The sequence below is a fragment of the Nostoc edaphicum CCNP1411 genome (assembly GCF_014023275.1).
Taxonomy (GTDB): domain Bacteria; phylum Cyanobacteriota; class Cyanobacteriia; order Cyanobacteriales; family Nostocaceae; genus Nostoc; species Nostoc edaphicum_A.
This window is the reverse complement of sequence record NZ_CP054698.1, coordinates 1,555,998-1,671,340: the sequence shown is the minus strand read 5'-3', so window position 1 is coordinate 1,671,340 and position 115,343 is coordinate 1,555,998. Positions and strand designations below refer to the sequence as shown.

The 115,343-nt window shown below is 41.3% G+C and carries 97 protein-coding genes, 1 tRNA gene and 4 pseudogenes (1 of these 102 only partly in view); 49 read left to right on the top strand and 53 right to left on the bottom strand.

What is annotated here, in order from left to right; genetic code table 11:
* Positions 1-148: 148 nt before the first annotated feature.
* Entirely contained in the window at positions 149-991 is an 843-nt protein-coding gene (locus HUN01_RS09735) for an FkbM family methyltransferase (RefSeq protein ID WP_238846111.1), read from the top strand.
* A gap of 201 nt (positions 992-1,192) precedes the next feature.
* On the opposite strand, the gene HUN01_RS09730 is transcribed toward HUN01_RS09735, so the two are convergent.
* Positions 1,193-1,597, bottom strand: coding sequence for a response regulator (locus HUN01_RS09730; RefSeq protein ID WP_181932628.1), 405 nt, complete (start codon positions 1,595-1,597; stop codon positions 1,193-1,195).
* 262 nt (positions 1,598-1,859) lie between these two features.
* Here HUN01_RS09730 and HUN01_RS09725 point away from each other — a divergent pair, with 262 nt between their 5' ends.
* The 6 genes from HUN01_RS09725 to HUN01_RS09700 all read left to right on the top strand — a co-directional run bounded on the left by HUN01_RS09725 (position 1,860) and on the right by HUN01_RS09700 (position 7,611).
* Entirely contained in the window at positions 1,860-3,203 is a 1,344-nt protein-coding gene (locus HUN01_RS09725; RefSeq protein ID WP_181931085.1) for an adenylosuccinate synthase, read from the top strand.
* A 97-nt stretch (positions 3,204-3,300) separates the two neighbouring features.
* Positions 3,301-3,906, top strand: coding sequence for a 50S ribosomal protein L25/general stress protein Ctc (locus HUN01_RS09720; RefSeq protein ID WP_181931084.1), 606 nt, complete (start codon positions 3,301-3,303; stop codon positions 3,904-3,906).
* A gap of 84 nt (positions 3,907-3,990) precedes the next feature.
* Positions 3,991-5,538, top strand: a complete 1,548-nt coding sequence (locus HUN01_RS09715) for a bifunctional aminoglycoside phosphotransferase/ATP-binding protein (RefSeq protein WP_181931083.1) — start codon at positions 3,991-3,993, stop codon at positions 5,536-5,538.
* A gap of 52 nt (positions 5,539-5,590) precedes the next feature.
* Positions 5,591-6,097: a hypothetical protein gene (locus HUN01_RS09710; RefSeq protein WP_181931082.1), complete on the top strand. Its 507-nt coding sequence runs from the start codon at positions 5,591-5,593 to the stop codon at positions 6,095-6,097.
* A gap of 143 nt (positions 6,098-6,240) precedes the next feature.
* Positions 6,241-7,029 carry a YdcF family protein gene (locus HUN01_RS09705; protein ID WP_069068188.1) on the top strand — a complete coding sequence of 263 codons (789 nt, stop codon included), beginning with the start codon at positions 6,241-6,243 and terminating at the stop codon, positions 7,027-7,029.
* A gap of 360 nt (positions 7,030-7,389) precedes the next feature.
* On the top strand, positions 7,390-7,611 hold the full coding sequence (locus HUN01_RS09700) for a hypothetical protein (RefSeq protein ID WP_181931081.1): 222 nt from the start codon (positions 7,390-7,392) through the stop codon (positions 7,609-7,611).
* A 5-nt stretch (positions 7,612-7,616) separates the two neighbouring features.
* Here the strand turns inward: HUN01_RS09700 and HUN01_RS09695 are convergent, their stop codons facing one another.
* From HUN01_RS09695 to HUN01_RS09675, 5 genes are all read right to left on the bottom strand, one after another.
* Complete coding sequence (locus tag HUN01_RS09695; RefSeq protein WP_181932627.1) at positions 7,617-7,838, bottom strand: ferredoxin-thioredoxin reductase variable chain; 222 nt, start codon at positions 7,836-7,838, stop codon at positions 7,617-7,619.
* A 550-nt stretch (positions 7,839-8,388) separates the two neighbouring features.
* Positions 8,389-11,697: a tetratricopeptide repeat protein gene (locus HUN01_RS09690; RefSeq protein WP_181931080.1), complete on the bottom strand. Its 3,309-nt coding sequence runs from the start codon at positions 11,695-11,697 to the stop codon at positions 8,389-8,391.
* A gap of 2 nt (positions 11,698-11,699) precedes the next feature.
* On the bottom strand, positions 11,700-12,113 hold the full coding sequence (locus tag HUN01_RS09685) for a hypothetical protein (protein ID WP_069068185.1): 414 nt from the start codon (positions 12,111-12,113) through the stop codon (positions 11,700-11,702).
* Positions 12,114-12,368: 255 nt separating this feature from the next.
* Positions 12,369-12,524: a hypothetical protein gene (locus HUN01_RS09680; RefSeq protein ID WP_181931079.1), complete on the bottom strand. Its 156-nt coding sequence runs from the start codon at positions 12,522-12,524 to the stop codon at positions 12,369-12,371.
* A gap of 189 nt (positions 12,525-12,713) precedes the next feature.
* Entirely contained in the window at positions 12,714-14,699 is a 1,986-nt protein-coding gene (locus tag HUN01_RS09675; protein WP_181931078.1) for a protein phosphatase 2C domain-containing protein, read from the bottom strand.
* 232 nt (positions 14,700-14,931) lie between these two features.
* Between HUN01_RS09675 and HUN01_RS09670 the strand changes: the two genes are divergently transcribed.
* From HUN01_RS09670 to HUN01_RS09660, 3 genes are all read left to right on the top strand, one after another.
* Positions 14,932-15,366, top strand: a complete 435-nt coding sequence (locus tag HUN01_RS09670; protein WP_181931077.1) for an NfeD family protein — start codon at positions 14,932-14,934, stop codon at positions 15,364-15,366.
* A gap of 149 nt (positions 15,367-15,515) precedes the next feature.
* A complete protein-coding gene (locus tag HUN01_RS09665; RefSeq protein WP_181931076.1) occupies positions 15,516-16,523 on the top strand; it encodes an SPFH domain-containing protein in 1,008 nt (335 codons plus the stop codon).
* Between the two features lie 282 nt (positions 16,524-16,805).
* Positions 16,806-17,375 carry a Uma2 family endonuclease gene (locus HUN01_RS09660; RefSeq protein ID WP_181931075.1) on the top strand — a complete coding sequence of 190 codons (570 nt, stop codon included), beginning with the start codon at positions 16,806-16,808 and terminating at the stop codon, positions 17,373-17,375.
* 174 nt (positions 17,376-17,549) lie between these two features.
* Here the strand turns inward: HUN01_RS09660 and HUN01_RS09655 are convergent, their stop codons facing one another.
* Positions 17,550-17,954, bottom strand: a complete 405-nt coding sequence (locus HUN01_RS09655) for a Fur family transcriptional regulator (protein ID WP_069068179.1) — start codon at positions 17,952-17,954, stop codon at positions 17,550-17,552.
* A 144-nt stretch (positions 17,955-18,098) separates the two neighbouring features.
* Between HUN01_RS09655 and purS the strand changes: the two genes are divergently transcribed.
* The 3 genes from purS (at position 18,099) to HUN01_RS09640 (ending at position 21,446) form a co-directional block, all read left to right on the top strand.
* Complete coding sequence (gene purS, locus HUN01_RS09650; protein ID WP_181931074.1) at positions 18,099-18,377, top strand: phosphoribosylformylglycinamidine synthase subunit PurS; 279 nt, start codon at positions 18,099-18,101, stop codon at positions 18,375-18,377.
* A gap of 181 nt (positions 18,378-18,558) precedes the next feature.
* On the top strand, positions 18,559-19,236 hold the full coding sequence (gene purQ / locus HUN01_RS09645) for a phosphoribosylformylglycinamidine synthase subunit PurQ (RefSeq protein ID WP_181931073.1): 678 nt from the start codon (positions 18,559-18,561) through the stop codon (positions 19,234-19,236).
* Between the two features lie 260 nt (positions 19,237-19,496).
* Positions 19,497-21,446 carry a hypothetical protein gene (locus tag HUN01_RS09640; RefSeq protein WP_181931072.1) on the top strand — a complete coding sequence of 650 codons (1,950 nt, stop codon included), beginning with the start codon at positions 19,497-19,499 and terminating at the stop codon, positions 21,444-21,446.
* Here HUN01_RS09640 and HUN01_RS09635 read toward each other — a convergent pair.
* From HUN01_RS09635 to HUN01_RS09620, 4 genes are all read right to left on the bottom strand, one after another.
* Positions 21,439-22,026 (bottom strand): Uma2 family endonuclease, encoded by a 588-nt coding sequence (locus tag HUN01_RS09635; protein WP_181931071.1) that lies wholly within the window; start codon positions 22,024-22,026, stop codon positions 21,439-21,441. The genes HUN01_RS09640 and HUN01_RS09635 overlap by 8 nt on opposite strands.
* A gap of 287 nt (positions 22,027-22,313) precedes the next feature.
* Complete coding sequence (locus tag HUN01_RS09630) at positions 22,314-23,222, bottom strand: transposase family protein (protein ID WP_181927151.1); 909 nt, start codon at positions 23,220-23,222, stop codon at positions 22,314-22,316.
* 47 nt (positions 23,223-23,269) lie between these two features.
* Positions 23,270-23,908: an ImmA/IrrE family metallo-endopeptidase gene (locus HUN01_RS09625; RefSeq protein ID WP_181931070.1), complete on the bottom strand. Its 639-nt coding sequence runs from the start codon at positions 23,906-23,908 to the stop codon at positions 23,270-23,272.
* On the bottom strand, positions 23,905-24,261 hold the full coding sequence (locus HUN01_RS09620; protein ID WP_181931069.1) for a helix-turn-helix domain-containing protein: 357 nt from the start codon (positions 24,259-24,261) through the stop codon (positions 23,905-23,907). Before HUN01_RS09620 ends, HUN01_RS09625 begins: the two co-directional genes overlap by 4 nt.
* Positions 24,262-24,369: 108 nt before the next feature.
* Here HUN01_RS09620 and HUN01_RS09615 point away from each other — a divergent pair, with 108 nt between their 5' ends.
* The gene (locus HUN01_RS09615) at positions 24,370-25,185 is read left to right on the top strand and encodes a PD-(D/E)XK nuclease family protein (protein WP_181931068.1); all 816 of its coding nucleotides are present in this window, start codon (positions 24,370-24,372) and stop codon (positions 25,183-25,185) included.
* Positions 25,182-27,395, top strand: coding sequence for a Piwi domain-containing protein (locus HUN01_RS09610; RefSeq protein WP_181931067.1), 2,214 nt, complete (start codon positions 25,182-25,184; stop codon positions 27,393-27,395). Before HUN01_RS09615 ends, HUN01_RS09610 begins: the two co-directional genes overlap by 4 nt.
* A gap of 164 nt (positions 27,396-27,559) precedes the next feature.
* On the opposite strand, the gene HUN01_RS09605 is transcribed toward HUN01_RS09610, so the two are convergent.
* A complete protein-coding gene (locus HUN01_RS09605; protein WP_069068173.1) occupies positions 27,560-28,522 on the bottom strand; it encodes an orange carotenoid protein N-terminal domain-containing protein in 963 nt (320 codons plus the stop codon).
* A gap of 47 nt (positions 28,523-28,569) precedes the next feature.
* Positions 28,570-28,713, bottom strand: a pseudogene (locus HUN01_RS36735) (hypothetical protein); the annotation flags it as partial.
* A 374-nt stretch (positions 28,714-29,087) separates the two neighbouring features.
* Here HUN01_RS36735 and HUN01_RS09600 point away from each other — a divergent pair.
* The gene (locus HUN01_RS09600) at positions 29,088-29,300 is read left to right on the top strand and encodes a high light inducible protein (RefSeq protein WP_181931066.1); all 213 of its coding nucleotides are present in this window, start codon (positions 29,088-29,090) and stop codon (positions 29,298-29,300) included.
* A 65-nt stretch (positions 29,301-29,365) separates the two neighbouring features.
* Positions 29,366-29,602 (top strand): hypothetical protein, encoded by a 237-nt coding sequence (locus HUN01_RS09595; protein ID WP_181931065.1) that lies wholly within the window; start codon positions 29,366-29,368, stop codon positions 29,600-29,602.
* Positions 29,603-30,086: 484 nt separating this feature from the next.
* Here HUN01_RS09595 and trpE read toward each other — a convergent pair whose 3' ends face one another.
* The 3 genes from trpE to HUN01_RS09580 all read right to left on the bottom strand — a co-directional run bounded on the left by trpE (position 30,087) and on the right by HUN01_RS09580 (position 34,373).
* Complete coding sequence (gene trpE, locus HUN01_RS09590; protein WP_181932626.1) at positions 30,087-31,616, bottom strand: anthranilate synthase component I; 1,530 nt, start codon at positions 31,614-31,616, stop codon at positions 30,087-30,089.
* 172 nt (positions 31,617-31,788) lie between these two features.
* Complete coding sequence (locus tag HUN01_RS09585; RefSeq protein WP_181931064.1) at positions 31,789-32,211, bottom strand: photosystem I reaction center subunit II PsaD; 423 nt, start codon at positions 32,209-32,211, stop codon at positions 31,789-31,791.
* A gap of 152 nt (positions 32,212-32,363) precedes the next feature.
* Positions 32,364-34,373, bottom strand: a complete 2,010-nt coding sequence (locus HUN01_RS09580; RefSeq protein ID WP_181931063.1) for a DICT sensory domain-containing protein — start codon at positions 34,371-34,373, stop codon at positions 32,364-32,366.
* 1,126 nt (positions 34,374-35,499) lie between these two features.
* On the opposite strand from HUN01_RS09580, the gene HUN01_RS09575 reads away from it, so the two are divergent.
* The 5 genes from HUN01_RS09575 (at position 35,500) to murD (ending at position 43,571) form a co-directional block, all read left to right on the top strand.
* Entirely contained in the window at positions 35,500-37,791 is a 2,292-nt protein-coding gene (locus HUN01_RS09575) for an amylo-alpha-1,6-glucosidase (protein WP_181931062.1), read from the top strand.
* Positions 37,792-38,415: 624 nt separating this feature from the next.
* Entirely contained in the window at positions 38,416-39,558 is a 1,143-nt protein-coding gene (locus tag HUN01_RS09570) for a hypothetical protein (RefSeq protein ID WP_181931061.1), read from the top strand.
* A 54-nt stretch (positions 39,559-39,612) separates the two neighbouring features.
* Positions 39,613-39,750, top strand: a complete 138-nt coding sequence (locus HUN01_RS09565) for a hypothetical protein (protein ID WP_181931060.1) — start codon at positions 39,613-39,615, stop codon at positions 39,748-39,750.
* Positions 39,751-39,796: 46 nt separating this feature from the next.
* A complete protein-coding gene (gene glyS, locus HUN01_RS09560) occupies positions 39,797-41,950 on the top strand; it encodes a glycine--tRNA ligase subunit beta (RefSeq protein ID WP_181931059.1) in 2,154 nt (717 codons plus the stop codon).
* A gap of 82 nt (positions 41,951-42,032) precedes the next feature.
* On the top strand, positions 42,033-43,571 hold the full coding sequence (gene murD / locus HUN01_RS09555; protein ID WP_238846109.1) for a UDP-N-acetylmuramoyl-L-alanine--D-glutamate ligase: 1,539 nt from the start codon (positions 42,033-42,035) through the stop codon (positions 43,569-43,571).
* 483 nt (positions 43,572-44,054) lie between these two features.
* Here the strand turns inward: murD and HUN01_RS09550 are convergent, their stop codons facing one another.
* The 4 genes from HUN01_RS09550 to HUN01_RS09535 all read right to left on the bottom strand — a co-directional run bounded on the left by HUN01_RS09550 (position 44,055) and on the right by HUN01_RS09535 (position 45,986).
* A complete protein-coding gene (locus HUN01_RS09550; protein WP_181931058.1) occupies positions 44,055-44,279 on the bottom strand; it encodes a type II toxin-antitoxin system HicB family antitoxin in 225 nt (74 codons plus the stop codon).
* Positions 44,280-44,290: 11 nt separating this feature from the next.
* Positions 44,291-44,473, bottom strand: a complete 183-nt coding sequence (locus HUN01_RS09545) for a type II toxin-antitoxin system HicA family toxin (protein WP_181931057.1) — start codon at positions 44,471-44,473, stop codon at positions 44,291-44,293.
* Positions 44,474-44,598: 125 nt separating this feature from the next.
* Entirely contained in the window at positions 44,599-45,207 is a 609-nt protein-coding gene (locus HUN01_RS09540) for a hypothetical protein (RefSeq protein ID WP_181931056.1), read from the bottom strand.
* A gap of 191 nt (positions 45,208-45,398) precedes the next feature.
* Positions 45,399-45,986 (bottom strand): thylakoid membrane photosystem I accumulation factor, encoded by a 588-nt coding sequence (locus HUN01_RS09535; protein WP_181931055.1) that lies wholly within the window; start codon positions 45,984-45,986, stop codon positions 45,399-45,401.
* A 316-nt stretch (positions 45,987-46,302) separates the two neighbouring features.
* Here HUN01_RS09535 and HUN01_RS09530 point away from each other — a divergent pair, with 316 nt between their 5' ends.
* Together HUN01_RS09530 and HUN01_RS09525 are read left to right on the top strand one after the other, a co-directional pair.
* Positions 46,303-47,640, top strand: a complete 1,338-nt coding sequence (locus HUN01_RS09530) for a Mur ligase family protein (protein ID WP_181931054.1) — start codon at positions 46,303-46,305, stop codon at positions 47,638-47,640.
* 92 nt (positions 47,641-47,732) lie between these two features.
* The gene (locus tag HUN01_RS09525) at positions 47,733-48,551 is read left to right on the top strand and encodes a type 1 glutamine amidotransferase (protein ID WP_181931053.1); all 819 of its coding nucleotides are present in this window, start codon (positions 47,733-47,735) and stop codon (positions 48,549-48,551) included.
* Between the two features lie 212 nt (positions 48,552-48,763).
* Here HUN01_RS09525 and HUN01_RS09520 read toward each other — a convergent pair whose 3' ends face one another.
* Positions 48,764-49,378: a PEP-CTERM sorting domain-containing protein gene (locus HUN01_RS09520; RefSeq protein ID WP_181931052.1), complete on the bottom strand. Its 615-nt coding sequence runs from the start codon at positions 49,376-49,378 to the stop codon at positions 48,764-48,766.
* A 599-nt stretch (positions 49,379-49,977) separates the two neighbouring features.
* On the opposite strand from HUN01_RS09520, the gene HUN01_RS09515 reads away from it, so the two are divergent.
* The 4 genes from HUN01_RS09515 (at position 49,978) to HUN01_RS09500 (ending at position 53,525) form a co-directional block, all read left to right on the top strand.
* Positions 49,978-51,285, top strand: coding sequence for an alkaline phosphatase PhoX (locus tag HUN01_RS09515; RefSeq protein ID WP_181931051.1), 1,308 nt, complete (start codon positions 49,978-49,980; stop codon positions 51,283-51,285).
* Positions 51,286-51,711: 426 nt separating this feature from the next.
* Entirely contained in the window at positions 51,712-52,203 is a 492-nt protein-coding gene (locus tag HUN01_RS09510; protein ID WP_181931050.1) for a GNAT family N-acetyltransferase, read from the top strand.
* A gap of 101 nt (positions 52,204-52,304) precedes the next feature.
* A complete protein-coding gene (locus HUN01_RS09505) occupies positions 52,305-52,982 on the top strand; it encodes a ComF family protein (RefSeq protein ID WP_181931049.1) in 678 nt (225 codons plus the stop codon).
* Positions 52,983-53,069: 87 nt separating this feature from the next.
* On the top strand, positions 53,070-53,525 hold the full coding sequence (locus tag HUN01_RS09500; RefSeq protein ID WP_069072758.1) for a PPC domain-containing protein: 456 nt from the start codon (positions 53,070-53,072) through the stop codon (positions 53,523-53,525).
* Positions 53,526-53,817: 292 nt separating this feature from the next.
* Here the strand turns inward: HUN01_RS09500 and HUN01_RS09495 are convergent, their stop codons facing one another.
* Positions 53,818-54,600, bottom strand: coding sequence for a hypothetical protein (locus tag HUN01_RS09495; protein WP_181931048.1), 783 nt, complete (start codon positions 54,598-54,600; stop codon positions 53,818-53,820).
* A 244-nt stretch (positions 54,601-54,844) separates the two neighbouring features.
* Complete coding sequence (gene cobS, locus HUN01_RS09490; RefSeq protein WP_181931047.1) at positions 54,845-55,618, bottom strand: adenosylcobinamide-GDP ribazoletransferase; 774 nt, start codon at positions 55,616-55,618, stop codon at positions 54,845-54,847.
* A gap of 376 nt (positions 55,619-55,994) precedes the next feature.
* Here cobS and HUN01_RS09485 point away from each other — a divergent pair, with 376 nt between their 5' ends.
* The 5 genes from HUN01_RS09485 to psbM all read left to right on the top strand — a co-directional run bounded on the left by HUN01_RS09485 (position 55,995) and on the right by psbM (position 59,053).
* Positions 55,995-56,447: a hypothetical protein gene (locus tag HUN01_RS09485; protein ID WP_181931046.1), complete on the top strand. Its 453-nt coding sequence runs from the start codon at positions 55,995-55,997 to the stop codon at positions 56,445-56,447.
* Positions 56,448-56,575: 128 nt separating this feature from the next.
* Positions 56,576-57,715 (top strand): tRNA guanosine(34) transglycosylase Tgt, encoded by a 1,140-nt coding sequence (gene tgt / locus HUN01_RS09480; RefSeq protein WP_181931045.1) that lies wholly within the window; start codon positions 56,576-56,578, stop codon positions 57,713-57,715.
* 89 nt (positions 57,716-57,804) lie between these two features.
* Positions 57,805-57,942, top strand: a complete 138-nt coding sequence (locus HUN01_RS09475) for a photosystem II reaction center protein K (protein ID WP_006195022.1) — start codon at positions 57,805-57,807, stop codon at positions 57,940-57,942.
* Between the two features lie 183 nt (positions 57,943-58,125).
* Positions 58,126-58,422 (top strand): 2Fe-2S iron-sulfur cluster-binding protein, encoded by a 297-nt coding sequence (locus tag HUN01_RS09470; protein ID WP_181931044.1) that lies wholly within the window; start codon positions 58,126-58,128, stop codon positions 58,420-58,422.
* Between the two features lie 514 nt (positions 58,423-58,936).
* Positions 58,937-59,053 carry a photosystem II reaction center protein PsbM gene (gene psbM / locus HUN01_RS09465; RefSeq protein WP_084227279.1) on the top strand — a complete coding sequence of 39 codons (117 nt, stop codon included), beginning with the start codon at positions 58,937-58,939 and terminating at the stop codon, positions 59,051-59,053.
* A 184-nt stretch (positions 59,054-59,237) separates the two neighbouring features.
* Here the strand turns inward: psbM and HUN01_RS09460 are convergent, their stop codons facing one another.
* The 7 genes from HUN01_RS09460 to psbZ all read right to left on the bottom strand — a co-directional run bounded on the left by HUN01_RS09460 (position 59,238) and on the right by psbZ (position 66,488).
* Positions 59,238-60,089, bottom strand: a complete 852-nt coding sequence (locus HUN01_RS09460) for a universal stress protein (protein WP_069072754.1) — start codon at positions 60,087-60,089, stop codon at positions 59,238-59,240.
* 751 nt (positions 60,090-60,840) lie between these two features.
* Positions 60,841-62,412: an alkaline phosphatase D family protein gene (locus tag HUN01_RS09455; RefSeq protein WP_181931043.1), complete on the bottom strand. Its 1,572-nt coding sequence runs from the start codon at positions 62,410-62,412 to the stop codon at positions 60,841-60,843.
* Positions 62,413-62,729: 317 nt separating this feature from the next.
* Positions 62,730-63,995, bottom strand: coding sequence for a glutamate-5-semialdehyde dehydrogenase (locus HUN01_RS09450; RefSeq protein WP_181931042.1), 1,266 nt, complete (start codon positions 63,993-63,995; stop codon positions 62,730-62,732).
* A gap of 4 nt (positions 63,996-63,999) precedes the next feature.
* Positions 64,000-64,407 (bottom strand): hypothetical protein, encoded by a 408-nt coding sequence (locus HUN01_RS09445; RefSeq protein WP_069072751.1) that lies wholly within the window; start codon positions 64,405-64,407, stop codon positions 64,000-64,002.
* Positions 64,408-65,281: 874 nt separating this feature from the next.
* Positions 65,282-65,353: transfer RNA gene (locus HUN01_RS09440), tRNA-Gly, on the bottom strand.
* Between the two features lie 175 nt (positions 65,354-65,528).
* Entirely contained in the window at positions 65,529-66,107 is a 579-nt protein-coding gene (gene ribH / locus HUN01_RS09435) for a 6,7-dimethyl-8-ribityllumazine synthase (protein ID WP_094346524.1), read from the bottom strand.
* A 192-nt stretch (positions 66,108-66,299) separates the two neighbouring features.
* Entirely contained in the window at positions 66,300-66,488 is a 189-nt protein-coding gene (psbZ, locus tag HUN01_RS09430) for a photosystem II reaction center protein PsbZ (protein WP_179068007.1), read from the bottom strand.
* A 153-nt stretch (positions 66,489-66,641) separates the two neighbouring features.
* Between psbZ and HUN01_RS09425 the strand changes: the two genes are divergently transcribed.
* Positions 66,642-69,356 carry a CBS domain-containing protein gene (locus HUN01_RS09425; protein ID WP_181931041.1) on the top strand — a complete coding sequence of 905 codons (2,715 nt, stop codon included), beginning with the start codon at positions 66,642-66,644 and terminating at the stop codon, positions 69,354-69,356.
* A 55-nt stretch (positions 69,357-69,411) separates the two neighbouring features.
* Here HUN01_RS09425 and HUN01_RS09420 read toward each other — a convergent pair whose 3' ends face one another.
* The 6 genes and pseudogenes from HUN01_RS09420 to HUN01_RS36355 all read right to left on the bottom strand — a co-directional run bounded on the left by HUN01_RS09420 (position 69,412) and on the right by HUN01_RS36355 (position 72,515).
* The gene (locus HUN01_RS09420; protein ID WP_181931040.1) at positions 69,412-69,636 is read right to left on the bottom strand and encodes a type II toxin-antitoxin system HicA family toxin; all 225 of its coding nucleotides are present in this window, start codon (positions 69,634-69,636) and stop codon (positions 69,412-69,414) included.
* Positions 69,629-69,853 carry a type II toxin-antitoxin system HicB family antitoxin gene (locus HUN01_RS09415; RefSeq protein WP_181931039.1) on the bottom strand — a complete coding sequence of 75 codons (225 nt, stop codon included), beginning with the start codon at positions 69,851-69,853 and terminating at the stop codon, positions 69,629-69,631. Before HUN01_RS09415 ends, HUN01_RS09420 begins: the two co-directional genes overlap by 8 nt.
* Before the next feature lie 281 nt (positions 69,854-70,134).
* Positions 70,135-70,590 (bottom strand): annotated as a pseudogene (locus HUN01_RS09410) (Uma2 family endonuclease); the annotation flags it as partial.
* A gap of 18 nt (positions 70,591-70,608) precedes the next feature.
* Positions 70,609-71,716 (bottom strand): annotated as a pseudogene (locus HUN01_RS09405) (IS630 family transposase).
* Positions 71,717-71,778: 62 nt separating this feature from the next.
* Positions 71,779-72,033 (bottom strand): annotated as a pseudogene (locus HUN01_RS09400) (Uma2 family endonuclease); the annotation flags it as partial.
* A gap of 344 nt (positions 72,034-72,377) precedes the next feature.
* Positions 72,378-72,515, bottom strand: coding sequence for a hypothetical protein (locus tag HUN01_RS36355; RefSeq protein ID WP_338044531.1), 138 nt, complete (start codon positions 72,513-72,515; stop codon positions 72,378-72,380).
* Positions 72,516-72,754: 239 nt separating this feature from the next.
* Between HUN01_RS36355 and HUN01_RS09390 the strand changes: the two genes are divergently transcribed.
* From HUN01_RS09390 to HUN01_RS09365, 6 genes are all read left to right on the top strand, one after another.
* Complete coding sequence (locus tag HUN01_RS09390) at positions 72,755-72,892, top strand: hypothetical protein (RefSeq protein ID WP_181931038.1); 138 nt, start codon at positions 72,755-72,757, stop codon at positions 72,890-72,892.
* A 173-nt stretch (positions 72,893-73,065) separates the two neighbouring features.
* Positions 73,066-74,676, top strand: coding sequence for a ribosomal protection-like ABC-F family protein (gene abc-f / locus HUN01_RS09385; RefSeq protein ID WP_181931037.1), 1,611 nt, complete (start codon positions 73,066-73,068; stop codon positions 74,674-74,676).
* A 100-nt stretch (positions 74,677-74,776) separates the two neighbouring features.
* Positions 74,777-75,103 carry a DUF6825 family protein gene (locus tag HUN01_RS09380; RefSeq protein WP_181931036.1) on the top strand — a complete coding sequence of 109 codons (327 nt, stop codon included), beginning with the start codon at positions 74,777-74,779 and terminating at the stop codon, positions 75,101-75,103.
* Between the two features lie 158 nt (positions 75,104-75,261).
* Complete coding sequence (locus HUN01_RS09375; protein ID WP_181931035.1) at positions 75,262-76,947, top strand: ABC1 kinase family protein; 1,686 nt, start codon at positions 75,262-75,264, stop codon at positions 76,945-76,947.
* Between the two features lie 17 nt (positions 76,948-76,964).
* Positions 76,965-77,702 carry a Stp1/IreP family PP2C-type Ser/Thr phosphatase gene (locus HUN01_RS09370; protein ID WP_181931034.1) on the top strand — a complete coding sequence of 246 codons (738 nt, stop codon included), beginning with the start codon at positions 76,965-76,967 and terminating at the stop codon, positions 77,700-77,702.
* A 628-nt stretch (positions 77,703-78,330) separates the two neighbouring features.
* Positions 78,331-78,528 carry an NblA/ycf18 family protein gene (locus HUN01_RS09365; RefSeq protein WP_073640650.1) on the top strand — a complete coding sequence of 66 codons (198 nt, stop codon included), beginning with the start codon at positions 78,331-78,333 and terminating at the stop codon, positions 78,526-78,528.
* 561 nt (positions 78,529-79,089) lie between these two features.
* On the opposite strand, the gene HUN01_RS09360 is transcribed toward HUN01_RS09365, so the two are convergent.
* The 4 genes from HUN01_RS09360 to HUN01_RS09345 form a co-directional block, all read right to left on the bottom strand.
* The gene (locus tag HUN01_RS09360; protein ID WP_181931033.1) at positions 79,090-80,643 is read right to left on the bottom strand and encodes a serine/threonine-protein kinase; all 1,554 of its coding nucleotides are present in this window, start codon (positions 80,641-80,643) and stop codon (positions 79,090-79,092) included.
* 987 nt (positions 80,644-81,630) lie between these two features.
* Positions 81,631-82,644: a glycosyltransferase family 2 protein gene (locus HUN01_RS09355; protein ID WP_181931032.1), complete on the bottom strand. Its 1,014-nt coding sequence runs from the start codon at positions 82,642-82,644 to the stop codon at positions 81,631-81,633.
* A 218-nt stretch (positions 82,645-82,862) separates the two neighbouring features.
* Entirely contained in the window at positions 82,863-83,309 is a 447-nt protein-coding gene (locus HUN01_RS09350) for a hypothetical protein (protein ID WP_181931031.1), read from the bottom strand.
* Between the two features lie 112 nt (positions 83,310-83,421).
* Positions 83,422-84,621 carry an anhydro-N-acetylmuramic acid kinase gene (locus HUN01_RS09345; RefSeq protein ID WP_181931030.1) on the bottom strand — a complete coding sequence of 400 codons (1,200 nt, stop codon included), beginning with the start codon at positions 84,619-84,621 and terminating at the stop codon, positions 83,422-83,424.
* A gap of 663 nt (positions 84,622-85,284) precedes the next feature.
* On the opposite strand from HUN01_RS09345, the gene HUN01_RS09340 reads away from it, so the two are divergent.
* The 3 genes from HUN01_RS09340 (at position 85,285) to HUN01_RS09330 (ending at position 89,663) form a co-directional block, all read left to right on the top strand.
* Entirely contained in the window at positions 85,285-86,088 is an 804-nt protein-coding gene (locus tag HUN01_RS09340; RefSeq protein ID WP_181931029.1) for an Npun_F0296 family exosortase-dependent surface protein, read from the top strand.
* 526 nt (positions 86,089-86,614) lie between these two features.
* Entirely contained in the window at positions 86,615-88,030 is a 1,416-nt protein-coding gene (locus HUN01_RS09335) for a folate/biopterin family MFS transporter (protein ID WP_181931028.1), read from the top strand.
* Positions 88,031-88,163: 133 nt separating this feature from the next.
* A complete protein-coding gene (locus tag HUN01_RS09330; RefSeq protein ID WP_181931027.1) occupies positions 88,164-89,663 on the top strand; it encodes a carotenoid oxygenase family protein in 1,500 nt (499 codons plus the stop codon).
* A gap of 4 nt (positions 89,664-89,667) precedes the next feature.
* Here the strand turns inward: HUN01_RS09330 and HUN01_RS09325 are convergent, their stop codons facing one another.
* The 5 genes from HUN01_RS09325 to kdpA all read right to left on the bottom strand — a co-directional run bounded on the left by HUN01_RS09325 (position 89,668) and on the right by kdpA (position 96,022).
* Positions 89,668-90,825, bottom strand: coding sequence for a universal stress protein (locus tag HUN01_RS09325; RefSeq protein ID WP_181931026.1), 1,158 nt, complete (start codon positions 90,823-90,825; stop codon positions 89,668-89,670).
* A 75-nt stretch (positions 90,826-90,900) separates the two neighbouring features.
* A complete protein-coding gene (gene kdpC, locus HUN01_RS09320) occupies positions 90,901-91,500 on the bottom strand; it encodes a K(+)-transporting ATPase subunit C (RefSeq protein ID WP_181931025.1) in 600 nt (199 codons plus the stop codon).
* 41 nt (positions 91,501-91,541) lie between these two features.
* Entirely contained in the window at positions 91,542-91,700 is a 159-nt protein-coding gene (locus tag HUN01_RS09315; RefSeq protein ID WP_181931024.1) for a hypothetical protein, read from the bottom strand.
* Positions 91,701-91,839: 139 nt separating this feature from the next.
* Positions 91,840-93,945, bottom strand: a complete 2,106-nt coding sequence (kdpB, locus tag HUN01_RS09310) for a potassium-transporting ATPase subunit KdpB (RefSeq protein ID WP_181932625.1) — start codon at positions 93,943-93,945, stop codon at positions 91,840-91,842.
* Positions 93,946-94,336: 391 nt separating this feature from the next.
* Complete coding sequence (gene kdpA, locus HUN01_RS09305) at positions 94,337-96,022, bottom strand: potassium-transporting ATPase subunit KdpA (RefSeq protein WP_181931023.1); 1,686 nt, start codon at positions 96,020-96,022, stop codon at positions 94,337-94,339.
* A 464-nt stretch (positions 96,023-96,486) separates the two neighbouring features.
* Here kdpA and HUN01_RS09300 point away from each other — a divergent pair, with 464 nt between their 5' ends.
* Both HUN01_RS09300 and HUN01_RS09295 read left to right on the top strand, forming a co-directional pair.
* Positions 96,487-97,584 carry a sensor histidine kinase gene (locus HUN01_RS09300; RefSeq protein ID WP_181932624.1) on the top strand — a complete coding sequence of 366 codons (1,098 nt, stop codon included), beginning with the start codon at positions 96,487-96,489 and terminating at the stop codon, positions 97,582-97,584.
* Positions 97,585-97,703: 119 nt separating this feature from the next.
* Entirely contained in the window at positions 97,704-98,378 is a 675-nt protein-coding gene (locus tag HUN01_RS09295; RefSeq protein WP_181931022.1) for a response regulator transcription factor, read from the top strand.
* A gap of 100 nt (positions 98,379-98,478) precedes the next feature.
* On the opposite strand, the gene HUN01_RS09290 is transcribed toward HUN01_RS09295, so the two are convergent.
* The 6 genes from HUN01_RS09290 to lepB all read right to left on the bottom strand — a co-directional run bounded on the left by HUN01_RS09290 (position 98,479) and on the right by lepB (position 108,000).
* Complete coding sequence (locus tag HUN01_RS09290) at positions 98,479-99,882, bottom strand: hybrid sensor histidine kinase/response regulator (protein WP_181931021.1); 1,404 nt, start codon at positions 99,880-99,882, stop codon at positions 98,479-98,481.
* A 268-nt stretch (positions 99,883-100,150) separates the two neighbouring features.
* Positions 100,151-101,986 (bottom strand): GGDEF/EAL domain-containing response regulator, encoded by a 1,836-nt coding sequence (locus HUN01_RS09285; RefSeq protein WP_181931020.1) that lies wholly within the window; start codon positions 101,984-101,986, stop codon positions 100,151-100,153.
* Positions 101,983-105,645: an ATP-binding protein gene (locus tag HUN01_RS09280; RefSeq protein WP_181931019.1), complete on the bottom strand. Its 3,663-nt coding sequence runs from the start codon at positions 105,643-105,645 to the stop codon at positions 101,983-101,985. The genes HUN01_RS09285 and HUN01_RS09280 overlap by 4 nt, the downstream gene beginning before the upstream one ends.
* Positions 105,646-106,181: 536 nt before the next feature.
* The gene (locus HUN01_RS09275) at positions 106,182-106,967 is read right to left on the bottom strand and encodes an MOSC domain-containing protein (protein WP_181931018.1); all 786 of its coding nucleotides are present in this window, start codon (positions 106,965-106,967) and stop codon (positions 106,182-106,184) included.
* Positions 106,968-107,042: 75 nt separating this feature from the next.
* A complete protein-coding gene (locus HUN01_RS09270; RefSeq protein ID WP_181931017.1) occupies positions 107,043-107,192 on the bottom strand; it encodes a hypothetical protein in 150 nt (49 codons plus the stop codon).
* A 166-nt stretch (positions 107,193-107,358) separates the two neighbouring features.
* Positions 107,359-108,000: a signal peptidase I gene (gene lepB / locus HUN01_RS09265; RefSeq protein ID WP_181931016.1), complete on the bottom strand. Its 642-nt coding sequence runs from the start codon at positions 107,998-108,000 to the stop codon at positions 107,359-107,361.
* A gap of 400 nt (positions 108,001-108,400) precedes the next feature.
* On the opposite strand from lepB, the gene HUN01_RS09260 reads away from it, so the two are divergent.
* Entirely contained in the window at positions 108,401-109,720 is a 1,320-nt protein-coding gene (locus tag HUN01_RS09260; protein ID WP_181931015.1) for a dihydroorotase, read from the top strand.
* A gap of 277 nt (positions 109,721-109,997) precedes the next feature.
* A complete protein-coding gene (locus HUN01_RS09255) occupies positions 109,998-111,173 on the top strand; it encodes a patatin-like phospholipase family protein (protein ID WP_181931014.1) in 1,176 nt (391 codons plus the stop codon).
* Between the two features lie 829 nt (positions 111,174-112,002).
* On the opposite strand, the gene tsaE is transcribed toward HUN01_RS09255, so the two are convergent.
* Together tsaE and HUN01_RS09245 are read right to left on the bottom strand one after the other, a co-directional pair.
* A complete protein-coding gene (gene tsaE, locus HUN01_RS09250; protein WP_181931013.1) occupies positions 112,003-112,458 on the bottom strand; it encodes a tRNA (adenosine(37)-N6)-threonylcarbamoyltransferase complex ATPase subunit type 1 TsaE in 456 nt (151 codons plus the stop codon).
* Between the two features lie 35 nt (positions 112,459-112,493).
* Positions 112,494-113,864 carry a gluconeogenesis factor YvcK family protein gene (locus HUN01_RS09245; protein WP_181931012.1) on the bottom strand — a complete coding sequence of 457 codons (1,371 nt, stop codon included), beginning with the start codon at positions 113,862-113,864 and terminating at the stop codon, positions 112,494-112,496.
* 175 nt (positions 113,865-114,039) lie between these two features.
* On the opposite strand from HUN01_RS09245, the gene ruvC reads away from it, so the two are divergent.
* Positions 114,040-114,531, top strand: coding sequence for a crossover junction endodeoxyribonuclease RuvC (gene ruvC, locus HUN01_RS09240; RefSeq protein WP_181931011.1), 492 nt, complete (start codon positions 114,040-114,042; stop codon positions 114,529-114,531).
* Positions 114,532-115,051: 520 nt separating this feature from the next.
* Positions 115,052-115,343, top strand: partial view of a TIGR04255 family protein gene (locus tag HUN01_RS09235; protein ID WP_181931010.1) — the start only. 467 nt of this gene lie beyond the right edge of the window; 292 of the gene's 759 nt are visible here — the first part of the coding sequence; its start codon is at positions 115,052-115,054; its stop codon lies beyond the right edge, outside the window.

Genomic DNA, 115,343 nt, shown 5'->3' with positions numbered 1-115,343 from the left:
ACCTAATTTCAAGATTGATAAATTCCTCATTTTGTACTAAAACTTATTGCTGTCTCATTAGGTCTAGTCATATAATGCTGAGGTAAATTTTCTATGTAAATCTATGTTCAAGTCTTGGGAGTCAAAACTGCGGAACTTACGGGTTGAAATGCTAGGACGTGTTCCTGATATTTTGCTCAAGCCTTTTGCCAATTGTAGTAATGTATTTAAGAAAATCACACCCTATAACTTTTATATTCTTTTGAATATTCAAGACAAATATATTGGCCGCCCACTATTTATGAAAGGTAGCTATGAACAAAGCATATCAGAAACTTTTGTCAAATATCTCAAGCCAGACTCTTGTGTTATAGATATTGGAGCTAATATAGGCTATTACAGTTTACTAGCTGCCAGCCAATGCCCCCGTGGTAAAGTGTTTAGTTTTGAACCTGATAACAACAATTTTAACCTCTTGAAAACGAGTATTATCTATAACGCATTTGAGGAAATTATCCAAGCATATAATTTTGCTGTCAGTGACGCTAATAAAACTATTATTATTTCTGATCTTGGTAATACATCTAATTCTGGAGCAAGGGTTACTTCTGAAAATGAAGATTTATTAAAATCTCTAATTTCTGCTCCAGATGCATACTTCAAAAAGATAGAGGCTGTTCAACTTGATACTTTTTTAATAGAAAATAGAGTAGATATAGTCAAAATTGATATAGAAGGACATGAACCGTATGCCATCCGGGGTATGTTGAATATTCTTAAGCGAGATAAGCCTATTATCTTTGCAGAATTTGCACCTTTAAATCTAAAATTATTCGGCGGTATAGAACCATCTGATTTTTTAAAGCTAATTTTAGATATTGGTTATCATATTTCCTTAGTTGAAAGAAGTGGTAGATTACTTAAGTTTGGCAGAGATATTCCTGCCATTATGAATTACTTTGAGCAACAAAAAACTCATCATATCGATATTATTTTTACAGCCTGTAACTAGCAGATAATCAGGCTCTATTGTTTAATTATATTCGTTCAAGCCTAGAGTCTGAAAATGTAATTAGAGGATCTCTGCTCCTGATTTAAGGGTTTAAGCGCTACAAACTACTTTATGACACCTTGAAAGCGGTTCGTTGACAGAACACCATAGACATTTTTGCAGATTGTTCACAACTGTTACCGCAGCCACTAATTACAGTAATTACCAATTACAAGAAGCAACCAAACAAGCCACTATCTCAACTAGTTCTTCTGGAGCAATCGGTTTAGATACATGAGTGTCAAATCCAGCTTCCAAGGCACGAATTCGAGCTTCACTATCGGCATAGGCTGTTAAAGCAATAGCTGGGATTCGTCCACCATTCATTGGTTTGAGCGCACGGATTTTGTTGATGAAAGTGTAGCCATCTTCCCCAGGCAACCCGATATCACAAACTAAAACATCGGGTTGTAATTCAGACAATACTTCGCGTGCCGCCGCTGCTGATATCACTGCTATAACTTTTGCTCCATCCATTTCCAAGACAGTAGCGATAAAGAAGCGAGTATCATCATCATCCTCAACTACCAGGATATTTAAATCGGCAAGAGTTCCAGAAGGTTGCATAATAAATGATGTTTTATCCTTACTTGCTGTGACTTTTACCGAAGAAAAGCAGAGGGCAGGAGGCATACCGCTTCATCTATTTTCCTACTGCCAGAACATTTTGCACAAGTAGACCCCATATTTGGGTAGGAGGCAGGTTGATTTTGGGGCTGATTATTGATAAACCAAACTTATTATTCATTCAAGGCAATTAGATTGACATGATTCAAACAATATGTTAATAATAATAGTTTGTGGAAACTTTACTTCTTAATATAAGCTCTTGGCTAACGTCATTGTCATAGGTGCCCAATGGGGCGATGAAGGAAAAGGTAAAATAACTGACTTACTCAGCCGTTCCGCAGATGTTGTGGTGCGTTACCAAGGGGGTGTCAATGCTGGACACACTATTGTAGTTAAGGGTCAGACCTTTAAGCTGCACTTGATTCCCTCTGGTATTTTGTATCCAAATACCGATTGCATTATCGGCTGTGGAACAGTAATCGATCCACAGATTTTGATCGCAGAACTCGACCAACTAAAAGAATTAAATATTTCCACTGACCACCTGCTGATATCTGAGACAGCCCACGTAACGATGCCTTATCATCGATTGATTGACCAGGCATCTGAAGAACGACGGGGAAGCTATAAGATCGGCACAACAGGTCGGGGCATTGGGCCGACTTATGCTGACAAATCTGAACGTACAGGCATTCGGGTTTTAGACTTGATGAACCCTGATGGACTACGTGAGCAGTTAGAGTGGACGATTAATTATAAAAACGTCATTTTAGAAAAGCTTTACAACTTGCCGCCTCTAGATGCACAAGAGGTGATTGAACAGTATTTGGGTTATGCAGAACGCTTGCGACCTTACGTGATTGATACATCGTTAAAGATATCCGATGCGATTCAACGACGGCGCAATATTTTGTTTGAAGGCGCACAAGGCACGCTCCTTGACCTAGATCACGGAACTTATCCTTATGTCACCTCCTCCAACCCTGTGGCGGGGGGGGCTTGTGTTGGTGCAGGGGTAGGGCCGACAATGATTGACCGGGTAATTGGGGTGTCGAAAGCCTATACAACCCGTGTGGGAGAAGGGCCATTTCCCACGGAATTGGATGGAGAGTTGGGAGAATTGTTGTGCGATCGCGGGGCCGAATTTGGCACAACTACCGGACGGAAACGGCGCTGTGGCTGGTTTGATGCTGTCATCGGTCGCTATGCCGTGCGGATTAACGGCATGGATTGTATGGCGCTCACCAAACTAGATGTCCTCGATGAATTAGAGGAAATTCAAGTTTGTGTCGCCTATGACATCGATGGTCAACGCAGCGAACACTTCCCCACCAGTTCTCGTCAATTTGCGAGATGTCGCCCCATTTATAAAACCTTACCAGGCTGGAAGGTGTCAACAACCCACTGCCGCACCCTGGAAGACTTGCCACAGCAAGCGCTGGACTATCTAAAATTCCTCGCTGAATTGATGGAAGTTCCGATCGCGATCGTCTCACTAGGAGCAAGCCGCGATCAAACCATAATCGTAGAAGACCCCATCCACGGGCCTAAACGCGCTTTATTGCACCCCGATGGCACACCTGCTACCTTACTAAGTGCGTAAATTGGTCATTAGTCATTAGTCATTGGTCATTAGCAAATGACAAATGACAACTGACAAATGACAAATGACAACTGACAAATGACAAAGGACAATTTATATGGCTATTACAGTCGAATCTCAAAAACGTCCAGAAGGCAGTAAGCCAAGAGCTTTGCGCCGTGCTGGACTGATACCTGCCAATTTGTATGGTCATAAGGGTACAGAATCCATTTCTTTGACCATTGAAGCCAAAACTGTTGAGCGTTTGCTCAAAAGAGCTTCCGTTAACAACACCTTGATTGAGTTGAATATAGCTGATGCACCTTGGCGCGGCAAAACCTTGCTGCGGGAACTTCAGATCCATCCAGCTAAAGGTACACCTTACCACCTCAGCTTTTTCGCGGTTGCTGGCCACGGCGACACAACTGTAGAAGTTCGGCTGCGTTTTGTAGGTACTGCTATTGGTGTTAAACAAGATGGTGGTGTTTTAGACACCGTAATTTCTGAATTGCAAGTGAGTTGTGCACCAGAAAATATCCCAGATGTAATCGAAATCGATGTCTCTAACCTGCAAATTGGAGACAGCTTGAGTATTAGTGATATAGCCTTTCCTGAAGGTGTAACACCTCTAGCGGAGTTAGAGCGACTTGTGGTCAGCGTTTTGCCACCACAAATTAGCGCTGCTGATGCTGGTACTGAAACTGAAACTGAACCAGCTTCTTAAGCTATGTAAACTGTGTAATAATTTTTGATGTCACCAGGGGGATAACTCCTGGTTTTTTTGTATTTGAACCGCAAAGGAATAGAAATGACAGAAGCAACTTTTCCAGTCCTAATTCAGCAAATGTTGCAGCCTGGCTTTTATCCCCATACGGTAACAGAACCCATTGAACTAATTCAAACTCACGTTTCTTATGTGCTGTTAACTGGGGATTACGCTTATAAGCTGAAAAAACCTGTGAATTTTGGCTTTTTGGACTTTTCCACCTTAGATAAGCGGCAGCATTTTTGTCAGGAAGAGTTGCGGTTAAATCAGCGGGGTGCTGGTGAACTGTATTTAGAAGTTTTGCCCATAACTTTGGTAGGGGAGCAATACCAGTTAGGGGGAACAGCAGAAGCTGTAGAATACGTGCTGAAGATGCGCCAGTTTCCTCAAGAGTCACTATTGAGTACACTTTTTGAACAGGGTAAGTTAAATGAGACACACCTAGAAGAGTTGGGACGAGTGGTGGCTCAATACCATGCCGAAGCACAGACGAATGATTATATTCGCACTTTTGGTGAAGTAGCAAATGTCCGGGCTGCCTTGGATGAGAATTATCAGCAAACTGAGAACTATATTGGTGGCCCCCAGACTCAGGCGCAGTTTACAGAAACAAAGCAATATACAGATAAATTTTTTGCAGAACGTCCAGAATTATTTGCTAGTAGAATTCACAACAATTATATTCGTGAATGTCACGGGGATTTACACCTGAGAAATATTGCCCTGTGGCACGATAAAATCTTGCTGTTCGATTGCATTGAGTTTAATGAGTCGTTTCGCTTTGTCGATGTAATGTACGATGTGGCGTTTACGGTGATGGATTTGGAAGCGCGGCAGCGCAAAGACTTGGGTAATGCGTTTTTGAATGCCTATATAGAGCAAACTGGAGACTGGGAAGGCTTACAGGTGTTGCCTTTGTATTTAAGTCGTCAGGCTTATGTCAGGGCAAAGGTAACTTCATTTTTGCTAGATGATCCGAGTGTACCTGCGACAGTAAAGGAAGAAGCGACAAAAACTGCTGCTGAGTATTACAAACAGGCTTGGGATTACACTAAACCAAAGCTGGGACAACTGATTTTGATGTCGGGGTTGTCGGGTTCTGGTAAAAGTACTACAGCGAAGTATTTAGCCCGTGAGCTAGGAGCAATTCAGCTTCGTTCAGATGCAGTGCGGAAACACTTAGGGGGAATTCCTCTGCGGGAACGGGGTGGCGATGATTTGTATACACCAGAGATGACCGAAAAAACTTACACACGCCTATTGGAATTGGGAATTATACTAGCTAAACAAGGTTTTTCGGTGATATTGGATGCCAAGTATGATAAACAGCAGTTACGGCAAGAAGCGATCGCTCAAGCTACGAAACACCAAATTCCCATTCAGATTATCCAATGCACAGCACCCCTTGAAGTTTTAAAAGAGCGTTTGAACAATCGCACTGGTGATATCGCTGATGCTACCGCCGATTTATTAGCTTCACAAATCAAACAAGCTGAATCTTTCACGGAAGAAGAAGAACCTTACGTAAAGATTTTGGATACAACTCAATCACAACAGGCACAATTGAAATCATTCGTAATTCGTAATTGAATCGAAAATTACGAATTACGCATCAGTAATTAGTTAATAACTTTTTTACTCTATGGCAGACAAAAAGAACGATTTTTTCGCTATTTCTCCCAGCTTCTTTTCTCAACTGTTATTTGGGGCATTTTTAACATTTATATTAATCATGACCAACTCCGCACCAGCCCTGAGCATCTTCTTAGGTATCTTGGGCGGTTTCATCTTAAGCTGGATCACAAATGTAACTAGTAATAGCCCCCAAGCACCAGCGGTAGCCTCCTCTGATGGTGTGGATACAGGATTGAAATACTGGTTATTTTTCATGCTTGGTTTTGTATATTTGGGGTATCCCGCACCCATGAGTATCTTGCTAGGTGGAATAGGCGCTTTAGCTGGAGGCTGGATTACAGCTTGGTGGGGAAGTAAGGAAGAAATTAGAACTCAGTTGCCAGTTGAAGAATCAGAAGTGGTTGAAGTTGAACCAACAAACGAGAGGATCAACAAACGGCAAACAAGAAGAACCGGGCGCCGTTATCGTCGCCCTCCTGGAAGTAGTTTCAATTTCAGGTTTTGGGAAAGGTAGTATATTTGGGAATTGGGAATTGGGCATGGGGCATTGAAAAGAGGCAGAGGGGCGGGGTGCGGGGGGAAGAGGGGAAAACTCTTCTCCCTTTCTCCCTGCTCCCTGCTCCCTTGCTTCTTCCCCATTCCCTATTCCCCAATAATATGTTTTTATATCTCTCCAAATTACTGCCACTATTTTTTTATCCACTAGGACTAGCTTGCGTAAGTTTGGTAGTAGCATTAGTTACTTTGTGGAAACGACCCCGGACTGCGGCGATCGCAATTGCTTTTGCCTTAAGTTTATTGCTATTTTGCAGTAATGCTTGGATCGCTAAATCATTAGTGCGATCGCTAGAATGGCAAAATCTTCCAAGTCAAATACCGAATGCAGAAGCAATTGTGGTTTTGGGTGGTGCAACTAAATCAGCTTTTCCTCCAAGACCTACTGTCGATTTGAGTGAATCTGGCGATCGCGTCATTTATGCTGCACAACTGTATCGCCAAAAAAAAGCGCCCATAATCATTCTGAGTGGGGGCCGCATTGATTGGCGGGGAAGCGGTTCATCAGAATCGGCAGATATGGCAACAATACTCACATCTATTGGCATTCCATCTGAGGCAATTGTTCAGGAACCCGACTCACTCAATACTTATCAAAATGCAGTGAATGTCCGCAAAATTTTGGAGTCTCGTGGCATCAGTCAGGTATTATTAGTTACTTCTGCAATGCACATGCCGCGATCGCTTCAGATTTTCCAGCGTCAAGGAATCAATGCCATTCCTGCACCCACTGACTTTCTGGTTAGTGAGGGTGAACTGCAAGAACTTGGTGGCACTCCCAAAGCCGCTATACTGAATTTATTACCTGATACCGACAACCTGCACCAATTTACCACCGCTTTAAAAGAGTACATTGGTTCTTTAGTTTATCGCTTACGCGGTTGGCTTTAATCAAGTTATGAGTTAGGAGTTATGATACCAATTCTGTATAAGATGCACATCATAATACCCTTCTGTAGTCCCCCCGATGCCTTGGGCTACGGTGTACATACAAGTGGAATTACCCCCCTTGCAAAGGGGGGAAATATCCGGTTCTCCCCCTTTGCAAGGGGGAGTTAGAGGGGGTGAATTATATGCAGCTTCACAAAGAAACAGTATGAGTTATGAGTTATTAATTATGAGTTATTAATTATGAGTTATTAATTATAAAGTGCGGTAATTGCCTGAATTCCAAACTCTTAATGACCAACGACAAATGACCAATGACAAATGACCAATGACCAATGACAAATGACAAACTAAATTAACTTTATGTCTAAAAATTTACCTTATATTATGCCATCCCCTCAACCCCAAGTTGAGGAAGCTTTTGCCACTTATCAAACAACCCATCATTTCTACCACGAAGTTCGGTCACGGTCAGAGTTTCAGAGTTATTGTGAATGGTATTATACAACAGCAGAACAGAACCGCCAAGAGCTTAAAAGAATGCGCGGCGAACTGAATATTTTTCAGTGGTTTCGCCGCCGATGAGTCATTTAGATGACTTCTAACTCATTTTCACGCAAATGGGCTTTAAACTTTTTACTAAACTGGACTAAAAGTGGGAAATTAGCGCTTACGGGTCTGTCTCGCCATTGGGTGGCAATACCTATTACTTCGCCTTCTGTACCTTTGATGTCAAAAGCCTGATTCCGATGCTCAGGATGATGATACACTACTACCGAATCTTTAACGCGGACGCGATCGCCAACTTTCATAACAACATTTACACCTAGCATTTTCTTTTCCACAAGTATCTGCTACAAAATATATGATTAAATCGCTTTGAATTTGATTTAATCAGCTATTTCTTGACGCTTCATCGGGGTGCGACGGTGCATTTAACCCTCTGCGTCCAGGCACGTATTAGCAATCCGTGCGTACTTTATTTAGTTTTTTGCCGCGTTAATATCTATCGCCCTTACCCCCTATATTTACCCCAAAAGTAGGGAAATGAAAGGAAATAAGCCGATCTCAGATGTGCTTAGTACTGTGACAAGATATCTAACCCTTTTATCTTCACTCCAGGATGTTCCCCAGGTCAACTCTCTCAACAATTTTCGTGTATGTCAGAGGTGCTGTTATTGCGATCGCTCCTTTGTATGCGATAGACTTTGGCCTCTCTCCTAAAAGGTTTAACTTTTTGGTTAATTTTATAGCAGGGTTGGCTGCTTATACTTAATTTGTCTAAAAAACAATCTCTTGACATTTACCCAAAAGACTTACCTGCTTAACCTCCTGCTATTTTTTAGCCCTGTCGAATTCACGTTAATGTAATTTCAGCTTTTTCTCCAGCACTGCTTTTACTTCCTGGGCAGAGGTATTTTCAGGAAACACCCGCAGCAAATCCTTCAAATCTTGAATGGCATCTCGGATCTGGGTTTGCAAAGCTGTCTGCTCAAGTGCAGTCTGATATAACTCTTGGGCGGTTGAGAGATTGCCTGCAACGAGGTGATAGAGTGCTAAGTTGAAGGTGTTTTGGCAATTGTCGGGTTTTTCGGTGTATTTTTGCTGGGCAATTTGGATGGCAATGTTTAAATCAGCTTCGGCGGACTCGGCTTGTTGGAGGGCAAGGTAGATAAGGGAACGAAGGTATCGATACCAATCATCTTTGGGGTCAAGTTCGATGGCATTGAAATCTTGCAGCGCTTCCTCGTAGCGTTCCATCAAGCAATAGGTACGACCTCGATCTGCGATCGCCCACTTATATTGGGGGTTAATTTCAATGGCGTGGTTGAAGTCTTCCAGCGCTTCCTCGTAGCGTTCCATTGAGCGATGGGTCAGGCCTCGAACTGCGATCGCCCATTCATATTGGGGGTCAAGTTCAATGGCACGATTGAAGTCTTGCACCGCTTCCTCGTAGCGTTCCATTGAGCGATAGGTTATGCCTCGATTTGCGATCGCCCATTCATATTGGGGGTCAAGTTCAATGGCACGATTGAAGTCTTGCACCGCTTCCTCGTAGCGTTCCATTGAGCGATAGGTTATGCCTCGATTTGCGATCGCCCAATCATATTTGGGATCAAGTTCAATGGCACGGTTGAAATCTTCCAGCGCTTCCTCGTAGCGTTCCATTGAGCGATGGGTCAAACCTCGACTTGCAATCGCCCACTCATATTTGGGGTTAAGTTCAATGGCGCGATTGAAATCTTCCAGCGCTTCCTCGTAGCGTTTCATCAAGTGATAGGTAAAGCCTCGATTTGCGATCGCCCACTCATATTTGGGGTTAAGTTCAATAGCACGATTGAAATCTTGCAGGGCTTCCTCGTAGCGTTCCATTGAGCGATGGGTCAAACTTCGACTTGCGATCGCCCACTCATCTTGAGGGTTAAGTTCAATGGCGCGATTGAAATCTTCCAGCGCTTCCTCGTAGCGTTCCATCAAGCGATAGGTTTCGCCACGATTTGCGATCGCCGCAAGATATTGGGGGTAAAGTTCAATGGCGCGATCAAAGTTTTGCAATGCTTTATCATACTGTTCCATCGAGCGGTAGCTTTCGCCGCAACGAAAGAAAACTTGAGAACTAATTAGATGTGGATGGGTGTCGATTCTACGTTGAGCAAGAGACTGCCTTAACAAGTCATGTATAAAGCGATAGCGACCACCAACACGCTGGAGCAATAGCCGTTCTGTAGCATAGTTGAGAAAACGAGCATAGTCCCAAGAAATTGAGTTAGTGCGATACAAAGATAAACGCACTAGAAAATGATTGATGCAGACATATCCCCCTCCCATCACAATCCATAGTAGGGGAGCTATAGGCAGGGAAATTAGCACAATCTTAACAAGAGATATCGTTGAAGGTAGTACAAGACAGAGTATTAAGATATGCAAAGGCACAAATATTATCGTAATCAGTATTGCATTTCGCCACAAGTTTTTAATTCCTTGATTTGGCACTGATAGAGTTTTAATTTTGAAGCGCCATTCTTCAAAGTCAAAGTCCAATGTTGGAATATTAAAGGTGAAGTCCAATGTTGGAATATTTAATTCATTCAATTTATTAATTAGTAGGCTAATTTGAGTAGGGACTAATATAGTCTTCCAATACGACAGCTTGCGTAATATTTTGTGTCGTTTGAGACTTGAGAATGAGATTTGGATGCCTCCCACAACTGATTCTATGTGTGGCAAATCCTTTAAGACATCTGTTCCCTGCTTCAAGCCATACAAAGAGCCAATCACCAATCCGAGCCAAAAACGAGAGCTAAACCCAATCCGATGTAGATTGATCAACCTAGAGAATAGCGCCCAAAAAATTACAGGAACGATTCCGATTAGCCCCCAACAAATTACGGCAACGATTAGCCCCCAAGCAATTACGGCAAAAAAAGTAAATAGCCACTTTTGAAGGGGTGTTGACAGCCATGTTGTTCCAATTTGCTCAATCAAAAACTCGGTTTCTGACTCTTGCAAAAGCTCTAATGCCAGAATTTCTAGCCATTTCTGACTCTGTTCGGGGCTAGGAATCTTTCCCTGACGATAGGCGCGGCTAGGGGTATCCTGTGTCAGCATCCGTCGCACATAGGCATCTAACAGTAAATTTAAGCGATCGCCTGCCGAAGTTGCCCGCCGCCACTGGGTTGGATCTAGCTCCTTATAGGCAAGTACCGCCATTGACAGTAACAACGGTCTGCGAATCAGCGCCAGGAAATTCTCATCTGCTACCAAGCTTTCTTTGAGTTCATCTCGGTTCGTCTCTGCCAAAAAAGTCTGGATTTGTTCATCCGTCAAGTCTTGGAGATAAACGGCTCCATCGAGTTCCAGCTTTTGAGTATAAGTGTTATACTGCTCGCGCCGACAGCATAACGCTACCTGCCTCGGACGCAAATCTGATTTTAACCACTGGTTAATTGCCTGCACACAATCCTGCTGATACTCTGGGCGTACCTCATCAAGTCCATCCAGCAAAGGTATTAACCTTTTTTCCTCTAGCCATTGGTTAATTTGGTGTGGCAAAAAGCCATATCTCTCTCGCACCTTGCCAGCCAGCCAATTTGCAATCGACCAGACAGGCGCTTTTTCAGGAAGAGACTCAGAGAGATTTTTCTTGGAAAAGCCCGGTAATCTAGATGTACCTTGACTCCGCCTAGAATTTGATTGAGATGCAGTCGGTTGCCAATCAGAAAGATCGACTACAACGGGAATGCGCTGCTGCGGATCATTTTCTGCTTTTTCCACGAGTTCTAGAGCTAAGTCCAGCAAGCTTGTTGTTTTACCCGCCCCCGGTTCACCCAAAATCAGCAACCGCTCTCCACATTGGTCAAATACCTGCTTGATCGTCGTTTCTGGTGACAATAGCTGACTTGGTTGAGCGATCGCCACTTTCACCTCCATACCCCAAGGACGACGCACCTGCTGCGGCTGCGTCTCCTTCTGCAAATTCAGCCTGACGGCATGGTGCAGTTGTCCCTCAAGTCTTAATTGAACCCATTTCCTAACTTCTGCCAGCAAATTCTGTTCGGCGTTAGGGCGCACTGTCTCCTGTGGCTTGAGCAGTACATTGCCATTCACCTGCTCAATATTGAATTGGTCGCGTCCCCGGTTGCCATAGCCGCGCCTACCACGTTTTCCCATGCCTATGAACCACCAATTTTGGGATTACCTTCAATTTTTTCAATATTGATTTGGTCGCGCCCATAGTTTTTATAGTCTCGATTGGAGGTGGTTTGATTTTGAATATTAATAATTTGCTGCGCTACCTGCCGTAACTCTGTCGCAAACACAGCATCATCGACCATCGCATCATCCAAGTACACTTCCAGCTTGTTTAGCGCTGCTGGGGAATGGTCAGTTTCTACTGCTGCGATCGCCGCTTCTGCTTTTACATTTCCTTTAAATTTAGCAGTGATTTTATTTCGTAGTTCCTTTGCCAAGGAAATTGCCCCGCCCACAGTCTTCTTCGCCACTTCCCCAGCCCCCGACTTAGCAAACTCCTGAAATGCGAGGTTGAGAATTGCCCCTGCTGCGATCGTAGTTAGTGGATCAGTCATCTCAATTCCTCAAAGTCACCACTTTTCCATTATCCTACGACCTACGTGGTGTCTATCAGATTTTCTGTAAAATCATGAACATTTTACAATGGACTTAAAAAATCTCTAATTGCGAAGATATCAATTATCAGTCTTATTACAACTAGTGGTCTGTCCCAAAAGTTTTAAGAGGTTAGTCGTGTTCAGATCCCCGACTTCTTCAAGAAGTCGGGGATCTAGCAGCCCCACAAAATTAATGCGATAGACCACTAGCTTCTATACTGTTACAAGATGTGATGTAGAGTTATTTGTGGTGCGATCGCTAATGAGTCTAAATAAGTTAGCGATCGCAATTTTATTGTCCATCATCGTGAATATAAAAGCCGTTCTGGCAAACATTGCAACGTTTCTCTCAAACATTACAATATTCATAAGCAATGTTTTAATGTTTCTCATTAGCATTGCAATATTCCTTATCAATACTGCAACGTTTCTCTCAAACATTACAATATTCATAAGCAATGTTTTAATGTTTCTCATCAACATTACAATATTCCTTATCAATATTGTAATATTCCTCATCAACATTACAATATTTCGGTATAACCTATTCCTTAATCCCTATTTTTCAGTCGGACACACTTGCTGCAATCTTTGGGGAAGTTGCCGACACATCTGCTGGAATCCTTGAGGATTGACTTGCCACCAAGTAAATAATCCCACACTTGTACCCACCACAAGCAACGCCAACACTCCCCCCAGCGTTACCAAACGTTTGCCTAGACGAGGTTTTGTAATTAAGGTTGGTGGAATTTCTGGGCTGAGAATTGGTTCCTCTGAAAGATCCAACTCTAAATCCAAATCTAGCAAAGTTTGCGAACTTTCTGTAAAGGAAATTAATTCTTCCTCTTCCTCTTCTTCCTCTACTTGTTCTGCTTCTTCTTGTATTTCTGCTTCTATAATCTCTTCTGGCAACGCCGGAGTCACAGGTACTAAATATTCCGGGGAGACACGGCAATAAGTGAGAACAACCGACGTATTATCACGCCCATTTTTTTCGTTTGCCAAGTCAATCCAGTTGCGGACAGCATCTTCAACTGTCATTTGCCCTGCTAACACAGGTATTGCATAATCCTGCCAAGATTGTTCCACCCAGTTATTATCACTCAAACCATCAGAACACAGTAGCAAGATGCCATCTTCTTCGACAATGAATCGCTGAACCTTGAGACGCAAAGATTCTGAATCTCTTGTCCCCAATGCTTGAGTTAAAGCACTAGCATCTTGTCTTAAAAGTGCCTTTCGATACAAGCTTTTAGCAAAGCGTACTTCCCGCGTTGCTACATCATCATCTACTGTGAGTAGCTGGCAATAATTACGAGTAATCCAATAGGCACGGCTATCGCCAACATTAGCCAAGTAAAGTTCATGGGTGTTATTTGATTGCCACCCAGTACTTGTTTGCACTCGTTGGGGAACTTGCAACGCCATAACAATAGTTGTAGCCATGCGTTCTCTGCCTTGGCGTTTTTGCTCATTATTACGCGCACAAATCAGATTATTTACCACCCGCAAGCTTGCTTCTAATTGTTCTTGCAACAACTCAGGTGGAACAAGTGCAGTTTGTTCTGTAACCTCTTTTAGTAAAACGCGAATTTGCAACTTTACAGACTGCACTGCCAACTGACTAGCAACCTCGCCGCCTTCATGTCCACCAATGCCATCACAAACAATTGATAAGTGGTGCAATAAAGGTTCATCTAAATCATTCAAAGTATTGGGGTAGCAAGCATCTTCATTTTGCGCCATAATTGGGCCAATATCTGTAGAGCCTGCCACCTTTAAAATTAATGGTAATTCTGCCGCAGATGCTAGTAATAAATTATTGAGTTGAATATTAATAGTCTCTACATCAACCTCAGTTTCACACATCTGCTGGACGATGTTTTGTAACCCCTTGGCTACTGATGTTTTTGCAGAAACTACCCAAAACTGCCAACACTCTCCCAGATTTTGTAAACTCAATTTCTCATTTGCTGGTGTTTGGTAAAGTTCTAACAGTCGCACACACCAACCTTGAACTCTCAAGTTGTCTGCTACCAGTAAACTGTGGCTAAGTCCCAACTCTGATAGAGGTGTCCAAAGTTGGAGAATTTGCCACAGCCAATAAACTTGTCGTACCGCCGTTGCTTGTTCCCATGCCTGAACAATAGTTGGATAAATATTTCCTGTCTTATCTATCGGCACATTTTCCAATAAGAGGATATCAGTTGTATTTTCCTCATAACAAGCAAACCCATAAGCCTGGGGGAGATGCAACCGCTCTTGATATAACCGTAAATAAGGAATTACTTGCGTTGGCAATTCTTCAGGAACATCTGGCGGTAGTCCCGGTTGAGTATCTAGCCAAATCTGGGAACTAATTACCTCATATCTGTCTGCTACCTTTGTGCCTGGTGGTATTTGAGCAGACGATGAGCCAGTCGCCCAAAGATAACGGTGAACTAAAGGAGTTTGGCAACTGGCACAAACACTATCTCCCATCGGATTAATCGGACTCTTACAACGTGGATTTATACAAAAAATTATCAGTTGAGTAGAAATCATAAAAGTATAAATTTAAAAAAACAATCAACTCATTAACTTCGATTAATTTTAGCTGCCAATGACTTGAAGGCTAGAATAGACTGGATTTGTGTACCGCTAGCTACACCTTGTTACTGAAATTAATCAAAATTATTGGTATAAATACCAAGTTTTGCTTGCTGTAAATAACTTAGTCTGGCTGTATCTAATCGTAGAAATGCATTTACGTCAATGTAGACACTAGGATGGCGCTATGCCAAGTTTTACCTTAATCTGGCTTCTGGCAGGAGGAGTTCTGTGTTTGACAGAACTGTTTTTACCATCGGCGTTTGTCGCTTTCATGATGGGAATTAGCGCTTTGGTGGTGGCGCTGCTGTCTGGAGTGGGTTTGGGAAATGTATGGTTGCAAGTTTTAGTTTGGCTATTACTTTCCACATTACTAATCGTGCTTTCTCGTCGGTTTTTGCAACCACGACGACGCCAGTCAAAAATTCAGGATGCAGTTATAGCCGAAACCTTAACAGAAATCCCACCTGGGAAAACAGGGCGGGTGCTGTATGAGGGAAATTCCTGGCAAGCACGATGCGACGATGACAAATTTACCGTAGCACCCCATCAAAGAGTTTATGTGGTGAGGAGAGAAGGTACTACTTTGATTGTGATACCAGAAAATTTATTGAGTCATTAGTTATTGGGAATGGGGCATGGGGCATTGGGCATGGGGAAGAAATTAATCTCTACTTCCTCATCTCTCCCACTCCTAACTCCTAACTCCCTCACTCCCACTTCTTTGACTTTTGAGTTACATTTGATACTTAAAAAATCAGGAGATTTATAATGGAACAGTTCTTTTTACTAGTCTTTTTAGCCCTTGGTGGTTCTGCTGTAGCGGGGTCTGTAAAAGTCATCAATCAGGGTAATGAAGCTTTGGTGGAAAGATTGGGCAGCTATAACAAAAAGCTGGAACCAGGAATGAATTTTTTAATTCCTTTTTTGGATAAAATCGTTTACAGAGAAACCATTCGGGAAAAAGTCTTAGATATTCCTCCCCAAAAATGCATCACCCGCGACAACGTTGGTATTGAGGTAGATGCAGTGTTCTATTGGCGCATTGTGGATATGGAAAAAGCCTGGTATAAGGTAGAAAATCTCCAGTCGGCAATGGTAAATATGGTACTGACTCAAATTCGCTCCGAGATGGGACAACTAGAGTTGGATGAAACCTTTACTGCTCGTTCTCAAATCAATGAACTTCTGTTAAGAGATTTGGATATTGCCACAGATCCTTGGGGTGTGAAAGTGACGCGGGTAGAACTGCGAGATATTGTTCCATCGCAAGCGGTGCGAGAATCGATGGAATTGCAAATGTCGGCAGAACGACGCAAACGGGCAGCAATTTTAAATTCTGAGGGTGAACGCGAAGCTGCTGTCAATAGTGCTAGAGGTAAAGCAGAGGCGCAAATATTGGATGCGGAAGCTCGGCAAAAATCAACAGTTCTGCAAGCGGAAGCTGAACAAAAGGCGATCGTTTTGAAAGCTCAAGCGGAACGTCAGCAGCAAGTTTTAAAAGCACAAGCGATCGCAGAATCAGCAGAAATTATCGCCCAAAAGCTCCAGACAAATCCTAATGCCAATAAAGCAGTAGAAGTTCTGTTTGCCTTGGGCTATCTGGATATGGGTGCAACAATTGGTAGAAGCGATAGCAGCAAGGTTTTATTTATAGATCCGCGTACTATCCCTGCTGCTTTTGAGGGTATGCGTTCTGTTATCTCAAATGGTCAGCTTGACTCTAACGAGTTGTTTTCTAAACAAATCCCAGGATTAGAACATAACCGCCCTAGTTAGAAGTAGAAGTGGCATTGGTGTCAACTTCAGTTTAAAACCCTTTTCAAACTTCGTTTCCAGTCTCAGACTGGGAACGAGACAATCACAATTATCTACTGACAATATTTTTCAGCTATTTCTTCTCAGAATTTACCCATAGAGGTTAACTTCGCTAAAATAGCCCATTTGATAAAATTACAATGGTTAGTGAAAAGAATGCAATGTCTATGACGGGCTGTCGCTATACACTACCGTCTGATTCTTCTCATGATGAAATAATCAAGTTTTGATAAGTTGTAAATTATGACATTATCTATTCAGCCAACTACAGTAACAAGTGTAGAAGAGTTCTTAAAACTACCAGAGACAAAACCAGCAAGCGAGTATTTTAACGGGAAAATATACCAAAAACCTATGCCCCAAGGAGAACACAGTACTTTACAAATTGAATTAGCTTCTGCCATAAATCAAGTTGCAAAACTACAAAAATTAGCTTATGCTTTTCCTGAATTGCGCTGTACATTTGAAGGTCGTTCAATAGTACCAGATATTGCTGTGTTTGAATGGCAAAGAATTCCATTGCTTCCTAATGGAAAAATTACAAATAAATTTGAGATTCCTCCGGATTGGATAATCGAAATTCTCTCACCAGAACAATCACCCAACCAAGTTATCCGCAAAATTACATTTTCTATTCAAAATGGAGCAAAGTTAGGTTGGTTGCTCGATTCTGCTGATGAGTCAATCATGATTTTTGAACCCAATAAATTACCAGAACTAAAAGAACAGCAAGATATCTTACCCGTTTTGAGTGTTTTGGAAAATTGGCAATTAACAGTTGCAGATGTATTTAGCTGGTTGAGTTTTATTTGAATAAAGCAACAGTAAGCTGACGCCAATTCACTTCTGAATCATTATAGAAAATGAAAATACACCATTTATTTATGAAAATTCACATCATGAGCCTGCCTAAGCAGGCTTTTTCTGATGGTCACTGGCTCTAGTCTGTGAGAAAATTAAGTGCAACCTCACATAAAATCGGTATGACTATTGACTAATCTCAGTAGCTTGGTTTACTTGGCATTGGCTGCACAACCCAAAAAACTCCAGGGTGTGGTAAAAAACTTTAAACTTGTGGCTGGATTCTAACTGGTTTTCTAGGTCATGAACGGGGCATTGATTAATTGGAATTGAGACACCGCATTGCAAACAAGTAAGGTGGTGTTTGTCTTGCTGCGCTAGGCTGTAGAGCGCTTCACCGTTAGCCAAATTCCGCACTTGTACCATGCCTTCGAGTTTTAAGGCTTCTAGGGAACGGTAAACTGTCGCTAAACCCATGCTCTGATTAGTGTTGCGTAATTCTACGTAAATATCCTGGGCGGAAATGCCTTTTTTGATAGTTTTCAGTAGATTGAAAATACGCTCTTGACTGCGGGTGCGTATGGCTCTCATAGACAATTATTTAAATATGCCACTGTAGTTGAAGCTGTTAGATGGGCTAATTAATCAATTAACTTTAACCGCTTCGTAATCTTATTTTCACTCAGTTGGAGCAGAAAGTTATAGTATAGCGATCGCAGCATTCAGAAAAAGCCCGTGCAAACCAAGTATCTAGCCAAAATTTTCGTGACCCTTCGTCCTTCAGTCTTAGACCCCGCTGGTGTGGCTGTACAATCCGGTCTTAAGCAACTGGGATACGAGAACGTTGACCAGGTGCGGATTGGCAAGTACATTGAACTCACCATCACCTCAAGTGATGAGAAGAAAGCACGTCAAGACCTTGATACCATTTGTGACCAAATGTTATCAAATCCCGTAATTGAAAATTACCGCTTTGATTTGATTGAGGTCGAAACTCAAACTGGGGTCTTTTAGAGATTGGGCATGGGGCATGGGGCATGGGGCATGGGACATGGGGCATGGGGCATGGGGCATTGAGCATGGTTATTCTCCTTGTCCCCTCATCTCCCCCTGCCTCCCCTGCTCCCCCTGCTTCCCCTGTTCCCCTACCCCTAATCCCTGCTCCCATTGACAAATGACAAATGACAAATGACAAATGACTAAATTCGGTGTTATTGTTTTTCCCGGTTCTAATTGCGATCGCGATGTTGCTTATGTAACTAGAGATTTGCTTTTACAACCAACTCGCATGGTTTGGCATCAAGAAACAGATATTGCTGATTTGGATGTCGTGATTATCCCTGGTGGCTTTAGTTACGGGGATTATTTGCGTTGTGGTGCGATCGCGCGTTTTTCGCCCGTGATGCAGCAGGTTGTTGAACACGCCCAAAAGGGTAAGTTTGTCCTCGGTATTTGCAATGGTTTTCAGGTATTAACTGAAGCTGGACTTTTGCCAGGAGTGTTAACCAGAAATCGTGATTTGCATTTTATCTGCGATCGCGTCCCATTGAAAGTTGAGCGTACTAATCTTCCTTGGACTCAATCTTATACCACTGGTGAAGTTATTACTTTACCCATTGCCCACGGAGAGGGGCGATTCTACGCCGATGCAGCCACTCTCGCAGAAATTGAAGATAACGGGCAGGTTTTGTTTCGTTATGAAGGGGAGAATCCCAACGGTTCGCTGAACAATATTGCCGGGATTTGCGATCGTCGGGGCAATGTGTTGGGGATGATGCCGCACCCAGAAAGGGCGTCAGACGCAATGCTAGGGGGTAATGATGGCTTGAGGTTGTTTCAAGGCTTGCTAGAGAAGGTGGCGGCGTTGGTTTAAAGTTGATGTTCGCGCCTCTGATAGCAAACAAAGGGCGTTGCATATTTGCAGAATGATTTTGATAATTTTGTGGGATGGGCGTCTTGCCTGTCCCTTAAATTTATAATTTAGATTTTCATACTAATACTTTTCTACATCTGGTATTTCAAAACTTAGTAAAGTATCTACAATTACTATACTATCCAAACTGACTTGATAAATTGCTAGTTACACGAACAAAATAAGGCATAGCAAATTTATACAAGCAGGTAGATTATCTGATGACTATTCCAGAGTCAATTAAACAATTCATTACATGGATACAAGGTTTTGACCATCATATTTTACAAAACGAAGATGATATAAAAGAAAAGTTTATTTTCCCAATGTTTAAGCATCTCTGTTATCCAGACAAATGTCATCGTGAATACCCTTTGGCAAAAAATAAATCAGGAAACTATGATAGAAATTATGAGAATGCTGAGATTTATTTTACAACAGATAATATTAAGGAGCAAAATACAGATACATCACTTATTTTTATTCAAGCAATAGAACTAGATAAAACTAAATTAAATAATGCTATTGAAAAAGCTAGATTTTATAGTAATGATTGCAACCCACTATTTTTTATTGTCACTAATGGATATATAATAAAGGTTTTTAAACGTCTACATTACTCTAGGGAAGAATTAGTATTTGATATAAATATAGATACACTTAAAAATAAGGATATCGCTTCAAGATTTTATAATAAACTAAACTTTCATGTGGTTAAAAATATTGAGAAAAATACAACAGATTTTCTAATAAATACTAAACATAACTTAATAGAAAAGTTTATCAGATGCCATCCAGATTTACAGGATGTTTTAGAAAAATGTAATTTTGAGCCTTGCATAATGCGAGAAGGCTATCGCTTAGTTGTTGTGAAACCAAAAGTTGCGATCGCATGTAATTTACCCAAAGCTTTTGCAGAAGGTAATTGTGAAATACAATTCAGCAGTATTCTTTTTAGAGGTTTAAAAATTAACTTAAATCATCAAGAGATTTTGGGTCAATTAATGACTGGATTGTACACCCAGGTAGATTGGGAATGTCGTCGGTTTTTGAAACGATTAGATAAAAATAATTTTAAAGTAATTTTAGGTCAAACAACAGTTATTTTGTCGAAATTAGAAGTAGCAGACTTGTGTTTGTGTGTTGATGAAGTTTGCCAAGAATATAAAAATTCAATAATAAATTTTGAAAATGCTTTAGAAACATGGAATTTTGAATTCGTAAACTTTTCAGTAAGTCGAGGTTTTATCCTTTTTTCTGTAAGACAAGAATTATGGGAGTTAATGCAGCAGTTTGCTAATGAATTTGATTATACAAAAGGCAAGTCAGAATGGCATTTATTCCATAGAGAAGGTATATCAATTCGAGTGAGTCGAGGAATTCGCGACCATACATTTATCTTCCCCAAATTAGATAGAGACTTATCTTTATTGTCTAATAATCAAATTAATATAATCTACGAACTAAATAATCTTAATTTTCAATCTATTGAAACAGGTAAATTAACTTTATGGCAGCAAGATATAGGGGTACGGGGAACCTGGACAGCTAGATATACCAAACAGTGGTTATTAGAGAAATATATTCCAAAAGTTATTAATTATTACTCAGATAAGTTTCAGCTATCTGAAGCTGAATTGCTAGCAAAAATAACAAATTACGCAAGCGATCGTATGCTGATTCAAGAAATTGATAATATCATAAATTTAGCACCTTATCTTCGCGACATACAATCTTGGCTACATATATATGTGGAAAATATTGCTGCTTCGCTCTTGAAACCATATTACCAAGCCTATACAAATTTGGTGCGTAATACGGATTCTTCCATAACAGGCATAGACTATATTATAGGAAATTTGCGTAAAGTTGAGTGGAAAAACACGCAAGAAGAAAATTCTAGCAATGTCAAAGACTGGAAAAACTTGACTTTTAAATATGCTATAGATTGCTTAGATGAACAAGTAGCAAGAATAAATAATAGTGAATACGAGAACAGTTTCAATGCAGATTTAATAACTCGAATATTTATTTGGATTATAGAAAATGGGAAAATCTCTTTTTCACAAGCTCAATTAAATGCTGCGAAAGAAGCTCTGCTACCACTTTGGGAACAAAGTCGCTTTGAAATGCGCCATGTATTGTATATCCTAATCGATAAAGCTACATAATCTGCTGTAAATCCAACACAAATCCAGGTAGTATATTCTCTCCTGATAAACTAGCAGGATTGTTTAATACCTCTACATCTTTACCTGGACGATAAATTTCTACTCGCTTGTTTTTCCTATCAATTAACCAGCCTAATTGAACGCCATTTTCGATATATTCTTGCATTTTCTCTTGCAATTCTTTCAAGGAATCAGTGCGAGAACGCAACTCTACTACAAAATCAGGACAAATTGGGGCAAATTTTTCTTGTTGTTCTGGAGTTAAAGCATTCCAACGCTCAATTTTTACCCAAGAAGCATCAGGAGAACGTTCTGCACCATTGGGTAGGGTAAAACCAGTTGAAGAGTCAAAACCTTTGCCTAATTTAGTCTGTTTATTCCAGATTCCTAATTCAACAACCATATCAAAATTACGGTTGCCAGTATCACTACCTGTAGGTGGCATAATTAATATTTCCCCTGATGCTGTACGCTCAAATCGATAATCGCGGTTTTTCTGACACATTTGGAAAAATTGCTCATCAGTCAAGTCAATTTTCAATTTGAGTGTAGAAGGGAAAGTGGTTGTCGTAGCGTTCATAGGCTATTTTGAGCATCTTACTTTCTAGTTTAGTCCTGTGTGGGGTGCGATCGTATTTTATTTCAATCTTTATTTTTTCCGAATAGGCGCAGCTTTACCCAAGTAAATTAGACTTATCCGAAAATGGTAAATGTATACGGCAAATGGATTTCAGCGATTATAATGGAATGTGCGATCGCTAGATTAGGTATACGAAAGAATAGGGCTTTGAGCATAAATTACGGCTAAATTATCAGTTTAGGGGCAAAAATATTGGTAAGGATAAAATTTATTTACTACCAACAAATTTAAATATTAATAGCTAGTGAAAGTAAACAATTAAGCCGTAGCCTGACTAACCCACAAACGGTCATAATTACCTGGCTATACTTGTGCCTTGCTAAACGAAATTTCTCACTAGCGACTCGAAATATTTTTACTTTCCCTATTAAATGTTCAACGCCTATTCTTCTAGACGATAACTGCTGGTTTTCTTTTTTTTGTAATTCCGAAATTTCTTTCTTCCTCGGTTTCTTGTAAGGCGTGGTAATTGTTGATTCTCCTATGTAAGCTTTATCTCCAATAAATTTTTGTTCACAATCAAATTTACCTTGTGTTTCTCGGAATAAATTAATATCGCTTGTTTTTCCTAAATTTCCAATATAAATGTCAACAATATCTTCTCCATTGGGCAATACAATAAACTGGTTTTTCAGGGTATGCATTTTTTTCTTGCCAGAGTAGTGCTGTTTTTGCTCTTGATAGTCTACAGGCCTCTCTATAGCTTGTTCTGCACTATCTACAATCAATTCATGCTCACAAAGAATTTTACGTAGTTCTTGATATTTCTGACTATCTTTTTCTACCTCTTCCATTTGAGAAGCTGGTAATATCTCTCTCAAAATCTTCACCCAATAATTAAAAGCATCATTCGCTTTAGTTTTTGATATATCAAATAACAAACCCAAAATATCAAAAGTTGGTTTTTGTCGAAGGTAAACTAGACATAAACAGACCCCTTCTTTAGGAGACATTTCTGATTTACGTCCACCACCAGGAGCAATAAGACGAACTTTGTTTTTTTGAATTTCCGTTTGTTTCTGATTATGTCGTTGTTCTGCCAACACAACTAATGTCATAAACTGTTCATAATTAATACCGCTCAATCGTTTTGCTGACTGGGGATGTGATTCGATTCTTACTAAAGGACTCGTCATGGTTGATGCACTAGAATTTTTATTTCTGTATCATTTTCCCACAAATTTTATTTTAAGGACATGTCTATTGTGTTGTCACCTGGAGGAAGAATAATCCAATTTAGTTGTCTTAAACGAACTTTAAGATTAGTTATTGTTACGCCCAAATCCTTTTGCATTGCGTAAAGGTGAGACCATTTAGTTAAATCGTGTTCTGCTGCCATTTGTTCTAAAATATAATGAGGCATTAGCAAATAACTAGCAAAACGTTGAGCTTGCCATTCCATCTTTTGCAGTTGACCACTAACAGCACGGCACAAAAAAGGTTGCATATCTATTTCACCTTTACCACCCTGCTTTATCAGTTCTTTAAACTGACCAGCCGTCTTTTGGTCAATATGTAGTTCCCAGTGCCCCAGCTCATGAGCTAGCGTTGATTGTTCAAAGCCTTTTGGGAGTTCCAAAATGTCTTCATTGATTTCAATTAGATGCTCCAACGGCAAAATCCTCGCTGCTATTTGCCCTTCAGCATCGGGCGGTATCCTATCCCAAACAACATCCAACCCCAGAAACTCTGCCACACGAGTTGCATCTAAAGGCCACTTGGGAATATATTTGGGTGTTTCCTGCATACGCTTGAGAATATTATTAGCCTTAGCCTCAATTTCGCTATCAGGAATATAGCGATACCGCTTGATGATACTCAACCTTGCTTCTCCTCATTTTCTGGTTGTGTAGCTTCTCGAAAGACTCTTTTAGCAAAATCAGGATTCTCCTGCATTCGACGGAACAAAGCAGGCATTCCCTTGTAGTTTTGCTTGATAAAATCCTCGTCACGCTGGGGAATACGACCAGCCAAAAAAATTAACTCTTCCTCATTTAAATCAAGATGCTGTGCCAGAGAACGAATGACATCTTCTTTTGGAGGATAGTCTGCGCGATCATTCTCTAATTTAGACAGATAAGTGAAATCTAGCCCTATTAGTTTTGCTAGCTCACGCTGACTAAATCCCTTATCTTTGCGGGCTTCACGAATAAGCTGACCAAAACTTTGATTCACTTTTTTTCCTACTTAACTAAACATGATAACAGAGTGTTGACTAAAAAATCAATACACGTTAGGGTGTAGTTGAATAAAAAATCAACAAAGCTAAAAAGGATACAAATTATGGTGTGGCGGCCGTATGTGAGCTTTAACATTTGGTCACAGTTCGCTTCATCTGTTGGACAAGAATATTGGCATTGTGATATGAAACGAGGTTTTTCCAGAGCGCGAAAAAAAGAATCATTAGTTAAAGCACTGTTGCAGCAAGACACTATTCCTCAACATATCGGTTTGCAGGCACAGAAGGGCATTTACGAATTTCACCAAAATATTCAACTATTGCACCAATTAGATGGTGTAGAGATAGTAGCAGAGAAGCTGAAATTAGACCAAGAGCCTATAGAAGTTAAGCAGCGAGTTATTAAAATTTTGACCAACTACCATCAGGAACCAATTCTCTGCGAAAAAAATATCATCAAACTTAGTCGAGGTGATGAAGGAATTCCAGAGCCAATTCTGATTCAGCAAGGTAATTATTTTTTTAACTTGTTTGTAGCTCTTGACTGCATTTTTATTGAATCAGACAACGTACTGCATATTTTAGATTTCAAAACAGGTACATCTAATTTTGATAGGCGACAAGCATTTGTCTACCTGTTGGCAGCTACTTATATGTTCCCTGGACAAAAAGCTGTTGCTTCATTTTATAACTTGGAAACTAGTAAATGGTCTGAGCCAATTACCGCCACTGATGCTCAACTCAAGGCAATTCAATCTAAATTAGCTCAAATAGCTCAAGAACATCAAAAAGAATTGGGTCGTTACAAGCAAAATCCATCTGCATTTGCTGAAATATTTCCTGCTAATCCTGGAATACCCTGTCGAAATTGTCAATTCACATCAATTTGTAAATTCCATTTATTGGAGGTTTCTGCATGACTGTTGCTATTGCACCTACCCAAACTTATACCTCTTTTAGTGAAGTTTTTCCAATCAAAACTTTACAGCTTAAGTTAATGTGTTTTCGGCTAACACCTGAAATTGACAAAAAAGATGGCAACCGATTGAGCTATCATTTTAGTCGAAAATTACCTGAGACTGTTGTTATATGGTACAAACCTTACTTTTGGATTTTGGCAGCATCTCATAAAGATTTACCTAGCAAAGAAGAATTACAAGATGCACTGAAAAGCATTCAAAATGAAGTAGAAGATTTTAAGGAACGCTTATTCGGGTTTCAATCAGTACGTCAGCCTCAACCTACACCTTTTATTTATTCTATGTTAGCTATTCAGGTTTTGAATAAAACCAAATTTAATTCTCCAATTGTTCTGTCTGACAATGGAGTTATAGTCAAAAGAGAACCAGATTTTTGGTCAGAAATTATCGAATTACAAGGTGAGTTTCAACCTGCTCTTAGTTTGACAGTGTGCAGTAGTATTGTGTTTCGTGATAATTTGGCTGATTTCTACGAAAAACATCCTCAACGACAAAACTCAGAACAGCTTTTAATTGGTTTAAAAGTTCAAGAAATTGAACGAGGTAGTAACGCAACAATTGTCGGGATTATTGGAACTATCGAAGAGCATAGAGATGAACTCTTAGCAAAAGCTACTGGTTCAACCAGTAAACAAGCACTACGAGATGCCCCAAAAGATCAACCTGTTGTTGCTGTACAGTTCGGTAAAGATACAAAACAGTTTCACTATGCTATGGCAGCTTTACGTCCCAGTATTACATCTGCCACAGCCGATCAATTTGAAGTTGAATACGGAAAGCTACTTAAGGCTACTAAAATTTTGCATCAAGACAGAACAAGTCTCTTGGCGTCTTATAAAAAAATAGCAACAGACGCTTTAAGTACTTATGGAATTCAACTAGAACGTAGTATCAATAGCATTCAACATCCAAATTTATTCTGGAAACCTGAATTTCCTATAGAGGAAACTCCTCTACTTTTTGGTAATAACTTTATAACCAAAAGAAGTGATGTTCTAAATGGTCTTAAAAAAGGTGGAGTTTATCGTCGTCACCCTGATTTTAAAGATAAATCCAAAGTGATTCACATTGCAGCACTCAAGCTTTGTGATTTAAAAGTAGATCCGTTCCTGAAATTACTTAAGCAGCGTATGGAACTATATGGATTTAAAAGTGAAGTTATTACTAAGCAACCTTTGTCACTGGATAACCTGACTAAGACTGAGGCAAGAGCAGAAGTTGAGAAGAAAGTTAATGAATTAATTGAGATACCACACGACATTATTGTAACTTTTTTACCTCAAAGCGATCGTCTTGATGATGATACAAATGAGGGAAGTTTTTACCATCAAATATACTCTTTATTACTCCGCCGTCAACTTGCTAGCCAAATGATTTATGAAGATACTTTGAATAAGCCTGGAAATTATCAGTATATCTTGAATCAGGTAATTCCTGGAATTCTAGCAAAGTTAGGTAATTTGCCTTTCGTTCTAGCCGAAAACTTAAAAGATGCTGATTATTTTATTGGCTTGGATGTTTCTAGAATTTCAAAAAAAAAGCAAGCAGGTACAAGAAATGCCTGTGCTAGTATACGTCTCTATGGCAAACAAGGGGAGTTTGTTCGTTATCAACTAGAAGATGATTTAATTGATGGTGAAGAAATACCACCTAAACTATTGGAGCGATTATTACCTGCTGCTGAATTAGCAAACAAAACAGTCTTAATTTATCGTGATGGTTCCTTTGTTGGAAATGAAGCTGATTATTTAGTAGATAGAGCTAAAGCAATAGGAGCTAAGTTTATTTTAGTGGAATGTAAAAAGTCTGGTATTCCCCGACTGTATAACTTAAAGCAGAAAGCTGTCATAGCACCTTCACAAGGCTTAGGACTTCGTTTATCGTCTCGTGAAGCAATTCTGGTAACAACTAAAGTTCCTGATAAAGTTGGTTTGGCTCGTCCTATACGTTTAACAATTCATGAGAAAGGACACCAAATCTCAATAGAAAGTGTTTTAGAAACTACTCTAAAACTTACGTTATTGCATCATGGAGCTTTAAAAGAACCTCGCTTACCTATGCCATTATATGGATCTGATCGCATGGCTTATCTACGTTTGCAAGGTATTCGTCCTAGCCAGATGGAAGGCGATCGCCAGTTTTGGTTGTAGAATTAACATCAACGCTACAGACATTCTGCATCCAATCAAAACCTGACTTTTCGCAGGTGCGATCATAACACTAAGATAGCAAATAAGCCGTTATCAGTTTCTTTTGCTTAAGCGTGGCAAGATGCCTCACTAATCCACGCTTAAGCAGCAACTAATCTAGCGCTCTATTTACGTACTAGGTTGAGTAGTTCTTTAGGAGAAGCAAGTAAGTCAATTGCGACAAAGAAAATTTTGCCTTGAGGATCTAGCAAAAACCGCCATGCAATATTCATCCCCACACTGGCACCGAACCAAGGGGTTTGAACTTTACCGGTGATTTTAAGTTGGGTGTAGCCATCTTCCACTGGTTCAGATACACCGCGTTCTGGAATCATTTTCAGTCCTTGGCATTCTTCACGCATGTAAGCCCGAATTGCCTCCTGACCGACAATCGGTCTTTCAAAGGGAGGTTGCAAAGCACCTTCAGAGGTAAACAAAGAAACCGCAGCATCAAAGTCATTGGCATTCATGTTGTTGATATAGCCCAACACCGTGGGATTGTCTACGCCCTCGATGGTGACTTTAGTCCGAAATGCTGGCGCAGTGGGAGGAGCCACAGGTTCTGAAACTTTTTTGTAACTGCCAGGAGCGTTCGGATCGAATCCCATGCTAATTACGGTATTGCGTAGGATGGTGATTTGTTGACCAGAATCAGCATTGCGGATTGCTTGCAACACGTCAGCAGCTTTGGGAGAAAGCTTGTAGCCTTCTGGGATAGGAGCAACGATTCCCTGAGCCATCCATTCTCCTAACTGATACCAGAAGCCCAACTTGATGTTCACGGTGAAGGATGCATAGGAACGGCAGAGGGGAGTGTCAGCACGGTTAGCCAAATCGTACATGACTTGCGTTTGAGCCTCAAAAGGCATCTGCTTAATTTGTTCGAGTAAGCCTTGTGCGAGGATCATGTTGGCTGCTCCAGGAGCCGCAACTGTAATACTTCTACCCATCTCGGTATAGGCAAACCATAGTAATGCTAGTTGATCTTCAGCATTCAGCTTAGAGAAGGATTCAACAACGGTTGGAACAACGTCAGCAACTAGGGTGCCGGGAAAAATACTTTGAGCCGACTGGATGGTAAAAGACATAACAGAAATTCCAAAAAGAAAATTACAGTTCTATCGAATGTGAAAAATCAAATGTGCAAAGACAAAGGATAAATGCGTTTAGCTGTTAACAAAGGCATATCCGAAAAGTATTGCGTCGTAGACATCGCTAGGCATAACAATTCTGTTGCCGTTGAGTTCGAATACTCGGCAAAGCGCATAGCAGGCTCAACTGCATAGTTATTTAGAAAGCCTTGATTAACGGTGGTTTAACGCATTGAATTTGTTTTCGTATCTTTATGTAAAGAAACATAACAAGTTCGTTACGAATAAGCAATACTTTCTCAGCCATCCATTGATAACTTCTGTTTATATAACTTATAAGTTTTGTTGAAGTTGGATTAAACACAATGAGTGCTGTTGTGTGTATTCACTTCCCAGAGTGTAGGTCTAGCCAGTCATAGACCTCGGCAACTTCTCGCACAAATCCGAAATACCCTACTTACTTAGTACGGTTCCCACTACTTTTCCCTTGTGTCAAGTAGTTGCAAAAAATATTTACAATAGTTATTGTTTGTTTATAGATAACAAAAATAAAGAGTAAAAGATGACAAACAGAGGTTTTACCATTAATGAACGTGGACAACTTAACAGATTTGCAATTGAACCCAAAGTTTATGTTGATGAAACCCCACGGACAGGCTTCACCGAATATGCCGAAAAACTCAATGGTCGTTTGGCAATGATTGGTTTTATCTCACTCATAGCTTTGGAAGTTCTCACCGGACACGGTTTGATTGGATGGCTAACCAGCCTTTAGAGAAGACATGTTGAGATTTACAAATTTTCTTCAGTTGACAAATAAAACAATTTAGAGGCAAACTTATGAAAACTGATTTTGATTATCCCAAAAAAGATTTGATTGGGCCCGTTGTTTTTAGACCTGATTTCAACAACTTTGAGACTATCAATGCAAATCAAGCCTGGTCATTGTTTTTCACTGCCGGTCAAGACGACAAGGGATTGGGACAAGAAGTTGAATTTGGCAGATTTTTCACTAACCTTTTAACTGCCATTGGAGTAACTGGAATTCTTTGGGCGGTTTACTTCAGCCAATTATGATGAGCAAGTTTGTTGATTTCTAGTCAGTGGTAATTTCAACGGAGGTCTTGGATTTGGATACCAGGACTTCTTTTCAGTTTTCAATAGGTCTAAAAAACTCCGTTTAGCTTTGGAAAAAGTTTGATGTTGATTGGATTTATAAAGCTTCCCAATTTGTCACGGTATTGCGGATACGTGGGTTTAGAAGTAGCACAAATTGTTTCCAAATATCTTGCAGTTCAAAGTAAAACCTATGTAATTCAAAATAGAAGGATATTGATATATCAACTGTTAAAGTCTGGTCTTGATTCTCATACAGCAGATCGAACTATTTCTGTACTTATATCAAGTCCGGTTTTACAATTAACCAACAAAAATCAGTGTGCAATTAATTTCACACGAAAGTAACTATAAAAGGGATTGGGGATTAGGGGAGAGGTGACAGGTAACAGGGAATAACCTATTCCCTATTCCCTATTCCCTATTCCCTATTCCCTTCTTCAATTCAACGCAAACAACGAATCGCCTCTAATAGACCTCTAGCTTTATTCAGCGTCTCTTCGTATTCTTTCTCTGGCTCAGAATCAGCCACCAAGCCTGCGCCGGCTTGTACGCTCACCGTATTATCATGCACTACCATTGTGCGGATTGCGATCGCAGTATTTAATTGTCCTTCAAAATCGTAATATCCATACACACCGGAATAAACACCCCGACGACTAGACTCTAATTCGTGGATAATCTCCATCGCCCTAATTTTGGGTGCGCCGCTTACCGTACCTGCTGGGAAGGAAGCTTTCAGTAAATCCCATGCTGTTTTACCAAGTGCTAATTTACCCACAACATTGCTGACAATGTGCATCACATGGGAGTAGCGCTCAACTACCATTAACTCATCAACTTTGACGCTACCACTTTGACAAACACGCCCCAAATCATTCCGCCCTAAATCCACAAGCATTACGTGTTCAGCTATTTCCTTGGGGTCTTGGAGTAAATCTTGAGCATAGGCTGCATCTTCCTGGGTAGTTTTACCTCGCGGACGCGTCCCAGCAATTGGCCGTACCGTTGCTATCACTCCACCATCTGCATCGGTTTCGGCTTTCACCATCACTTCGGGACTGGAACCAATAATTTGCCAATCTTGGAAGTTAAAGTAAGCCATGTAAGGCGAAGGATTTATCTGACGTAGGGAGCGGTAAAGGGCAAATGGGTCGCCTGTGTATGTTGTTGATAGTCGTTGAGAAATTACTACTTGAAAAATATCACCTGCTTTAATGTAATCTTTGGCCTTTTCGACACTGGCACAAAAATCAGGGCGGGTAAAATTACTCTTATACTCCTCTGTCACTCTACTCCCCTGCTCCCCTGCTCCTCTGCTCCCTGGCGGATTCCATTCCAATCGAGTTTTTTCCGGCGATAGGGGTAGAGATAGCTTTTCGAGCATTTGGGTGACGCGATCGCTAGCTTGTTGATATGCTGCGCGTAAATCTACATTGGGGTCACGTAAATCAGCATAAGCGATCGCCCAAATTTTCCGCTTCACCTGGTCAAAAATCAACAGGTGGTCTACCTGCATCCACAATCCATCAGGGATATTTCGCTCATCTGGTGGATAAATTGGTACACGCGGTTCAATCCAGTGAATCAATTCATAGCCCCAAAACCCGAACAAACCGCCAATTCCTGGTGGTAACTGCGGTAATTTTACTGGGTGATAAGGTGCTAAACATTCGGCTAAAGCTGTAAAAGGGTCGCCAGCAAAAACGACCTGTGAACCATCGCGGTTTTTCTGAGTCGTGCGATCGCCCCTTGCTTCCAAAACCCACACCGGATCGCACCCCACTAAACTATAGCGTCCTAGTTTTTCCCCACCTTCTATGGATTCCAACAAAAAGCTATAAGGCTGACCCGCACAGACTTTATACCAAGCGGACACGGGCGTATCTAAATCCGCCACCCATTCTTGATATACCGGAACAAAGTTACCTTGTAGAGCTAGCTGAGAAAATTCGGAGAAATCGGGGAATACCATAAATTGCTTGGGGATGGGGCATTGGGCATGGGGCATGGGACATGGGGCATGGGGCATGGGGCATGGGGCATTGGGCATGGGGCATTGGGAAGAATTTTGTTTATAATTCCCAGTCCCCAGTCCCTAGTCCCCAATCCCTAGTCCCTAGTCCCCAGTCCCCAGTCCCTAGTCCCTATACGTCGTGGGTAGCTTTACCACTAAACTTGAGTTGTGATGGATTGGGGTTTTGCCCAATGCTGCGTGGGACATAACGCACTTTTTCACGACCTTCATTTACTTTTTCGGGGAAGACACCATCAGCTGGGTGAATTAAAGTAGTTTCTCCGTTGGGTAAAATCCGGTAAACTTTGTAGTCTGTGATTTTGAGTTTGCGAAGTTGCTGACCGCCCAAAAAGATGCCATATTCTTTACGAGCTATATACAGCAGGTTTTCACCTTTCCGCATAACAGCAGCACCACCTGTAGGCAATTCAAATACTTGCTCTTTCGGGCTAGTCCAAGTGATAGCGTACTTTTCTTCAACTTGTGCTTTGTTTAGCAAGCCACCAGTGCTGCCAGCAAATAGCGGGGTTTGTCCAGAGAGTGTTTCTGCCATAAAGTCGATTCTCTCAACGTTTTTAGGGAATCCTAACATCGCAACCAGGATCATATTGCGATCGCGTCATAGACTGTAACAGTTTTTAGTCATTAGTCCTTTGTTAAAAACTAATGCCCCATGCCCCATGCCCCATGCCCCATACCCAATCCCTATTTACTCTTGACTTTTGTCCGCTTTTCCTCTTGGCTACTCTGAACAATTGGGATGGTGAAGTGAAACTGACTACCCTGGTCTTTGCCAGTTGACTCCGCCCAAATTTCCCCACCCCAGCCATTAACAATTTGACGGCAAATTGCTAAACCAAGTCCAGTCCCGCCGGTGGTGCGGCGCAGCGCTCCCTCTTCTTGATAGAAGCGGTCAAAAACTACTTCTAAACGATTCGGTTCAATGCCGCGTCCAGTGTCAGCTACAGTCACCTCGACCATTTGACGGCTGTTGTAAATCGCCGTAATGCTGATTTCTCCTTGGGGTGGCGTAAATTTAAAAGCATTGTCCATAAGTTTTGCCAGTACCTCTACTAACCAATCACCGTCTGCTCTGACTAGAGGTAGATTTTCGGCAATTTTAGTTTTAACTTGGGGCGGCTTTTCCGTTGAGGAACGCGTGCGATTTCGGCTAAGTGCTAAATCCACACATTCTTGTAAGGTGAGGGATTCTGGGTGCCATTCCACCCGGCCGCTTTCCAAGTTGGAAAGTGTGAGGAAATCTTGTACCAGTTTTCGCATCCGTTCCGAGTCGGAAAGAGCGGTGTTGAGCATGATCTGCTGCAACTCCAAGGGCATATCCGGTTCGGTAGCGAGACTTTCTAGGCACACTTGAATTGTGGATAGGGGGGTACGCAGTTCATGTCCGGTAATGGCTATGAGGTTGCTGCGGGTGCGGTCTAGAGCTTCTAGCTGCTGGTTAAGTTCTTCTAGGTTAGCATAAGCTTCCGCTTGGATAAGAGCTGCTCCTACTTGGGTAGCGATCGCTTCTACCAGATCCAATTCCCCTGGTTGGCACTCGTGCGGTGGCATCCGACAATAGTGCAATTCCACAATGCCCAATAATCGCCCCTGATAGAATACTGGTTCCATCAGCCAAGAACGAATGGCAAATTTTTTGGCAATCAAGGAAAGTCCTGGCGAATTATTAACACGAGGGTCATTCAGCGTATCGCTAATACAAACACCTTCGCCTTGTTCTACGATGTCCCGAAATAGGGAATTTTTCTCTAACTCCCAGGTTTGCCCACAAACAGATAAAACACCGGGAGTCAAAAATTCGTGTTCAATTATGGCTTGGCTATCTGTGGCTTGAGCGCGGTAAATTAAACAGCGACAAGCTTCTAGGTGTTGTCCTAATTCTTGTGCCGCCACCTGAAGAACTTCATGAGGATCGAGCGATCGCCGAATGGCAGTACTAATCGAATTGACTAATCGTTCTTTTCGTGCTTGGGCAGCAATAGAACGGTAGGCTTTGTGCAATTTATACTGACTAGCTTGCAAATAAGTTACTAAGCGCTGCACAAAGGGATCTGTATCAATGTCACAAGCATATTCATTGTCCTGTTCGGCTCCGGAGTGGTTTCGCGGCTCCCCGATGCCAAACCTCTGACGTGCCTGTTGAATTTTACTTGCCAGTTCTGGTCTGTAAACCAAAATCCTGTCTAACAGCAATTCGGCGGCTTTGAGGCTAACTCCTCTTTCCGATGTCCAAATTCCCTCAAATCTTCGCGCTGTATCGATATCCAGATTAGGGCTTAGTTCCGTTAGTGGCTTGTTTTTGGCAATAGAACCAAGGTTTTCCCGACAAACCAGACAAGTAGCATAATTGTCAGCAATCACTACCAAGTGCCACTCTTGACTTAAGCCATCCGTTGGCTCAAAAGCGACTTTTTCGTAGTGTTCTGAACTGTTAGCGAAATCCGTTTCTGGAGCAGATAATACGTATATTTGATTACTTCGCAAGGCCAGTCGCTGGTAGCGATGAGCTTCTTGGCGGTAGAATCGCTCTCGCTGGAAACTAGCAATTACAAGGGGTTGAGCTAAAGTCGCAGCCAAAACTTGATCTTCCATCGCGTGGGAGAGCGCCGTTAATGAAGCCTTAAAATATAGCTGGGGCCGCAAGTAGGGTAGGGACTTTAGCAGATCACTCAGCACAGAAGTCGAAATGCTCATGAATTATTGTTAAACGCTCAACCTCGACAAGATCCACGTCACAGCTGCATTGTACAAATTCCAAGGGACTCTCAAGTTAAATAGACAGTTGCAATATGTAAAGAACGCTAAAAAGCGCTTTTCGCCAAAGCAGGCGTAACACTTCGTTACCAACTAGTAGTTCGCCAAGGGAACTTGGCGGGGTAAAGGGAAAAAATTAAAGGCAAAAGGTATTTTATCCCTTGCCCTTTCCCCTTTAAACTTTAACCAATCTTTACCCGGCATTTTTGGGTTGGCAGACTACTAGGAGGAGTGCGTGCAACTTGATTTGTGGATTGACAACCTAATAAGCCCAATATACATTCTCGCCCAACTTTGCCATTTACTTGCACAGGTAAAATCTTTCAGGAGTAAGTACTAAAACACTAATTATTGTATGGTTTTAACTACTGTGTTTATTAATCACCACCGAACATTGACATTCACATAATTTAGCCCATGATTAGTGATTAAATTTAATAAATTAATTAATTATCATAATTTAGTCTAATCAAATACCAAAGATATTTAAAACAAAATTGTATAATATATATGGAACAAATGCTCTGTATACCAACAAAAACTGTGAATGTAGCATTTTTTCTGAGTATACTATATAACTTGTGTCTCTGAAAGTTCAACGACTAATGAATTATCTCAAAACCCTCAGTTTTCAGTCTTGACTTGAGCCTTATAGAATATAAAATTATCAATATTTGTTTATATAGATTTGAGCGCTGCTATTTTCTTAGCAGTATGTAAGGATTATTTTGGCTCCAATGGCTCAAACGAGTTTTAGACAGCCTCTTTTTTCGGAAGTTGTGAGGATCAACAAGAAGGAGAGAGATGGGGGGCAGGGGAAAATCCCATACTTAAAAGCAGGGGTAAGATAATTGACCTGACTTTGCACCTTGTGTCTCTCTACGAGATGCTGTTTTTTGTTTAGACTGTGTGTCTTGACCCAAATCTTTCTTTTTTCAACCTGAATAAATCTAGTTGCTCTGTCCCAAAGCAAAAGGGTATTTTTTCTTTCCCCGCTGCCTCTTGCGTAAAAGACCTCTACTCAAAAGATCACAAAAATATAGACCTGTACACGGAACTTTGGCTCATGACACCGGATACATTAATGACCCCGGAAAAAATTTTCCTGGATGGAAAAACTTTTATTCCTGCCGAACAATTACCTATTCCTGAGTGGCCTTGTGTTGTGAGTGAAAGACCACAACCGACACTGACGGTTAAAGATGATGATTTATTTTTTGTGACAGATACTATCGGGAATATTTCTGGCTGTTCCCTTAACGATGGCAATCCCAGCATGGGACTGTTTTGTTGTGATACGAGATTTCTCAATCGCTTGGAGCTGCAAATTGAAGGGCGATCGCCTGTACTCCTCAGTAGTACTGCTGAAAAAGGGTTTTCACTCTCAATTTTGTGTACTAACCCCAGAATCGACGAACGCCTGAAAGCCGAGACTATCGGAATTCGCCGAGAAATAGTTCTGAATGGAGCGCTATTTGAAGAAATAGAAGTATCTAACTACAGCACAACCACTGTTAATTTTGAACTAAGCATCAGCTTTGATGCCGATTTTGTTGATTTATTTGAAGTCAGGGGCTATGACAGAGAAAAACGAGGTCGGCTTTTACGTTTAGTGGAACCGACGGTTGAAGAAGGAACATTTTCTCAGGTCGATAGCGTTGCGCCTGTACACAAAGAGCCATCCGTCCCTAAAGAAGAAACCTTGACACTCGCCTATCAAGGTTTGGATGGCTCGGTGATGGAATCCCGAATTCTATTCCAGCATCGGCAACCAGACTATTTCAAAGGGTACACTGCGGTTTGGCAGCTAGAGTTAGCTTCTCACGAAACTCAAAAGCTGGGCTACCGAGTGAATATGTTGAGAAACAACCAGTCCAGTTCAACCGTAAGTGCCGCCACTACCTTAGGACAAGCGAAAGCTGCTGAGTGGATGGAGGAGCAACACTGGGTACAACAAATTACCCGCATTAGCTCAGATAAAAATACCTTCAATCGAGTGATTGAACGGGCTGAACAAGATATGTATTTGTTGCGCCAATCTTTTGGGAAGCATAAGACTGTTTCCGCCGGAGTGCCGTGGTTTTCGACACTATTTGGGCGAGATTCGCTGATTACAGCTTCTCAAACCCTGATGTTAAACTCGCAAATTGCCAAGGAAACCCTAATATTACTTGCGACATACCAAGGTAAAATCGACGACGAATGGCGCGAAGAAGAACCGGGTAAGATTTTGCACGAGTTACGTTTAGGAGAAATGGCTCGTTGTCAAGAAATTCCCCATACACCTTACTACGGTACAGTTGATGCCACTCCCCTGTGGCTGCTACTCTATGCCGAACATTATGCTTGGACTCACGATCAAGAACTCCTAGAGCAACTTTGGCCCAATGCTCTAGCAGCAATGGAGTGGATCGATCGCAACACCAAACAAACCAGCTACCTGAGTTACTTCCGTACATCTAAACGCGGTCTTGCTAACCAAGGTTGGAAAGACTCTGGCGACTGTATCGTAAACCACAAGGGAGAATTAGCCAACGGCCCAATTGCCCTTTGTGAGGTGCAAGCTTATGTTTATGCTGCAAAAATGCGCCTAGCAGAAATAGCTAGGATGAAAAAGCGGCTTGATTTGGCAGATCGTTGGCAAGAAGAGGCCAGAAATCTTAAGGTTCGTTTTAATCGAGATTTTTGGGTGGAAGACCAAGATTTCTGCGCTCTAGCTTTGGATGGAGACGGCAAGCCAGTAGACAGTATTACCTCAAATCCTGGGCATTGTCTGCATTTGGGACTCTTCACAGACGAAAAAGCTCATAGTGTAGCAGAACGGTTGCGGGCACCAGATATGTTTAATGGTTGGGGCATTCGGACTCTGAGTAGTTTGTCACCCGCTTATAATCCGATGGGTTATCACATTGGTTCGGTTTGGCCCCATGATAACGCTCTGATTGCAATGGGATTGCGATCGCTCGGTTTGATCGATCAAGCTCTGGAACTTTTCCAAGGTTTATTCGATATGACTGAGCAGCAACCCTATCAACGTCCTCCAGAACTTTTCTGCGGCTACGAACGGAATGGTGATAATGCTCCTGTGCAGTATCCAGTTGCCTGCACTCCCCAAGCTTGGGCGACGGGTAGTGTTTTCCAACTCCTACAAATGATGGTCAACTTGGTGCCTGATGCTCAAAATAATTGCTTGCGAATAATCGACCCCGCTTTGCCAGAATCGATTAATCGTTTGTCATTTCATAATTTGCGAGTCGGCCCCACCATCCTCGATTTGGAATTCGAGCGTTCTGGAACTACGACTGCTTGTCGCGTTGCGAAAAAACGGGGCAACTTGCGGGTAGTTATCGAAGCTTAAACCAGTTAAGAGTTAAGAGTTAGAAGTTAGGAGTTTTGAATCTTAATTTTTAACTCATTACTCTTAACTTTATACCCTTATTCTTGATTCTCAAATTCTTTTATGTTTTCTCGTGCATTGTATAAGTCCGTTGCAATACTTGTCGGTTAAGGGGAAAAGGGGAAGGGGAAAGGGGAAAGAAAAAACCTTTAACCTTTACCCTTTAACCTTTTCCCCAAAACCAATTCCGAGTTAAAAATCCTTAACCGAGCAGTATTGAAGTCCGTTGTTGGAATATGAGATTCCCTTAAAACTAGATTAATTGTTTTCATTAAAATTAAATTATTCAAAGATTTGTCATTTTTTATCAAAATAACATATTCTTCAGTTGGATCGTTAGTTATATACTTCCCTGATTCTTTTGGGAAAATACTATAATCCTTGAACGCTTCAGCTGATATTAGTTTTCCTTTGGTAAGGAACAAACAATCACTATATCAGCGTCTTCCTTGATATCTGTTTCAGAAGACAAATATTAAACTAATTCCAACTAGTGAAGTTATGGAATTGTATATTTTATTGTTTATTAATGACTGGATACTATTTGTGAGTTATATAACTCTTGACTAACATTCCTATATTACTATGAAATTCATGCTGAAAAACCACTTTAACAGCAATCAATGGCGAATTTTTACTGCTTTGATTTTGACGGGTCTTTTGTCTGTCGCTAGTAGTTTAACACTTGTCAAAGATGCTACAGGTGCTTCTGTGAACTTATCGCTAGAAAGAAGCAATGAAGTTCTCAAAGACAATGTTAAAACCAACCGCTTGCCACGTCCAGTAGTTAACGCGGTACTGCGAGATTTAGCCAGTAGACAGGGAATTTTCAGCAGCCAACTGCAAATTATTGACTATAATCAACAGACTTGGCGCAATGGTTGCTTGGAACTACCTCAACCTGATGAAATCTGCACCCAAGCGTTAGTTCCGGGTTGGCGAATTGTGGTATCTAATGGCAAACAAAACTGGATTTATCATACTAATAATAATGGGCGATCGCTACGTTTAGCTTCGGCAAATACTCCCTCAGAAAATCTGCCGGGTAAATTACCCACATCTGTAAAAAATTCTGTTTTGCGGGCTGCATCAAGACGTTTGCAAAAGCCAATTTCTCAGCTAACCATTATTCAGGCTCAACAGCAAACTTGGAGAGATAGCTGTTTAGAATTAGCTAATGCTGATGAATTCTGTACCCAAGCTTTAGTACAAGGCTGGCGGGTGATTGTCGATGCAGTTGATCAAACCTTGGTTTATCACACCAATCAAACAGGTTCCGCACTCAGACTGAATCAAAATGCTAATCAAAATACACTAGCCCCTGTGAAAATTCCAGTCAGCGAGTTACCACCACCGTTAGATCGAGATATAGTATTTCGGCAAATCTCCAGTGGTGGGATTACTGGCAGAACCTACGAGACTGTTTTACTCAAAGATGGGCTATTGATTCGGGTGCGTATTGGTGATGCCAATGATTCTGAACGTAGTGTTCGCCGCGTTTCTGTGCAACAGGTGCAACAATTTGTGCGATCGCTAGAACGTTCCCAGTTTAGTAAATTCCAGAATCTGAGTTACCCAGCCCCCAGCGGTTCTGCTGACTATATTACCTATACTCTCACCAGCCAACAGGGTACGGTTCAGTATAATGATATTTCTCAAAATAACCTGCCAAAGAATTTACAGACAGCAGTCAAAGCTTGGAATCAGATCGTAGCCAGCGCAAAATAATAAAAAACTCCACGCCACTTGCGGGATGGAGTTTTTGGGCATGGGGAACAGGGCATGGGGAAGAAGTTACCAATGCCCAATGCCCAATGCCCGAAGCGGCGGGGCGGCTGTCCCTCTGCACCCACAAGGGGATGGAGTTTCCCGCCGCTTTCAATTGACCGATTCAGCAAAAAGTTAGGAGCGATCGCCTGAGAATAACTGATAAAGTTGAGCTACGCAAAGTTGAAAACAGTGACCTATGCCTGCGTTTCTATTAGAAGTTGGTACAGAAGAATTACCTGCAAGCTTTCTCAGTGATGCCTTAATACAGTGGCGAGAGCGCATTCCTCAAAGTTTGGAAGCAAACAGCATCAAGGGCGAAAGTGTCCAGGTGTATGGTACTCCCCGACGTTTGGCGGTAGTGATTAAAGGTCTACCATCCCAGCAACCAGACCGAGAAGAAGAAATTAAAGGGCCCCCTGCCCAAGCCGCCTTTAAAGATGGTCAACCGACAGCCGCCGCCGCCGGTTTTGCTAAAAAGCAAGGTGTGGAATTAGATGCGCTGTCTGTTCGCCCCACTGACAAAGGGGAATTTGTCTTTGTGCAAAAAAGAATTCTTGGTCGTTCTGTCGCGGAAATTTTGACAGAACTTGTTCCCCAGTGGATTTGGGGTTTGGAAGGTAAACGTTTGATGCGTTGGGGTGATGGGGATGCGAGATTTTCCCGACCAATTCGTTGGTTGGTAGCTTTGTTAGATGAAACGGTGCTACCTCTAGAATTAGTGAATGGTTCTAAAACGATTCAGAGCGATCGCATTTCTCAAGGTCATCGGGTCTTACATCCTGAACTTGTGACAATTGCCCAAGCTACCGATTATGTTACCGACCTCAAGTCTGCTTATGTCACCGTTGATCCAGAAGAACGGTCAAATCTGATCAAAGAGCAAGTAAAGGCAGTAGCAGAGAATTTAGGCGGTTATACAGTCATTTACCCCGATTTGTTAGCAGAAGTAACCAACCTTGTCGAATATCCTTCCGCAGTTGTCGGGAAATTTGAACCAGAATTTTTGGAATTACCAACTGAAGTAATTACTGAAGTTATGGTTACTCACCAGCGTTATTTTCCTGTATTCAAACCAGATAGTTCTCAGCAAGAATTATTACCCAATTTCATCACTATTTCTAATGCTGATCCCAAAAAATCAGATATTGTCGCCGTTGGGAATGAAAGAGTAATTCGTGCCAGATTAGCTGATGGCAGATTTTTCTACGAAGCTGATTTAACCAAACCAATAGAAAGCTTTTTACCCCAGTTAGAAAAAGTCACTTTCCAAGAAGAATTGGGTTCGGTGCGTACCAAGATAGATAGAGTAGTCAAGATTGCCGAGCAAATAAGCACCCAATTAGAATTAGCGGAAAATCAAAGCCAAAAAATCCAACGTGCTGCTTTATTATGTAAAGCAGATTTGGTTACACAAATGGTGTATGAATTCCCGGAATTGCAAGGCATCATGGGAGAAAAATATGCCTTAGCCAGTGGTGAAGATGCGGAAGTAGCAAAGGCAATTTATCAACATTATTTGCCAACGGGAGCCGGTGACAATTTACCCGAAACACTCACAGGTCAAATTGTCGGTTTGGCAGATAGACTAGATACCTTGGTAAGTATCTTTGGCTTAGGTTTAATTCCCACTGGTTCCTCCGATCCCTTCGCCTTGCGTCGGGCTGCTAATGCTGTAGTTAAAATTACTTGGTTTTATAATCTGCCGATAAATTTAGATAATTTATTGGCACAAATAGCAACAGATTTTGCAGCAAAATACCACAAAGATCAGGCATCATTAACCACAGCATTACAAGAGTTTTTCTTGCAACGCATCCGCACTTTGCTGCAAGAAGAAAAGCAGATTGATTACGATTTAGTAAATGCAGTTTTGGGAGAAAATGACCCAGAATACACAGAACGGACGTTAAAGGATTTATTGGATGTCCGCGATCGCGCCTTGTACTTACAACAAATCCGCAACGATAGTACTTTAGATAACATCTACGAAACCGTTAACCGTTCCACACGATTAGCCGCTCAAGGTGATTTGGATACAAAACAGCTAGAACCAGCAACGGTAGTTCGTCCAGAATTATTCCAAAAGCCCTCAGAAGAAGCTTTGTATAAAGCCTTAATCGAATCAGTACCGCAAACTCAAGCAGCACAGCAGACACGAAATTATCAACTGTTAGTAGCAGCACTAGCAAAAATTGCTCCAGCAGTTAGTAACTTTTTTGATGGTCCAGATAGCGTTTTAGTTATGGATTCCGATCCAGAAGTCAAGCGTAATCGGTTACATCTACTCGGATTAGTTCGCAATCATGCCCGTGTTTTAGCTGACTTTGGTGCGATCATCAAAAATCTGTAGCGTAGGTCAACAAAAACTTGTGTAATTTTTGCCAAGAAGCGCTACTATAGGGAGTGCTTAACCAGGGACTCTGCTGCAATCTATGCCTAGAGCTACTGTAATTGGATTGGGAAAGTCCGGTGTTGCTGCGGCGAGATTGTTGAAACGGGAAGGTTGGGAGGTGGAGCTAAGTGATCGCAACACCTCCGAAGCCCTCCTGCAACAACAACAAGAACTCGCTGCCGAGCAAATAACCGTGAAACTAGGCCAATCCCTAGAATTGAATGGTGCTAATTTACCCCAATTAATAGTCGTTAGTCCTGGCGTGCCTTGGGATATTCCCACATTAGTTGAGGCACGCCAATTAGGTATTGAAACCATTGGCGAAATGGAACTCGCTTGGCGAAATTTGCGATTACTGCCTTGGGTAGGAATTACAGGTACTAACGGTAAAACTACTACCACAGCTTTAATTGCTGCCATTTTCCAAGCAGCAGAATTAGATGCCCCCGCCTGCGGTAATATTGGCTACGCCGCTTGTGATGTTGCCTTATCTTCGAGGGGGAGAGGGGCAGAGAGCAGGGAGCAGGGAGCAGGGGGAGTAGGGGAGGCATTTGATAATTCTTGTACAGACGCGATTAATCGCGTCTCTCCTAACTCCTCACTCGATTGGGTGATTGCGGAAGTTAGCAGCTATCAAATAGAATCTTCCGTCTCTCTTGCTCCCCGTATCGGTGTTTGGACGACTTTCACACCAGATCACCTCAGTCGCCATCAGACTTTAGAGAACTATTACAACATCAAAGCCAAGTTATTACGTCAATCTGAGTTGCAAGTATTCAATGGCGATGATGCCTACTTGAGCCAGCTAGGTTTAAGTGCTTGGCCTGATGCCTATTGGACAAGTGTCAAAGGAAAAGATTTCCTGATTAGCGAAAAAGGCTTTTACATTGAGGACGGCTGGGTTGTGGAAAAATTAACTGCAACCTCTGCACCAGAACCGATTGTAAAAGTATCTACTTTGCGAATGGTGGGAGAACATAACCAGCAAAATCTCTTGATGGCAGTAGCAACGGCAAGATTAGCGGGAATTAATCGTGATGCGATCGCACTTGCGATTCGAGAATTCCCTGGTGTTGCCCATCGTTTGGAACATATCTGCACTTGGGAAGGTATTGATTTCATTAACGACAGCAAAGCCACCAACTACGATGCTGCTGAAGTTGGTTTAGCATCTGTAAAAAGTCCAGCAATTTTAATTGCTGGTGGAGAAGCGAAAGCAGGTGATGATACTGGCTGGCTAGCAAAAATTCACTCCCAAGCTGCTGCTGTGTTATTGATTGGCTCTGCTGCACCCGCATTTGCCAAACGTCTCCAAGAGGTAGGGTATCATACATACCATATTGTGGAAACTATGGAAAGGGCAGTTCCGAGAGCAGCAGAATTAGCTAAGGAATATCAAGCGTCTGTGGTGTTGCTATCTCCGGCTTGTGCGAGTTTTGACCAGTACCCGAATTTTGAGGTGCGGGGCGATCGCTTCCGTCAGTTATGCCTTGCTTGGACGGAAAGCTGGAAACCTCGCAGAGTAGAACATCCAGAGTTTGAAAACTCTAATCAAGAGTCCATAGTTCCAAGTCGATAACCATTGTTTTTCAACCAGTTCGTAGTAAGGACTTTAGTCCTTATTTTCTAGGCACTAAAGTCCTTACTACAAACTCTCAAAACTAATACCATTTCCCGAAAATCTTGATACATATAGATTTTTCGTAGGGGTAAAGCACATTGCTCATTGGTGTCAACTTAACGCGAAACCGCACGTCCGCCAGGGATTGTAAATCCCTGTCTCATAGCTAAAGTCATCTGAAGATGACTAGATATCCCCAAAAATATTCAGTCTACTTCAGTAGACTTTAGCTATGAGCCAGAGAATTCATTCTCTGGCGGGTTATGAAGCCCGCAGCGAAGCTATTTCTAGCTTAAGTTGACACCAATGAGCAATGTGCTTTACCCTTAACCACGTATTTGTATCATTAAAATATTCTCGCCTTAAAACTCTATCCCTTTATGGGTAGAGTATTCACCAATTCAGAATTCTGTATTCTGAATTCTGACTCCTGTTTTCTAACTATATTTTGCTGTAGTTTGCAACTTCAACCTCATGAGCAATGCTTGTAGGTTCAGGAATAGGTAAACCATCTTCTAGCATTCCTTCTATATGAAATTCAATAGCTTCTGCAATCATCTGCTTAACTTCTTCTAAAGTTTCACCCACAGCAACACAACCTGGTAAATCAGGGATATAAGCAGAATAATTACCTTCAGCCTTTTCAATCACTACTACGTACTGCATTGCCGTTCTCCTTATAACTGTGCTTGCCTCCAAATACTACTTAGAGTACCAGGGGCTAAGTCGTCAGACAATTTACCTGGAACTGTAACCACACCGGGTTTATCAGGATGTTTGAACTGTCGATGACTACCTTTAGTTCTATCAAGATACCAATCATCAGATTCCAGTCGCTTGATTACATCTCGTACTTTCATGTTACTACTTATCTGTACAGGTAAAACTTCTGTTACAGATAGAGTGCCTTATTAAGAACGCAAAGTAAACGCAATTATGTCCGTCATTTTGTCGTGGGTTTCAGCATTGCTACCCTACATATCAATCAACCAATGGGGCGATTTCCGGGATTGACTGCATGAATATATTCACTACCCGATCGCGGTCTTCCTCGTTTATAATAAGCTTCTTCTGGTTTACCCCATCCTAGCTGCAAAATCATTTCCAAAAAGCTAGAATTTTCCCACTTGCATAAACTTGCCCATTCTGTTCTTTGAACAATTCTTTCTAAATCAGATGTGGCAATTTGTTGGTATTGTTTACTATTATTGAAACTCAAGTATAAATCCATCCCTATAGAGACTTCATACCAAAATTCTACGATGGAATTTTTAGCAGCTTTTAATATCTCTAAGTCGCAATTAAGGGCAATTAACTCAGTATCTATTTCGGGATAGTGCAACTTTTTTCCTTTAACTGTCAATTCCCGCCAGATAATACCGGAAACTCGATTTTCTTTCTGATATTCGTGAATTGCAGTTTTGAAATCTTGATAAGCAGTGAACTGTTGCAGCCCATCAGTGCTGATAAACTGGTCAATTACAGGATTGCCAGAGACTGTCATTTCTAATTTTAGACGTTTTCCTTTGAGGCAAGCTTGGCGTTCGGCTGCCAAAATTTGAATTAGTTCCTGGGTGGTGTAAACCTGTGACATCAGAATACACTCTAGTTAGTCATTGGTCATTAGTCATTAGTCATTAGTCAGTTTTTGCGGACTTATAGACTATAGATTAACTCTGTAATCTGTTAAAACAGATATTTCAATATTATGCTTTGGCATCGGCAGAAATGTAGTAACAGATATCACTAAAAATTAGGGCAGACCAATTTGGTCTACCCCATAAGTTACCTAGCTAACTCACTACTGAACTCATTGAAGGCTCGGCGCTTTAGCTGTGCTGTTTCGGTGCGTGGTAATAAATCAAAGATTTTGCGAAATTCATCGTCTATTTCTTCAAAAGGTACTTGACCCTTTTTATTCAAAACTACTTCACCTGATTTATTAAACACTACGACTTGCGGAACACCCCCAGAATAGTAATATCCTGGTTCTGTGGGATCGTAAGTTTCTTTGGGCGGGATAGTATCTACATTAATCGGCATAATTTCTGCTACCCGACCATAGAATTCCTGTACCCGTGAAATGGAAATGGCATATCTTTTGGAATCGCTGCTGTCATCTAAATAAAAAGCCAAAAAGACGGGTTTATGTTCCGCTAAAGTCTGTGCGAGTGACTGTCTCGGTGGAACTAATGAACCATTGCCAGCATAAACGACAAAGATGTTGCCATCATATAAATCATTATCAAGACCAGCATACGCAGGTTGCATACTTATAATGAAAAGACTTGCAAGCAACAACAGGCATTTGGAAAACCGCCTTTGCCAGCTAGTAATTTGTTTATGTAAAAAAAGAAACTTTGTGCTATTCATCAAAAGGAACCTTGCAAGCTACTACTTGTCGTGATTTTGTGCTGAATTCAGCAAACTGGGCTGGATATGTAATTACGCCCACGCACTATTTTTTAAGATAACGCTTACTGAGATTATCTCTCGCAAGTGGCTGGTACTGCTACGCAAAAGTCAAAACAGAGGTAAAGTAGTGCAACTATAAGGCTCAACAATCCAAAATCGAAAATTCAAAATTGGTATGACTGGCTTTTTCACCCAGGATTCGCTAAACTCACAAGATTAAATTTGTAACTTAAAGACTATCAATTAGCAACCGCCAGAAGACTAGGGTACAGATATGGGAAAGAAAATACAATTCATAGATAGACTGCGATTAGGTTTCGCGGTGTCAGTAGCAAAAAGTGTGACGTTTATAGTGCGATCGCTGCGTCTAGGTGCTGCTAGTGTGTTACCAGGCTCGATTGCTCGTCGCATTGAACCCCGACTTTTACAATTATTGAGTCAGCAAGTTAAAAACGGGGTGATTTTAATTGCTGGTACTAATGGCAAAACCACTACAGCGCTACTCTTATGCACAATACTAGAACGCAAGGGTTTTCGCGTCACTCATAATTCTACAGGTGCAAATCTGGAAAATGGCTTGATGACGGCGCTGTTGGAAAGCACCAACTTATTAGGGACGCTAAATACTGATTACGCCATTTTGGAAGTTGATGAAAATATTGTCCCAAGAGTATTAGCGCCACTCCAGCCGCGAATAATTCTCTGTTTAAACTTGTTCCGTGACCAACTCGATAGGTACGGCGAAGTAGACACAATTAGCAAGCGTTGGACAAAAGTTATTTCTACCCTACCAACAGAAACGGTAGTAATTCCCAATGCTGATGACCCAACTTTGTCTAACCTCGGTCAGCAGTTACCCCAACGGGTGTTATTCTTTGGCTTGAATGAACCAGAACATTATCTAGAAGCAATTCCTCACGCTGTTGATTCTATCTATTGTCCCAAATGTGGACATTCTCTAGATTATGAGGGTGTTTATTTGTCTCATTTGGGAGATTTTACTTGTCCCAAGTGTGGTTTTACTAAAAGTAAACCTACTCTCGAAAGTAGTGAATGGTCACAAATTCTGGTTGGTTTGTACAACAAATATAATACTTTGGCTGCTGCTACTGCGGCTATTGAGTTGGGAGTTGATGAAGCAACAATCAGAGATACTATTAATAACTTCCAAGCTGCCTTTGGCCGGGCTGAAGATTTAGTAATTGACGGTAAACGCGTGCGAATATTGTTATCAAAAAATCCTGTAGGAACGAATGAAACCATTCGCGTAGTTACTCAAAGCACAGATAAAACCACACTGCTGGTCTTGAACGATCGCACGCCCGATGGTACTGATGTATCCTGGATTTGGGACGTGGATACCGAGAAATTAGTCGAACGAGGCGGAACTTTAGTAGTGAGTGGCGATCGCGTCTATGATATGGCACTACGTCTACGTTACAGCGAAAAGTCTGGTGAGAGTAAGTTAAATCTGATTGTCGAAGAAGATTTGAAACAAGCGATCGCTACTGCATTAGAGCATACACCAGAGAATGAAACTTTACACATTCTGCCTACCTACTCAGCCATGTTAGAAGTGCGAGAAGTCCTAACTGGGCGGAAAATTCTTTAATTTGTCATTTGTCATTTGTCATTTGTCATTGGGCATTGGTTATTCTCCCCCATTCCCCATTCCCCATTCCCCATTCCCAATTCCCCAAATTTATGAGTTCTCAACAACTAGAATTAACAATAGGTTGGCTTTATCCGACGCTGATGAGTACTTATGGCGATCGCGGTAATGTAATTACTATAGAGCGTCGCGCTCAGTGGCGGGGATACAATGTGAAAGTGTTACCCCTAGATCAAAATGCCACAGCCGCAGATATTAAAACTGTAGATGTAATCGTTGGTGGTGGCGCACAAGACCGTCAGCAAGAAATTGTCATGCGGGATTTACAAGGTGCAAAAGCTGACGCTATGCGCGAAAAAATCGAAAATGGAACACCGGGAGTATTTACTTGTGGTTCCCCCCAACTGCTGGGACATTATTATGAACCAGGCTTAGGACAACGGATTGATGGTTTGGGAATACTCGATTTAGTTTCCGTCCATCCTGGTGAAAATACTAAGCGCTGTATTGGTAACTTAGTAATTGAAGTCACAGCTTCACGTCTGGCGCGAGATTTAAAAGAGATGACGGGTAGCACACCATATTTGGTAGGCTTTGAAAATCACGGTGGACGTACCAAACTGGGAAAAGTGGAAGCTTTGGGGCGAGTGGTATATGGTTTGGGAAATAATGGTGAAGATGGGACAGAAGGAGCATTTTATCAGAATGCGATCGCTACTTATTCTCATGGCCCTTTATTACCGAAAAATCCTTTCGTCGCCGATTGGTTAATTCAAACAGCGCTGCGGCTAAAGTATCAGGAAGCGATCGCGCTGTCACCTTTGGATGATAGTTTGGCTATACAAGCAAGAGAATCAATGTTTAAGCGCTTGAAAGTGAGTTTGCCAACTGTTGCTACAACAAAAGCTTAATGTGAGTTTGCTTTTTACTCTTTTCAAACCTTAATAATTAAAGGAGAAGTCAAAATTCAGAATTTAATCAGTGGTGGGTCTAAATCCACCACTGAATTATTGCACCACAAAATTTTCTTGTTTTTTGGGGTGTTTCACCGTTGATTCAAAAGCTAGAATAATGTTTAATTACAGTTCTAATCAGGCTAGCTTCGACTATTCAGGTTCACTGTCTATGTAGATGCTGGCTTTTTCTTAAGGACTTTATTCATCAAACCAAGTACTAACAGACCGAAAATTGTACCAGGTTCAGGAATAGCAGTTGCGGTCAACTCACCACCAAGATCCAACCTACAGTTTGGGTATGTGTCGCAGACTTCTGGTGAAAGGTCATCTTTCAAGAATATCTTAGCTGTTGGTAATCCTTGTTCGGCATTTAGGTAAGTATAAAAATCTAATCCTGTCACATCTGTTGCAAAGTCAATTCCCAAATCAAAACCATTAGATGTGTCAAAATTACCAGTTTGTAGAACAGTCTTTGTGACTGTATCAAAATTGAAATTGAAACTACTGTCCGATTGGGGAAAATCGTAGTTAAAATTTTGCAATAAACTTCCTTCTGGGTTGAAGAAAGAAATAGCAAAATCAGTCAGTTCATCCTTTGTGACGATACTTCCAAGGAAACTATCATCATAGCTGAACTGCCCCTTAGCTGAATAACCTTGATCTCCTAACCAATCAAGCTGATAAGAAGCAGCATCAGCACTGGAAACGTTTATTAAAGTAGCTATAGAACTGAAAGCGGCAACAGCTACAGTAGCTTTGATCTGGTTACGAATGCTTTTCATTTTCTTGATAAAAGTAATAGATTCTGATGCTGTATTCGTCTGCAAACTTTTCATCAGTATGGAAGTCAATACTGATTATTCCTTAAAAGATGAACTATATAAAGTGAATTCATCTACCTAAATAGTGAGATTAAACACAGCATTAATCACTGAAATAGGTTAGAAGGATTGTATCATTTACAGTCAAAAATCTGATGATATCTGTTGATTGTTTTTTGTAAGATAAGCCAAAAATATATAATTTATACTAATAATATGTCTTGCATTTTTTAAAATATCCTTTAACTCATCTTAAACAAATGATGTTTTAGTCACTCTGATTTTTATTACTTTATTTAGATTATTGTTTGTGCAAAGTTAAGATGTTAGAAATCAATAATTTATAAAGTTTATTCTTTTATCTACTTATTTATATATAGCCCTATATTTTAGATAGCTGGTTTGTTTGAATGTATGCATCGATTTGCCAAAAATTAGGCAAATTTAATATAAATTTACCTTTTATTTACTAACCCTAAATTAAATAAAGCATTACCCAAACTTAATCAAGATCAAATATTTTTGCTTCAGCATTATTTTTAAGTAACCAAACCATCCTCATGACATTCTCAAGACGTAAATTCTTTGCTATAGCAGGTACAACTGCTGTCGGCACCTTGATGGTGTCTCCTATGGAAGGTCTTCTTGCCAGACAAGCCTTTGGTCGAAGATTTGGTAAAGGATATGGGCCACTTGTACCAGATCCCAGAGGCTTATTAGATTTACCAGCAGGATTTCAGTATCGAACTTTCTCTCTAACAGGCGAACTCATGAACGATGGCACTAAAGTGCCTGGTGGTCATGATGGCATGGCAGCTTTTCCCGGCCCCAGAAATACAGTTATTCTGGTTCGCAATCACGAACTTAGCCCTACATCTGCTACACAAGTCCAAGGCCCAAATCCTTATGATCCATTTTGTAAGGGCGGCACAACAAATTTGGTTGTTGGACGCGATCGCCAGCTAATCAAACAATTCACTTCTTTAAGCGGAACTTTTCGTAACTGTGCAGGTGGGCTAACTCCTTGGGGTTCATGGATTAGTTCTGAAGAGAACACTTCTACTCCGACTTCCTTTCCGATAGGCAATAGAAACTATGTCTCGAAGTTCCACGGCTATAACTTTGAAGTTCCAGCTAGCGTCACTTCTGCTGTAAAGCCTGAACCTCTAATAGCTATGGGACGCTTTAACCATGAAGCTGTTGCTGTAGATCCTAAAACAGGAATTGTCTATGAAACTGAAGATACGGGAGACAGTCTCTTCTACCGTTTTATCCCGAAAGTACGTGGCAAGTTAAAAGAAGGAGGCACTCTTCAAGCCTTAAAATTCAAAGATATCTTTCAAGCACAAACTTTTGCGGATTTCCCCAAGGGGAAGCCCATGAAAGTCGAATGGGTAACGATTACTGAGCCAAATCCACCTCAAGATACTGTACGAGTAGAAGGTTTTGCAAAAGGAGCGGCCCAGTTTGCTCGTGGGGAAGGTATCTGGTATGGTAACGGTGAAATTTACTTTTGCTGTACAAGTGGCGGTGCTTTAGGTCTTGGTCAAGTCTGGCGCTATATTCCGGCTAAAGAGACAATTGAACTGTTTGTAGAGTCTACATCTGCTGCCGAACTGGAAAATCCAGATAACATAGTTGTTTCACCTTATGGCGATCTGATTCTTTGTGAAGATGGAGATGATGAGCAGTTCTTAGTAGGTGTTACTCCCAAGGGTGAACTCTATCAATTCGCACGTAATTCTCTGAATACAAGCGAGTTCGCTGGTGCTTGCTTCTCACCTGATGGTAAGACTTTGTTTGTCAACATCCAAACTCCTGGTATTACTTTCGCAATTTGGGGCCCTTGGACAAGTCATAGAGGCTAATATCAAGTCGTAATATCAATGTCAGCGACGCCGAATAGCCTGCCGCAGGTTCGCTACTTATATGTTGAATTATCTTAGGTAAGCAAACAAGGGGAGGAGAAGACAATTCTCCTCCCCTTGTCTTTTGATTGACACCTTGAGAGTACCGCCTGAAATAGACTCTGCCACAATACTTTTCGGATAAGCCTAACAATCTCATCTTTTGGTCTGGGAAAAGGTTAAAGGGTAAGGGGAAAGGTGAATTCAAACCTTTTCTCTTACCCTTTAAGGGACTTCCAAATAAAAGAATACCCCACAAGATTGGGTCATTTATTTTTTGGAAGTCCCTAACCGAAAAGTATTGGACTCTGCCATAAAAGCTATTTGCTGGGTAAATTGGGATATAGAGCCAGAAAAATTTCTGTGTAAACTTGACCAGCAAATGGTATGAAAAACTATTATCAAGATTTTTTAATTCGTGATTGGGTGGAAAGCGATCGCACGAGAGCCGCTGAAGTCATCAGTTATGTATTATCAGAATACGGTCTAGGTTGGGAACCAAAGGGCGCTGACCGAGATGTGCTGCGAGTAGAGGAATATTATTTAGCTACTGGGGGAGAGTTTTGGGTAATTGAACACCAAAGCCAGTTAGTCGGTACTGGGGCATACTACCCCATACACCGAGGTGAAAAAGCTGTAGAAATCCGCAAAATGTATCTTTTGCCCAGCATCAGGGGTTTGGGATTAGGGAAATATTTGTTACAACAGCTAGAAGCAGCGATCGCAAAGCGTGGTTTTCAACAAATTTGGATTGAAACCGCCAGCGTTTTGGTGGAAGCAGTCAAGCTGTATGAAAGCAACGGCTACACTCCAGCAACGGGAGTAGAAACAACAAGGTGCGATCGCGTCTATTTTAAGTCATTAGTCATTGGTCATTAGTCATTGGTCATTGGTCATTGGTCATTGGTCATTGGTCAAGAGTTACTAGCTAAAGACAAATGACGGAGGACAAATGACAAAGGACAAATAACAAATAACAAATGCACACTTGGATTAAAAATCTCACAGGCTTACTAAATCTTTTTCTTCAATCCCATTGCCCTTTGTGTCAACGTGCAACCTCGCAAGAATTTTGTCAAAACTGCACCAGACAACTGCAAAAATGTCAACGTAAAGACCCAATTTCTCTATGGAAAGAGCCAATACCAGTTTTTGGCTGGGGGGAGTATGGTGGCCCCGTGAAACGAGCGATCGCGGCGATGAAATACGAAAATCAACCCCAAATAGCTCGTCCTTTGGGTCAATGGTTAGGAGAAGCATGGTTGTTAAATTCACCGAAGCGAGATAGCCAGCCTGTGGTAGTTCCCATCCCACTCCACGCTAGCAAGCAAAAGCAACGTAAATACAATCAAGCTGCACTCATTGCACAAAGCTTCTGCGAAATAACTGGATTAAAATTGAAACTAGACGGTTTAGCAAGAGTGCGAGAAACGGAAGCGCAATTTGGTTTATCGGTATCTAAACGAGAAAAAAACTTGGCCGAAGCTTTTGCTGTTGGGCAAGAATTTCGCGATCGTCCCCCAAGTGTCCCAGTGCTGTTAGTGGACGACATTTATACTACTGGTGCTACTGCCAGGTCTGCTGTGCAAACACTTCGTCAGTATGGAATTGTGGTCTTAGGAATAGTAGCAGTAGCCACTGCCGTCAAAGATGGATAAATCCAGAATTAATGGGCAAACTTTGACTTAAAAGTGGATGAATTGACCAATTAACCTTATTTTGTAGAAAAATTCCTTGAAGTGTATATGAATAAAGTTTTTGCGGCAGGTTTAAAACAACTCATCGTTATTCCTGCTACATTGCTGGCAATAGGCATCAGTACAAGTGCAGCTTTTGCTCAAAATAAATTGTATAGTCCAATACCTTTATCTAACAGCACTGAACTTGCCGATAGCCTCTCAGACAAAGACATTCCCACAGGTCAAGGTGGGTTTGCCCGTGATTACACAGTGAACTTGCAGAAGGGCGATAATTTAGCAGTTGACCTGTCATCTGAAAGCTTTGACAGCATTATCACACTGCTAGCACCTGATGGTTCGACTCTAGCAGAAAATGATGATGGCCCTGATGGTAGTAGCAATTCCTTACTATTTACTCGTATCGTAGAGACAGGGAATTATGTTATTCGTGTCCGTTCTTTTGGGGAAACTGGGGTTGGGGCTTTTAAACTCAAGGTGACAAAGCTTCAACCGATTAAATGAAGTGGGCATTGGGGAAGGTGGTAACCTATCTGGGGATAACTCACAGGTATAGGTATTTAACAAATGTGGCTGAAATAGGCTTTTTCCGTTGGTTGAGAACTCAAATTTTAATTTCTGATTTCCCACGCAAGAAAGAAATTTCGTTATTTGAACCACGTTTAGAACTCTGTTTGAGAGTGCCCACAAATGCCCAAAGAAAAAACCTACACCTGTTAGTCTAGGGATAAGGGGTAATGGGGATTGGGGATAGGTTATTCTCTTTATCCCCCTTATCTTCCTCATCTCCCTCGTACTAGGGTGTTGGCTTTGGAAGTCCCTCAATAATTTTTTGAGAATTGGGAAGATTATTAGTATCTACGATAATGCTGATATCGTTGTACTTAGAAAGTTCCTTCTCGGTTTGATTCACTATATTTGAGATAGTCATCTGTTTACCATCTATCGTAATACTTGTTTTAATAGTTGCAATACTAGTGAGAGTCTTATTTTTTAAGTCGATATAAGAGGTTAATAGTGTTAAATTTTTTTGAGCGTTATCTTCAAGCTTTAAGACTAATCTGAGAGACCCGCTCAATAAAGCAATACTAGAAAAAACAGTAAATACATTAATTACGTAATTATTCGCCTTTTTCCATCCCTCTTTGCTGATATAGAACAAGCATACTGATGCAATAATAGTTGAGGTGGAAAACGACATAATTGTTACAAACAACCATTGATAGTAAACTTTTGTCATAGCCGAATATTTTTTTTCCCTATTTTCAATAATCAAAAGTTGAGATAGCAACCTATCTTTCACTGGTGAAGCTTCTAAATTTTTTAAATTTTTCTTCTCGTCATAAGTTGGTACTTCGTTTTTACTAGCCTGTGTCCAAAAATTGGCTATATTGTTTTCATATAATATAGAGGCATATACGCCAAAACCTGCTAAAACAAGAAGACAAAGCGATAAACACAAATGACTATTTAGAGAAATTGTTGGCTTTTTATTATTTGATAATTTACCAGAAGAATCCTCTTCCACTGCATCAGTTGCTTGAGAGGAACTAATTTGAGTGATTGTTGACCGTGACATATTTTCTCTTTGGTTATACAGAAGTCTCTTCAACTATAAGGTTAACAACAGCATGTGAGGAAATTGTGAGTAACTAGTAATTAGACAATGTAGGCTAGAACTAGGGTGTTGACTCCGTGTGACTTTTTAATGCTTGAAAAGCCTATGTAACATAGACTTTGCGATCAAGTGGACACAAAAGTTGTATGAACTCCAAATGGGTAAATTCCATCAAAATGAACACTCTACCCTTGTCCTCCTGATCTTAAAAAACAGTCAATACGCAAAGAAATAAGGCTTCAGTCCACTCGACGACTGCGCCGTAAGTATCTCCAGTGTGTCCGCCTAGTTTGTGGTTGAACCATGCACCAGTTAAAGTAGCGATCGTACTTCCAGCAATTATCATTGCCAGTGCGAGAAATAGCTGCTGTTTATCTATCAGCACAAGTAAACCACTCAAACTCAACAACAACAACAATCCCGGTAACAAATCTTTGTAAGAACGAATAGCTTGTTTATGAAATGCACCTTTGCCAGTTGGTTTCAGGTAAGGGTATCGCGCGATCGCCACCTGCTGTCCCCAACGTCCCCAGCCACAAGCAGCCATCAGCAACAAACAACGGTTTTCTGGTATATCCGTCAAAGCTGTTATTTTCAGTATCACCAAGGCGATCGCAGCCATTGCCCCAAAGGCTCCTGTAGCACTATCTACCATCACCTCCAGTCGCCGATCTGGATCACCTACTGCTAAACCATCAGCAGTATCCATTGCCCCATCTAAGTGCAATCCTCCAGTTATGGCAATCCAAATACTTACTACCAAAGCACTACGAGTTAGCACGGGCATACCAAGATAATCCATCCCCGTATCCAGTAACCCTAAAATTCCCCCAATTATCAATCCTACAAGGGAAGCAAAATGTGCCACTCCCCGAAAGTCCAATCCGTTCAAATACGGTAGTGGAATACTTGTGTAAAATATAATACTAGCTGCCAGCTTTAACAGCAGCTTTTTCCACCACTGTTGCTGTTTCGTCATTTGGATTACATTAATTTTTGGTAAATTGCTGGATAATATCCTTGATCTTGGTACAACCGACATAACCAAATTTTAAAACTTTAGATAAGATTTACTTCTATCAGATATTCTCCTGGAAAATTTTGTTATGCTGGTCTAAGTGGCAATTAAGTAGTTTTGAGTAAATTTATATACAAAAATAAGTGATTTAGGAAGTTAAAATTCCATCAGGGAGCAAAATTTGCGTTTTGTATTCGTTAACTAAAAACTTACTCCAAATTGTTAGACGATTGCCCCATAAAATTGATATTTTTTTAAATGTAGGGAGTAAACAAGCTAATCGATTATGACAGTTTAGCTATGTTGTCGCTCTCCTTAGCTCAATCGCTATTTTCCTATGAGTCACCATCTACCCGACACCAGGATACCAGCTCCGTGCATTATTAACACGGGCATTATTGTGAATAAGCTCGACATCCGGCGATTGCTGGCAGATTTAGGTCGAGTCCACTACATCTACACCCACGAAGATAAGGTACTGAGCGAGGGTGAAGGGGATGTGATGGAAGTTTTTGCCAATCCGCAAAGGTCTACCTTAGTGGCTAACCATGCGCTATATTTGAATGTTTGTAGTTTTGATTACTTGGAACTAAAACAGTCACCGCAACAAGAAACCTACTTCGATTTGATGCAAGAAGGAGTGTGTCTGCGGTTGATTCCCCGCTCAACCCCCCTACAAGAACGACGAGAGCGAAGCTTCAATGTCAGCGCCATAGAAGCGATGATGGAGCAAGTACTCTCAGCCAGGTGGGATGCAGAAATCGACGATGACTGTTCTGATTCTTTCTAAAATAGCGACTGTTATACAAATTTATGTGAGGCTGCGCTTTATTGATGTAGGGGCAATTTATGAATTGCCCCTACATCGTATAGTTTTGTGTAAGTCCTATAGGCGCATCTTCAACAATCCAAAATGGCATGAGTGCGAATTTTTCTTTTCAATGTCTTGCTTGCTGTAGCGAAACCAAAGCTAGAGCAGGAGTGTTTTTCACCCCTCACGGTCTTGTAGAAACCCCCAGATTTATGCCAGTGGGAACGCTGGCAAATGTCAAAACTATCACCCCATCTCAGCTGCGAGATACTGGGGCGCAAATGATCTTATCCAATACTTATCATCTTCACCTACAACCAGGGGAAGCGATCGTAGCTGGGGGTGGTGGGTTACACAAATTTATGGGTTGGAACGGGCCAATGCTCACAGATTCGGGTGGGTTTCAGGTCTTCAGCTTAAGCGAGATGCGAAAAATTACTGAAGAAGGTGTAACTTTCCGTTCACCCCATGATGGACGAATTATTAACTTGACACCAGAACGCTCTATCGAGATTCAAAATACTTTAGGGGCCGATGTGATTATGGCCTTTGATGAGTGTCCGCCCTACCCAGCGACTCGCCAAGAGGTAGAAACCGCAACTGAACGCACTTACCGCTGGTTAGAACGCTGCATGACGGCTCATCAACACAGTGAACAGGCGTTGTTTGGGATTGTGCAAGGGGGCGTGTATTTAGATTTGCGTTGTCGTGCGGCTGAAGCTTTGGCTAAGTTGGATTTACCCGGATATGCCATTGGTGGCGTGAGTGTGGGAGAACCACCCGAATTGATGGCTGAGATTGTAAAAGTGACAGCACCGCTTCTACCGCCCGACAAGCCGCGTTATTTGATGGGTGTGGGTACTTATCGAGAAATGGCGATCGCGATCGCATCTGGTGTAGATTTATTTGATTGTGTAATTCCCACCCGCTGGGCCAGACATGGAACGGCAATAGTCAAGGGCGGACGCTGGAATTTAAAAAATGCTAAGTTTCGTGAAGATTTTACGCCATTAGATGAAACTTGTCCTTGTTACACTTGTCAAAATTTTAGTCGTGCTTACATATCTCATTTAGTGCGATCGCAGGAAATTTTAGCTTATACCTTGTTAAGCATTCACAACATTACCGAACTAATTCGCTTTACCCAGCATATTAGAGAAGCAATATTGAGCGATCGCTTCACCACAGAATTTGGTCATTGGCTCAACGAAGAAAGTGGAGATGAACAGTGGGAAGTCGAAGAATAGGGTATTAATGACCAATGACAAATGACCAAACCATGTTAAGATACTTCTCAATTATGAAAGCTGTGTTGGATAGGTGGATTTAAACAAACATGGAAGCAGCACTTTTATTAGCAAAACTGCCTGAAGCTTACCAAATCTTTGATCCTTTGGTGGACGTTCTCCCAGTCATCCCTGTATTCTTCTTGTTGCTTGCCTTTGTTTGGCAAGCAGCCGTGGGATTTAGGTAAGTTAATCTATTTTTCAATTTATAGGACAGGTACTCTACCTGTCCTATTTTTGTGATGCCATCTTTTATAAAGTTAATATTTATTAATATTTTGTAATGAATTAATATAATAAATAAGATGTGAATCAAGCCATGTCAATATGAAGCCTTGAAAGCCAAGCTTAGAGTCAAGGAGGAATCAGTTATGGGTAATATCAAGTTCGTTAAAGAAAATAAAGAAGTAGTGGCGGCAGATGGTGCTAATCTCCGGCTCAAGGCGATACAAAATGGGATTGATATATATACATTCATTGGCAAGATGACCAATTGCGGTGGTAATGGTCAATGTGGTACTTGCGTTGTCGAGATAGTTGAAGGATTAGAAAATCTTTCCCCCCGCACAGACGTAGAAAACCGGAAATTCAAGAAAAAGCCAGAAAATTACCGCCTTGCCTGTCAAACTTTAGTGAATGGCTCAGTTAGCGTAGTCACAAAACCTTAACAGTACCGGAAGTCCCCACCCTCAACTCTTAGTAGGATGGGGATGAATAGCGGGGGTTGAGGATTGCATCTAGAATTGATTTTAAACGAAGAGTCAAAACAAATTCGCTTATGGATGACGAATCCTGCTTGTTTTCCTGGTAAGATACTTAATATCTTGACCATCAATGCCATAAGCGAAAACCAAGCTAATTAGGTATATGTTGCAAGTAAAAAATTTGGGTCTTGGGAACCAGGACTCCTGCCCTTGGAGGGAATGTAAGACCAAAAAAACTGCGGAGTTTTTAAGGCTGTTCCCGATGAATTGGGAAGCTCAGACTTCAGCCGTAGGCAGGTCTGAGTAGTTCACGTTTTCACAATTTGTATCCAGTCAGTAGTCAAAATACTTACCAAAATTGAGTTTACTCATTTTGAATTTTGAATTTTGAATTTTGAATTTTGAATTGGTATAACTCTGTCATCTATGATGCTATCCTAATGTTGTTGACTGGAAATTCAAGAGAGGTTTTCTTGCCATGCAAGTTAATGACCTGGGGTTCATAGCGAGCATTTTGTTCGTACTCGTCCCCGCTGTGTTTTTACTAATTCTTTACATCCAAACTGCTAGCCGCGAAGGTGGAAAAGATAGTTAAGAGTTTGTGTATAAAATAAATAACCCCTGCACCAATAGTGTAGGGGTTTTTATTTATCAACCGTTAATTTAGTGCTGAGTAGTTAAACACAAGACAAATCTTGCTTCTTTACTATCCTAATTAGAACAATTCTTATACTCAGCACGTGCTAAACGCCCCGCTACCGCTAACAGCACTATTTACTTTAAGCGATTGTCCGAGCCAACAATACCGGACAAGTGGCATTAACTCGAACATAGTCAGACAAGGAAGAACCAATGAGTCTATCTATGTCAACAAAACTCTTAGCGATGGATGGACGGCGATCTGGAGAACCGAGTAATAATAAGTCTATATTCAACTCTTCTGCCAATCGACAAATTTCTTCACCGGGTTTGCCACTGCTGATATAAGAACGAGATTGGATACCCTGTTTTTCAGCTTCCGCAACGGCGGCTGCCAAAACTGGATTCTTGTCTGAGTTAACCTGAGTTATTTCCGATTTTTTACCGCCTAAATCTGTACTAATATTTGCCAAAATTAACTCGCCACCCTGAATATCTCGCAGTAGAAACAGTGCCAATTTCAAGCAGTTTTTTGATGAATCAGAGTTGTCGATTGCCACCATAATCCGCTTAATTCTTTTGACATAAATATCATCTTTTACCAGCAACATGGGGCGAGAAGATAGTTGAAAAACATACTGACTGACTGAGTTTGATAAAATCGATTGCAGCCGCTTCAGTCCGCGTGAACCCATAATAATCAAGTCAGCGTCGATTTCATCAGCTACTTGGCAAACTACATCTTTGGGATCGCCTTCGCGCAAAATTGAAGAAACCTCGCTAGGATCTAAGTTTAAAGTTTGAATGGCATTCGCCAGAATTTTACCACCATTTTCCCATTTACTTGTCATGGTAGCAGCGGTACTTTGTGCTTGAACAACATGCAAAATTGTAACTTTTGCAGATTGAATTGAAGGGATTTCTTTCAGGGTTTTGAGCATTTCTTCTGCGTGTCCCAATCCCGATACAGCTAGCAAAATTCTTTTTATCATCTTACGAATTTTTGTTAAGTTTACTTTTGTTTTCGCTGTTATTAATTGTCTGAGGTCAGATTTTAACCACCTTGCTCGACAACCTAGTTAGTAATTAGGCACAAACAAACTTTATTTTTTAGTATTTAACCCTCAAACAAATGGCAAAGTATAAGAAACTCAACAAATGTTTAAGTCTATTTGCACCTAGTTACTTAAATTATCAACTAGATTTCAATTATTAAGCATACTCTCAATTTAGCCTGAAGAACTTAATAAATTATGATGTTAGTTATCATTTTTAATCTATGTTCACTTTTTTTAATTAGAACTTAGTTAAGTATTGCAAAGAAATGCCAAAGTAATTCTTTAGGAAGATCGATTCAGTGTAATCTCTAACAGGCGATCGCTTCTAGCTTGATATAGTGTACACTACTCCTGAATTTCTCATATTCTCCGATTTTTTTTAAGTCTCTTGCAGTTTTTGTAACTCAGATAGGATTGCTATATCCAAACAGCAAAAAAATACGGATGTTCTAATAGTTAAAGTCATATTTCATACTATATTGAAACCCCCCAAATAGAATCTGGGGGGTTTGGTTGATTGCTTGTGAGATTTGCTTAACTTAACGTGAGTTCGATGAACCTCTCCCTCCCAGCCTCCCTCTCCGAAACAGAAAGGGAGAAGCAACGAAAAATTCAGCCTTTTGCTCCCCTCTCCGTGTCGGAGAGGGGTTGGGGGAGAGGTCAAATAAGACTTGTCGAACTCACGTTAACTTAGATGTGCTCCTGGTTGTCCGTTTTGGACTATAAAGGAAGCTAGGGTTTTAATAGAAGCATTCAAGTCAACAATGCTCGATACCACGCGGTAGTCACTTTGCCAGCGTTGTGGGGTAAGCTTGCAGCGGACGTATCCCCGGAAAGCACCATCAAAGAACTTGGTATGGGGATTGTTGGGTAGGGAAGCTAGAACTGGAGCAATGAATTGGGCAGGAAAGTCAGAGGTAATTGAAGTTCCTACGAACTCAGTGCCTACCGTCGGTGAGTTTGGGTTCTTAAAGTCAAGCTTTAGGTCGTTTACCCAACTAGAATGAATGTCTCCGGTAATCACCACTGGATTAGAAGGTTGGCGCTGGTTTAAAAAACTCAAGAGCCGATTACGTGCAGCCACGTAACCGTCCCACTGATCCACATTGAAGACACCTAAACCGGGATTACTATTAAAATTGTACTCGGCTAGTATAGTCTGTTGAGCAATCACATTCCAGCGCGATCGCGATTGGTCTAACCCTTTTTGTAGCCACTGCTCTTGTTTTGAGCCAGTCATCGTAGCATTTGTATCAAAAGCTTCGGGGCAGCGAGGTTTCAGCCCATCATCACAAGGTTGGTCACTGCGATATTGCCTGGTGTCTAGTACATTAAACTCAGCCAAATTACCGTAGGTGAACCGCCGATAAAGCAGCATATCTGGGCCGTTAGGCAATGAAGACCGACGTAAAGGCATGTGTTCATAGTAAGCCTGGTACGCATTGGCTCGCCGCTTCCTAAAAGCCTCTTGGGTTTGGTTATCTTCGGGGATTAAGTTGGCGTAGTTATTGTCAACTTCATGATCATCCCAAGTGACAATCCAAGGAAAAGCCGCATGAGCAGCTTGGAGATTCAAGTCAGTTTTGTACAGGGCGTGGCGATCGCGGTAGTCTTTAAGAGTAATTATTTCTGGACTATTATGCTGGCGCGGCCCACCAGACTGTGGCCCGTATTCGTAGATGTAATCACCCAGATGAACCACAAGGTCGAGATTTTCCTCAGCCAAATGTCGATAAGCCGTATAGTAGCCATTTTGCCAGTCTTGACAGGAGACAAAAGCAAAGTTCAGTTGTTGGGTATAGCTATAAAATGCTGGTGCTGTGCGAGTCCGTCCAATGGGGCTAGCTTCTCTACCAGCTTGAAATTGATACCAGTACCAACGGTCAGGGTCTAGTCCACGGACATCAACGTGAACTGAGTGTGCTAATTCTGGTGTCGCCAGCACTGTTCCTCGACGCACCACCTGTCTCATGTTTTCATCAAGGGCAACTTGCCACCGCACTGGGACATTTACGAGTGGCATTCCACCTCCAAAAAGTGGATTTGGAGCCAGTCGTGTCCAAATAACAACACCATCCGGTAAAGGGTCGCCAGAGGCAACACCAAGACTGAATGGATAGCCAGAAAACCTTGAGTTAGCTGATACTGGATGCCATTGGCTAGCGATTGTTAACCCCGTTAAGAATCCTGCACCCAACAAAAAACTCCGCCGTCTGCACCGATTTGCTAAGAGGCGATTGCCATCCATAAGTTCCATATTCACCTTTACCCAGATGTAAATACAGTTGGCATTCAGGAGAGTCAGTTGTCAAAAGCACAAATAATGCTTGATTTAACTGATTTCTCAATTGCCTGCTCAACCAAATACAAGGAACCTAGCAACCTCGGATCAAGCAGAAATTAAGATTTTGTTAACTTTAAGATTGGATTGGGGCATTGGACATGAGGGATTCAGACCCCAACTACAGCAGTTTGCTTTTTAAGTAAGCGACAAAATGCAGGACTCACGCATCAGATATAAAGAGTTTCTATCTCCTGCCTCCTGCCTCCTGCCTCCTGCCTCCTGCCTCCTAATTAAAATCTGCCATTTCCCTGAACAATATGCTTAACGGTGGTCAAAGTTTCCAGGCTGATAAATCCCCGGCGATGGCCTTTTTGGTTAGACATACCGAGAAACACTGAATCTCCCCGCGAGGGGTTGCGGGAAAAACGCGGGGAACTGTTGATGTAGGTAGAGGCACTGTTAACTCCTAAAGCAAACTGGCGACTTTCCTGGTAGGATTCAGTAACTATGGAGTCGGCATGACCACTGCTGTAGTGATTAATCCAGGCGATCGCACTCTCTAAGCTATCCACCAATTTAAAAGCTACTGTCCTCGTTAAATAAGGGTTTCCCCATTCGCCTTCCTTTACCAACTGCAACTGAGGAAAGGCTTCTACTAGTTCTGCATCCCCTTTAATTTCAAAGCCTTTTTCCATCAAGCTATTCCACAGAACTGCTAAAGATGATGGCAAGGCTTGACGATGAATTAGTACCTTTTCAATGGCGTTGGCTTGATCGGGTTCACTTTGATGGCTATCAAGAATCATCCAGCGTACCATTTCCAAGCTGCTATTCAGCGACCAGTAGAGATAACAGTTACCCATCGCTGACTTTAAAACTGGGCAAGTTGCTTGTCGTACAACCTGCTGCACTAAGCTGGGACGTCCGTAGGGAATCGCTAAATTCACGTACTCGTCTTGGGTAACTAAATCCCGAATTGAAGCACCATGTTCTGCTGTGATCAGTTCTACACAACCTGGTGTTAGACCAACTTCTGCGATCGCACTTTGCAATACTTCAGCGATCGCAGCGTTAGAATGGCTAGCTTCAGTACTGCCTTTGAGAATTATACTATTGCCAGTTTTGATACAAAAACCCGCTGCGATCGCTCCTAAATCGGGAAAGGCTTCATAAATAAATCCAATCACTCCCAAGGGCATTAACTGGGTGTAACTTTGGGAATCTTCTAGTTGATAATCAGCGGTTCTAACGCGCCGCAGCGGATCTGATAATTCCCCCAACCGTTGTAAAATGTCCACGGTCGTCTCTAGCCTTGTGGGAGTCAGCTTTAGCCAATCCAATATCAACTCTGGCACTGCCATTTCCCGACTGGCTTCTAAATCCAAGGTATTGGCTTCTAGAATGTCGTCAAATGAGCGCTCAAGAGCCTGTGCCATCGCTAATACTGCACGACTCCGGTCTGCTCCTTTTGTGATCCCCAACTTTAGGGAAGCTTGATACGCTCGTTGGGCACTAGTAATCGGTTCGGGGTGGTCATCCAAAACTTCAACAGTCATTGAGTTAACGTCTGTAGGTAAGCCAGACCATTAGTGCTGGCAGAATAGCCAATAGTACCGCCACCATTGCCCAAGCAATAATGCTGGAACTATTTGCCAATCGCAGTGCTAATGGCAGCCATATAATCACTAGCACGAAAATAATGCCAAGTGCTATAGGCAGATAGCTTTCTCCCAAGCGGGGATGGACAACATGCCAACTATTTCCCATCCAACGCCAAGCCCGCTTATAGGGATAGGTGGTAGAAAGCTGTTCTAGGACATGACCATTATCTTCTACTACAAAGATTTGCTGACAGCGATCGCAACCAAATGCTTCTGTCAGCGTAATCGGAATTAACTGACCCCGGCGACGACAGGGACAGGGGTATTCGGTATTGAAGTCGATTTTTTCAGGTTTTTGAGATTGCACAAGCGTTCTAATAACTTGAGCGTGTTTTACACGAACTACGAGAATATAATGTCTTGGTAAATGCCTGATCAGGCTTCTTTCTTTATATAGATGGGCAGGTTATGCAAACATTGCCATGATTGCAAACAGTAGATGCAGCCAACTTTAAGTATCTTAATTGCCATCTCAGTACGGGGTTCTCTGTTTGTAGTCTTTCCCCATAGCTGGCAATCTTATTGAAAAATTTCCTTCTCTTCATCTGTCGCTTTCAAGGTAAGTGGTTGCGTTTTTGGGCATTGATTATGCTGACACACCTGGTACAATTTTAAGCCTACGTGGCGACCACTCCTAAAACAAATCGTTTGGGAAGGCTACGCTGATAAACAACAGACACCAATAAACCCTAGATTTTCCTTGGGGTTACTATATATTACTATCCAGTTATCAAGGTTAGATCGGGATTATCTCCAATCTGTATTCCTTGCAGTTCATAAGCGTTTCAAGAGCGGGAATTGGCAAAACATCCAGAGAATGTGTGTGACTCTTTGCCCAAATAGATTGTGGCTAACTTCACTGCGAAAAGACGTTTTGCACCTGACAACATTATAAGTAGCCACCTTTAGTCCAGTGAAATCACCCTCTACGAAACAAATTGATTACACCTATAAAGATTGTACTCAAGCTAATGAATATCTAAACTAATGTGAAGCTGGGTTTTATATTTCTTAGCAAGTGGGTAACACAATTTGAGTGGGCAATATTCAAATTGGGAGAGTAGACGATTTGTTTGCTCGATCTGTCCACAGGATTGAAGAGTGAATCGACGAACACTGAAATGCACCCTAAAAACACTAAAACCTCTTAGAATTTTTAACTCTAAGAGGTTTTATCTGGAAGCGGGTGACGCGATTCGAACGCGCGACATTCACCTTGGCAAGGTGACGCTCTACCACTGAGCTACACCCGCAATCAATTGCCATATATCAATATCTCAGATTTATCCTTGATTGTCAACCCCTTTATTTATTTTAGTCATTAGTCATTAGTCATTAGTCATTAGTCATTAGTCATTAGTCATTAGTCATTGGTCATTAGTCATTAGTGAATGACAAAGGACAAAGGACAAATGACTAATGACTCATTTAGCCTAGTTCTTCTGACTCCGCAGTTAAATTGCCGATGCTGGCACTTTGAAAAGAGGCTGGCAAAGACTGGCTATTACGAGAATATGGCTCTGCCAGGTTAGAACGCAGTTGCCGCATGAGGCTTGCCATTTCTAGGGCATTCAAGGCATAATCCCAACCATGATTACCTTTGATGCCTGCCCGTTCTAAGGCTTGTTGCATGGTGTCTACTGTCAAAATGCCAAAAATTACTGGCACTCCAGTTTGAAAGCTAGCGGCGGCAATGCCTTTAGAAACCTCGGCGGATACGTAATCAAAGTGGGGTGTTTGCCCTCGAATAACTGCACCTAGACAAATTACAGCATCATAACGATGGGAAAGTGCTAGTTGCCGAGCTACTAAAGGTACTTCAAAACTTCCTGGCACCCAAACATAGTCCACCTGATTACCTTGCGGGTTAGGATCTACACCGTGGCGTTTCAAACAATCTTGACAACCCTCTAGCAGCTTTCCGGTAACGAGGTCATTGAATCGACCAATAACCACTGCAAAACGCAAAGGTTCCGTTTGAGTAAAAGTTCCCTCGAAAACTGCCATGACTGCCTCTTTATCAACTATACTTCTGGCCAATATACATTTCTTATTTAAATGTAGAGGAGCAGGAAAGCCTGGTCAGGATGAAGGAACCAGGAAAAAGAAAAAATTTCTTGTTTCCCTTAACCTTTGACCTTGGCTTTTCTGCTCCTCTAGTTCTTATATTATGTGCCTGCGCCAGAGCGAAGCCGTCGCCTACACGACAAAAAAGTTTAACAAACCAACTAAAAACACCAAACCAATCCAGACACCAGAGCCAACCCAGAGCAGTTTTTTAGATTCACCCCAATTTTGGGGAGTAGCGTAAGCAACTGGAACGCCCACAACTAGGACAAAGGACAACAGGACTAGACCTATCAAGGCAAATTGGAATATTATGGTCATTTTTGCTTCTCCCAATACAGCGAAATACTAAGGATAGAATATCCTAAAGGGCGACACTGACACTTTCTTATTATTTTTAAGCTAGCAGAAATTGCAACATTTTAGTCATTTGTCCTTTCGTCTAAGTAGCAATGACTAATGGCTAATTGAACTATGGATGTAATTCTTTGCCACACAACAGCAGATTTTGACACACTAGGAGCGGCGGTAGGGTTAACACGCCTACTACCAGGAAGTAAGATTGTGCTGACTGGCGGTTCTCACCCTCCTGTAAGGGATTTTTTAGCATTACATCGGGATGAATATCCGTTGATTGAACGCCGTTCGGTGAATCCAGAAAAAATTCGTTCTCTAACTGTGGTGGATACACAACTGCGTGATCGCTTGGGTAAAGCTGCTGAGTGGTTAGATTTACCCCATCTTGGAGAGATTATAGTTTATGACCACCACTTAGGACAAGAATCAGATATTCCAGCCACGCGATCGCATCTTTCTTCAGTAGGAGCCGCTACAACTCTCATTGTGGAGCAATTGCAACAACAGGAAATTTCTCTCACTCCTGCCGAAGCCACGGTAATGGCTTTGGGTATCCACGTTGACACTGGCTCCTTGACCTTTGACCAATCCACACCACGGGATGCCTTAGCTTTGGCTTGGTTGATGCAACAAGGTGCAAGTTTATCGGTAATTTCTACCTACCGTGACCCTGGCTTGTCTTTGCAATTGCAACAGTTATTAACTGAATCTCTAGAAAATTTAGAATATCTTTGCCTGCGTGGATATACTGTTGCTTGGGTAATTCTGAAAACAGATGCTTTTGTGCCAGGGCTATCGAGTTTAGCTTCAGAACTCGTGGAATTAACCGAAATTGATGCCATACTGCTGGCTAATGAGTATACTTTCGGTGAAAATGATTCACGCTTAACTATAATTGGGCGATCGCAAATTCCCAAAACAAATCTTAATCTATTATTCCAACTCTTGGGCGGCGGCGGTCATTCACAAGCCGCATCACTAAATCTAAGAGGAGTTGATTCACAAGCAATATTAAAACAACTTCTTGACGGAGTAAAAGCGCAAATTCCCCACCCCCTCACCGCTAGGGATTTGATGTCTTCTCCTGTCCGCACGATTCTACCTGAAACCACAATTGCCCAAGCGCAACGCATTTTGTTGCGCTATGGACACTCTGGTTTATCTGTAGTCGATAATCAAAAACAATTAGTAGGCATTATTTCGCGCCGGGATCTTGATATTGCCCTGCACCACGGCTTTAGTCATGCGCCGGTGAAGGGCTACATGACAAGAAATCTGAAAACAATTACACCAGATACAACACTGCCACAAATTGAAGCGCTGATGGTGACTTATGATATCGGACGTTTGCCAGTATTGGAGAATGAGCAGTTAGTTGGTCTTGTCACTCGTACTGATGTCTTGCGGGAATTACATCAGGAAAGGGATGAAAATGGAGAAGGGGGAGAGGAAAAATTCAAAATTCAAAATTCAAAATTCAAAATTCCTCTTAGCACTGAGTTACAAAATAAACTTGCTCCTCAGTTATGGCAATTACTCACCACAGCATCGCAAGAAGCCGAAAAACGGGGTTGGCATCTTTATCTTGTGGGGGGTGCGGTGCGGGATTTGCTGTTAGCGGAAGCAACATCAGACACTTTGATGATTAAAGATATTGATCTTGTAGTTGATGGCTTTCACAAATCAGCAGATGTTGGCGCTGGTGTGGAACTAGCAAAAGCACTCCAACAACTTTACCCTGCGGCTCGTTTAGAAATCCACGGGGCTTTTCAAACTGCTGCTTTGTTGTGGCACAAAGACCCAGAATTAGATTCTCTTTGGGTAGATATTGCCACGGCTAGAACAGAGTTTTATCCTTACCCGGCGGCGAATCCAGAAGTTGAGGCGAGTTCCATTCGTCAAGACTTGTATCGTCGAGATTTTACCATTAATGCGATCGCTTTGCGGCTCACCTCTCCCCGCTCTGGTGAATTACTCGATTTCTTTGGCGGTTTACTTGATTTACAAGCTAAACAAATTCGGGTTTTACACCCTAACAGCTTTATCGAAGATCCCACCCGCATTTATCGCGGCGTGCGCTTTGCCGTGCGCTTCGGATTTGAAATAGAACCACAGACTGAAGAGTTTATTCGCTATGCCATCAACAGTGGTGTTTACGATCGCACTTCCCAAGAGAATACCAAAACTCCAGCCCTACAAACTCGACTTAAAACAGAATTAAAGCACATCCTAGAAGCGCCCTACTGGAAATCAGCTTTGCAGTTACTCGATAATTTAGGGGCATTACAATGTATCCATCCTACCCTCAAACTAAATGCTTTACTCTTGCGACAATTACGTTTGTTAGAACTCTGTTTGCGGCGATTTGATGCTGAACAAACTTTCATTCACTGGCAAATGCGTCTAGAAGCATTAATCGCCCACCTAGCACCTGAATATCGAATGAAAGTCGCACAAAATTTGCAATTACAAGACGATAGCATTGTTAGGTTGAAGAACTTAGTTCAAAGCTTTAGTCAAGTAATAGAATCTTTACCCACTTTTCAACGCCCCAGTCAAGTAGTACAGTTGTTGCGACAATATGATTTACCAATGCTGATTTTAATTGCTTTGCAAAGTCCGCGATATATTAGACATCAAATTTGGGAATATTTAACAGTTTGGGCGAATGTGCAGCCACTATTGAATGGCAATGATTTAAAGAAACTTGGTTACAAACCAGGGCCCCAGTATCGGCAAATATTAGATGATGTAGTTGCTGCTACCTTAGATGGAGTAATTAAAGATAGGACTGAAGCTGAGGAGTTTTTAGCACAACACTATCCTAAATGAATTAGTGAAGCGATCGCTCATATATTTGTGGAGTGTTGAGCAATAGATTATAAATTCAAGTTTCATCATCAGGCGGATCATTCTCATCAGGTTTGATAGCTTGTATAACCTGTTGAACTATCTTTGGGTGTAATACTTTTCCTGAATGAAAAGGAATGACAACCCTGATATTTTCTAGGCGATAGACTCTGTGACTGCCTTTACTTCTAATCTGTATAAAGCCAGCATCCAATAATAGTTTTTCCGCTTCCTTGGCATTTAGTCGCGGTAGTTTAGGCAACCTGAACCTCTAAAGTCATAGTCAGGATTTCCTTCTTTAAAAGTTCCTGTTTCTCTGATTCTGATAGAGTTTCTAGGTAAACTTCAACAGCTTCTTTAATATTTGAGCTTACTTCTTCCAAAGAATCACCTTGACTTTGACAGCCTGGAAGTTCTGGAGAATAAGCGTAATAGCCATCTTCATCTTTTTCGATAATAATGTTTACTTTGTAAAACATAAAATAATCTAACTATTATGATGAGAATTCAATCTTAACATTCTTCTTAAAATATAAGTTGTACTATAGGAATACGGTTTGATTTATGAAGACATACGTAGGGTGTGTTAGCGACAGCGTAACGCACCAAACCCTCTATAATGGTGCGTTACGAACTCCGTTCTAACACACCCTACAATACCTAATTTTGTTCAAAAATCAAATATGATTCCTATATATTGATTAACGCTTTATAAAAACAGGCGATCGCCTACGACACGCTATGCGATTATTATATTAGTCTAAATTGTATCTGGATCAATATTTAACTCTCGCAATTTTGCTGCCAAACGTTCTACTCTTTCTTGCGCTTGTGCTTTTACTATGGTTTCTTGTGCCTGCACGATGGTTTCTTCAGGTGTCAGTACTAATTGTCTATCAGGTGTGAACCAACGTAATAATCCCTGATGAATTCCCAAATATAACCCTAATTGTTTACTCCACAAATGCCCTTGTGCATTCGCTTGTAGAGGTTGATATTCTCCATCTACTAAATGAAATCCGGCAAATTCTAATGTATATGGGTCAAACCAAAAATAATCCGGTGCGCGAAAAGTATCTTGATAAATTTTTTTCTTTATACCTTTGTCTGTTTGGGCTGTTGATTCGGACATAATTTCTACGACGACATGGGGATATTTGCCATATTCTTCCCACACTACCCAACTTTTGCGGACTTTACGTTCTGTTTCTAATAAGCTGTTACGCAGCTAAATTTAATAAACAGCATTACCTTTATTTTTAATTTTGCGTTCCCATTTAATAATAAGACCTCCTTCATTTAACAATTTATTTAACAACTCTTCTAGCTGTGATACTGACTCGAACAATCTATGAGCTATATATTCTTTTGCTGAATGCCAAACCAATTCAATCAAATTATAATCTGGACTATAAGGTGGTAGAAATTCCAGGATAATATTTGGCATTTCTGCCTTGATACGAACTAAAATATCTTTTCTTTTATGGAAGCTGGCATTATCTAAGATAATCACTATTTTCGCAGAACATTTATTGAAAGTCTCAATTCTATTTCCTTGCTCTATCCATTCTTGCAATAGAAAATTATTCAAAGATTGAAGCTGCTCATAAAATACATCGGCATTTCCTTTTTTAATCACAAAATTCATTCTCTTCTTGTCGTGATAACGTAACCCTCCCATAATATTTACTCTTCCTCTTCTTCTTTGACCTGTGATTTGTTTCCTTGTACCTTTCTTACCCCAGTTTTTTCTTCTTATCACTCTTAAACTAAATCCACTCTCATCCCAAAACCATACCTGTAAACGCTCTGGGGCTTCCTTTGTTATTCTTAAGTATTCTGACAATTTTTCTTTAAATGCCTTACGCATTTCAGGATTCTGTTTGTCCTCTAGGCTGTATTTTGCCCAAAGGTAAACGTACTTTTTTTCGCTCTAATATTCTCCCAACTTGTGAACCACTTAACTTAATTCCTGTTATCTTTTCGAGGTATGTAGCTAGTCTTGCTGCTGTCCAACGACCAAATTCATACCCATACTCTAGTGGCTCTTTTTCAATTATTTCTAATAATAAATCCTCATATTCTTTGGTAACTTTGCGGAAGTTCCCTTCTCTTCTTCCATCTAAAAAACTTTCTAGGTTATCTGGATCGCCGTGAACTGCCCAATATGCTACTGTTGGATATGCAATATCTAAAAACTTACTAATCTCTTGATAAGTTTTTCCATCATTCATTAATAATAAAATCAGAATCTTTTCTCTTACGTAGGGATTTTCATGCTCTTTTAGCGTTTTTAGTAGCCTTTCCTTCTGCTCTTGGGAAAGATGATTTTTTGCTGGCATAGATGGCTGATACTAAATTAATTACTTAATCTAATATTATACAATCTAGCTGCGTAACAGCTTACTACAAAAAAGTCTGGGCTACTAAGGTGTCTTGATTTTAGTTGTTGCGTACAGTAATAGATAGTCAGGTTTGCCGTCGCATAAAAATCATTTCTGTCTCGCCACAGCCATTTCAGGCATTCTAAAAGTAAGATTATTTGTCGCATGTGCAGTTCTGTTTCCCAGGGAGGTTCGTCACTATATAAATCACCTGGTGGAAATATCACATCTTGAGAAATATCTTCAATAGATTCTGATTCTTGGGTGATGGTCATAGAATCAATCCGGCATTAATTAGTTCTGGGTTGATTTTAACAGTGTTGTAAATGGCTATGCGTAGCTGACTGTAAAAGTATCCTATTTTTAATGTAAGGGTAAATAAACTATTCGGTTTTGATATTCATCTTCTTCTGATGCCAAAGTAGGTATTATTAATTCTTCTATATTTTCACGTTGGCTTGTCTTTCAATTCGGAGTTGGCGCAGTTTTTCTGACACTGACGGGGGATTAAGTCTCTGTTGTTCTCGCATTCTATGACCGTGTTCTATCCAATTTTTGATGTAAACACTGACAGTTTCTTTGTTTTGCAGATAATAAAAAATTGTTGCATATACTTGTTCTAAAGATATTGTTTGATAAAATTGGGCAATTTCTTCTGGAGAACGTCCACAATTTCAATACCAATTCTTGAGTCTTTCAGTCTAATGTCTTCAGAAGAGAGAAAGTTGAAATACTCCGCGATATGCTTGGTAGACATAGATTGACCTATATTCATAGTTAGTTATTATAATTATGATAATTTTTTTATAAAAGCGATCGCACTACATTAAGGCTTTGCAAAAAAATGCGATCGCATTCTTAGAGGATGTTTTAAAAGTATTTGGCTGTGATTTTAGGCACTTAATGATCCCCCCTAGCCCCCTTAAAAAGGGGGGAACCAGAAAAACATCTATCAAAGTCCCCCTTTTTAAGGGGGATTTAGGGGGATCAAGATATATGCAACTTCACATTAAATTGGTATTAATGCTACACTGTAGTCAATATCAAACCTCATCACAACTCCAACGAGATAGCACAAATGAAGTAGTACCAAATACCTGTTGCGCCAAAGCAACAAATGTCAACAAAGAATAAACGCAACTAGTTTGACAGGCTTACTTCACATAGTCATGCACTAAAAATATTGTCATCACTCCTATATACATAGAAACGCTTGACGATTGTCTGCTCTGGTTTTTTTGTGTCTAATCTACCCGCAGCTTTTGGAAAAATGCGGGTGGAAGTTTGCGAATTGAGGTTTGAGAAGAATGCCGAAAAAATCAATATTGGTAGCTGAGAATTTAGCCTATAATCTCAGCTTAGACAGAACTTTATTTCAAGAAGTTCATGTGAGTATCGAGGCGGGCGATCGCATTGCTTTAGTTGGTCGCAACGGAATAGGAAAATCAACCCTACTCAAGATACTTGCAAGTCAACTCAGCCCCAATACAGGCTCAGTTTTGCATCATGGTATTGTCTATTATTTGCCACAAATCAGCACTATCAGACAAGAAATTACAGCAGAGACAGTGCTTAATTTTTTGATTTCTATCTCAGATGAATGGTGGAAGATTGAGGATATTTTGCAAACAAAATTTGATACAAATATTGATTTGTCTCTACCAATTACTAACTTGAGTGGAGGAGAACTCACAAAACTATTTCTAGCGATCGGTTTAGCTCAAGAACCAAATTTGCTATTGCTGGATGAGCCAACCAACCACATGGATTTGCAAGCGTTAGAAAGTTTAAGGCAATTTCTCCAAAATTTCACTGGCGCGTTTGTGATTGTCTCACATAAACCTTTTTTCCTAGACCAAGTGACATCTGTAACTTGGGAACTTACACCTGTTGGCTTGAAAATATATGGTGGTAATTTCTCGTACTATCGAGAACAGAAAGAAATCGAGTTAGAAGCAGCATTGCGATCGCACGAAATCGCCAGAAAGGAACTCAAACATACCCAAGCCACAGCGATGCAAGAACAGCAACGCGCAGCCCAATCTAAGCATAACGGTCGCGCCAAGTTTCTGAATGGTAGTATTGATAGAATGTCAGCAGGACTGATTAAAACCAAAGCTGAGGTGTCTACCGGAACTGCAAAAAAGAAACACGAAGCAGCAGTAGCAAAGGCTAATCAAAAGGTTGCAGAGACGAAAGTCAAAACTACGAAAGTCACAAGTATTCAGCTAGAAGAAAAAAATCAAAAACGCCGGAATCTAATTAATATCCAGGGTGCAAATCTTAGGATATCAGAACGTCTGTTGATTCAAAATATTCAATTGCATATCTCCTCTGGCGATCGCATATCCATTTTCGGCGCAAATGGTTCTGGTAAATCGAGTCTGGTAAAGGCAATTTTGGGAATGGAAAACCAAGCAGCAGTTTTAGAATCTGGTGAGGTTTTGCTCACACCAGCGATGAAAGCTGTATATCTCGATCAAACCTACGAATTGGTAAATCGACAATACACAATTCTGGAAAATATGCAAGCTGCCAATCCTGATCTCAGCTATCAGCTTTTGCGTCAACAACTGGGACACTTCCTTTTTAAATATGATGACGTTCACAAAAGCGCTTCCATACTGAGTGGGGGTGAGTTAGCAAGATTAGCGATTGCTATGATCAGTATCTCAGAAATCGATCTGCTGATTCTCGATGAGCCAACTAATAACCTGGATATTGAAACCGTTGAACAGATGGTTGTAGGTATCAATGATTACCAAGGAGCGCTTTGGGTAATTTCCCACGATATCGATTTCCTCAGCCGGATTAATATTACCCAAGGTTTCAAGTTGAGGGAAAAAACTTTGCAAATGACAACTTATTTACCGAGTACACCAGAGCAATATTATCAAGAGTTAGCTGGAATGCCATAAATAAAGCGATCGCCAACGCCAAATTTCTGGCTCTACAATAGAAGCCGCAAAGCATACAGGCAAGTTATAATTCTCTTGCGGTGCAACGTAACAAAAATTTATGAGTAATCCCCTTGTGCAAGCCTTTTTCGTAGGCAGAGCGGTAGCTGAAGTAGTTAATGAGCGTTTAGAGGTCGCCTTGACCGATGCTTTGAGTGATCTGGGCAAATTTGATGCAGAAGCTAGAGAGCAATTGCGCCAGTTTACAGAAGAAGTCCTAGAGCGGGCAAATCGGGCAGCAGAATCAGCTAATGCTGGTCAAGCTACCGCAGGTAGTGGGCAAGCTAGCTCTGATTCCGGTGACTTGCAAGCAGATATTGACGAATTAAGAGCAGAAATTGCCCTATTACGAACAGAATTGCAACATTATCGTCGAACTTCTGCATAAATTTTAGTCATTAGTCATTAGTCATTAGTCATTGGTCAAAAATTATCCACGAATGACAAAAGACAAATGACAAAGGACACTTAAGAAAAAACAGTTTAGGAATCAGAGTGTCTTTTCTTCCAAGTGATTCGGTCGCAAACCAACGGTACACAAAGTATATGGAACAAGGTTATTCAGAGAAGGCATACCGTTGGAATCGGGAAAAATACTCTAGCAGACGGCGTTTTGTGGACATTTGGTCTTTTGTCTTGACCTTATTGTTCAAACTTTGGCTATACAACAAATCTTGGAGTTATCCGGGTGGTGTGAGTGACGCAAAGCAAGCTGCAAGACGCAAAACCCAAGCGGTTTGGATTCGCAATACCCTACTGGATTTAGGGCCAACCTTCATCAAAGTTGGGCAACTGTTTTCTACCCGTGCTGATATATTCCCTGGTGAATATGTAGAAGAACTAGCAAAGTTACAAGACAAAGTACCGGCATTTAGCTATGAGCAAGTAGAAGCGATCATTGAGAAAGAACTAGGCAAAAAAATTCCTGAACTCTTCCATAATTTTGAACCGATTCCCTTAGCTGCTGCTAGCTTGGGGCAAGTACACAAAGCTGTGCTACATACTGGGGAATCGGTTGTTGTCAAGGTACAACGTCCTGGACTAAAGAAGTTATTTGAAATAGATTTACAGATTCTCAAAGGAATTACCCGCTACTTTCAAAACCATCCCAAATGGGGACGGGGGAGAGATTGGTTGGGTATTTACGAAGAATGTTGCCGCATTCTTTGGGAAGAAATTGATTATCTTAACGAAGGTCGTAACGCCGATACTTTTCGCCGGAACTTTCGCGGCTACGATTGGGTGAATGTCCCCAGAATATACTGGCGTTACGCTACGTCCAGAGTGCTGACTTTAGAATATCTTCCTGGAATTAAAATTAGCCAATACGAAGCTTTAGAAGCAGCGGGTTTGGATCGGAAAGCGATCGCTCGTCAAGGCGCTCAAGCCTACTTACTACAATTACTCAATAGTGGCTTTTTCCACGCCGATCCTCACCCAGGCAATATTGCCGTCAGTGCAAATGGCGCTCTAATATTCTACGATTTCGGTATGATGGGGCGGATTAAGTCCAACATCCGCGAAGGACTGATGCAAACACTGTTTGGCATTGCCCAAAAAGATGGCGATCGCGTTGTGCAATCTCTGATCGATTTAGGTGCGATCGCCCCAACCGATGACATGGGGCCAGTCCGGCGTTCCGTCCAGTATATGCTGGACAATTTCATGGACAAACCTTTTGAAAACCAATCAGTCGCGGCAATCAGTGACGACCTTTACGAAATAGCTTATAATCAGCCATTTAGATTTCCTGCAACTTTCACTTTTGTGATGCGAGCCTTTTCTACTCTGGAAGGGGTAGGCAAAGGCTTAGATCCAGAATTCAATTTTATGGAAGTTGCCAAACCGTATGCAATGCAACTTATGACCGATATGAATGGTTCTGAGGGGAATAGCTTTCTGAACGAATTAAGTCGCCAAGCAGCTCAGGTAAGTAGTACCGCCTTTGGTCTACCACGTAGATTAGAGGATACACTAGAGAAGCTAGAGCAGGGAGACATGCGCTTGCGCGTTCGATCTATAGAAACTGAACGCCTGCTACGACGACAGAGCAGTATTCAACTCTCAATAAGTTATGCTCTGTTAATCAGTGGTTTCACACTTTCAGCTACGATTTTAGTGGTTAGCAATTATGTATGGTGGGCACTAGTGCCTGGTTTAATTGTAGCGGCGCTCTCAGTGATCCTGATCCGACTAATTTTACGCCTAGACCGTTACGATCGTATGTATTAATTGTTGCAAAAAAAATTATGAAACTTAATTTCACGGGTTTTAGTGATCCGGGACTTATTCGTTCTACTAATCAGGATGCTTACTATATCGACCCAGAAGGGCGGTTTTTCGTCGTCGCCGATGGAATGGGTGGTCATGCCGGAGGTGAGGAAGCAAGTCGCATTGCTACTGAAGAAATTCAGACGTATTTAGTAGCAAATTGGGAATCTTCTAAATCTTCTCAAGAATTGCTAGAGCAAGCTTTGTGGGGTGCCAATGAAGCGATTTTGCAGGATCAGCAAAACCATCCCGAACGCGCTGACATGGGTACAACGGTTGTCGCAGTAATTTTTCGTGCCCCAGAGTCTCCTTGGTGCGCTCATGTTGGCGATTCGCGGCTGTATCGCTTGCGGGAGTCGCACTTAGAACAGGTAACAGAAGACCATACTTGGGTAGCACGAGCAATCAAAATCGGTGACATCACTTTAGATGAAGCGCGATTACATCCTTTTCGTCATGTATTATCGCGCTGTTTGGGACGTGAAGACTTGCATCAGGTTGATGTGCAACCACTAGATGTCAAAGCTGGCGATCGCTTGCTGTTATGTAGTGATGGTCTTACAGAAGAACTTGTTGAGCAAAAGATTGCTAGCTGTCTCCAAGATAGTCCTTGGCTTGATAAAGCTGCCATCTCTCTAATTGAGGCTGCCAAAGAGCATGGAGGGCACGATAACATTACAGTTGTCATCGTCTCACTCGAAGAAAATAGTCATTAGTTATTGCTCTTTTTTCAAGGATAAAGAACAAATCCGGTAAATATACTCAGTAATTTGTTCAGTGTGAGCATTTTTCCTTTTTACAATTTGATACAAATATTTTTAGCCTCTAAAATGACCTTAAGAGGCTAGATTTGCATAAATTGGTTAATTGACATCTTGCACGTAATAAGGTAAAGCGACTATAATTCACGCTTATTACCATTAATTCCCCAACCTCCTTAAAGTCTCCGCCCTCCGAAGCTTCCTCCATACTGGAGGAGAAAGCATCTTAGGTTTTCTAAAGAGAAAAACTAAGACGGGTTTTGCATAGCACTTGTTCTTCTCCTCAAAGGAGAATTGTGCAAAGCAAGAAGGAATCAGGGAGGTAGTTATACTTATCCGAGGCTAAATAGAGCCTATTTTCCGGAATATGGTTCAGCTAACTTGGGTGGTATATCAGTAGGATTAGGTGCAAGATATCAGAGCAGAAAAAGTCCACATTTCGGATGTGGGCAATCTGTCAAACAATTGTTATCTTTCGTAATACGGGGGAACAAATGTTGGACAGATATGAGTCCAAATCTTATCCCATTTGGACTTCTGTGAGCGATATCACCTTTACGCGTTGTTTTTTCGGAGTTAACTTATGAATCAACCCATGAAACTATCCTTGGAACAGCAATTCAGCATCTGCTCATTTGCTACTCAGGTACAAAATATGAGCCACGAACAAGCTAAAGACTTTTTAGTTAAGCTCTATGAGCAAATGGTTGTGCGCGAGGCAACTTATCAAGAGCTTCTTAAGCACCAGTGGGGCTTAGATTCCGGTTCCACTATGGCATAGAGTCGTTCTGATGTCGCAGTGGACGACCTCCTTCTCTTGCTTGGTTCCAAGGAGGAAAAGAGCTGGGGATGCCGGGGCGTCAACTTCGATAAGTAATTCCACAAGAGCGGTGCAAAAGTTCAATCCACGAAATTAACTAAGAATGAGTAAACATTGTCTACGGCATATCTGTTGGAGTCTAGACTTAATTTCAGCTTTATAGACTAAATTTGCTGTTTGCTTTAGCCAAACTTCTTCTTGTTTCGTCTAGTCTGAGAATCACACCTGCGTAAATTGACAATTTCCTGGAATATATACAGAAGAATATTCAGAGAGAATTTAGACAGCACTAATTTGGCAGCTAGTGATTTCACTCTTTATACATATAACTAGAACTTACATCTTTATATATACTTTGTTTATAAAAGTTTACATTATTTCAGTGCCTACCCCTTAGTTACATCTAAAACACGTAACATTCAGAAATTATTCTTAGTAGTCTGTCAAGGCAAGTTTGCTTTGTTTAAAATTCTCCGCGCCTTTGTGTCAGTCTCAACCCGTCAAATTTGGATTGACAGACCACTAGCTGGAAAGATCGTATGGAGAATCTGTATCAATACTTTCTAGTTTTGTTAGAATTTGAGGCTTAATCTTTTCATACTCACTTTTGAGTAAGCTTTTACTGATTTGTGGGTCAGCAGAGGACATTAAGGTGTTGCTCATTGCGACCCACTCTTGTAGTCGCTGGCGCTGGGCAGAAGCGACGCTGGAAAGTAAGATATGGGTACAGCGATTTGGTGTTTCTCGTGCAAAGAATAACAGGCGGTAGTAACCTGTGTGCTGGAGTAACCTAGCAATTTCTTGACCAAGACTGCTTTTGAGATCAAGGTAATAAGGCAACCATTTAGCACCATGCTTGCGGTTATAAATGACAGTAATCCATAGCAACATGGGATGAGGAATAGAGATGAAAAGAAATTGGTTATAACGGGTACAGAGTAAGCGCTTCTGAATTTCTTCTTGTGGTAGCATCACCCATAGGGCTGGTAAAATCTCCCCATTGGTGTGAATGGTCTGGGGAAAGACAATATCGGCAATTGGTTTATTTTGGGGCCAGGAAATGGCACGAGCGATTTCATCGTTTGACCAGGATACCCGCAAATCGGCTTTAGTCTTTTGTTCAAGCTCAGGGCTAGCTGTAGTAGAAGGAACTAGAGCATGGCTGTCTTGCTGAATTTTGCGTGTATGCTCAGGCTTTTCTAGAGATGCTAAAACTCTTAGAATTTCAGTGATACTTTGGGGGCGATCGCGTGCTAGTTTAGCTAGACAACTCATCACCAAATTTTCGATTTCTTTTGGTAGTTCTAATCCAGGCGCAACCTCAGCAAAAGAACGTGGTTTTTGATAGTGATGTGTTTTATACCATGCTCCAAAAGAGTGAGTTGGTGCTACCAGTGGCATTTTGCCTGTGAGCATCTCAAACATCATGACGCCCAAACTATAAATATCAGCACGGTTGTCTAATTCCTTACCCTCCATTTGTTCGGGAGAAGAATAAGCCAATGTCCCCAAATAGAATTTTGTATGGTCACCATCTGACTGTAATAATTTAGCAATACCAAAATCTAGAACCTTGACCAATTCTCCAAAACTGGGATCTTGAATCACCAGCATATTGCTTGGCTTGACATCACGATGGATAATTGGGCAAATAGTACCATCAACTGGAATGCCATCATGGGCGCACTGTAATCCCAGGCTGAGTTGACGCGCCATACTCAAGAATCTTGGTAAAGGCAGTCGTTGCTTGCGAATAATATTGTTCAGGCTTTGTCCTTGTAGATATTCCATGACGTAGAACGGGGTATTATTGTCATCTACGCCATAATCCATAACTCGGACAATGTGGATGCTTTTTTGCCCTAATAAAGCACAGGTTTTTGCTTCTCGCTCAAAGCGGTCTTGCAATCGCATCTTTTCATTTTGGATTGAGAGAGCGAGAAACTTAACCGCAACAGGTACACCTCCCAACAAAGTATCTTTAGCACGATAAACCCGACCCATTGCTCCAGTACCGATTAACTCCTGGAGTTGGTAGCGTTTGCTGAGTAAGCGACCAATGTTGGGGTCTGACATAGAAAATTTGAATCCAAAAGCAGGTTGTAAGTGTTTGGGAGGAAAAGTGCATTCAAACTGATATCTGAGTTATTGCGCCTAGAAATGACTTTCTACGCTCGTACCGCAAGCTAGAAGTCGGAAGTCAAAAGGCAAAAAGCTTATAGGATAGGCTTTTGTGCGATTTTCAATCATTGCTCTATTTGGGCGGTGCTGTACTAGCTTTTTCAGTCGTCTTTTAGAGTATTGAAACCATAATCTAGCAGTTTGTAACCAAGACGGTTATTACAACTGGTGCAATACGCTAAATCAAACAAGCAGAAAGGGTAGATTTATAATGATGCTTTGTACCATTTTGCACTTTAATTGTGGTGTAGTTTTAGTTTGCCCAATTTTGACTAAATAGATAACTCTAGGGTATGCCAAAAACTTTAATTAGGAAGTACCACGCTCACCACAGAGTTCTGAAAATTGAGTAATGAGTGCAGAGTAAAGTATTTGCTAAAAAGCCAGGGGTTTTACCAGATAAAGAAAACTGAGTTCTTAATTTTGGATAAAGTCGAGCTGAGAGAATGTTTGTAAAGTCTAATTTCTGACTCCTCTGAGTGACTAGAAGTCGTGCACCAGTTGCTCATGGGGGAAACTTCCAGACGTTAAGCTGCGCGTAGGTTACTTCCCCGTAAGAGTATGCGGAATCTTTGGCGCAGTCTCTTCTATCGAGAGGCTGCACTATACGCTAGAGCTTCTCCCCTTCGGTGCGAGACGAGCCTTCTATAATTCGGAGAAGACCGCACTGGCTTGACTACACAGACAAAACTCACCTCCACAGATCATCAAACCCTTGAATTGGTATGCTTTCCACGGAGCCACATTTTGCTTATGTGGTAGCTAATCTATAGTCACCCAATACTGTTAAAAAATTGTCTTATTGCCTGACCATATTTTTGACCTTTAGGCTCATTCTGCAACTATGTAATGATGCATTTTTTTAATAAAACTGTCATCCTACTAATTAGTAGTTTTTCGTTTTTTCTGTATGTTAGGATAAATGTCAAAACTTGATTTATTACCCATTACATAGTATTGAAATCGACGCTCGATAATTTTGTTCAATCTGGAAATAAAATCATAAATAAAGCCTGGATTGTTCCTAATTTCTGTCAATGCCGTGATCAATTTTCCTTGTTTTATAGGCTCTACAACTTGAAGGTAAGCTAGATTTTTCTTATAGACTGCAAGATTAGAAGACAGAGCGCGAATTAAAGCTGGATTCTTTTTCACAACCTCTTGTTGCATGAAAGAATTAGTAGCCTTGCAGTATTGATTTAGACGTGGTAATTGGCTTTGATATACAAGAGAACCAGGGCGCGAACGGTAGAAATAATAAGGTTTTGGTTCAATAAAAAAGCGAGCTCCTTTGATTAAGCATTTCATATCAAGCCAAAAGTCTTGACCCATTCTGATGTCTTCATCATATTCGATGCCGTGCTTAACCAAAAATTCTCGTTTGAATAGAGGCTTGCTTAAACCAAGATGCAACCCTGTTTCTCCATAAATATCAGTTTCTACAAAATAAACGATATCAATTTGGAGGATTTTTTCTATACTTTCTCCACTTTCTTGAATCAATGTGCTCCAAGGGGATGTTTCACCATCCTTGATTAAATAAACATCGTCAGCAATCATGTCTGCATTGAATTCATTTGCTCGTGACACAAGCTTAGACAATCTTTCTGGAGCATACCAATCATCTGAATCAAGCACAGCAATCCATTCTCCTTGGGCTGCTCTAAGGGCACGATTTCGTGCAGCAGCAGCCCCAAGGTTTTGTTGATTAACAATAACTTTGAGACGTTGATCTGTAAAACTTTTAGCGACTTCTACAGTTTTATCACTTGAAGCATCATCGACTATGATAACTTCAATATCAGTAAGCGTTTGCTCTAAGGCTGACTCTATTGACTTCGCAATATAAGCTTCAGTATTATAAGCGGGGATAATGACAGAGACTTTAGGATTCATGAAACTAGACTCCAGACTACAAGGTTCGGTAAAAATACTAAAAGTCTGACGATAATTTGATAATTTATTTTTTAGTATACAACTCAGTAGTTAAGTGAGAATAAATGACGATTCCTCAAGGTAAGGCATGAGACATTGAACGTTAGGAAAGCAATGCGTTGCCAGAGTTTTTTGAGCGCCAGGCTTCCACGCTAGACGCACAGCAGACAGCACTGGTCTTAGGTTGACTGACGCTCTAGGCTGGCTTCCATTGTGTTAGCTAAAAAATGACCAGCTAAGATGCCACTACTGAGGTAATATGTATTTTCCGAAATACGATGTAGAGTTTCAAAGCCACTACGACGTTGACGATCGCCTAGTACCCAGTAACGCTGCACAATCGTATCTAGACCAATCCAGCCTTCACCTTCAACTTGCCCCCAAATATTGTGTTGTAGTAAAAAAGTATACTGTCGCTCTCCCTCATGCAGTCGCCCCTTGTATTGGAGAGAGATTTCTGAGCGATCGCTACCTGGGAATATCAGTTTTGTAGCCATAGTAAACCAGTTATCTCGATTCCAAGCTACCAAGGTCATACCCTTGATGCTGATTGGCGTACCATTACGTTCCAGCCAATTTCCTTCCATTGCCCAGCGTCCTGGTTCTAATAAAAAAGTATGAGCCACTTTTATATTCCCTGTCTTGATCGAGTGCCGCCAAGACTACAGTTATAGCAGTGCTGAGTTAGGAGTTAAGAGTTAGAAGTTAGGAATTCTTTTCCCACTCCCTAATCTGGACTCAAGACTGACTTTGATGAATTTCTCCCAAAAGCACTGCTTGAGGTGCCCCAGTGGCAGTAGGTAGATTGCCAGGAATGCCCAAATGTCGCCAGTAGGCTAAAACTGCAAAGGCGATCGCTTCTTTAAAATCTGCACTCAAGCCGACTTCATCTGTAGTCCAGACTGGTATTGATGTCAACAATAACTGTAATCTTTTTTTCAAATAGAGATTGCGACTACCACCGCCACATAATAGTACTTGCTGTGGCATTTGCGGCAAAAAAGTGCGGTAACTATGAACAATTGAAGCAGCTGTCAGTTCGGTAAGAGTTGCCAGTATGTCGGCAGCATTAAGTTGGTATGCTTGAGCATCTTTTAAACACTGATGCAGGTAGGTTACACCAAATAACTCTCGTCCAGTGGATTTGGGCGGCGGTAGATGAAAGTATTCTTGGTTGAGCCATTGTTCTACCAATGGATGGCAAGGAGTACCACTTGCTGCCCAATTGCCATCTTCATCGTAAGTTTTAGTACCAGCGCTTAAATGCTCTACCGCCAGATCCAACAGACTATTTCCGGGGCCAGTATCCCAAGCACGAATTTTTGAGAGCCAGTCGCCATGTCGAGGCGGAATATAAGCAACATTGCCAATACCACCAATGTTTTGAATACAACGCCCCTCCTGGGGATGACTGAGTAAATAGGCATCTACTCTGGGCACCAGAGGCGCACCATGACCACCAATAGCAATATCAGCAACGCGGAAGTTGCTCACAGTTGTAATGCCCGTAAGATGGGCAATTAATGCACCGCGTCCTAGTTGCAGACTATAACCGAGTGGGGAGTCGGGAGTGGTTTTCTTTTCTATTTCCCTATCCGCAGGTGGTCGATGATAAACCGTCTGACCGTGGGAGCCAATGAGAGTAGCTGGCTGATGACCAATTTGAATATTTTGAGCGGCTTGGGCAAAGACAATGGCGATCGCATCATCTATTTCTGCCAATTCTGCCATTGAAATGGCAACGCCTGCACCAACTGCCAATATTTTTTCTCTGAGTTCGGCTGGATAAGGATATGTTGCCCCCGCTAGCAACTCAACTTTGAGATCCAATTCTGTACCGGAAATCTCTACCAAAGCAGCGTCTATGCCATCTACGGACGTGCCACTAATTAAACCGATAACGCGAGTAGGGACAGCAGCTTCTTCAATTCGATGCATTGAGAAAGATTCTTTTGTTGATTGCAAGAGGTAGTTTAATTCATGTTACTACCTATGTCAAAAAAACTCAGGTGGCGTAGTTGACTGGAGAAGAACGAGTAGGCAGAACAAGGGAAGAATATCAAAATCAATAGCAATAAGCATGTATCTATTTCTATTGATATTGATCAGGAAACAGGGTTTTCGCAGGCTGTCCCCGGTCTTTAATAAGAAGAACATCCCAAAATACAATTTTTTAATATGTATGAGCTAACTTTACAACTTTTTTATCTTCAGACAACAAACAGATACTCTATGGATCTTTTGGGAAATAGCCAAGAGAAAAGCACAGTCTTGTAAGGGATTGACATAGCACAATGCCTCATGCCTTCTTTATCTATAACCCTAAAGATATAAGCTGTCTGCAAATGACAAAATAGCATCTTTTGTAAATAAAGCTTGTTTACGATTTAGCACTGATAACTTTGCGCTTTCTACATAAAGCAATAGATATCGCCGAACAGAATATCAGTGATTATCCTCTAAATAAAGTCCAATAATCAACATTTTCGTCTGGGCAAAATCAAATCGAAAAAGAAGTAATCTCTCTGATGTTGGAATCTAGAAGTCCATCGCACAATGAGGCTATGAACACGAAAGATTAAAAACAAAAAGGATTCTAAAATGAAAAGTCTTTTAATTAAGTCCGCGATCGCTTCTAGTGTTGTTTTGTCCTTAGCTACTTTTACCCGCCCTGTAATGGCTGCGTCTTTCTCGATATCAATAGAAAACCCAGGCGTACAAAATGCAAATTTATCAAATCTTGTTAATGCTAATATACAAAATTTTGATGGACAAGCACAAGGTTACAGTGCAACAGGCTTTCAATGGAATGAGGGAGGAACAAATATTGGTAGCTATGAGAGTACTCTGGTCATAAATGCAGACCAATATGGTGGTGCTGGTGGAACAGACAAATATTTTGATGTAGACACGAATAGATCGGGTAATGGTCAGAAAGTTTCCACACTTAATTTGACAACCCCACAAAGTTACTTTGGACTTTGGTGGTCTGCGGGAGATAGTAGCAACGTACTTACATTCCTTTCGCAAGGAGAGGTTGTCTTTTCTATGACCACCGCTGATGTAGTTGATTACATCGGAAATCTATCAAATAAAAACAGCTACTACAGTAATCCTAATTTGGCATTCCAAAATCAAAATTCTGGAGAACCCTATGCGTTCATCAACTTCTACAATGTTGGCGGAACTTTTGATCAGGTTCAATTCACCAATATTGGCGGAACTGGTTTTGAATCAGATAATCACACAGTCGCCACTGGCTACAAGAGTATCACCGGTGATGTAGTTACTCAAGCGGTTCCTGAGTCTTCTTCTGTATTAGGAGTTTTTGTAATTGGTTTTGTGGGTGCTACTTCAGTTCTGACTCGTCGAGTCAAGAAAAAGTCAGCTTTGCAATTGTCATAAGTCTAGCGTCTTGTAAACAAGACAATTTATAGCTTACATTCAGGGTCTTCTGCACTTCTGATGAAATTTGCGGGAATACCACTCTCAAGCGATCGCCACTTTTTCATAGCACCGTTTTAAAGCAATCTTATTAAAGATACTAATTCTAACTCAGTAAGATTCGCCTAATTTTCTCTATACCTTACTTCCAGCTTGCACTTTGCCTAGCGTGCCGTAGGCAGGATTTCAGAAGTTCTAGCGACAAGTAAACATTAAATGCAAGTTAGGGTGAGCTTACGTAAGTAAGCTCACCCTAACTTTTTTTGCTATTCATTGAAAGTGACGGTAAACTCCATCCCGCAAGTGGCGTGGAGTTTTTCATTTTATGATCAGCGGCTCTACAACACTTGGATAATACCCTGATTGCTTTCTACTTAGAGAGAGATGTGGGCATTAGGCTTAACTTGGGATAGAAATGATCCTAAAACCCAGGTCTTAAGAATCGATATGATAGAAAAGTAGATAAAACTTAAAAAATATTTATCGAATGGTGCTTCAATCATCTGGCTTGTCCAAGATCAAAGACTCACTAACACAAAAAATCTTTTTGGGTAATGAACCCAATGCTGAGTTGATTGCAATTCTCACCGTTTACTTTGTCCAAGGAATTTTAGGGCTATCACGTCTAGCCGTGAGCTTTTTCCTCAAAGATGAACTGCTGCTGAGTCCAGTCGAGGTGTCGGCGCTATTGGGAATTGTCTTCCTACCTTGGATGATCAAGCCGGTGTTTGGTTTTATCTCTGATGGCTTGCCTATATTTGGCTATCGTCGGCGTCCTTACTTGATTTTATCGGGGATATTGGGAACTGCTTCCTGGGTGAGTTTGGCCACAATAGTTCATACTAGCTGGGCAGCTACCTTAGCGATCGCTCTTGGTTCTCTGTCTGTCGCCATGAGTGATGTGATAGTTGACTCGCTGGTTGTGGAACGAGCCAGAGGCGAATCCCAAGCAAAAGCAGGTTCATTACAATCTCTATGCTGGGGTGCTTCTGCGATCGGAGGTTTAATCACAGCATACTTTAGCGGTCTGTTGCTCCAATACTGTACTACCCGTACTGTCTTTGGAATTACCGCCCTCTTCCCTCTCATCGTCTCAGGGGTAGCTTGGTTAATTGCTGAGTCCCCTGTCAGCAAAGATACTAAAGATAGTAATCACACCAACCCTTTAGCAATCAAAGATCAACTGAAGCAGCTACGCCAAGCCATTACCCAAAAAACAATTTGGCTACCAACGGTGTTTGTCTTCATCTGGCAAGCTACCCCAAATGCTGACTCAGCCTTTTTCTACTTCGCTACCAACGAACTCCACTTTGAACCAGAATTTTTGGGGCGAGTAAACTTGGTGGGAAGTTTCGCTTCTTTAGCAGGTGTTTGGATTTTTCAACGTTTCCTCAAGAGCATCCCTTTTCGGGTGATTTTTGCTTGGAGTACTGTGCTTTCCTCAATGTTAGGGATGACAATGCTGTTGTTAGTGACTCACACAAACAGGCTGTTGGGTATAGATGACCACTGGTTTAGCTTAGGTGATAGTCTTATTCTCACTGTGATGGGGAAAATTGCCTTTATGCAAGTGATGGTTCTAGCAGCAAGGCTTTGTCCTCCTGGAGTGGAAGCGACATTATTTGCCTTGTTAATGTCGGTGTTTAATTCAGCAGCAACGGTTTCCCATGCATTCGGGGCATTAATCACCTATTGGCTGGGGATCACCGCAACTAACTTTGAGTCACTTTGGCTATTGGTGGTAATTACTAACCTCAGCACGCTGTTACCTCTACCATTTATCAACTGGCTACCTGCTGCTGAGGAACAAACTGAGACAGCCAAAGATTCTGAACAACCGTTTTTGCCTGATTTGATGTCTGAGTTGGTACTGAGAGAATCAGAGTCGAAAATAGTGGAATAGTGTAAGAAATCTCATGCAAATTCAAGCCAGTCTGCTGCTTTGCTGTTGTAGTAACTGGCGGCATAAAGTTGCAAAAAAATTAATTTTAGCGGCTACGTATTTTTTTGTCAGGTAACAATAATAAACCAAGTATATGCAGAGTTTTAAAAGTCAAGAGAGCTTAGTTACAGAAAAATCCTACACTCGTGCAGACTGGCAAGGAGGATATCAATCTCTCACCCAAGAATTTGATTATTGGATTGATGATATAGAAGGGCAAATTCCTACAGAATTGCAAGGTACGCTGTTTAGAAATGGCCCTGGTTTACTGGATGTGAATGGGCAATTTCTTCATCACCCCTTTGATGGAGATGGGATGATTAGCAAAATTACCTTTACTAACGGCCGTGCCCATTTTCGCAACCGCTTTGTCCGCACAACTGGTTATTTGGCAGAGCAAAAGGCGGGAAAAATTCTCTATCGTGGTACTTTTGGTACTCAAAAACCTGGTGGTTGGCTAGCTAATATCTTTGACTTCAAACTCAAAAATATTGCTAATACAAATGTTATCTATTGGGGTGGTAAACTGCTAGCACTATGGGAAGGTTCTGAAGCACATCGCCTCGATCCCTATACTCTTGAAACCTTGGGGAATGAATATTTTAATGGTGTTTTATCACCAGGTGACGCTTTCGCTGCACATCCCCGTTTGGAAAAAAATTGCGATCAAGATGGAGGTGCATCTTGCCTGGTAAATTTCTCAATTAAGCCAGGATTATCTACCACTATTAATATCTTTGAGCTAAACCCAACCGGTGAAATTATCAGACGGCACGCTCATAAGGTTCCAGGTTTCTGTTTTATTCACGATTTCGTAATTACTCCCAATTACTGTATCTTCTTTCAAAATCCTGTCACCTTCAATCCCATACCTTTCGCCTTGGGAATACGTGCAGCAGGAGAATGTATTAAATTTCAGCCAAATCAGCCAACTCAAATTCTAATTATTCCCCGCTTCCCTAAAGAAGGGCAAGAAGAGATGAAAATTCTGGAAACTCAGTCGGGTTTCGTCTTCCACCATGTTAATGCTTTTGAGGTGGGAGAGGAAGTTTTGATTGACTCCATTTGCTACCAAGATTTACCAGAAGTGGAACCTAAAAGCGATTTTCGGGAAGTTGATTTTGAGGCGCTATCACCTGGACAACTTTGGCGATTTTATCTTAATCTCAAGAATGCAACAGTCCGACGGGAATTGATTGATGGCCGCTGCTGTGAATTTCCTAGCATACATCCGGCGAATGTAGGACATCTTTATCGATATCTATATATAGGTGCGGCTCATGCTGAGACTGGTAATGCTCCCTTACAAGCATTGCTGAAAATTGATTTAGAGTCTGGAGAAAGACAAGTATGGAGTGCTGCACCCCGCGGTTTTGTGGGTGAACCGATTTTTGTCCCGCGCCCAGGTTCCGAAAAGGAAGATGATGGTTGGGTATTAGCTTTGGTTTATGATGCTGCTCATCACCGCTCAGATATGGTAATTTTGGATGCTAGTGATTTCTCTAAAGGAGTAATAGCGCGACTACATTTGAAACATCATATCCCCTATGGTCTGCATGGGAGCTTTACTTCTGAGGTTTTTGGGGAAATTTGATTCCTTATTTGGGTGAAACCATTTTTTCGCTGGCAATAATATGTAAATCGATATTTTTGAGCAAGCGCACTAATTTTTGCGTCAAAGATCCTTTTATGAGCATTTGCCAGCGCGATCGCTGACTCTCTCCAATTACAATTTGGGTAATCCGATATTTCTCGGCGACTTCTGCGATCGCATTAGCTACGTTACTGTTGGTAACACGAATGAAAGTACCTTCAAATTCTTTACAAAGTTTCTCACAAGTGTGGATGTGTAAGCTTTCCTCTTTGGTAAGGAAGCGTTCTGGATCGGCAACGAATAAGGTATAAAGTGGCGCGTTCATATAGTTAGCCAGCCTCGCACCCCGGCGTAACAGTTGCACTGAGTTGGGATAGGTGGATACACACACCAAAACTCGCTCGTGGATATTACAAAATTGCCCATTGGGGATAGTCGCAATCGCATTTTCTTCCACGTTGTCTGCTACTTCCCGCAAAGCCAACTCCCGCAAAGCAATCAGGTTACGGCGTTGGAAAAAGTTATCGAGGGATTGTTGGATTTTTTGCGGTTCATAAATCTTTCCTTCTAACAATCGTTCTTGCAGTGTTTCCGGTGTGACATCCACTACTACTATTTCGTCTGCATCATCCAGAATCCTATCAGGAACACGCTCACGGACTATCACACTTGTAATTCTAGCTACTAAGTCATTAAGGCTTTCCAAGTGCTGGACATTCATTGTGGAGTAGACATCAATACCTGCTGCTAAAACTACTTCTACATCTTCGTAGCGTTTTTCACGTGGGGAACCAGGGACGTTAGTATGAGCAAGTTCATCGATTAAGACTAATTGGGGCGATCGCTTTAAAATAGCATCTGTATCCATATCCGTTAGCGTCAACTCACCACGAGGATATTGCTTACGGGGTAAAATCTCCAGTCCCTCTGCTTTTTCAGCCGTCTCTTTCCGTCCGTGGGTTTCCAAAAGCCCAACAACGACATCAATTCCTTCCTGCTTGAGTGCATGTCCCTCTTCCAGCATTCGGTAAGTTTTACCTACCCCAGGAGCCATGCCAATAAATATTTTATGCTTTCCCCGTCGTCGTGCCGGATAAAGCGAGTAACTTCCAGAATTTAAAGGTGCAGTGCCAGCCGAACTAGCATTACTATTGTCTGACATTTCATTCTTGGTTATCTGTATGGCAATCCTATTTCATCGGAAAGTAACGCTTTTCCCATCCCCCATTCACTTTGATTAATTTTGCTGACGATTAATATCTTGTAAGTCAAGAGCATAATTCAATCGCAGAACATTGACCCCTGGCTCACCAAAAATCCATAAAAATCTGCCATCAGTATACTTATTAATTAAAGGTAGAATCTCATCTTCTTTTATTCCCCGCGCACCAGCAACCCGTGTCAATTGTTGCCGTGCTGCTCTGAAGGAAATATGTGGATCTAAACCGGAAGCAGAGGTATAAATTATATCGGCGATCGGTTGAAGATTTTCGTCTCGCAATTGATTTGACTGTTCTAGAATCCGCTTTAGTAGCTCTGGATTGCTAGCAGCGAGATTGCTGGCTCCAGATATACCAGTTGGCCTGGCTCTTTTGCCTTGGCTATATCTAATAGTACTGGGACGAGGATGGAAATATCGCTCAGATGTGAACAGCTGACCAATCAAAGCCGAACCAATGGGTTCATTATTTAGATTCAGCATGATGCTGCCATTAGCTTGATAAGGCAAAAAGACTTGACCCACTACAAGGATTATCAGAGGATAGATGATTGCAGTCAACAACCAAAGCATTAGAGTTATAAAAATTGCTCTGATGGTTTCTCGAATAATAGCCATAAAAAGTTTTCCAATTGCTCCTAGAATTTAATTTTTAATTTTTAATTTTTTAATTCTTTTGCCCACGCAGTAGAACGTTTCAGGGTGCTGTTAGCAACAGCATAAACAACTGGGGCAGTTACCACATTCAAGCACAGCAGGATAAAAATAGCGAGTGATATGTGTTGTTGTTTATGCCATTGCGACCAAACAAAGGACATAGCCGAAGCAGTGCTGAGTGAAAACGATGTTTATTCATATTCTTCTTGTTCTCTCTCTCAACAGGTAAAAGTAAAAATGTTTATTATTTTACTTTGATCAAGATGTGCTAGTTTCACACCGTCTTTACTTTTGCTGTCCTTAAGCCAAGCCTACAACTGTAATCAGTATATCGATCAGCTTAATGGCAATAAACGGTGCAATCACCCCACCTAAGCCGTAAATTAAGATATTGCGTTGGAGTAGCTGATTCGCTGTCAGCGGTCTAAACCGCACACCCTTTAATGCCAAGGGAATCAAAGCAGGAATAATCAAAGCATTATAAATTAGCGCTGATAGTACAGCAGATTTAGGGCTAGTCAAATTCATAATATTCAAGCTTTGCAGGTTAGCAGCGACAAATATCACTGGGATAATTGCAAAGTATTTAGCAATATCATTAGCGATAGAAAATGTCGTTAATGCTCCGCGAGTAATCAGCAATTGTTTGCCAATACTAATGATATCGATCAGCTTTGTGGGATCGGAGTCTAAATCGACCATGTTGGCGGCTTCTTTGGCAGCTTGCGTTCCTGTATTCATAGCAACGCCGACGTTAGCTTGGGCTAATGCTGGCGCATCATTAGTCCCATCTCCTGTCATCGCAACTAATTTGCCTGCTGCTTGTTCCTTTTTAATAACGCTGATTTTGTCTTCTGGTGTGGCTTCGGCAATGAAGTCATCAACCCCAGCTTCTCTAGCAATGACAGAAGCTGTAATTCGGTTGTCGCCAGTTAGCATGATGGTACTCACTCCCATCCGTCGCAGTTGCTCAAAGCGATCGCGGATACCAGGTTTCACAATATCTTTGAGATAAATAATCCCATAGATTTCGTTATCGAGGCTGACTGCTAGAGGTGTACCTCCCAGGCGAGAAACTCGTTCATAGGCAGCATCCAGTTCTGGCGGATTACGTCCGTTGCGGGAACGGACAAATCCTTTAATGGCTTCTACTGCTCCCTTTCTCGCCTCATACCCACCAGGTAAATTAGTACCACTCATGCGTGTTTTGGCAGAAAAATCGACTCCTTCTGCTTGGTTGGAGTCGAAATCAAACCGTGCTACTAACTTTTCTGCCAGTCTGATAATGGATTTACCTTCTGGTGTATTGTCAAAGACACTAGCCGCCCACGCAACGTTAGCAATTTCCGACATTGAATGACCGTTGATAGGAATAAACTCTTCCGCTAAACGGTTGCCGATGGTAATTGTACCTGTCTTGTCGAGAACTAAAGTGTTGACATCACCACAGGCTTCGACTGCTCGTCCGGAAGTAGCAATGACGTTAAATTGAGCAACTCGATCCATACCAGCAATGCCGATGGTACTTAGTAAACCGCCAATGGTTGTAGGAATCAATGCCACTAATAGGGCAATCAAAATTGGCACGCTGACTGGACTATTGACATAGTATGCAAGTGCGGGCAGAGTTACCACGACTAACAAAAATACTAAGCTCAGAACTGCCAGCAATACTGTCAGGGCAATTTCATTGGGTGTTTTACTCCGTTCTGCTCCTTCCACTAAGGCAATCATCCGGTCAATAAAGCCTTTGCCTGGGTCAGTAGTAATGCGGATAATTAATTCATCTGAGATAATCCGCGTCCCGCCAGTGACGGAACTAGAAACGTCGGAGCCTGATTCTTTTAATACTGGTGCAGATTCCCCAGTAATAGCCGATTCATCTACTGAGGCGACACCCATAACTACTTCGCCATCAGCGGGGATGATATCGCCAGCAACAACATAGATGGTATCGCCCTGCTTGAGGCTGGTGGATGAAACTTCACTAATTGTGCCGTCGGGAGCAAGTTTTTTAGCGATCGTTTCTGATTTCGTTAACCGCAAGGCATCGGCTTGGGCTTTACCCCGTCCTTCTGCTAATGCTTCGGCAAAATTGGCAAACCAAACTGTAAAGAATAAAATCCCCGATAACAAACCGTTGAAAAGTTGCGGGTTCTTTTGCAGGGCTGGGCCAAATAGGTTGGGATCAATTGTCAGCAACAGGGTGATGATTGTCCCCACCCAAACCACAAACATCACTGGATTTTTAATTGCATACTTAGGGTTGAGCTTGACAAAAGCATCTCTAATTGCCCTTAAGTACAGCCACTTATTACTTGCCCTGGCCTTTTTACGTTCTTGGCGGCGATCGCCAGAACGAGAATTTGGGCGTCTAGCTTTGGAGTTAGTTGCCACTGGATTAATAAATAAAGTTAGGAATTAGAAGTTAGGAGTTAGGGGTGAGAAGTTAGGAGTAGCGCTGTCAAGGTGAGTCTTGTATTCATGAATAGCTCAGAACTTGGAAGTTGAGCTTCTGAAGTCGGAATTTTCAAAATTCTAAAAGAACAAGTGAAAATTTTGTTTGAACGAATATGAAATTCAAGCTACACATTACCTTGACATGCTTAGAGTTAGGAGTTATTGGGAACTTCCAATGAAAAAAGATCCAACCTGTAGAATGCCTAATGCACCATCTGATGAAGGTGCATTACGTTATCGCTAACACCGCAACGCGCTGGCTCTCCTACGAAACCGGATAATTTCTTTTTTGGTATTCTCTTAATTGCAAACTAATAACTAATAACTCATAAATTTTCTAACTGCCAGATGCTAGTTTTAAACCCTCAGCTATGGGGCCCAAAGCTAGAACGGGAAAGAAAGTCAACACTCCCAAAATCAGTGTCACTCCAGCCGTGATACTGGTAAATACCAGAGAATCTGTTCTTAGGGTAGCAGGGGTTACGGGGACTGGTTGTTTGCGAGACATGCCATCAGCCAAGAGTAGGATGGCAATTATCGGAATGTAGCGTCCTCCTATTAAGCTAACTAAAGTACTCAAGTTCCACCATCGGGTGTTATCTCCCAACCCCTCTAAGCCGGAGCCATTATTTGCTGCTGCTGAGGCGTATTCATAAACTACTTGGGAAATGCCGTGATAGCCAGGGTTGCTAATTCCAGATAGGGTAATGGGATAAGCTAAGGCGATCGCACTGGGAATCAAAACTAGAATTGGGTGAATCAACAGCACTACGCTGGCAAGGACGATTTCCCGCTTTTCAATTTTGCGTCCTAAAAACTCTGGGGTGCGTCCTGCCATTAGTCCAGTTAGGAACACTGTGAGAATTAAGTAAATAAATAGGTAAGCTGTTCCAGTTCCCTGACCACCCCAAATAACCTGGATAAACAAGTTAAAGAGGGTCGAAAATAATCCTGGTGGCATCAAAGAATCATGCATCCCATTCACCGCACCAGACATAGTAGCAGTAGTCATCACTGCCCAAAATGAGGTTTGTACCCAGCCAAATCGAACTTCTTTACCCTCTAAATTGGGCTGTTCTAATCCAAAGGCGTTATTAACTAGGGGATTACCTTGCAGTTCTCCCACGGCTGTCACTCCCACCAGAACGACAAAAATCACAAACACCATCCAAAAAAGTAGCCAAGCTTGTTTGATGTTGTTAGCAAATATACCGTAGGTGTAAATCAAGGCGGCGGGTATAGAAATCATGGCGATCATTTCTATCAAGTTAGAAGCGCCATTAGGATTTTCAAAGGGGTGAGCTGAGTTTACGCCAAAAAAACCTCCGCCGTTCTCGCCCAAAAGTTTGATCATTTCAAAGGATGCCACCGGGCCTCTGGCAAGATATTGCGTCCCGCCTTCTAAGGTTGTCACATCCATAGTCTTAGCTAATGTTTGTGGTACACCTGCGACAAGCAAAGCGATCGCTCCAATGATCGAAATCGGCAGCAATATTCGCGTAATTCCACGCACGAGATCAACGTAAAAGTTTCCCAGTCTTCTACCCGTCAACCCACGAATAAAGGCAATTCCCACGGCTAAACCGGTGGCTGCGGAGGTGAACATCAAAAAGCCTAAAGCCGCTACCTGGCTAAAATAGCTCAAGGTTGTTTCACCAGCATAATGTTGTTGATCGGTATTGGTAACAAATGAAATCGTTGTGTGCAGCAATACATCCCAGTTGGGCGCACCAAAGCCGTTTGGATTCCAGGGTAAGAGTCTCTGAAAATATATCAGAAAATATACTGAAATTCCCATAATGAGGTTGGTAAATAGTACAGATCGGATATACTGCGAACCTGCCATATCATCCTTCCTCCGAACACCCGCAAGTACGAACATACTTCGCTCTATGGGGTTCATTAAAAAATCAAGCAGTGTTCTTTCTCCCAAGAAGACACGCGCTATGTATTTTCCGAATAGTGGAGTGATTGCTATCACAATACACAGCGTTAAGCCAATTTGCAAAAAACCTTGTCCCATATATCTTGCGCTAAATTAAATTTAAGTGCTAGCAAGCCAATTCTTAGAAATAACAGATTGAAATATTTACTATTTTCAGTTATTACTATTTTCCAGATACTTGTTAAAGTTTTTGTTAAGAATATTTAATTTTTACTCTTAATTCATCTATCTCAACTAGTTAGGATTATTTGTTTATACAATACATTTTCAAAGTTTGCTACTTTCAAAGAATATAAATATCCCAGAGGATTTTCTTAATGGGATTAGGGATTAGGAAGATTGTGGTATATACCCCGCTCCTTGTGGGCAAATACCCAGTCTCCAGTTCCCAGTCACCTTTCCTGCATCTGGATAATCGTAATTTTCGGGTTAATTCTCAAAGTTGGCGTTTGCAGATATAGCTTGGAGATAGCTCATAATTGGTGAATTAAATAGTTATCCAGATTGTATAGTCACGATTTTTTAGTAAATCATAAATGACGATGTTAAGTCGATTATTGACTATGAAAGAAGCTATAAATGAACGTAGGGAGATATATGGGCTAATAGCGATCGCCTTTACTATCGTTATAGTCTTGGAATATTTGACACCACCTGAATACGTATTTGGCTACCTCTACACAGGAACGATTTTATTAGCAGATTCTCGATTGAATCGGAAAGCAGTATTGGGGATCACTCTTGCCGCTACAGGATTAACATTGTTGAATTTGTTTATCCCCGGAGGAGAAATAATTGATCCCCCAACGTTGGCAAATCGCCTGATTGCAGTATTGGCGTTGATGGTAACGGGTTGGTTAAGTGACCGCAACCACCGCAACGAAGAAGCGATCGCTTATACCCAAGCACAATTGCGCTCCCAAGAACAACTAGCTACCATGCGTGAAGATTTTGTTTCTACCCTAACGCATGATTTGAAAACACCCCTATTAGGAGCAATTGAAACGCTGAAATATTTTCAAAATGAGCAATTTGGTGAAATCACGCCCATGCAAGCAAAAGTCCTCCAAACAATGGCTCGTAGTCATCGGAGTACACTGCAATTAGTCCAAACACTTTTAGATGTGTACCGCAATGATACTGAAGGGCTGAAACTACAGATATCACCAGTTAACTTGGTGACTGTGGCGGAGGAGATCATTGCTACCCTGACTGAACTAGCGAGAACACGTCAGGTTTATATTTCTCTGCACTATGGCGAATCAGATTTTCGGAGCTTTCTTTGGGTAAATGGTGATTCTTTGCAACTTGGGCGAGTTTTTACTAATCTCTTGAGTAATGGCATTAACCATACCCCTCGTGGCGGTAAAGTGGAAGTAGTATTTGAAGGTTATTCTAGCGATCAAGTGGTAAAAATACTCGATACTGGTTCCGGCATTACTGAAAAAGAGTTACCTCACTTATTTGAGAGGTTTTATCAAGGAAATAGCGATCGCCACGTCTCAGGATCTGGGCTAGGACTTTATTTGACTAGGCAAATTATTACTGCTCATGGGGGTACAATTTGGGCAGAGAACCGCTCACCACGAGGCGCACTCTTTGGTTTCCGACTCCCAGCTTGTCCACCACCGGGGAGTTGAGGAGTGAGCAGGGGAGCAGAGGGAGCAGGGGAGCAGGGGGAGAATAATAATGCCCAATGCCCAATGCCCAATGCCCAATGCCCAATGCCCAATAACAAATGACCAATGCCCAATAACAAATGACAAAAATCTTACTAGTTGAAGATGATGAATTATTTCGGCTTGGTCTGCGGATGCGGTTGCAACAAGAAACCAGTTTGGAGATTGTCGCAGAAGCAGAAGATGGGGAACAAGCTTTAGAATTAGCAAATCGCTATCCTCTAGATTTGGTCTTGCTGGATATAGGTTTACCGGGAATTGGCGGGATTGAGGCTTGTCGCCAAATCAAGCAGAAGCACCCAAATTTACCAATTCTCGTTTTAACGTCTCGTTCTGAAAAACCCCTGATTTCGCGGTTAATTGCCGCCGGGGCGCAAGGTTACTGCCTTAAAGGTATTCCTGCTGAGTCTCTAATATTGGCGGTGCGATCGGTTGCTGCTGGAGCTTCTTGGTGGGATCAAACGGCAACAACAGAAATTAGAGCCGCTTTTGAAGGCAATTCTCTGGCGGTGCAGTCCACAAAAACTGACGAAGCCTTAGAAAATCCCTTAACGAAGCGGGAACAAGAAATTTTGGCACTGGTAGCAGCTGGCAAAAGCAATCAAGAAATTGCTGAGATCCTCTACATTGCCCCTGGTACAGTGAGGGTTCATGTCCATGCTATTTTACAAAAACTAGAAGTACGCGATCGCACTCAAGCCGCAGTCTTAGCCATCCAAAAAGGATTGGTAGCGCCTGAATTATTGATTAATTAGATTTATTTGTCATTTGTCATTGGGCATTGGGCATTGGGCATTATTATTCTCCCCTGCTTCTCTGCTTCTCTGCTTCTCTGCTTCTCTGCTCTCCATCTCCCTAATCCCCAATCCCCAATCCATTTTCCAATTTTGAAAATTGCGATGAGATATCAGGTTGCTCTATGGGAATTTCGATCGCAAACTCTGCTCCTTTGCCAACATCTGAGGTACAAGTAATATTTCCTCGGTGTTTTTGCACGATAATCTGATAGCTAATGGATAATCCTAGTCCACTACCTTTACCCACAGGTTTTGTTGTAAAAAATGGGTCAAATAAACGCGATCGCAACGACTCTTCTATACCAAGACCATTATCAGCGATCGCAATTTTGACCATATTTAAGTCTGTCACCTCTGTATGAATCCGAATTTGGGGAGCAGGGAGTAGGGAATAGAGTGTAGAAGATTGATTCTCCATTCCCCATCGCCCCTTATCCCCAGAGGGGACACCGAGTTCTCCATTCCCCACTCTCTCTTCTATTGCATCAATAGCATTATTCAACAGATGCATAAATACTTGGTTTAGTTCACTTGCATAACAAGTGACTAGGGGTAAGTTACCATAATCTTTTACTATAATAATTGCCGGACGTTCAGCTACTTCCCTGAGCCGATGTTGTAACATCACCAAAGTATTTTCGATGTCTTCATGGATATTTACCCGCTTCATCTCTGCTTCATCATGTCGAGAGAAGTGTTGTAGCGCCAGTACAATTTCCCGAATGCGATCAGAACCCCTATACATTGCACCTATCAGGCTTTGCAGATCCTTAATCATAAAATTCAGGTCTACATCTTTGGCTATTTGCTGAATTTTTGGTGTGGGTTTGGGATATTCCTGTTGATAAACCTCAATAATATTCACTAGGTCTTGCACATATTGACCAGCATATTGGAGATTCCCATAAATAAAACTGATAGGGTTATTAATCTCATGAGCCAGTCCAGCCACTAACTGTCCCAGGGCCACCATCTTTTCGTTCTGAATTTGTTGAACTTGAGAGGCTTTCAAGTCGTCAAGGGCCTGTTGAAGTAGAAAGTTTTTTTCTTGTAGTTTAACTTGGAGCAAACGTAAATTAATCTGATTTTCAATTCGCAATACCACCTCTGCCCCATGAAAAGGTTTTGCAATATAATCTACACCACCAACATCAAAGGCTTTTACCTTATCTACAACATCATCCAAGGCACTAATAAAAATTACTGGAACTTCACAAGTTTTATCATCAGCTTTCAGTTGTTGACAAACTTGATAGCCATCCATATCTGGCATATTGATATCCAGCAAAATCACATCAGGCAAAACCATTTGACACGCAGTCAGTGCCATTTTCCCGTTTAAGGCTTTGCGAACTTCAAAGCCTTGTGCAGTCAACATTGCCGATAAAAGCCGCAAATTATCTGGGGTATCATCGACCACCAAAATATTTCTTTTATTATGGTTAGTTTGATTAAAATGCATTATTATCAAAAGCTAGGCGTATTATTATTGAGCTTAGTAAATGCTTCTTTGAAAGCCCCTGAAGTTTGTTAACCAATTTCACCGAAATACTTATATTTATAGTTTAACTCCCACGGTGTCTGGAGAGTTTTACAGACTATCAAAGCTATTCTCTAATTAGAGATCGTTGTGAACCGAATAATCTGCTTACAGAAGTATAGTAGATAGCAGGCGCAGATTATCTAACCGAGCATCAACAATGAATTGTTTTTTCGGTGGTACTTGATAGCTACCATTGAGGTGCTGAGGCAAGAAAATTAAGAACCAATTGTTGTTCTATGGGTTGAGAAAAAAGATATCCTTGAGCAAAATTGCAGTTTAAACTTCTCAATTGGGTTAACTGTTCTTGTGTTTCGACACCTTCAGCGATCGCACTCATCCCCATTGAGTTGGCAATGCCAATCATTGCTGGTACTAACCCCATATTTTCTTTGTTCTCCTGCATACGTTTGACGAAAGATTTATCAATTTTTAGTGCATTTAAAGGAAAGCTGTGCAGGTAACTCAAAGAGGAATATCCTGTACCAAAATCATCCATAATCAACTTGATTTTTCGTTGCTTTAGTTGCTTAAGAATTATTTTAATAGCATTAGTATTTTCCATAATTACACTTTCGGTAATTTCTAATTCTAAATATGCAGGATTTATTTTATTTTCATAAATTATTCGGTCAATTTGTTCTACTAAATTGGGCTGCAAAAATAACCGCGCACTCAAATTGACACTCATAGTTAGGGGTTCTGGTGTCACTGGATGATGTTGCCAGATGCTTAATTGATGACAAGCTGACTGTAATACCCAAGTATTGATGGCATTAATTAAACCTGTTTCTTCTGCCACAGGAATAAATTCTGTGGGAGAAATCAGACCACGAATCGGATGTTGCCAGCGTACCAAAGCTTCAAATCCAGAGATTCTGCCTGTAGTTAGAGAAATAATTGGTTGATAGTAAACAATAAATTCTTGTCTTTCAACAGCCCTTCGCAGGTCATTTTCTAACTCTAAAAGCTGAATAGCTTCCTGATGCATTGCTGGATTAAAAACGTGATATTTTGCTCTCCCTTGTGCCTTAGCCCGATACATTGCCGTATCAGCATCCCGCAGCAAATACTCTGGGCGATCGTAATCTTTATTGCCCCAACTAATACCAATACTGGCATTCATAAATACTTCATATCTTGACAGATTAAAAGCAAGTGATAGCTGTTGCATAATCCGTTCCGCAACTTGGATTGCTATGTTGATATCTGTGATATTTTCTAGGAGAATTCCAAATTCGTCTCCGCCCAATCGTGCTAAAGTATCAATAGGTATCAGACATGCTTGCAGGCGACGAGCAATGGCAATCAGCAATTCATCTCCCACCAGATGACCAAGGGAATCGTTGACAACTTTGAAGCGATCGCAGTCCAAGAAAAGTACCGCAAACTGATAATTAGATTCTTGCTTGGCTCGATTGAGGGCATTTTCTAGTCGCCTGATAAATAAAACTCGGTTTGGCAAGCCAGTCAGCGAATCATGCAGCGCTATATCTAACAGTTGACTTTGCAATTTTTGCCGGGAATTGATTTCTTGTTGGAGTTTTTGTAGAGTTTTTTCTAGCTCTCCAGTCCGGTGTTTTACCCGATGTTCCAGTTCGACATTTAGTTTCAATATTTCTAATCGCGCCGACCTCAATGCCAGTTGATTTTGCACGCGCACTAAAACTTCTTGAAACTCAAAAGGTTTGGTGATGTAGTCTACACCACCCACTTTAAAGGCTTTAACTTTATCAAAAACATCATCCAAAGCACTAATAAAAATTACCGGAATATCTGCTGTTAGCTCCCAAGCTTTAAAAGTCTGACAAATTTCATAGCCATCTACTTCTGGCATCATAATGTCGAGTAGAATCAAATCCGGTAATAGGGTTTGAGTGGCTGTCAGTGCCATTTGCCAATTCAAAGCTTTACGAACGTTATACCCTTCCCTTGTCAATATGGAGGATAAAACCCGGAGGTTATCCGCCATATCATCAATGATCAAAATATCTTTTTTATCAGGGTCTAAATGCTCGTAATTCATTCTACGTTTGTTCTAGTCAATTCCATGATTTTCTCAAACTGGTAGTTATTTGCTAAATCCTTAAGAACTTGGAAAACTTGACCATTATCTGATGGAATTTGCTTGAGTAACTCTAAAATCAGTTCATCGCTACAGCTGGCTGCGGCATAATGGATTTGTTGAAGCCACTCAGGTGGCATTTGTGATAAATGGCTCAGGAGTTCGGCAACACTAACAAACATCTGTGTAGGTTGCTCGACAACTGCTGTGTTTGTAGTTTCTATTTGGTTGGTATACTTTACACCCAGATGTTGGCTCAGTTTTTCCAATAATACTTCCTGTGTGAATGGCTTGCGAATAAAATCATCGCAACCAATGGACAAAATTTTCTGGCGTTCTTCCTCAAAGGCGCTAGCAGTTAGGGCAATAATAATCGTATCTGTATTGGAGAAACCCTGCATTCCTCCAGAGAAGTCGCAAGGGGAAGCCAAGGCTGTTGGCGTCCACGATCGCAAATTGGATATACCAGAAGCATCATTTCCCATAACACCAGTAGCTTCTTCTGTGTGAGACGCTTTGCGTACAACTTGAAGAATCTCGCAGTCGCCTGAATCAGTTAATCCTCCCGCAAGTCCCTGGCTCCCCGATGACGCCAGTTGTTTCAATTTTGGGAACTTCCGCAACTTATTGGCTGGCCCATGCCCTATTTGTTTAGCTTTAATTATTCTTGTCGCTTCGTAACCGTCCATGACCGGCATTCGCATATCCATAAAAATCAAGTGTGGTTGCCAAGATTCCCAATTAGCGATCGCTTCACTCCCATTTGTAGCTTCTTTAACTTCAAAGCCCAAAGATGTGAGAATTTTAACTAGCAACAGACGGCTTTCTTTGGAGTCGTCAACTACTAATATCCGGTATGCTTTTTCAGTAGATGCTAAAGCTAGAATTCTCGATTTAATGTGGTTTGTCGGAATTTCTCTAGGGCAAGTTAGAGCAATCTGAATATCAAAGGCAAATGTACTACCGATACCAGGCATACTGCTGACAGTAATATCTCCTCCCATCAGTTGCACGTATTTGCGGCTAATTGCTAAACCCAGTCCTGTCCCTTGCTGTGATTTTTTGCCGATTTCGGTTTGCTCAAAAGCCTCAAACAGCAAGTCAATTTCTTGTGGGGTAATACCACACCCAGTGTCTTGTACCTCGAAGATTAGGGATTGGGCACAAGAGGCAGAGGGGCAGGGAGTAGGGGGCAAGGGAGATAATGAAAAATTTCCTCTTTCCTCTTTCCTCTCTGCTCCCTGCTCCCTGCTCCCCAATCCCCAGTCCCCAGCCCCCAGTTTCACCCGTAGTATCACCGTCCCCATATCAGTAAATTTGATGGCATTTCCCAAGAGGTTGATCAAGACTTGACACAGTTTATTTTCGTCTGTTTCTATGTACTTAGGAATATCTTGTGTATATTCAAACTGTAATTCTAAATTTTTAGATGCAGCACGCAAGTGAAACAACTCTTCTAAGTTCTTCAACAGATGAATTAAGTCAAAGCTGCTGCGATTTAATGTGATTCTGCCAGCTTCGATTTTGGACATTTCTAGGATGTCGTTAATTAAGTTGAGGAGGTGTTCGCCAGCACGATTAATAATTGCCAAGTTTTCTTGATGTTCGCCAGATAGCGAATAATCTCGGCTCATGACTTGGGTAAAACCAAGAATGGCGTTGAGTGGAGTACGCAGTTCGTGGCTCATGTTAGCCAGGAATTCGCTTTTGGCAAGGTTTGCAGCAGCGCTTCGAGCCGCTTCCCGAACGGCTGCTTGTTGTTCCTGTGCAGCTATTTCTTGCGATTGAATCAGTTCTTCTTGGGTAGTTTGCAGTTGCTCAATAACTTGCTGAAACTCTTCAGTACGTTTTTTTACTTGAGCTTCTAAGGTGCGATTGTATTCTGCTAATAACTTTTCTGTTTGTTTGCGTTGGGTGATATCAAAAAATGTAGCGATCGCAAAAACCAGATTTCCCAATTCATCATAGATGGGTTTTCCCAAAACTTCAATGGGAATAATCTTGTCACAACAGCGAATTTCTATATCATCAACCCTGGTGCTTTCCCCAAGTAATGCTCTCAAAACGGGCATACGATCGCTGGGATAAAGTTGATCTGTCCCGACAAGGTAAGCTTGATATACCTCTGATAATTTTTCGGCACTAACTTCTGCGATCGCTCCTTGACCAAGAATTTGCTGCCCAATTTGATTTGTATAATAAGGTTCCCCTTCAGCATCTATAATAAATACACCGACTGGCATGGCTTCTAAAAACTGAGTCAGCCGACTCTGACTTTGAGATAACGCCTCATTTAAAACTTGCATTTGGGCATTCTTGGCTTCCAAAGTACTAAAGGATGCTTGGAGCTGCTTTGCCATAGTTTCAAATGACTTGGCTAGTTCCCCAAGTTCATCGGAACGCTGAATTTCTGGTATTTGCTCCCATTCACCTTTAGCAATTTTCTTCGCCGATATGTTCAATTGTAAAATCGGTTTAATCACCCAGCGAGCAGTCAAAATTCCAATTCTTGTAGCTACTACAAAAGCAAGTATGCACAGCAAAATAGTGATTCGGGTGTTGGCGTTAATTTGTTCCATAAATTCGCCTTCAGGAATCACCGCCACGATTAGCCAATCTAAACCCAGTTCATCCTTCCAGCTTTTTACCTGCACAAAATAATGCATACCATCGGCGGTAAAACTTAGCTGTTGCTTTTCCACAACAGACTCAAGACTACCAAAGCGTTTGATCAAAGACTGTGTTGTAAGTCTAATTAAATAATTTTGACTATCTAATGCTGCTCGACGTTTTCCTTTACCATTAATAATGGTATATGGTGGCTCGTTTGTAGAAGAAGCCACTATTAACCCAGAACGCTCTAAAATAAAAGTTTTACCTGACTCTTTGATCTTTAAGTTGGCTAAAAACTTGCTGATTTGTGACAACAGGAAATCAACACTGATTACTCCAACAAATTTGCGATTTTTATCATAAACGGGATAGCTGGAAGATATAGATAAAATTTCTGGTTTATCTTCCCATTGATAAATTTTACTCCAGACGGGTTTGCCACTCTTGACTGCATCTGCATACCAAGCTTCTACACGAGGGTCGTAATTTTTGACTTCCTGAAAATGACGGCGATTTCCTTGGTTATCTGTAGTGTAAACATAAAGTTTACCGATACCATACTTTTCGCTAACTTCATTAATTAAGAGATTGCCATTATCTAGACGTTCAACACCGATAAATTCACCTTTGGTATTGGCAAAGCTGTTATAGCCAACATTGAAAACCTGCATTTGTTTCCAAAAGTATTTTCCGGTGGTTTCAAAATCAGAAAGGTTGAGCAAACCTAGCTCAACCGCATCTAAGTTAATTTGATTTATTTGCTTTGGAGTTGTTAAATAACTATCAAGATGTTGTTCAATGCGATCGCAGATTTCATTTTCTAATTGAGTAGCAAGCTCTTTTACCGCTTTTTGACCGTTTTGATACGAAAGATAGCCCACAAGTCCTACCGCCCCAAAAATTTGCAATATAAAGGGCACAATCAGAACATACCTCAGAGGCATCTTGGCATAAACTTTGCCAACTAAGCGATTAATAGATTTGACTGGCTGAAGTTTGGATAACATTGTTGTTTAATTCTTCCCCAACATATACTAGGGGCATTTTTGCCATATCAGCTACATTTTTAACTCAGCATAATTACGGCATATCCTCGCTTTCGCGATGACATTTCTGTATTGTAGTATAAAAACGCACTAAATGCTTGTTTAACTGGCTAAGTACCTCCAACGCCTAATTTTTGAACTTTGCGTAGGCATAGCCCATCGTAGACATCGACTAAGTTGGGCGGATACGCCATCACGCCTGAATTTGCTCCGTTTTATCTGGCAATGTGCCAACAGATTTTCTCGGATGAACTGAAATTTAACCGATAAGCTACAGTATGCCATTCTAAAATTCAGGTCGCCATTAGCACCCAATCCTAAATTTAATTTTTAATTGCTGATATTTTGATTTCCCGGTCTCAAAACCTCTGGACTCGTACAAAAACTTATATTTAACTACAACAATTTTAAAATTTTCATGCAAATGCACACTATAAACAAAAAAAATCCAAGAAAATTTACTTTGTATGTTTTATTATGAAGAAATGTTAACTTTATTATGGAAGTATGTCAATCTCATTGCCGATTTGTAAAATTTTTCCAGTTGAGGATGGGGGTAATTGGGTATTGACACTCAATCTGTAAAAATGATTAAAAGGCGATGAAGCAACCCAATTTGGCAGAGTTGCTTGTCGCTGGGTTGCGAAGATTTTTTGAAAGTTTGGGTAAGCTTCTCCTAAGTAAGAATCGCGTGTTGGGACTATACAACGCTGACATGGGTTAACCCCAAGAAAGTGAACATCTCCCACTCGAAAGGAGACGAAATTACCTTGTTCACCAAATAGCTGATCTTCCCAAAATGCTGGTACACCACCAATCTCAATATTGGCACGCATTCGACGGCGCATTTCATCTACACTTAAATCGGGAAACCAAGAAGCTACTTCTGCCAAGGTTGCTGTACTAATTACCGTTGGGCCTAATGAGTGTGTATCGTCAGGAAAACCCATCAGAGAGTTTTGTCTCAATGTGACAGCAAACTCAAAAAAATCACTCAAAGTTGCTTCTAATGCTTGCCGTTCCTCATCCAGGTGAAAAATTTGTTGTGAGTCGCCGCCTGGGATTTGCAACGAGATAGTTCTATTTAAAAGTGTAAATTGCGCTCTTAGTAAATGGATTTTAGCATGACGCTTGCCATTGACAAATCTATCCTGTTCGTCAAAAATGGCAAACTCGCGGTCATGATGTAGTGCGCCACTGGCAAGAACTCTAGCGTTCTCAACTTCAACACCATCCAGTGACTTAACTGGATACAGTAAAATCTTTGCTAGGTAAGGCGTCACGTCGCTTCGCTCCGAATTCAAAATTCAAAATTCAAACATTTTAGACACCCATAAATAAATTTAGGCGTCGCTGAATCAAGGGATGATTCTTGTAGGGTGGGCGACACGAGAGCCCTGAAATACAAGGGACGGGCAAGATGCCCATCCCACAAAACTAGCAAAATCATCCCGCAAATATGCAACGCCTAAATTTAGTTGCTCTGTATCCTTTTCGTTTTCGGTCATAGGAATATTTGGATTTGAGATTTGGCGAAAAGTCGCAGTATCTCGCAAAGAGCGAACTGAACTTTTCAAGACGGATTTTGGATTTTAGACTGGTGATTTAGTAGTCCCCAATCTAAAATCTAAAATTCTTTTGTTAATGAGCTATTTGAGCAATATTATTTGTTAATTATGGATATACTGGCGATTTATCGATTCCGCCAACATGATTTAAAGGCCAGAAGCGAACTACAGCACGTCCAATAATATTCTGGCGGGGGACAACACCCCAGCAGCGGCTATCGTAACTACTGTTACGATTATCACCTAGTACTAAATATGAATCTGCTGGTATGGTTTGGGGTTTTGCTAAAAAAGGTGGCTGCGGCCCTGATTGGCAAACATCAATGACTGTGCTTTGGCCAGAACTGAGGTAATTTGCTTCTGGGAGGGGTTTGTCGTTGATATAGACTTTGCCATTCCTAAGTTGGATTTTTTCTCCAGGTAAGGCGATTATGCGTTTAATAAAAGCATCGTGATATTGTTCTTTTTGGAGTTCTGCCGTAGGTGAAAATACTACGATATCTCCCCGTTGTGGGTCAGCAAATTTATACTTCAACTTATCGACAATGATTTTGTCTGCCTCCCACTGGTTTGGCGTACCATGCAGAGTTGGTTCCATCGATCCAGAAGGAATCCAGCGTGCTTCCGCAACAAAGGTACGAATTCCCAGAGCTAGAACAATGCTCAAGACAATTGTTCTACCTAGCTCTGCGATCCAGGAATTATCGGGTTGTTGACTAGAGTTGTTATCAGACACTTGATTTTGCATGAAATTACTGAACTGAACGAAAAATGTAGGTAATTAACTCGCCTAGTGAAACTTTATCTGTTAATCTTAACGGGAAAATTTTAATTTCCTATTCATGTTTGCATCTTGACTACCAATTTTAGATTGTGGATTTTAGATTTGGGATTAGAGTGTTTTTTCTAGGTCATGACTCGCTTCTGGTGGGCGAAACCAATGTAAAATACTCAAGCCTCATCCTTTCCAGGATACGGTCAATCCAAAATCCAAAATCCAAAATTGATTGACGGGGTTCTTCATAAATTAAAAATAAACTTTTTTTTAACGTGCGGCAAAATATTGGTTACTCCGATCGCGAATAAGTTTAACCTAAAAGCATAGTTCTCTGTAATACATAGCTCCCTGTCTAAACTTTATTAACCCTATGTCATCTCCAAAAAGTTTACTGATTCGCCGCGCTCGCATCATCTTACCCAATGGTGAACTGATGATTGGGGATGTGTTGACGCGCGATCGCCAAATAGTCGAAGTTGCGCCAGAAATCTCCGAAATACCACTAGCCACTGAAGTTGACGCAGAAGGGTTAACTTTGTTGCCAGGAGTTATTGATCCGCAGGTGCATTTCCGGGAACCTGGACTAGAATACAAGGAAGATTTATTCACCGCCAGTTGTGCTTGTGCTAAAGGGGGAGTCACTTCCTTTTTGGAAATGCCCAATACACGTCCCCTGACAACGACACAGCAGGCTTTAGATGACAAGCTAGAACGTGCCTCACAAAAGTGCTTGGTTAATTATGGCTTTTTTGTTGGCGCAACAGCAGAGAATCTACCAGATTTGCTTTTAGCAAAACCAACACCAGGAATTAAGATTTTCATGGGGTCGATGCATGGTCAATTGCTAGTTGATGGTGAAACAGCACTCTCTGCGATATTTGCTAAAGGCGATCGCTTGATTGCGGTTCATGCCGAAGACCAAGCTAGAATTAACCAGCGCCGCCAAGAATTTGCCAACATTCACGATCCAGCCATTCACTCCCAAATTCAAGATAATCAAGCGGCTTTGTTGGCAACTCAATTAGCATTAAAACTTTCTCAAAAATATCAACGTCGGTTGCATATTCTGCACATGTCAACTGCCGAAGAAGCAGAGTTACTGCGTCAGCAAAAACCTAGTTGGGTAACAGCAGAGGTAACGCCACAGCATTTGTTGTTGAATACCAGTGCATATCAGCAGATTGGTACCTTAGCACAGATGAATCCACCTTTGCGATCGCCCCACGATAACGAAGTTCTCTGGCAAGCTTTGCGCGATGGCGTGATTGATTTCATCGCTACAGATCACGCCCCCCACACCTTAGAAGAAAAAGCTCAAGAATATCCCAACAGTCCTTCGGGAATGCCTGGGGTAGAAACTTCCCTCGCGTTGATGTTAACTGCGGCGATGGAGGGTAAGTGTACTGTTGCTCAAGTTGTGAACTGGATGTCTAAGAATGTGGCTGTAGCTTATGGTATTCCCAATAAAGGAGCGATCGCACCTGGTTACGACGCCGATTTAGTGCTTGTAGATTTAAACACATACCGACCAGTCCAGCGTGAAGAACTTTTAACCAAATGCCGTTGGAGTCCCTTTGAAGGCTGGAACCTCACTGGCTGGGCTAAAACCACCATAGTCGGCGGTGAGATTGTTTATGACAAAGGCCAGGTAAATACGCAAGTGCGGGGTCAAGCTTTAACTTTCTTGTAGCAAATATTTATTTAAGCTTACGTAGTAGACAAAGAAATATACATCAAAGCCATACTTGACTCTGGCAAGATTTTCATCTGTCCAGAGTCAAGACTAGACCAATGCGGTTTGGTTAAAGCTAAAAAACGAAAATCCTTGTTTTTCCTCCTTTACCCTTTTAACCAAAGCGTATTGACTTGTCGCTGTATCAAAAATTGCAACTTGAAACCCTGAATTTATTTATAAGTGTCTCAAGTCAAATCTTCAATAAGCCTAGAAATAATCAAGGAGAATTGCTATGTCCTTCAAAATTTTGGCTTTAGACGGTGGCGGTATTCGTGGAATCGTTGCAGCACGAATACTTCAACAAGTAGAACAAGAAATTAGAAATCAGGGGAAAGGAAACTTCTTACACGAATACTTTGACCTGATTGCTGGCACTTCTACCGGTTCAATATTAGCCGGAGGGATTGCTGTCGGAAAGGGGAGTGATGAGCTAATTAAACTTTATAGAGATCGGGGTAAAGATATATTCCCACCAGATAGAAAAGATCGCTACAAAAACTTTCCATCCATCGTCAAATCAATTATTGATGTATTTTCCACATCTAAATATTCTCATGATGGAATTACTAACGTCCTCAAAGATGCCTATAAATCCACAAGAATAAAGGATATTGAAAACCCCATTATTTTGATTCTTGCTTACGATACGTTATATCGGAACACAACCTTTTTTACAAATTGTCATCCCGATTTAGGAGATAGATGGTACGATGACTGTTGTTTATGGGAAATATGTACCGCTTCTGCCTCAGCGCCCACTTTTTTTCCCCCATATAAATTAGAGCCTGTAGATAAACAAAAATTTGGTGATTGGGAATTCCCACATATTGATGGAGGAATTTCTGCTAATAACCCGGCTCTCGCAGCTTTAAGTCTAGTTATGAGAATTAGTCAGTCTTCAGTCTCTCCAATAATTAAGCAAAAATATAAGCTAGATAATCTGCGATTGGAAGATATTTCTATCCTTTCTATTGGTACAGGTCAAACTGGTGAACCATATCAATATAACCAAATAAGCAAATGGAGAGGCTTAGACTGGGTAAAAAATCTGACTAACATCTTTATGGAACCTACATCTGAGATTGATAGTACGATTTGCCGACAAATCATGGGTGGATATGATTCTAAACGTTATTTACGTCTTCAGTTTGACTTAAATGAGACATTTAAACCCAAGCCAAAAGAGACTTATAAAGATCCTCGCATTGTATTACCTCCAGAAGATCGAAAAAATCGATTTACAGGGGAAAAAGTCAGTGAAGAAATAGATAACACTAATTCCGAAATTCTTCAGCAGTTAATAGATACTACCTCTGCATTTATTGATCAAGGTCTTACGTACTATACCAGAGACGATTCCGGTTCTCCGATCAAAAAAGCGATTGCCTCTTTTATTAGAGATAACTAGTGCATCCACGTAGGCATATTAACGTTAATTAATTTAGGATAAAACATCTCGTGTTTTTACGATAATTTCTGTAAAAATACGAGATATTTTAGTTAATATGTTCTTAACATCAGTGCTAATTACAGATGTGAATATAAAAATTTGTTGCTAGTTAAAATTATTAAAATTAGTTTTACAGATTTATAAACTAGTTTATTTTTTGTATAGATTGTCAACCTAACTTGGGAATACTAAGTGTAAGGGAAGTTAGAGGACTTATACAGAATTGATTATTGTTTCACTTTTATCTGCTAGCTTTCCCTGCTAAATAATCCAGATTGCTTCTCCAAATGACAGTAGGGAAATAATCTGGTTTAACCAAGCTGACTAAGTTCTGTAAAACTCTCATTTAACCCAACAACAGTTTATTTACACTTGCTTGATTCGTACACCAACCATCTAAATCAGTTTTTAACTGCTTATTACAGCAAGAAAGCTACTAGATGCTAATCCTGAATATATATCCTGTTTAGTTAAGAATTGCTGTAGGTTCAATACTATTCGGATAAGATTCCCCCCTGGATTGACTCCCTTTTTAAGGGGGTGAAGGGGAAAATAGTCTCCCTTTTTAAAGAGAGCCAGTACGTTGCAAACTTTCCCAAATTTATAGTAACCGGCGTCGGCTTTGCTGACTGCCAATTTTAGATTGAAGAAAAGTCGATTTGAGATTTTTGGGTTGAGATAACAATGTTAGTGACTTATAGTGGTGAGCGTGGTAGTGGCAGATAGGAAGAGTGTGGAATTCTCCCTCAACTATTTGCAGAAATTTTTTAGTGTTGCGATCAAAAAATTAAATCGCGGCAATGACTTTGCTAATGGCACAATTGAATGGTATTAGTTCGACTTGACGAGTGCCTCCATGCTCATAAGTCAAACTTACGCTTAGATAACTATCTGGCTTGTAAGGCAATCGTTCCGCCCATTCAACTGCCACAATTCCTGGTATGACTTCAACACCTTCCCAGTAAATTTCTAAATTCAGGGCTGCAACTTCTTGTGGTTCTAAGCGATATAAATCCAGGTGGTAAAGGGGGAGGCGTCCTTCTGTGTACTCATTAATTAGCGTGAAAGTTGGACTAACAATGGGTTCAGTAATTCCCAAACCTTTGCCAATGCCTTGAACTAGGGTAGTTTTACCAGCGCCTAAATCACCTTCTAGTAGAATTACAGTGCCAGGGGTCAGGGATTCACCAAGAGTAATACCTAAGCGTAGCGTCGCCTCTGTATCTGCAAGAAAAGTTTTCATAATTAGTCATTGGTCATTGGTCATTTAACTAATTTTCATTTTCCGTGATGGCCTCTACCGTACCACCGCAATAACACTTGTGCTAGTTTCTGGGGATTGTGACGTACAAAACCCGTTTCATCTTCATACAAAACATTAGCTGGAACAATTCTTCGCCCTAGCTGAATTACGGCTTCTCTATCGAGGAAAACAGGATGGGAGTTTTGTTGAGCGTAGCGGATGAGTGATTGCTCTGAGGGCGATTTTTTGTGTATTAGTACAGCATCGAATAGCCGCCTTTCTCCACAAGCAGCATCAATTGCTCTGATGTGATCAGCAACAGTGTAGCCTTCAGTTTCTCCTGGTTGAGTCATTATATTGCAGATATAAATACGGGGGGCATCTGTTTGAGCGATCGCATCGGCAATTTCTGGTACTAGTAAATTAGGAATCAGGCTTGTATAAAGGCTACCTGGCCCAATGATAATGTAATCAGCTTCTTTAAGTGCTTTAATAGCTGCTGGCACCGCCGGAGGATTAGCTGGAATGCAGCCAATTTTGACAATTTTACCGCCAGCTTTGGGAATGCTAGACTCCCCGTCAATACGACGACCATCGGCTAATTCTGCCCAGAGGCGAACATCACTGAGAGTAGCTGGTAGTACTTGTCCCCGCACCGCTAGCACTTTAGAACTGGCTGCAACTGCTTGTTCTAAATCTCCAGTAATATCACTCATTGCCGTTAAAAACAAATTGCCAAAGCTGTGACCTGTTAATCCATCTCCAGCCCGAAAACGGTATTGAAACAATTCTGTTAATAACTTTTCTTCATCTGCTAGTGCAGCCAAACAATTGCGAATATCCCCTGGTGGTAGGACTCCAAATTCTTGGCGCAATCGTCCAGAAGATCCACCATCATCGGCTACAGTTACAATCGCAGTAATATTAGCGCTGTAGGTTTTCAGTCCCCTCAACAACGTAGAAAGTCCTGTACCACCACCAATTACTACTATTTTCGGGCCTCGGTACAATCGACGATGAGCCATCAAGACATCAATGAGTTCCTCGCCACCTTCTGCTCTTAGTACCTTAGTAATTGAGCCTACGGTGCGAGTTTGCCCCCAAAGCACTAACAGCAAACCGCCAAGCAGCACCAAAGGGCCGCTAATATAGTTGGGTAGGATGTTGGTGATTACTCCCAGGAAACCCCTAACCAACTCGATCATCCAAAAAATTGGGGTCAGCTTAATCCAAATAGCTAACCCCAAACTCGCCAGCAGTACACCCCCAACACTGATCAACAACCAACGTTTTACCGATAGTCCAGGGGATAACCATTTGAACCACTGGTTAACCCGATAGGAAGTACGAGAACGCGACTGCTTTTGCAGGGCGTTGAGGGCTTGTCTGAGAAAACCAATTGACATACCTGATTCGGAGCAGTGCTACAAACAATAATTAACAGAAAATGTACACCACTTGGTTTAAAACACTAGGCGTGAAACTATTATATTTGTCAATCCCATTAGACTTAAGAGCAAGTGGTCAAGATTGCCAGTATTCCTAGTTAAACAATACCCTAGCTTGGTAAAAGTTAATTTAATGGAAAAACGAATTTTAGGGTTAGATCCAGGACTAGCAATTTTAGGATTTGGGGCAATTAGCTGCATACAAAATCCCAAAAAGGTGCAAGAGACTACAGTAAATATGCTGGATTTTGGAGTAATTAAAACATCGGCAGATGTAGAAATGGGACTGCGCCTATGTACCTTATTCGATGATTTACACACTGTGATGGAGGAGTTTCAACCGGATTTGGTTGCGATCGAGAAACTATTCTTCTATCGTATGTCAAGTACAATCCTGGTTGCACAGGCGCGGGGTATAGTCATTTTGGTGTTGGGTCAGCGTCGTCTTCCCTATGTAGAATTTACTCCTGCTCAAATTAAACAAGCTTTAACGGGATATGGCAATGCCGATAAGTCGGAAGTGCAAGAAGCGGTGGCGCGGGAGTTGGATTTAGATGAGATTCCCAAGCCTGATGATGCTGCGGATGCTTTAGCAGTGGCTTTGACGGCTTCTTATCAGTTGTAGGTGTTGCCAAGGCATTAAATTGTTCAACTGATGAGCTTTGAGAATTTGAACCAGATGATAGTTATGAGAAGGAATTTTCTATTGTAGATATACAGTGGGTGCAATCGCGCTTTATCTTCTCAGCCAAAAGCTCAATTGCCTGACACAGATGAGTACTTATACTTATGTGACAGTTTCCAACTTTATTATTTGCAGCGAAGGCCAGATAGAAGAAAAATTGGATTAGAGTTTCCAACTTTATTTTTTCAAGCCTGTTCGATATCAAACGGAAAATCAGGGCTTTTAGCGACTTTGAGTATCCAACTATATTCTCGTTGTACAACTGAAGAGCGATCGCTTCACAAAGATTATGAATGATTTTTCACAGGGTCAGGCTGTGGGAGTGGGATTGTGAGGTTATGAAAAACTTTTTATAAGGACAGACTTATATATCTTAAGATTAGTAAACGGGAATCGTTATTTTTCGTCTTAAATTTGTAGCTTACTAAAAACGTGAGGTTATACTGCACTTGAGTAATCTATGACACGCCGTCAGTATAGTAATCCACCAATAGAAGAGGCAATCTGTGAGTTTCGCTTTGCTCCTGGACAAGCATGGAATTTTACAATACCAGGCTTATTCTATGAAAAAGTAAGAGATTTATACACAGGTGAGCCACAGCAGCAAAGCTTAATAACAACGGAATTTAAATTTGGGCGAATGCCGCCTGCAAAGCCTGAGATTACGGTAACACAAGAACTGCCCAAGTTTTTGTTCCCTTCCGCCGATGCTGCCAAATTAGTAGGTGTGGGGCCTGATGCACTGAGCATCC

Bases quoted from the DNA above. Each gene is read 5' to 3' on its own strand.
- HUN01_RS09735 (WP_238846111.1), top strand. From the start codon at position 149: ATGCTAGGACGTGTTCCTGATATTTTGCTCAAGCCTTTTGCCAATTGT.
- HUN01_RS09730 (WP_181932628.1), bottom strand. From the start codon at position 1,597: ATGCAACCTTCTGGAACTCTTGCCGATTTAAATATCCTGGTAGTTGAG.
- HUN01_RS09720 (WP_181931084.1), top strand. From the start codon at position 3,301: ATGGCTATTACAGTCGAATCTCAAAAACGTCCAGAAGGCAGTAAGCCA.
- HUN01_RS09715 (WP_181931083.1), top strand. From the start codon at position 3,991: ATGACAGAAGCAACTTTTCCAGTCCTAATTCAGCAAATGTTGCAGCCT.
- HUN01_RS09710 (WP_181931082.1), top strand. From the start codon at position 5,591: ATGGCAGACAAAAAGAACGATTTTTTCGCTATTTCTCCCAGCTTCTTT.
- HUN01_RS09705 (WP_069068188.1), top strand. From the start codon at position 6,241: ATGTTTTTATATCTCTCCAAATTACTGCCACTATTTTTTTATCCACTA.
- HUN01_RS09700 (WP_181931081.1), top strand. From the start codon at position 7,390: ATGTCTAAAAATTTACCTTATATTATGCCATCCCCTCAACCCCAAGTT.
- HUN01_RS09695 (WP_181932627.1), bottom strand. From the start codon at position 7,838: ATGAAAGTTGGCGATCGCGTCCGCGTTAAAGATTCGGTAGTAGTGTAT.
- HUN01_RS09690 (WP_181931080.1), bottom strand. From the start codon at position 11,697: ATGGGAAAACGTGGTAGGCGCGGCTATGGCAACCGGGGACGCGACCAA.
- HUN01_RS09685 (WP_069068185.1), bottom strand. From the start codon at position 12,113: ATGACTGATCCACTAACTACGATCGCAGCAGGGGCAATTCTCAACCTC.
- HUN01_RS09680 (WP_181931079.1), bottom strand. From the start codon at position 12,524: ATGAATATTGTAATGTTTGAGAGAAACGTTGCAATGTTTGCCAGAACG.
- HUN01_RS09675 (WP_181931078.1), bottom strand. From the start codon at position 14,699: ATGATTTCTACTCAACTGATAATTTTTTGTATAAATCCACGTTGTAAG.
- HUN01_RS09670 (WP_181931077.1), top strand. From the start codon at position 14,932: ATGCCAAGTTTTACCTTAATCTGGCTTCTGGCAGGAGGAGTTCTGTGT.
- HUN01_RS09665 (WP_181931076.1), top strand. From the start codon at position 15,516: ATGGAACAGTTCTTTTTACTAGTCTTTTTAGCCCTTGGTGGTTCTGCT.
- HUN01_RS09660 (WP_181931075.1), top strand. From the start codon at position 16,806: ATGACATTATCTATTCAGCCAACTACAGTAACAAGTGTAGAAGAGTTC.
- HUN01_RS09655 (WP_069068179.1), bottom strand. From the start codon at position 17,954: ATGAGAGCCATACGCACCCGCAGTCAAGAGCGTATTTTCAATCTACTG.
- purQ (WP_181931073.1), top strand. From the start codon at position 18,559: ATGACTAAATTCGGTGTTATTGTTTTTCCCGGTTCTAATTGCGATCGC.
- HUN01_RS09640 (WP_181931072.1), top strand. From the start codon at position 19,497: ATGACTATTCCAGAGTCAATTAAACAATTCATTACATGGATACAAGGT.
- HUN01_RS09635 (WP_181931071.1), bottom strand. From the start codon at position 22,026: ATGAACGCTACGACAACCACTTTCCCTTCTACACTCAAATTGAAAATT.
- HUN01_RS09630 (WP_181927151.1), bottom strand. From the start codon at position 23,222: ATGACGAGTCCTTTAGTAAGAATCGAATCACATCCCCAGTCAGCAAAA.
- HUN01_RS09615 (WP_181931068.1), top strand. From the start codon at position 24,370: ATGGTGTGGCGGCCGTATGTGAGCTTTAACATTTGGTCACAGTTCGCT.
- HUN01_RS09610 (WP_181931067.1), top strand. From the start codon at position 25,182: ATGACTGTTGCTATTGCACCTACCCAAACTTATACCTCTTTTAGTGAA.
- HUN01_RS09605 (WP_069068173.1), bottom strand. From the start codon at position 28,522: ATGTCTTTTACCATCCAGTCGGCTCAAAGTATTTTTCCCGGCACCCTA.
- HUN01_RS09600 (WP_181931066.1), top strand. From the start codon at position 29,088: ATGACAAACAGAGGTTTTACCATTAATGAACGTGGACAACTTAACAGA.
- HUN01_RS09595 (WP_181931065.1), top strand. From the start codon at position 29,366: ATGAAAACTGATTTTGATTATCCCAAAAAAGATTTGATTGGGCCCGTT.
- trpE (WP_181932626.1), bottom strand. From the start codon at position 31,616: ATGGTATTCCCCGATTTCTCCGAATTTTCTCAGCTAGCTCTACAAGGT.
- HUN01_RS09585 (WP_181931064.1), bottom strand. From the start codon at position 32,211: ATGGCAGAAACACTCTCTGGACAAACCCCGCTATTTGCTGGCAGCACT.
- HUN01_RS09580 (WP_181931063.1), bottom strand. From the start codon at position 34,373: ATGAGCATTTCGACTTCTGTGCTGAGTGATCTGCTAAAGTCCCTACCC.
- HUN01_RS09575 (WP_181931062.1), top strand. From the start codon at position 35,500: ATGACACCGGATACATTAATGACCCCGGAAAAAATTTTCCTGGATGGA.
- HUN01_RS09570 (WP_181931061.1), top strand. From the start codon at position 38,416: ATGAAATTCATGCTGAAAAACCACTTTAACAGCAATCAATGGCGAATT.
- HUN01_RS09565 (WP_181931060.1), top strand. From the start codon at position 39,613: ATGGGGAAGAAGTTACCAATGCCCAATGCCCAATGCCCGAAGCGGCGG.
- glyS (WP_181931059.1), top strand. From the start codon at position 39,797: ATGCCTGCGTTTCTATTAGAAGTTGGTACAGAAGAATTACCTGCAAGC.
- murD (WP_238846109.1), top strand. From the start codon at position 42,033: ATGCCTAGAGCTACTGTAATTGGATTGGGAAAGTCCGGTGTTGCTGCG.
- HUN01_RS09550 (WP_181931058.1), bottom strand. From the start codon at position 44,279: ATGCAGTACGTAGTAGTGATTGAAAAGGCTGAAGGTAATTATTCTGCT.
- HUN01_RS09545 (WP_181931057.1), bottom strand. From the start codon at position 44,473: ATGAAAGTACGAGATGTAATCAAGCGACTGGAATCTGATGATTGGTAT.
- HUN01_RS09540 (WP_181931056.1), bottom strand. From the start codon at position 45,207: ATGTCACAGGTTTACACCACCCAGGAACTAATTCAAATTTTGGCAGCC.
- HUN01_RS09535 (WP_181931055.1), bottom strand. From the start codon at position 45,986: ATGAATAGCACAAAGTTTCTTTTTTTACATAAACAAATTACTAGCTGG.
- HUN01_RS09530 (WP_181931054.1), top strand. From the start codon at position 46,303: ATGGGAAAGAAAATACAATTCATAGATAGACTGCGATTAGGTTTCGCG.
- HUN01_RS09525 (WP_181931053.1), top strand. From the start codon at position 47,733: ATGAGTTCTCAACAACTAGAATTAACAATAGGTTGGCTTTATCCGACG.
- HUN01_RS09520 (WP_181931052.1), bottom strand. From the start codon at position 49,378: ATGAAAAGCATTCGTAACCAGATCAAAGCTACTGTAGCTGTTGCCGCT.
- HUN01_RS09515 (WP_181931051.1), top strand. From the start codon at position 49,978: ATGACATTCTCAAGACGTAAATTCTTTGCTATAGCAGGTACAACTGCT.
- HUN01_RS09510 (WP_181931050.1), top strand. From the start codon at position 51,712: ATGAAAAACTATTATCAAGATTTTTTAATTCGTGATTGGGTGGAAAGC.
- HUN01_RS09505 (WP_181931049.1), top strand. From the start codon at position 52,305: ATGCACACTTGGATTAAAAATCTCACAGGCTTACTAAATCTTTTTCTT.
- HUN01_RS09500 (WP_069072758.1), top strand. From the start codon at position 53,070: ATGAATAAAGTTTTTGCGGCAGGTTTAAAACAACTCATCGTTATTCCT.
- HUN01_RS09495 (WP_181931048.1), bottom strand. From the start codon at position 54,600: ATGTCACGGTCAACAATCACTCAAATTAGTTCCTCTCAAGCAACTGAT.
- cobS (WP_181931047.1), bottom strand. From the start codon at position 55,618: ATGACGAAACAGCAACAGTGGTGGAAAAAGCTGCTGTTAAAGCTGGCA.
- HUN01_RS09485 (WP_181931046.1), top strand. From the start codon at position 55,995: ATGAGTCACCATCTACCCGACACCAGGATACCAGCTCCGTGCATTATT.
- tgt (WP_181931045.1), top strand. From the start codon at position 56,576: ATGAGTGCGAATTTTTCTTTTCAATGTCTTGCTTGCTGTAGCGAAACC.
- HUN01_RS09475 (WP_006195022.1), top strand. From the start codon at position 57,805: ATGGAAGCAGCACTTTTATTAGCAAAACTGCCTGAAGCTTACCAAATC.
- HUN01_RS09470 (WP_181931044.1), top strand. From the start codon at position 58,126: ATGGGTAATATCAAGTTCGTTAAAGAAAATAAAGAAGTAGTGGCGGCA.
- psbM (WP_084227279.1), top strand. From the start codon at position 58,937: ATGCAAGTTAATGACCTGGGGTTCATAGCGAGCATTTTGTTCGTACTC.
- HUN01_RS09460 (WP_069072754.1), bottom strand. From the start codon at position 60,089: ATGATAAAAAGAATTTTGCTAGCTGTATCGGGATTGGGACACGCAGAA.
- HUN01_RS09455 (WP_181931043.1), bottom strand. From the start codon at position 62,412: ATGGAACTTATGGATGGCAATCGCCTCTTAGCAAATCGGTGCAGACGG.
- HUN01_RS09450 (WP_181931042.1), bottom strand. From the start codon at position 63,995: ATGACTGTTGAAGTTTTGGATGACCACCCCGAACCGATTACTAGTGCC.
- ribH (WP_094346524.1), bottom strand. From the start codon at position 66,107: ATGGCAGTTTTCGAGGGAACTTTTACTCAAACGGAACCTTTGCGTTTT.
- psbZ (WP_179068007.1), bottom strand. From the start codon at position 66,488: ATGACCATAATATTCCAATTTGCCTTGATAGGTCTAGTCCTGTTGTCC.
- HUN01_RS09425 (WP_181931041.1), top strand. From the start codon at position 66,642: ATGGATGTAATTCTTTGCCACACAACAGCAGATTTTGACACACTAGGA.
- HUN01_RS09415 (WP_181931039.1), bottom strand. From the start codon at position 69,853: ATGTTTTACAAAGTAAACATTATTATCGAAAAAGATGAAGATGGCTAT.
- HUN01_RS36355 (WP_338044531.1), bottom strand. From the start codon at position 72,515: ATGTCTACCAAGCATATCGCGGAGTATTTCAACTTTCTCTCTTCTGAA.
- HUN01_RS09390 (WP_181931038.1), top strand. From the start codon at position 72,755: ATGCAACTTCACATTAAATTGGTATTAATGCTACACTGTAGTCAATAT.
- abc-f (WP_181931037.1), top strand. From the start codon at position 73,066: ATGCCGAAAAAATCAATATTGGTAGCTGAGAATTTAGCCTATAATCTC.
- HUN01_RS09380 (WP_181931036.1), top strand. From the start codon at position 74,777: ATGAGTAATCCCCTTGTGCAAGCCTTTTTCGTAGGCAGAGCGGTAGCT.
- HUN01_RS09375 (WP_181931035.1), top strand. From the start codon at position 75,262: ATGGAACAAGGTTATTCAGAGAAGGCATACCGTTGGAATCGGGAAAAA.
- HUN01_RS09370 (WP_181931034.1), top strand. From the start codon at position 76,965: ATGAAACTTAATTTCACGGGTTTTAGTGATCCGGGACTTATTCGTTCT.
- HUN01_RS09365 (WP_073640650.1), top strand. From the start codon at position 78,331: ATGAATCAACCCATGAAACTATCCTTGGAACAGCAATTCAGCATCTGC.
- HUN01_RS09360 (WP_181931033.1), bottom strand. From the start codon at position 80,643: ATGTCAGACCCCAACATTGGTCGCTTACTCAGCAAACGCTACCAACTC.
- HUN01_RS09355 (WP_181931032.1), bottom strand. From the start codon at position 82,644: ATGAATCCTAAAGTCTCTGTCATTATCCCCGCTTATAATACTGAAGCT.
- HUN01_RS09345 (WP_181931030.1), bottom strand. From the start codon at position 84,621: ATGCATCGAATTGAAGAAGCTGCTGTCCCTACTCGCGTTATCGGTTTA.
- HUN01_RS09340 (WP_181931029.1), top strand. From the start codon at position 85,285: ATGAAAAGTCTTTTAATTAAGTCCGCGATCGCTTCTAGTGTTGTTTTG.
- HUN01_RS09335 (WP_181931028.1), top strand. From the start codon at position 86,615: ATGGTGCTTCAATCATCTGGCTTGTCCAAGATCAAAGACTCACTAACA.
- HUN01_RS09330 (WP_181931027.1), top strand. From the start codon at position 88,164: ATGCAGAGTTTTAAAAGTCAAGAGAGCTTAGTTACAGAAAAATCCTAC.
- HUN01_RS09325 (WP_181931026.1), bottom strand. From the start codon at position 90,825: ATGTCAGACAATAGTAATGCTAGTTCGGCTGGCACTGCACCTTTAAAT.
- kdpC (WP_181931025.1), bottom strand. From the start codon at position 91,500: ATGGCTATTATTCGAGAAACCATCAGAGCAATTTTTATAACTCTAATG.
- HUN01_RS09315 (WP_181931024.1), bottom strand. From the start codon at position 91,700: ATGTCCTTTGTTTGGTCGCAATGGCATAAACAACAACACATATCACTC.
- kdpA (WP_181931023.1), bottom strand. From the start codon at position 96,022: ATGGGACAAGGTTTTTTGCAAATTGGCTTAACGCTGTGTATTGTGATA.
- HUN01_RS09300 (WP_181932624.1), top strand. From the start codon at position 96,487: ATGTTAAGTCGATTATTGACTATGAAAGAAGCTATAAATGAACGTAGG.
- HUN01_RS09295 (WP_181931022.1), top strand. From the start codon at position 97,704: ATGACAAAAATCTTACTAGTTGAAGATGATGAATTATTTCGGCTTGGT.
- HUN01_RS09290 (WP_181931021.1), bottom strand. From the start codon at position 99,882: ATGCATTTTAATCAAACTAACCATAATAAAAGAAATATTTTGGTGGTC.
- HUN01_RS09285 (WP_181931020.1), bottom strand. From the start codon at position 101,986: ATGAATTACGAGCATTTAGACCCTGATAAAAAAGATATTTTGATCATT.
- HUN01_RS09280 (WP_181931019.1), bottom strand. From the start codon at position 105,645: ATGTTATCCAAACTTCAGCCAGTCAAATCTATTAATCGCTTAGTTGGC.
- HUN01_RS09270 (WP_181931017.1), bottom strand. From the start codon at position 107,192: ATGACCGAAAACGAAAAGGATACAGAGCAACTAAATTTAGGCGTTGCA.
- lepB (WP_181931016.1), bottom strand. From the start codon at position 108,000: ATGCAAAATCAAGTGTCTGATAACAACTCTAGTCAACAACCCGATAAT.
- HUN01_RS09260 (WP_181931015.1), top strand. From the start codon at position 108,401: ATGTCATCTCCAAAAAGTTTACTGATTCGCCGCGCTCGCATCATCTTA.
- HUN01_RS09255 (WP_181931014.1), top strand. From the start codon at position 109,998: ATGTCCTTCAAAATTTTGGCTTTAGACGGTGGCGGTATTCGTGGAATC.
- tsaE (WP_181931013.1), bottom strand. From the start codon at position 112,458: ATGAAAACTTTTCTTGCAGATACAGAGGCGACGCTACGCTTAGGTATT.
- HUN01_RS09245 (WP_181931012.1), bottom strand. From the start codon at position 113,864: ATGTCAATTGGTTTTCTCAGACAAGCCCTCAACGCCCTGCAAAAGCAG.
- ruvC (WP_181931011.1), top strand. From the start codon at position 114,040: ATGGAAAAACGAATTTTAGGGTTAGATCCAGGACTAGCAATTTTAGGA.